The organism is Arthrobacter pityocampae, from assembly GCF_002927275.1.
In the GTDB taxonomy this organism is placed as follows: domain Bacteria; phylum Actinomycetota; class Actinomycetes; order Actinomycetales; family Micrococcaceae; genus Arthrobacter_D; species Arthrobacter_D pityocampae.
The window spans coordinates 167,172-282,514 of record NZ_PRKW01000001.1; the positions used below are offsets into that span (position 1 = coordinate 167,172).

The 115,343-nt window shown below is 68.2% G+C and carries 105 protein-coding genes, 1 tRNA gene, 1 other RNA gene, 1 pseudogene and 1 riboswitch (2 of these 109 cut by a window edge); of the genes and pseudogenes, 44 read left to right on the forward strand and 64 right to left on the reverse strand.

Going from position 1 to position 115,343, the window contains the following annotated elements; genetic code table 11:
* Window positions 1–30, forward strand: the end of a protein-coding gene (locus C4K88_RS00895) for an acyl-CoA dehydrogenase family protein (protein WP_104119764.1). It extends 1,143 nt beyond the left edge of the window; only the last 30 of its 1,173 coding nucleotides appear in the window; the start codon falls outside the window, past its left edge; the stop codon is at window positions 28–30.
* Window positions 31–35: 5 nt separating this feature from the next.
* Entirely contained in the window at window positions 36–608 is a 573-nt protein-coding gene (gene def / locus C4K88_RS00900) for a peptide deformylase (RefSeq protein ID WP_104119765.1), read from the forward strand.
* A 25-nt stretch (window positions 609–633) separates the two neighbouring features.
* Here def and C4K88_RS00905 read toward each other — a convergent pair whose 3' ends face one another.
* Together C4K88_RS00905 and rnpB are read right to left on the reverse strand one after the other, a co-directional pair.
* Window positions 634–1,926: an MFS transporter gene (locus C4K88_RS00905; RefSeq protein ID WP_104119766.1), complete on the reverse strand. Its 1,293-nt coding sequence runs from the start codon at window positions 1,924–1,926 to the stop codon at window positions 634–636.
* A gap of 522 nt (window positions 1,927–2,448) precedes the next feature.
* Window positions 2,449–2,847, reverse strand: an RNA gene (gene rnpB / locus C4K88_RS00910) — RNase P RNA component class A.
* An 80-nt stretch (window positions 2,848–2,927) separates the two neighbouring features.
* Between rnpB and C4K88_RS00915 the strand changes: the two genes are divergently transcribed.
* Window positions 2,928–3,689: a YaaA family protein gene (locus C4K88_RS00915; protein ID WP_104119767.1), complete on the forward strand. Its 762-nt coding sequence runs from the start codon at window positions 2,928–2,930 to the stop codon at window positions 3,687–3,689.
* A gap of 124 nt (window positions 3,690–3,813) precedes the next feature.
* Here the strand turns inward: C4K88_RS00915 and C4K88_RS00920 are convergent, their stop codons facing one another.
* The 3 genes from C4K88_RS00920 to C4K88_RS00930 form a co-directional block, all read right to left on the reverse strand.
* On the reverse strand, window positions 3,814–4,785 hold the full coding sequence (locus tag C4K88_RS00920) for a reverse transcriptase-like protein (RefSeq protein WP_241521647.1): 972 nt from the start codon (window positions 4,783–4,785) through the stop codon (window positions 3,814–3,816).
* Window positions 4,782–5,531 carry a zinc ribbon domain-containing protein gene (locus tag C4K88_RS00925; RefSeq protein WP_104119768.1) on the reverse strand — a complete coding sequence of 250 codons (750 nt, stop codon included), beginning with the start codon at window positions 5,529–5,531 and terminating at the stop codon, window positions 4,782–4,784. Before C4K88_RS00925 ends, C4K88_RS00920 begins: the two co-directional genes overlap by 4 nt.
* 140 nt (window positions 5,532–5,671) lie before the next feature.
* Entirely contained in the window at window positions 5,672–6,559 is an 888-nt protein-coding gene (locus C4K88_RS00930) for a Nif3-like dinuclear metal center hexameric protein (protein WP_104119769.1), read from the reverse strand.
* A gap of 105 nt (window positions 6,560–6,664) precedes the next feature.
* Between C4K88_RS00930 and msrA the strand changes: the two genes are divergently transcribed.
* The 3 genes from msrA (at window position 6,665) to epsC (ending at window position 8,866) form a co-directional block, all read left to right on the forward strand.
* Window positions 6,665–7,189: a peptide-methionine (S)-S-oxide reductase MsrA gene (gene msrA, locus C4K88_RS00935; protein WP_104119770.1), complete on the forward strand. Its 525-nt coding sequence runs from the start codon at window positions 6,665–6,667 to the stop codon at window positions 7,187–7,189.
* A 112-nt stretch (window positions 7,190–7,301) separates the two neighbouring features.
* The gene (gene cysK / locus C4K88_RS00940) at window positions 7,302–8,237 is read left to right on the forward strand and encodes a cysteine synthase A (RefSeq protein ID WP_104119771.1); all 936 of its coding nucleotides are present in this window, start codon (window positions 7,302–7,304) and stop codon (window positions 8,235–8,237) included.
* Window positions 8,238–8,278: 41 nt separating this feature from the next.
* The gene (gene epsC, locus C4K88_RS00945) at window positions 8,279–8,866 is read left to right on the forward strand and encodes a serine O-acetyltransferase EpsC (RefSeq protein ID WP_104119772.1); all 588 of its coding nucleotides are present in this window, start codon (window positions 8,279–8,281) and stop codon (window positions 8,864–8,866) included.
* A 65-nt stretch (window positions 8,867–8,931) separates the two neighbouring features.
* Here epsC and gnd read toward each other — a convergent pair whose 3' ends face one another.
* On the reverse strand, window positions 8,932–10,371 hold the full coding sequence (gene gnd / locus C4K88_RS00950) for an NADP-dependent phosphogluconate dehydrogenase (protein ID WP_104119773.1): 1,440 nt from the start codon (window positions 10,369–10,371) through the stop codon (window positions 8,932–8,934).
* Between the two features lie 226 nt (window positions 10,372–10,597).
* On the opposite strand from gnd, the gene rlmN reads away from it, so the two are divergent.
* Together rlmN and C4K88_RS00960 are read left to right on the forward strand one after the other, a co-directional pair.
* On the forward strand, window positions 10,598–11,827 hold the full coding sequence (gene rlmN, locus C4K88_RS00955; RefSeq protein ID WP_241521648.1) for a dual-specificity RNA methyltransferase RlmN: 1,230 nt from the start codon (window positions 10,598–10,600) through the stop codon (window positions 11,825–11,827).
* An 86-nt stretch (window positions 11,828–11,913) separates the two neighbouring features.
* Window positions 11,914–11,989, forward strand: a tRNA-Val gene (locus tag C4K88_RS00960).
* Window positions 11,990–12,763: 774 nt separating this feature from the next.
* Here the strand turns inward: C4K88_RS00960 and C4K88_RS00965 are convergent.
* From C4K88_RS00965 to C4K88_RS00985, 5 genes are all read right to left on the reverse strand, one after another.
* Window positions 12,764–12,988, reverse strand: a complete 225-nt coding sequence (locus C4K88_RS00965; protein WP_104119775.1) for a hypothetical protein — start codon at window positions 12,986–12,988, stop codon at window positions 12,764–12,766.
* Between the two features lie 135 nt (window positions 12,989–13,123).
* The gene (locus C4K88_RS17265) at window positions 13,124–13,882 is read right to left on the reverse strand and encodes a hypothetical protein (RefSeq protein ID WP_167398937.1); all 759 of its coding nucleotides are present in this window, start codon (window positions 13,880–13,882) and stop codon (window positions 13,124–13,126) included.
* 118 nt (window positions 13,883–14,000) lie between these two features.
* A complete protein-coding gene (locus C4K88_RS00975; protein WP_438502323.1) occupies window positions 14,001–14,891 on the reverse strand; it encodes an NAD-dependent protein deacetylase in 891 nt (296 codons plus the stop codon).
* A 68-nt stretch (window positions 14,892–14,959) separates the two neighbouring features.
* On the reverse strand, window positions 14,960–15,424 hold the full coding sequence (locus tag C4K88_RS00980) for a redoxin domain-containing protein (RefSeq protein WP_104119777.1): 465 nt from the start codon (window positions 15,422–15,424) through the stop codon (window positions 14,960–14,962).
* A gap of 3 nt (window positions 15,425–15,427) precedes the next feature.
* The gene (locus C4K88_RS00985) at window positions 15,428–15,847 is read right to left on the reverse strand and encodes a DUF3052 domain-containing protein (RefSeq protein ID WP_104119778.1); all 420 of its coding nucleotides are present in this window, start codon (window positions 15,845–15,847) and stop codon (window positions 15,428–15,430) included.
* A 349-nt stretch (window positions 15,848–16,196) separates the two neighbouring features.
* On the opposite strand from C4K88_RS00985, the gene aceE reads away from it, so the two are divergent.
* The 6 genes from aceE to fabF all read left to right on the forward strand — a co-directional run bounded on the left by aceE (window position 16,197) and on the right by fabF (window position 24,151).
* Entirely contained in the window at window positions 16,197–18,950 is a 2,754-nt protein-coding gene (gene aceE, locus C4K88_RS00990) for a pyruvate dehydrogenase (acetyl-transferring), homodimeric type (RefSeq protein WP_104119779.1), read from the forward strand.
* Window positions 18,951–19,069: 119 nt separating this feature from the next.
* Window positions 19,070–20,383: a PucR family transcriptional regulator gene (locus tag C4K88_RS00995; protein WP_104119780.1), complete on the forward strand. Its 1,314-nt coding sequence runs from the start codon at window positions 19,070–19,072 to the stop codon at window positions 20,381–20,383.
* Between the two features lie 78 nt (window positions 20,384–20,461).
* A complete protein-coding gene (locus C4K88_RS01000) occupies window positions 20,462–21,427 on the forward strand; it encodes an ACP S-malonyltransferase (RefSeq protein WP_104119781.1) in 966 nt (321 codons plus the stop codon).
* Window positions 21,424–22,479 (forward strand): beta-ketoacyl-ACP synthase III, encoded by a 1,056-nt coding sequence (locus tag C4K88_RS01005; protein WP_104119782.1) that lies wholly within the window; start codon window positions 21,424–21,426, stop codon window positions 22,477–22,479. Before C4K88_RS01000 ends, C4K88_RS01005 begins: the two co-directional genes overlap by 4 nt.
* Window positions 22,480–22,555: 76 nt before the next feature.
* Window positions 22,556–22,801 (forward strand): acyl carrier protein, encoded by a 246-nt coding sequence (locus C4K88_RS01010; RefSeq protein WP_087075967.1) that lies wholly within the window; start codon window positions 22,556–22,558, stop codon window positions 22,799–22,801.
* Window positions 22,802–22,915: 114 nt separating this feature from the next.
* Window positions 22,916–24,151: a beta-ketoacyl-ACP synthase II gene (gene fabF, locus C4K88_RS01015; RefSeq protein ID WP_104119783.1), complete on the forward strand. Its 1,236-nt coding sequence runs from the start codon at window positions 22,916–22,918 to the stop codon at window positions 24,149–24,151.
* A 68-nt stretch (window positions 24,152–24,219) separates the two neighbouring features.
* Here the strand turns inward: fabF and C4K88_RS01020 are convergent, their stop codons facing one another.
* From C4K88_RS01020 to C4K88_RS01040, 5 genes are all read right to left on the reverse strand, one after another.
* Window positions 24,220–24,723 carry a DUF3145 domain-containing protein gene (locus C4K88_RS01020; RefSeq protein WP_104119784.1) on the reverse strand — a complete coding sequence of 168 codons (504 nt, stop codon included), beginning with the start codon at window positions 24,721–24,723 and terminating at the stop codon, window positions 24,220–24,222.
* Window positions 24,724–24,942: 219 nt separating this feature from the next.
* Window positions 24,943–25,875, reverse strand: a complete 933-nt coding sequence (locus C4K88_RS01025; protein ID WP_104119785.1) for a tyrosine recombinase XerC — start codon at window positions 25,873–25,875, stop codon at window positions 24,943–24,945.
* A gap of 72 nt (window positions 25,876–25,947) precedes the next feature.
* Window positions 25,948–26,619, reverse strand: a complete 672-nt coding sequence (locus C4K88_RS01030) for a methylated-DNA--[protein]-cysteine S-methyltransferase (RefSeq protein WP_104119786.1) — start codon at window positions 26,617–26,619, stop codon at window positions 25,948–25,950.
* Window positions 26,620–26,748: 129 nt separating this feature from the next.
* On the reverse strand, window positions 26,749–27,948 hold the full coding sequence (gene dprA, locus C4K88_RS01035; RefSeq protein ID WP_104119787.1) for a DNA-processing protein DprA: 1,200 nt from the start codon (window positions 27,946–27,948) through the stop codon (window positions 26,749–26,751).
* Entirely contained in the window at window positions 27,945–29,426 is a 1,482-nt protein-coding gene (locus C4K88_RS01040) for a YifB family Mg chelatase-like AAA ATPase (protein WP_104119788.1), read from the reverse strand. The genes dprA and C4K88_RS01040 overlap by 4 nt, the downstream gene beginning before the upstream one ends.
* Between C4K88_RS01040 and C4K88_RS17030 the strand changes: the two genes are divergently transcribed.
* The 5 genes from C4K88_RS17030 (at window position 29,425) to C4K88_RS17035 (ending at window position 34,152) form a co-directional block, all read left to right on the forward strand.
* Window positions 29,425–30,933 carry a recombinase family protein gene (locus tag C4K88_RS17030; RefSeq protein ID WP_167398938.1) on the forward strand — a complete coding sequence of 503 codons (1,509 nt, stop codon included), beginning with the start codon at window positions 29,425–29,427 and terminating at the stop codon, window positions 30,931–30,933. The two genes, C4K88_RS01040 and C4K88_RS17030, sit on opposite strands and share 2 nt — an antisense overlap.
* Window positions 30,934–31,311: 378 nt before the next feature.
* On the forward strand, window positions 31,312–31,929 hold the full coding sequence (locus C4K88_RS01060; protein ID WP_146065572.1) for a hypothetical protein: 618 nt from the start codon (window positions 31,312–31,314) through the stop codon (window positions 31,927–31,929).
* A 459-nt stretch (window positions 31,930–32,388) separates the two neighbouring features.
* Window positions 32,389–33,276: a P22 phage major capsid protein family protein gene (locus C4K88_RS01065; protein WP_104119791.1), complete on the forward strand. Its 888-nt coding sequence runs from the start codon at window positions 32,389–32,391 to the stop codon at window positions 33,274–33,276.
* 107 nt (window positions 33,277–33,383) lie between these two features.
* Entirely contained in the window at window positions 33,384–33,776 is a 393-nt protein-coding gene (locus C4K88_RS01070) for a DUF7169 domain-containing protein (RefSeq protein ID WP_104119792.1), read from the forward strand.
* Window positions 33,754–34,152 (forward strand): hypothetical protein, encoded by a 399-nt coding sequence (locus tag C4K88_RS17035; protein ID WP_146065573.1) that lies wholly within the window; start codon window positions 33,754–33,756, stop codon window positions 34,150–34,152. Before C4K88_RS01070 ends, C4K88_RS17035 begins: the two co-directional genes overlap by 23 nt.
* Before the next feature lie 181 nt (window positions 34,153–34,333).
* Here the strand turns inward: C4K88_RS17035 and C4K88_RS17270 are convergent, their stop codons facing one another.
* The 3 genes from C4K88_RS17270 to C4K88_RS17275 form a co-directional block, all read right to left on the reverse strand.
* Window positions 34,334–34,477: a hypothetical protein gene (locus C4K88_RS17270; RefSeq protein WP_167398939.1), complete on the reverse strand. Its 144-nt coding sequence runs from the start codon at window positions 34,475–34,477 to the stop codon at window positions 34,334–34,336.
* A 961-nt stretch (window positions 34,478–35,438) separates the two neighbouring features.
* Window positions 35,439–35,906 (reverse strand): hypothetical protein, encoded by a 468-nt coding sequence (locus C4K88_RS01080; RefSeq protein WP_104119794.1) that lies wholly within the window; start codon window positions 35,904–35,906, stop codon window positions 35,439–35,441.
* 228 nt (window positions 35,907–36,134) lie between these two features.
* Window positions 36,135–36,275, reverse strand: a complete 141-nt coding sequence (locus C4K88_RS17275; RefSeq protein WP_167398940.1) for a hypothetical protein — start codon at window positions 36,273–36,275, stop codon at window positions 36,135–36,137.
* A 67-nt stretch (window positions 36,276–36,342) separates the two neighbouring features.
* Between C4K88_RS17275 and C4K88_RS01085 the strand changes: the two genes are divergently transcribed.
* Both C4K88_RS01085 and C4K88_RS17280 read left to right on the forward strand, forming a co-directional pair.
* Window positions 36,343–37,158: a hypothetical protein gene (locus C4K88_RS01085; RefSeq protein WP_104119795.1), complete on the forward strand. Its 816-nt coding sequence runs from the start codon at window positions 36,343–36,345 to the stop codon at window positions 37,156–37,158.
* Between the two features lie 78 nt (window positions 37,159–37,236).
* Window positions 37,237–38,040, forward strand: a complete 804-nt coding sequence (locus C4K88_RS17280; protein WP_167398941.1) for a HEPN domain-containing protein — start codon at window positions 37,237–37,239, stop codon at window positions 38,038–38,040.
* 128 nt (window positions 38,041–38,168) lie between these two features.
* Here the strand turns inward: C4K88_RS17280 and C4K88_RS01095 are convergent, their stop codons facing one another.
* Window positions 38,169–38,534, reverse strand: coding sequence for a YraN family protein (locus C4K88_RS01095; RefSeq protein WP_174705194.1), 366 nt, complete (start codon window positions 38,532–38,534; stop codon window positions 38,169–38,171).
* A gap of 191 nt (window positions 38,535–38,725) precedes the next feature.
* Between C4K88_RS01095 and C4K88_RS01100 the strand changes: the two genes are divergently transcribed.
* On the forward strand, window positions 38,726–39,094 hold the full coding sequence (locus tag C4K88_RS01100; protein WP_146065574.1) for a hypothetical protein: 369 nt from the start codon (window positions 38,726–38,728) through the stop codon (window positions 39,092–39,094).
* A gap of 109 nt (window positions 39,095–39,203) precedes the next feature.
* Here C4K88_RS01100 and C4K88_RS01105 read toward each other — a convergent pair whose 3' ends face one another.
* From C4K88_RS01105 to ffh, 13 genes are all read right to left on the reverse strand, one after another.
* Window positions 39,204–39,530, reverse strand: a complete 327-nt coding sequence (locus C4K88_RS01105) for a DUF2469 domain-containing protein (RefSeq protein WP_104119799.1) — start codon at window positions 39,528–39,530, stop codon at window positions 39,204–39,206.
* 7 nt (window positions 39,531–39,537) lie between these two features.
* Window positions 39,538–40,290, reverse strand: coding sequence for a ribonuclease HII (rnhB, locus tag C4K88_RS01110; protein WP_104119800.1), 753 nt, complete (start codon window positions 40,288–40,290; stop codon window positions 39,538–39,540).
* Complete coding sequence (gene lepB / locus C4K88_RS01115; RefSeq protein WP_104119801.1) at window positions 40,287–41,153, reverse strand: signal peptidase I; 867 nt, start codon at window positions 41,151–41,153, stop codon at window positions 40,287–40,289. Before lepB (C4K88_RS01115) ends, rnhB begins: the two co-directional genes overlap by 4 nt.
* Window positions 41,154–41,241: 88 nt before the next feature.
* Complete coding sequence (lepB, locus tag C4K88_RS01120) at window positions 41,242–41,841, reverse strand: signal peptidase I (protein WP_306418590.1); 600 nt, start codon at window positions 41,839–41,841, stop codon at window positions 41,242–41,244.
* An 88-nt stretch (window positions 41,842–41,929) separates the two neighbouring features.
* Window positions 41,930–42,289, reverse strand: a complete 360-nt coding sequence (gene rplS, locus C4K88_RS01125) for a 50S ribosomal protein L19 (protein WP_104120276.1) — start codon at window positions 42,287–42,289, stop codon at window positions 41,930–41,932.
* Window positions 42,290–42,502: 213 nt separating this feature from the next.
* Window positions 42,503–43,288 (reverse strand): tRNA (guanosine(37)-N1)-methyltransferase TrmD, encoded by a 786-nt coding sequence (trmD, locus tag C4K88_RS01130; RefSeq protein ID WP_104119803.1) that lies wholly within the window; start codon window positions 43,286–43,288, stop codon window positions 42,503–42,505.
* A complete protein-coding gene (rimM, locus tag C4K88_RS01135; protein WP_104119804.1) occupies window positions 43,288–43,944 on the reverse strand; it encodes a ribosome maturation factor RimM in 657 nt (218 codons plus the stop codon). The genes trmD and rimM overlap by 1 nt, the downstream gene beginning before the upstream one ends.
* Before the next feature lie 125 nt (window positions 43,945–44,069).
* Window positions 44,070–44,315 (reverse strand): RNA-binding protein, encoded by a 246-nt coding sequence (locus C4K88_RS01140; RefSeq protein ID WP_104119805.1) that lies wholly within the window; start codon window positions 44,313–44,315, stop codon window positions 44,070–44,072.
* A gap of 1 nt (window position 44,316) precedes the next feature.
* The gene (rpsP, locus tag C4K88_RS01145) at window positions 44,317–44,721 is read right to left on the reverse strand and encodes a 30S ribosomal protein S16 (RefSeq protein ID WP_043445782.1); all 405 of its coding nucleotides are present in this window, start codon (window positions 44,719–44,721) and stop codon (window positions 44,317–44,319) included.
* Between the two features lie 154 nt (window positions 44,722–44,875).
* Complete coding sequence (locus C4K88_RS01150) at window positions 44,876–45,787, reverse strand: VOC family protein (RefSeq protein ID WP_104119806.1); 912 nt, start codon at window positions 45,785–45,787, stop codon at window positions 44,876–44,878.
* 54 nt (window positions 45,788–45,841) lie between these two features.
* Complete coding sequence (locus C4K88_RS01155) at window positions 45,842–46,960, reverse strand: amidohydrolase family protein (protein WP_438502313.1); 1,119 nt, start codon at window positions 46,958–46,960, stop codon at window positions 45,842–45,844.
* Window positions 46,961–47,050: 90 nt separating this feature from the next.
* A complete protein-coding gene (locus tag C4K88_RS01160) occupies window positions 47,051–47,758 on the reverse strand; it encodes an alpha/beta fold hydrolase (RefSeq protein WP_104119807.1) in 708 nt (235 codons plus the stop codon).
* Window positions 47,759–47,820: 62 nt separating this feature from the next.
* Window positions 47,821–49,404 carry a signal recognition particle protein gene (gene ffh / locus C4K88_RS01165; protein WP_104119808.1) on the reverse strand — a complete coding sequence of 528 codons (1,584 nt, stop codon included), beginning with the start codon at window positions 49,402–49,404 and terminating at the stop codon, window positions 47,821–47,823.
* A 193-nt stretch (window positions 49,405–49,597) separates the two neighbouring features.
* Between ffh and C4K88_RS01170 the strand changes: the two genes are divergently transcribed.
* The gene (locus C4K88_RS01170) at window positions 49,598–51,040 is read left to right on the forward strand and encodes a glucose-6-phosphate dehydrogenase (RefSeq protein WP_241521649.1); all 1,443 of its coding nucleotides are present in this window, start codon (window positions 49,598–49,600) and stop codon (window positions 51,038–51,040) included.
* A gap of 213 nt (window positions 51,041–51,253) precedes the next feature.
* On the opposite strand, the gene C4K88_RS01175 is transcribed toward C4K88_RS01170, so the two are convergent.
* From C4K88_RS01175 to ftsY, 5 genes are all read right to left on the reverse strand, one after another.
* Entirely contained in the window at window positions 51,254–51,736 is a 483-nt protein-coding gene (locus C4K88_RS01175) for an SRPBCC family protein (RefSeq protein ID WP_104119809.1), read from the reverse strand.
* Entirely contained in the window at window positions 51,733–52,089 is a 357-nt protein-coding gene (locus C4K88_RS01180; protein WP_104119810.1) for an ArsR/SmtB family transcription factor, read from the reverse strand. The genes C4K88_RS01175 and C4K88_RS01180 overlap by 4 nt, the downstream gene beginning before the upstream one ends.
* A gap of 398 nt (window positions 52,090–52,487) precedes the next feature.
* On the reverse strand, window positions 52,488–52,826 hold the full coding sequence (locus C4K88_RS01185) for a P-II family nitrogen regulator (protein WP_055773303.1): 339 nt from the start codon (window positions 52,824–52,826) through the stop codon (window positions 52,488–52,490).
* The gene (locus C4K88_RS01190) at window positions 52,823–54,163 is read right to left on the reverse strand and encodes an ammonium transporter (protein WP_104119811.1); all 1,341 of its coding nucleotides are present in this window, start codon (window positions 54,161–54,163) and stop codon (window positions 52,823–52,825) included. Before C4K88_RS01190 ends, C4K88_RS01185 begins: the two co-directional genes overlap by 4 nt.
* A 201-nt stretch (window positions 54,164–54,364) precedes the next feature.
* A complete protein-coding gene (ftsY, locus tag C4K88_RS01195; protein ID WP_104119812.1) occupies window positions 54,365–55,558 on the reverse strand; it encodes a signal recognition particle-docking protein FtsY in 1,194 nt (397 codons plus the stop codon).
* Window positions 55,559–55,634: 76 nt separating this feature from the next.
* Between ftsY and C4K88_RS01200 the strand changes: the two are divergent.
* Window positions 55,635–56,909: pseudogene (locus tag C4K88_RS01200) on the forward strand (MFS transporter); the annotation flags it as partial.
* 257 nt (window positions 56,910–57,166) lie between these two features.
* On the opposite strand, the gene smc reads toward C4K88_RS01200, so the two are convergent.
* On the reverse strand, window positions 57,167–60,784 hold the full coding sequence (gene smc / locus C4K88_RS01205) for a chromosome segregation protein SMC (protein ID WP_104119814.1): 3,618 nt from the start codon (window positions 60,782–60,784) through the stop codon (window positions 57,167–57,169).
* Between the two features lie 230 nt (window positions 60,785–61,014).
* Between smc and C4K88_RS01210 the strand changes: the two genes are divergently transcribed.
* The 3 genes from C4K88_RS01210 to C4K88_RS01220 are packed head-to-tail and all read left to right on the forward strand — an operon-like array spanning window position 61,015 to window position 65,614.
* Window positions 61,015–62,040, forward strand: coding sequence for a 3-oxoacyl-ACP synthase III (locus C4K88_RS01210; protein WP_104119815.1), 1,026 nt, complete (start codon window positions 61,015–61,017; stop codon window positions 62,038–62,040).
* Window positions 62,034–64,652: an alpha/beta fold hydrolase gene (locus C4K88_RS01215; protein WP_104119816.1), complete on the forward strand. Its 2,619-nt coding sequence runs from the start codon at window positions 62,034–62,036 to the stop codon at window positions 64,650–64,652. The genes C4K88_RS01210 and C4K88_RS01215 overlap by 7 nt, the downstream gene beginning before the upstream one ends.
* Window positions 64,649–65,614 carry an NAD-dependent epimerase/dehydratase family protein gene (locus C4K88_RS01220; protein WP_104119817.1) on the forward strand — a complete coding sequence of 322 codons (966 nt, stop codon included), beginning with the start codon at window positions 64,649–64,651 and terminating at the stop codon, window positions 65,612–65,614. Before C4K88_RS01215 ends, C4K88_RS01220 begins: the two co-directional genes overlap by 4 nt.
* Before the next feature lie 178 nt (window positions 65,615–65,792).
* Here the strand turns inward: C4K88_RS01220 and C4K88_RS01225 are convergent, their stop codons facing one another.
* The 5 genes from C4K88_RS01225 to C4K88_RS01245 all read right to left on the reverse strand — a co-directional run bounded on the left by C4K88_RS01225 (window position 65,793) and on the right by C4K88_RS01245 (window position 69,539).
* A complete protein-coding gene (locus tag C4K88_RS01225; RefSeq protein ID WP_104119818.1) occupies window positions 65,793–66,638 on the reverse strand; it encodes a C40 family peptidase in 846 nt (281 codons plus the stop codon).
* 2 nt (window positions 66,639–66,640) lie between these two features.
* Window positions 66,641–66,831, reverse strand: a riboswitch (cyclic di-AMP (ydaO/yuaA leader).
* 125 nt (window positions 66,832–66,956) lie between these two features.
* Window positions 66,957–67,919, reverse strand: coding sequence for a bifunctional DNA-formamidopyrimidine glycosylase/DNA-(apurinic or apyrimidinic site) lyase (gene mutM, locus C4K88_RS01230; protein WP_104119819.1), 963 nt, complete (start codon window positions 67,917–67,919; stop codon window positions 66,957–66,959).
* A complete protein-coding gene (gene rnc / locus C4K88_RS01235) occupies window positions 67,920–68,693 on the reverse strand; it encodes a ribonuclease III (protein ID WP_104119820.1) in 774 nt (257 codons plus the stop codon).
* A 73-nt stretch (window positions 68,694–68,766) separates the two neighbouring features.
* Entirely contained in the window at window positions 68,767–68,970 is a 204-nt protein-coding gene (gene rpmF / locus C4K88_RS01240) for a 50S ribosomal protein L32 (RefSeq protein ID WP_043445822.1), read from the reverse strand.
* 2 nt (window positions 68,971–68,972) lie between these two features.
* Window positions 68,973–69,539, reverse strand: coding sequence for a YceD family protein (locus tag C4K88_RS01245; protein ID WP_104119821.1), 567 nt, complete (start codon window positions 69,537–69,539; stop codon window positions 68,973–68,975).
* Window positions 69,540–69,653: 114 nt separating this feature from the next.
* On the opposite strand from C4K88_RS01245, the gene C4K88_RS01250 reads away from it, so the two are divergent.
* The gene (locus C4K88_RS01250; protein WP_104119822.1) at window positions 69,654–70,235 is read left to right on the forward strand and encodes a YdcF family protein; all 582 of its coding nucleotides are present in this window, start codon (window positions 69,654–69,656) and stop codon (window positions 70,233–70,235) included.
* 21 nt (window positions 70,236–70,256) lie between these two features.
* On the opposite strand, the gene coaD is transcribed toward C4K88_RS01250, so the two are convergent.
* Window positions 70,257–70,727, reverse strand: coding sequence for a pantetheine-phosphate adenylyltransferase (gene coaD / locus C4K88_RS01255; RefSeq protein ID WP_104119823.1), 471 nt, complete (start codon window positions 70,725–70,727; stop codon window positions 70,257–70,259).
* Window positions 70,728–70,902: 175 nt separating this feature from the next.
* Here coaD and C4K88_RS01260 point away from each other — a divergent pair, with 175 nt between their 5' ends.
* From C4K88_RS01260 to C4K88_RS01280, 5 genes are all read left to right on the forward strand, one after another.
* Window positions 70,903–72,135, forward strand: a complete 1,233-nt coding sequence (locus tag C4K88_RS01260) for an aminotransferase class I/II-fold pyridoxal phosphate-dependent enzyme (protein ID WP_104119824.1) — start codon at window positions 70,903–70,905, stop codon at window positions 72,133–72,135.
* Window positions 72,132–72,956 (forward strand): spermidine synthase, encoded by an 825-nt coding sequence (locus tag C4K88_RS01265; protein WP_104119825.1) that lies wholly within the window; start codon window positions 72,132–72,134, stop codon window positions 72,954–72,956. Before C4K88_RS01260 ends, C4K88_RS01265 begins: the two co-directional genes overlap by 4 nt.
* Window positions 72,957–73,078: 122 nt before the next feature.
* On the forward strand, window positions 73,079–73,420 hold the full coding sequence (locus C4K88_RS01270; RefSeq protein ID WP_104119826.1) for a hypothetical protein: 342 nt from the start codon (window positions 73,079–73,081) through the stop codon (window positions 73,418–73,420).
* A 175-nt stretch (window positions 73,421–73,595) separates the two neighbouring features.
* Window positions 73,596–74,195: a hypothetical protein gene (locus tag C4K88_RS01275; RefSeq protein WP_104119827.1), complete on the forward strand. Its 600-nt coding sequence runs from the start codon at window positions 73,596–73,598 to the stop codon at window positions 74,193–74,195.
* 124 nt (window positions 74,196–74,319) lie between these two features.
* Window positions 74,320–75,084: a YcnI family copper-binding membrane protein gene (locus C4K88_RS01280; RefSeq protein WP_104119828.1), complete on the forward strand. Its 765-nt coding sequence runs from the start codon at window positions 74,320–74,322 to the stop codon at window positions 75,082–75,084.
* A 69-nt stretch (window positions 75,085–75,153) separates the two neighbouring features.
* Here the strand turns inward: C4K88_RS01280 and rsmD are convergent, their stop codons facing one another.
* From rsmD to thiL, 8 genes are all read right to left on the reverse strand, one after another.
* A complete protein-coding gene (gene rsmD, locus C4K88_RS01285; RefSeq protein ID WP_104119829.1) occupies window positions 75,154–75,726 on the reverse strand; it encodes a 16S rRNA (guanine(966)-N(2))-methyltransferase RsmD in 573 nt (190 codons plus the stop codon).
* 44 nt (window positions 75,727–75,770) lie between these two features.
* Window positions 75,771–76,874 carry a sulfate/molybdate ABC transporter ATP-binding protein gene (locus C4K88_RS01290; protein ID WP_104119830.1) on the reverse strand — a complete coding sequence of 368 codons (1,104 nt, stop codon included), beginning with the start codon at window positions 76,872–76,874 and terminating at the stop codon, window positions 75,771–75,773.
* Window positions 76,871–77,707: an ABC transporter permease gene (locus tag C4K88_RS01295; protein ID WP_241521650.1), complete on the reverse strand. Its 837-nt coding sequence runs from the start codon at window positions 77,705–77,707 to the stop codon at window positions 76,871–76,873. The genes C4K88_RS01290 and C4K88_RS01295 overlap by 4 nt, the downstream gene beginning before the upstream one ends.
* A gap of 98 nt (window positions 77,708–77,805) precedes the next feature.
* Window positions 77,806–78,606, reverse strand: a complete 801-nt coding sequence (gene modA / locus C4K88_RS01300) for a molybdate ABC transporter substrate-binding protein (RefSeq protein ID WP_104119831.1) — start codon at window positions 78,604–78,606, stop codon at window positions 77,806–77,808.
* Window positions 78,603–79,007, reverse strand: a complete 405-nt coding sequence (locus tag C4K88_RS01305; protein WP_104119832.1) for a TOBE domain-containing protein — start codon at window positions 79,005–79,007, stop codon at window positions 78,603–78,605. Before C4K88_RS01305 ends, modA begins: the two co-directional genes overlap by 4 nt.
* A 38-nt stretch (window positions 79,008–79,045) precedes the next feature.
* Window positions 79,046–81,304 (reverse strand): ATP-dependent DNA helicase RecG, encoded by a 2,259-nt coding sequence (locus tag C4K88_RS01310; protein ID WP_241521688.1) that lies wholly within the window; start codon window positions 81,302–81,304, stop codon window positions 79,046–79,048.
* Between the two features lie 19 nt (window positions 81,305–81,323).
* Entirely contained in the window at window positions 81,324–82,268 is a 945-nt protein-coding gene (locus C4K88_RS01315) for a DAK2 domain-containing protein (protein ID WP_104120281.1), read from the reverse strand.
* A 22-nt stretch (window positions 82,269–82,290) separates the two neighbouring features.
* Entirely contained in the window at window positions 82,291–83,331 is a 1,041-nt protein-coding gene (gene thiL, locus C4K88_RS01320) for a thiamine-phosphate kinase (protein WP_104119833.1), read from the reverse strand.
* A 175-nt stretch (window positions 83,332–83,506) separates the two neighbouring features.
* On the opposite strand from thiL, the gene wecB reads away from it, so the two are divergent.
* The 9 genes from wecB to C4K88_RS01365 all read left to right on the forward strand — a co-directional run bounded on the left by wecB (window position 83,507) and on the right by C4K88_RS01365 (window position 100,660).
* Window positions 83,507–84,682 carry a non-hydrolyzing UDP-N-acetylglucosamine 2-epimerase gene (gene wecB, locus C4K88_RS01325; protein WP_104119834.1) on the forward strand — a complete coding sequence of 392 codons (1,176 nt, stop codon included), beginning with the start codon at window positions 83,507–83,509 and terminating at the stop codon, window positions 84,680–84,682.
* Window positions 84,683–85,009: 327 nt separating this feature from the next.
* Window positions 85,010–86,548, forward strand: coding sequence for a metallophosphoesterase family protein (locus C4K88_RS01330; protein ID WP_146065575.1), 1,539 nt, complete (start codon window positions 85,010–85,012; stop codon window positions 86,546–86,548).
* A gap of 171 nt (window positions 86,549–86,719) precedes the next feature.
* Window positions 86,720–87,436: a phosphocholine cytidylyltransferase family protein gene (locus C4K88_RS01335; RefSeq protein ID WP_104119836.1), complete on the forward strand. Its 717-nt coding sequence runs from the start codon at window positions 86,720–86,722 to the stop codon at window positions 87,434–87,436.
* Window positions 87,437–87,462: 26 nt separating this feature from the next.
* Window positions 87,463–91,194 carry a bifunctional glycosyltransferase/CDP-glycerol:glycerophosphate glycerophosphotransferase gene (locus C4K88_RS01340; RefSeq protein WP_104119837.1) on the forward strand — a complete coding sequence of 1,244 codons (3,732 nt, stop codon included), beginning with the start codon at window positions 87,463–87,465 and terminating at the stop codon, window positions 91,192–91,194.
* 140 nt (window positions 91,195–91,334) lie between these two features.
* On the forward strand, window positions 91,335–95,159 hold the full coding sequence (locus C4K88_RS17040; RefSeq protein WP_146065576.1) for a CDP-glycerol glycerophosphotransferase family protein: 3,825 nt from the start codon (window positions 91,335–91,337) through the stop codon (window positions 95,157–95,159).
* A 120-nt stretch (window positions 95,160–95,279) separates the two neighbouring features.
* On the forward strand, window positions 95,280–96,038 hold the full coding sequence (locus tag C4K88_RS17045) for a hypothetical protein (protein WP_146065577.1): 759 nt from the start codon (window positions 95,280–95,282) through the stop codon (window positions 96,036–96,038).
* Between the two features lie 75 nt (window positions 96,039–96,113).
* Window positions 96,114–96,536 carry a hypothetical protein gene (locus C4K88_RS17050; RefSeq protein ID WP_146065578.1) on the forward strand — a complete coding sequence of 141 codons (423 nt, stop codon included), beginning with the start codon at window positions 96,114–96,116 and terminating at the stop codon, window positions 96,534–96,536.
* Between the two features lie 155 nt (window positions 96,537–96,691).
* Complete coding sequence (locus C4K88_RS01360) at window positions 96,692–97,510, forward strand: acyltransferase (RefSeq protein ID WP_104119838.1); 819 nt, start codon at window positions 96,692–96,694, stop codon at window positions 97,508–97,510.
* A gap of 1,251 nt (window positions 97,511–98,761) precedes the next feature.
* Entirely contained in the window at window positions 98,762–100,660 is a 1,899-nt protein-coding gene (locus C4K88_RS01365) for a fibronectin type III domain-containing protein (protein ID WP_167398943.1), read from the forward strand.
* Window positions 100,661–100,784: 124 nt separating this feature from the next.
* Here the strand turns inward: C4K88_RS01365 and C4K88_RS01370 are convergent, their stop codons facing one another.
* The 9 genes from C4K88_RS01370 to C4K88_RS17285 form a co-directional block, all read right to left on the reverse strand.
* The gene (locus C4K88_RS01370; RefSeq protein WP_167398944.1) at window positions 100,785–102,278 is read right to left on the reverse strand and encodes a glycosyltransferase; all 1,494 of its coding nucleotides are present in this window, start codon (window positions 102,276–102,278) and stop codon (window positions 100,785–100,787) included.
* A gap of 49 nt (window positions 102,279–102,327) precedes the next feature.
* Window positions 102,328–104,178 (reverse strand): glycosyltransferase, encoded by a 1,851-nt coding sequence (locus C4K88_RS01375; protein WP_104119841.1) that lies wholly within the window; start codon window positions 104,176–104,178, stop codon window positions 102,328–102,330.
* Window positions 104,171–105,463, reverse strand: a complete 1,293-nt coding sequence (wecC, locus tag C4K88_RS01380) for a UDP-N-acetyl-D-mannosamine dehydrogenase (protein WP_104120283.1) — start codon at window positions 105,461–105,463, stop codon at window positions 104,171–104,173. Before wecC ends, C4K88_RS01375 begins: the two co-directional genes overlap by 8 nt.
* Complete coding sequence (locus tag C4K88_RS01385) at window positions 105,450–107,075, reverse strand: glycosyltransferase family protein (RefSeq protein WP_306418591.1); 1,626 nt, start codon at window positions 107,073–107,075, stop codon at window positions 105,450–105,452. The genes wecC and C4K88_RS01385 overlap by 14 nt, the downstream gene beginning before the upstream one ends.
* 293 nt (window positions 107,076–107,368) lie before the next feature.
* Complete coding sequence (locus C4K88_RS01390; protein WP_167398945.1) at window positions 107,369–108,259, reverse strand: ABC transporter ATP-binding protein; 891 nt, start codon at window positions 108,257–108,259, stop codon at window positions 107,369–107,371.
* On the reverse strand, window positions 108,246–109,139 hold the full coding sequence (locus C4K88_RS01395) for an ABC transporter permease (protein WP_104119843.1): 894 nt from the start codon (window positions 109,137–109,139) through the stop codon (window positions 108,246–108,248). Before C4K88_RS01395 ends, C4K88_RS01390 begins: the two co-directional genes overlap by 14 nt.
* Window positions 109,139–110,869 (reverse strand): glycosyltransferase family 4 protein, encoded by a 1,731-nt coding sequence (locus C4K88_RS01400; protein WP_241521652.1) that lies wholly within the window; start codon window positions 110,867–110,869, stop codon window positions 109,139–109,141. The genes C4K88_RS01395 and C4K88_RS01400 overlap by 1 nt, the downstream gene beginning before the upstream one ends.
* 14 nt (window positions 110,870–110,883) lie before the next feature.
* A complete protein-coding gene (locus C4K88_RS01405; RefSeq protein ID WP_104119845.1) occupies window positions 110,884–112,074 on the reverse strand; it encodes a glycosyltransferase family 4 protein in 1,191 nt (396 codons plus the stop codon).
* 80 nt (window positions 112,075–112,154) lie between these two features.
* The gene (locus tag C4K88_RS17285) at window positions 112,155–112,523 is read right to left on the reverse strand and encodes a hypothetical protein (protein ID WP_167398946.1); all 369 of its coding nucleotides are present in this window, start codon (window positions 112,521–112,523) and stop codon (window positions 112,155–112,157) included.
* Window positions 112,524–112,660: 137 nt separating this feature from the next.
* Here C4K88_RS17285 and C4K88_RS17290 point away from each other — a divergent pair, with 137 nt between their 5' ends.
* Window positions 112,661–112,843 carry a hypothetical protein gene (locus C4K88_RS17290; protein WP_167398947.1) on the forward strand — a complete coding sequence of 61 codons (183 nt, stop codon included), beginning with the start codon at window positions 112,661–112,663 and terminating at the stop codon, window positions 112,841–112,843.
* A gap of 177 nt (window positions 112,844–113,020) precedes the next feature.
* On the opposite strand, the gene C4K88_RS01415 is transcribed toward C4K88_RS17290, so the two are convergent.
* Window positions 113,021–114,091 carry an LCP family protein gene (locus C4K88_RS01415; RefSeq protein ID WP_104119846.1) on the reverse strand — a complete coding sequence of 357 codons (1,071 nt, stop codon included), beginning with the start codon at window positions 114,089–114,091 and terminating at the stop codon, window positions 113,021–113,023.
* A gap of 117 nt (window positions 114,092–114,208) precedes the next feature.
* Window positions 114,209–114,982: a hypothetical protein gene (locus C4K88_RS01420; RefSeq protein WP_104119847.1), complete on the reverse strand. Its 774-nt coding sequence runs from the start codon at window positions 114,980–114,982 to the stop codon at window positions 114,209–114,211.
* Between the two features lie 211 nt (window positions 114,983–115,193).
* Between C4K88_RS01420 and C4K88_RS01425 the strand changes: the two genes are divergently transcribed.
* A protein-coding gene (locus tag C4K88_RS01425) for a DUF3515 family protein (protein ID WP_104119848.1) crosses the window boundary here: on the forward strand, window positions 115,194–115,343 show its 5' portion. The gene runs 339 nt beyond the window's last position; 150 of the gene's 489 nt are visible here — the first part of the coding sequence; it begins with the start codon at window positions 115,194–115,196; the stop codon falls past the right edge of the window.

Consider the following 115,343-nt stretch of genomic DNA (forward strand, 5'->3'; position numbering starts at 1 on the left):
ATCGCCGACCGCCCCACCCAGAACAGGTAGGTTCCATGACCGTCCACCCCATCACCATCGCCGGCGAGCCGGTCCTGCACCGGCGTGCCCTGCCCGTCGCGGCGTTCGACGGCGCGCTGCGCACCCTCATCGCCGACATGTTCGAGACGATGGACGTCGCCAACGGGGTGGGCCTCGCCGCACCACAGATCGGCGTGGGGCTGCGCGTGTTCGTGTACGGGATGGAGAACGACGACGACGTCGCACCGCGCGGCGTCCTCGTCAACCCGACGATCGTGACCTCGAAGATCCCCGGGTCCGACCCCGATCCGGAGGACGAGGCGGAGGGCTGCCTGTCCGTCCCGGGCGAGTCCTTCCCCCTCAAACGGGCCGACTGGGCGCGTGTGTCAGGGTTCGACGGCGACGGCGTGCCCGTCGAGTTCGAGGCCACGGGCTGGTTCGCCCGCTGCATGCAGCACGAGTACGACCACCTCGACGGCAAGCTCTTCGTGGATCGGCTCAACAACCGTCAGGGACGCAAGGCGGGCAAGGCGATGAAGAACAACGGCTGGGGCATCCCCGGGCTCACCTGGATGCCCGGGGTGGATCCGGACCCGTTCGGCCACTAGCCGGGAGCGTCCCGGCCCTCCGGCGTCAGGGGTTCCGCGTCGCCTCGGCCCGCGCTGCGGGCGCCGGCGCCTCGGCGAGGTCCTCCAGCCGCTTCACACCCCGGAGCGGCCCCAGCAGGGCCACCAGCGGTGCGGTGCATGCGATGAGGACGCCGATGAGGACGGCCTCGCGGATGCCGACGGTCTCCGCGAGGACCCCCGCCAGCAGGCTTGCCAGCGCGAGCATGCCCCAGCTCACCGTGCGGGACGCAGCGCCGAGGCGGCCCATCATGTCCGGGGGGCACACGCGCTGGCGGAAGCTGGTGCCCACGACGATGTTCCAGGACACGCTCGCGCCCATCACGAACATGCCGAGGATGCCCCACAGCATCCCGACGCCGGGCGACAGGACGAGGAGGGAGGCGTAGCCGAGCACCCCGGGCACCATGGACCACCGCCACAGCGGCCCGGAGCCGAAGCGCTCGCCCAGCGAGTTCGCCGTGACCCCACCGACGGCTCCCCCGATGGACGACGCCGCCAGCAGCAGACCGAGCCACAGTTCCGACTCCCCCAGGGTCCTCAGCACCAGCAGCACGAGCAGCGAGGCCGAGATGTTGCCGCCGAGGTTCCAGAGTGCGGCGTTGAGCAGGAGGGCGCGCAGCGGGGCGGTGCTGAAGGTGTAGCAGAAGCCGTCCCACATCTCCCGGACGATCCGATGGTCGCTCCGCGGGCGGACGATCTCCTTCACATCCAGGCGCTGGACGGCCACGAGCGCGATGACCGACGTCGTCAGCTGCACGATCAGCGTGTTGGAGGCGCCCACGGCACCGGCGAGCCAGCCCCCGGCGGACCGTCCGGCCGCGTCCGCGGCGGCGCCGGAGCCCGTGATCAGGCCGTTGCCCTCCATGAGCTCGTCCGCGGTGACGGCCTGCTGGACGAGGGCGGCGTCCGCGAGCTGGAAGAAGACGCCGGCCACCCCCGCGACGAAGGCGGCCACGAACAGCAGCGGGGTGCTGAGGAAACCGAACCAGTAACCGAGAGGCAGGAGGGCGAGCACCAGGACGCGCACGGAGAGGGATACGAGCATCACCGGTTTCCGCGGCAACCTGTCCACCCATACGCCGATGAGCAGCCCGCAGAGGAGCCAGGGCAGGAAGGTCATGCCGGCGAGAGCGGCGACCTCGAAGTTGCTGGCGTCGAGCTCGACCGCTGCGATCACGGGCAGCGCCACCGCGGCGACGGCGTTACCGAGCACCCCGAACGTGCTGGAGACCATCAGCGCGCGGAAATTCCCATTGCGCACCAACAGGTGTCGTTCGGCAGTGCCCCCAGTGCTCATCCGATCACCCTAAGCCCCGGACCCTAGGACCATCGGCGTGCGGGGGCCACAACCCGTCAGTGTTGCACCGGGTCTTGACGAGTCCACGGACCCCGCCGATAATCATTCACCCCGGCAACGAAGTGGGCGCCGTCGGTCCTGATTTCTCCCTTGGCTTAGCCGGGCCCTGCGCGATTGCAGCGCGGTCGGCGGAAGGCGCACCATGGAGGAGGGAGTTCGTCCCGCGGCCGTTCCCCCAGCAATACCGCGGTCGATGAGCTTCCGAGGCGGCTATAGACGCCGGCGGTCCCCCCTGCCTCTTGAGACCGGGCATGGGGGGCCGTTACACGAGCACGGCACGTTCACCACGGACCCGCCGTGATGAACGGGCCGACCCCGAAGCCCCAGCAGTAGGCCGACCCGTTCGTACCGCAGCGCACGCATCCGAGACCCGCGGCGATGTTCACACAGTAGGACGAGCGGGGCCCGGCGACACTGTGTGACGCGCCGAAGAGCGCGGCGGCGTCGCGTGGAAGAAGTCGAGGGATGGGTCGACCGATACGCCGGGTTCTGTCATCGCCCGCCGTTGCCGGCGGGCGAGTAGCGGCCATCCATCTACGGACGCCGTTGCCGACGCCCTCCAGCGGCCTACCCGTGCACTCGGGCGGGCAGCCCTCGAACGTGCACTGTCTGGCCTTGCTCCGGGTGGGGTTTACCGAGCCGTGCCGGTCACCCGGCACGCTGGTGGTCTCTTACACCGCCTTTTCACCCTTACTGCCCGCACCGGCCGAAGCCTGTAACGGGAGCGGTCTCTTTTCTGTGGCACTGGCCTGCGGGTTACCCCGAGTGGGCGTTACCCACCACCCTGCCCTGCGGAGCCCGGACGTTCCTCGGTGGAGCGGATGCTCTCGCACCGTCCAACGCGGCCGCCTGGTCGACCCATCCACGTCCCAGTCTAGGCGGTCGGGAGCCCGCCGTCGGCCGTGCGCGGACGCCCTGCCTTCGTTGGATACAGTGGATCGGTGCTGATCCTGCTCCCCCCGTCCGAAGGCAAGTCCGCAGCCCGTACGGGTGCTCCCCTCCACCTGGACGATCTCCACTTCCCCGACCTCAACGACGCGCGCAGAGCCGTGCTCGACGCACTCCGGGCCGCCAGCGCCGCCGACGACGCGCATGCGGTGCTCGGCGTCGGGGCGTCCCTCGCCGAGGACGTGGCACGGAACCTGGTGCTCGACGTCGCCCCCGCCGCTCCGGCCCACGACATCTACTCGGGTGTCCTGTACGACGCCCTCGACTACGCGGGCATGACGGCCGTGCAGCGACGCAGGGCAAGGGAGCGGTGCGTCGTCGTGTCCGCCCTGTGGGGGGCCGTGGGCTTCGGCGACCGGATCCCGGCCTACCGCCTCTCCATGTCCGTCGATCTCCCCGGCACGGGGCGCCTGGCCACCTACTGGCGGCAGCACCTCGCCGCTCCCCTGGCACACCACGCAGGGGAGGGCCTGATCGTCGACTGCCGCTCGAGCACCTATGCGGCGGCCTGGGCCCCGCCGCCGCCGCAGAGTGCCGCCGTCAATGTGTTCCAGATGCGGAACGGGAAGCGGACGGTCGTCTCCCACTTCGCGAAGCACACGCGGGGCGAGCTCGCCCGGCACCTGCTCACGCGGCGCGGCGCGGCGCCTGCGACCCCGGACGCACTGCTCGGCGCGGCCCGCGAGAAGTGGACCGCCGACCTCGAGCCGGCAACCACGCGGAAGCCCGCGCAACTGAACATCGTCCTCGACTGACCGGCCCTTCCACCCGGGAGCCCGCCGACACGGCTTCCTCGCTGGGCATGATCTTCCATGCCCACCCAGAAGGGCGTGTCGGTGGGCGGTGGCATCCCTCCCGGGTACGACACACCAGGGCCCGTCAGTCGGCGACGAGCTCCACCTCGAACCCCTCGGCGTTCTCGAGGTACGCGGCGTAGTGGTCGGGACCGCCCGCGAACGGGTGGCGGTCGGCGAACAGCAGGGTCCACCCGTGGCTGGCTGCGCGCCGGGCCATGAGGTCGACGTCGGCGCGTGTGCCGGCGCGGAACGCGAGGTGGTTCACCCCGGCACGACGGCGGTCGTGGCCGCCGGCGGCGATGTCCGGCCCGCTTTCCAGGACCACGTAGAACTCCTCCGAGCCGAAGCTCACGCCGTCCTTCCACGACTCCTTGCGGGGGAACCCGAGGCGCTCGAGCAGCCACCCCAGGCTGGCGTCCGCGGCGGGGAGATCGTTCGTCCACACCTCGACGTGGTGCAGCCGACCCACGCGGCGGGGCGCCTCCTGCACCGGGGCGTCGTGTGTCGCCGGGGAGGCCCCCGACGCCTTCGACGGGGACGCCGCCGCACCGCGGGGCTTCCAGTCGACGCCGGCCATCCCGGCATCCATCGCCTCGTTGGAGAGGCGGTCGGCGTCCTTGTTGCGCTCACGCGGGATCCACTCGTACGTCACGCGCCGCGGGTCGAGGACCTTCCGCGCCTTGGCCGCGAGGACCCGCATGTCGGCGTGCTTGATCTGCCACCGCCCGGACATCTGCTCGACGACGAGCTTGGAATCCATCTTCACGTGCACGGCCGCCTGCGGGTTGAGCTCCCGGGCGAGCTCGAGCCCGGACACGAGGCCCGAGTACTCGGCGACGTTGTTGGAGGCCTTGCCGATGTAGGCGGCCTTCTCCACGAGGATGCGCCCGGTGTCGGGATCGCGCACGAGGGCGCCGTAGCCGGCATGCCCGGGGTTGCCGCGCGATCCGCCGTCGGCCTCGACGACGAGGCGCGCGGGCAGGTCCTGCCGCGGGCGGCCCCCGTCCTGCTCCTCGTCCTGCGCGTAGGGGTCGAACAACTGCTGATCCGTCACGGCTGCTGCTTCTCCCAGTCGCCGGAGCGGACGAGGATGCAGCCCGAGTCCGGGCAGAAGACGACGTCGTCAGGTGCGGCGGCGGAGATGTCGGCGAGGTCACCGGGGCTCAGCTGCATGCCCGAGCCCTCGGACTTGCCGTGGAAGAGTCGCGCCGCACCCACGCCGCGACGGGCCAGGATGCGGTCGTAGATCGCCAGCAGCCCGGCGTCGAAGGTGGCGGCGAGCTCGTCCCGCTGCACCTGCACGCGGGTGCGCTGCGCGTCGACGTCGGCCAGTTCGGCGTCCCGCGCGTCCTCGAGGGCCTTGAGTTCCGCTCGGACGCCGTCGGTGCGTCCCTGCACCTCGGCCTGCGCGGCCTTCGCCGTGTCCACCCGCTCCATGACGTCGAGTTCCACGTCCTCGAGGTCGGACCGCCGCTTGGTGAGGGTCACGACCTCGTGCTGCAGCGCCGTCAGGTCCTTCGAGGTCCCGGTTCCACTGTTGAGCCGCTTCTCGTCGCGCTCGAGACGGGTGACGACGGACTGGACCTCGTCCTCGGCGCGGGTGAGTTCGCGCTGCAGGTCGCCGAGTTCGGTGGTCGCCCGGACGAGTTCGGCGTCGACCTCCGCGACCCGTCCGGCGACGGTCCCGATCTCGGGATTGCTGCGCGCGGCGGCGGCCTGGCGGGCGAGCTTGTTGAGGGTCGAATCGAGGGCCTGCAGATCGAGCAGGCGGAGTTGTTCCTCGGGTGCAGCCTTGGCCACGATAAACCTCCAGGATGGGAACGGATGGGGCACGACGAGCGGTCGGGGGCGTCGTCCCAGCCTAGGCCACACGGCCCGGACCATGCCGCCCGGACCACGCCGCCCGGCCGGGCGTCAGGTACGGCGTCGACAAGCTGTGGTCAGTGGCCGGGCGTGAGGACGAAGTCCCAGGGGTCGGTGTTGACCCCGCTCACCCGGATGTCCGCGGTGAAGCCCTGATCGGTGAGGACCTGGGCGAGGGCCTCGGCGGCAGGTGTCAGCCACAGCCACTCGCTGCCGAAGTGCGAGACGTCGATCAGGTAGGGCGTGGCCCCGCCCGCCGCCTCCCGGACCTCCGACGCCGGGTGGTGTCGCAGGTCCGCGGTCACGTAGACGTCGGCCCGGCTCGACCGGACGTAGTCGAACAGGGAATCACCCGCGCCGCCGCAGACGGCGATCCGCCGCACGAGGGCGTCCTTGTCGCCGGCGACGCGCACGCCGCCCGCCACGGCGGGGAGGATGGAGAAGACCACTTCCGCGAAGTCGCCGAGCGTCACCGGCGCATCGAGGTCCCCGACCCGCCCGATGCCCTCCTCGGGCAGCCCGCGTGCCGCCGGCGCGAGGGGCTGCGCGTCCCGCAGGCCGAGGGCGTCCGCCAGGACGTCGGACACTCCCCCGACCGCGCTGTCCCCGTTGGTGTGGACCGTGACGAGGGCGCAGCCCGCCTCGATCAGCCGATGGACGACGTCCCCCTTGAAGCCCGACGCGGCGACGGAGGAGACGGGCTTGAGGAGGAGCGGGTGGTGGGACACGATCATCGTCGCCCCCCACGCGAGCGCCTCGTCGAGGACGGCCGCGGTGGGGTCCACGGCGAAGAGGATCTTGTCCGCCGGCCTGCCGGACCGGCCGGCCACCAGGCCCACCGCGTCCCAGTCCTCTGCGAGGCTCTCGGGCCAGAGTTCCTCGATGGCGAGGAGCACCTCGCCGACGGTCGGGACCGCCGTCCGGGCACGATCGGTCGGGACGTCGTCGCGCTCGTTGGGGTCCATGACACCAGTAATACCCGCCGCCGTCGGGCCCGCCAAGTCCGGGCCGTCCACCGACGGCGGAACAGGCGCGGGAATCATCGGCACGTGGCGCGCATTGACACAGTCATGAAGACATTCGTGCTTGGAGGGGGCTGCTTCTGGTGCCTCGATGCCGTCTACCAGAAGACCCGTGGCGTGACGGAGGTCGTCTCCGGCTACACCGGGGGCCACACGAGGCACCCTGACTACGACAGCGTCTGCTCGGGAATCACCGGGCACGCCGAAGTGGTCGCGGTGACCTTCGACGAGGAGATCGTTCCCGAGGACGTCATCCTGGACATGTTCTTCGTGTCCCACGACCCCACCACGCTGAACCGGCAGGGTTACGACGTCGGCACCCAGTACCGCAGTGTCATGTACTACCAGGACGCCGCGCAGAAGGAACTCTTCGAGGACGCGATCCGCCGCAACCAGGAGAGCTGGAAGGACCCGATCGTCACGGAGGTCAGCCGGCTCCCGCACTTCCACATCGCCGAGGACTGGCACCAGAACTTCTACGCCAAGCATCCCGAGCAGGGCTACTGCCAGGTGATCATCAACCCGAAGCTCGCGAAGGCGCGGAAGTATTACGCCCAGTGGCTGGCCGCGTAGGGGTACCGGCCGCCGGCCGTTAGGCTGACCGCCGTCGCCCCGGGGGCGCGCCGACGCCACCCTCGATCACCCTTTCCTCCCCGACACACCACCTCCGAAAAGGCAGGCCCCCATGGCAAAGATCTACGACGACGTCACCCAGCTGGTCGGACGCACCCCCCTCGTCCGCCTCAACCGGCTGACCGAGGGACTCGGGGCGCAGGTCGCCGTGAAGCTCGAGTTCTACAACCCGGCCAACAGCGTCAAGGACCGCATCGGCGTCGCCATCATCGATGCCGCCGAGAAGGCGGGCGCCCTGCGCCCCGGCGGCACGATCGTGGAGGGCACCTCCGGCAACACCGGCATCGCCCTCGCGATGGTGGGGGCGGCACGCGGGTACAAGGTGGTGCTGACCATGCCGGAGACCATGTCCACCGAGCGCCGCGTCATGCTCCGGGCCTACGGCGCCGAGATCGTCCTCACCCCCGGGTCCGAGGGCATGCGGGGCGCCGTCGACCGCGCCAAGGAGATCGTCGCGACCACGGAGAACGCCATCTGGGCGCAGCAGTTCGCGAACGCGGCGAACCCCGCGATCCACCGCACCACCACCGCCGAGGAGATCTGGGAGGACACCGACGGCGAGGTGGACATCTTCGTGGCCGGCGTGGGCACCGGCGGCACGATCACCGGCGTCGGCCAGGTCCTCAAGGAGCGCAAGCCCGGCGTGCAGATCGTCGTCGTCGAGCCCGCCGACTCCCCCATCCTCAACGGCGGCGCGCCCGGCCCGCACAAGATCCAGGGGCTCGGCGCGAACTTCGTCCCGGAGAACCTCGACCGCGAGATCTACGACGAGGTCATGGACGCTACGGTGGACGACTCCGTGCGGGTGGCCAGGGAACTCGGAAGCAAGGAGGGGATCCTCGGCGGGATCTCGTCGGGAGCCATCGTCTGGGCGGCGCTCGAGCTCGCGAAGCGCCCCGAGAACGCCGGTAAACTCATCGTCGCCATCGTGTGCGACTTCGGCGAGCGCTACATCTCCACGCTCCTCTTCGACGACATCCGCGGCTGATCCCGACGCCTGCACCCGACCACTCCACGAAAAGGTACCCGGTGAGCTTTCTCCAACGACTGCATGAGGACCTCGAGACCGCGCGCACCCACGACCCGGCGGCGCGTGGCCCGTTCGAGACCACCGTCGTGTACTCGGGGCTGCACGCCATCTGGGTCCATCGCCTCACCCACCGCATGTGGGCGAACGAGCGGCTGCGGTTCCCGGCCCGCGCGCTGGCCCAGCTGGCGCGCGCCCTCACCGGCGTCGAGATCCACCCGGCGGCGACGATCGGTCGCCGGTTCTTCATCGACCACGGGATGGGCATCGTGATCGGGAGCACCGCGGAGATCGGCGACGACGTCATGCTCTACCAGGGCGTCACCCTGGGCGGGCGCTCGCTCGCGCCGGTGAAGCGCCATCCCACGATCGGCGACCGGGTCACGATCGGGGCGGGCGCCAAGGTCCTCGGCCCCATCACCATCGGTGCCGGCAGCGCGGTCGGCGCGAACGCCGTCGTGGTCAAGGACACCCCGCCGGATTCCATCATCACGGGCATCCCGGCGACGTTCCGCCACCGGGACTCGCGCCGCGAGACCCAGCCGGCCGTCGACCCCGCGGAGTACGTGGACCCGGCGATCTACATCTGACGCCCCGCCTGGACGACGGAAGCCCCGGACCTCGGTCCGGGGCTTCCGTCGTCCTCGCGTGTGCGTCAGTGCGTGTCGACGGCCTCGATCTCGGACCTGTCCTCGCCCCACAGCGTGTGGAAGGTGCCCTCGCCGTCCACCCGGTTGTAGGTGTGGGCGCCGAAGAGGTCGCGCAGGCCCTGCGTCAGGGCGGCCGGCAGGCGCGGGCGGCGCAGGCCGTCGTAGTAGGCCAGCGACGCCGAGAAGACCGGCACCGGGATACCGAGCTGGACGGCGGTGGCGACCACCCGCCGCCAGGCCGGGACGGCGCCGGCGATCGCCTCGGCGAACGCGGGGGTCAGCAGGAGATTGGCCGGGCGCTCCTCGGCGACGGCGTAGGCCTTCATGATGTCGTCGAGCAGCTCGGCCCTGATGATGCAGCCCGCCCGCCACAGGGACGCGATCTCATCCAGCCTCAGGTCCCAGCCGTACTCCTTCGCCGCGGCCGTCAGCATGTCGATGCCCTGCGCGTAGCTCACGAGCTTCGAGGCGTACAGGGCGAGCCGGACGTCCTCGACGAAGGTCTCCGGCAGCTCCACGGTGCCCTCGTGGCCCTGCAGGATGCCCTGGGCCAGCACGCGCTGTTCCGTCTGGGAGGACAGGGCGCGCGCGAAGACGGACTCGGCGATGCCCGAGGTCGGGCTGCCCAGTGCCAGCGCCGAGACGACGGTCCAGCGGCCGGTTCCCTTCTGCCCGGCGGCATCGACGACGACGTCGACGAACGGCTTGCCCGTGCGTGCGTCCGTGTGGCCGAGCACCTCGGCGGTGATCTCGATGAGGAACGAGGACAGCGTCCCGCTGTTCCAGTCGGTGAAGATCTTCGCCTGATCGGCCGGTTCGATGCCCGCCCCGGAGCGCAGGAGATCGAAGGCCTCCCCGATGACCTGCATGTCCGCGTACTCGATGCCGTTGTGCACCATCTTCACGAAGTGCCCGGCGCCGTCCGTGCCGATCCAGCGGCAGCAGGGCTCCCCGTTGTACTTGGCGGAGATCTTCTCGAGCATCGGGCCCAGCGAGTCGTAGGCCTCGCGGGATCCGCCGGGCATGATGGACGGTCCGAGGAGGGCTCCCTCCTCACCGCCGGAAACGCCGACGCCGACGAAGTGCAGGTCGTGGGCGGCCAGGGCCGCCTCCCGGCGGCGCGTGTCCTCGTAGTGCGAGTTGCCGCCGTCGATCACGATGTCGCCGGGCTCCAGCAGCGGCACCAGCGAATCGATCACGGAGTCCACCGGCGCACCCGCCTTCACCATGATGAGTACCCGGCGCGGCTTCTCCAGCGAGTCCACGAGCTCCTGCATGGTCTCCGTACGGATGAACTCGCCGTCCCCGCCATGCTTCTCCAGCAGGTAGTCCGTCTTCTCGATGGATCTGTTGTGCAGGGCCACGGTGTAGCCGTTGCGGGCCAGGTTGCGGGCCAGGTTGGCTCCCATGACTGCCAGGCCTGTGACGCCGATCTGTGCGCTCAATGTGTTCTCCGTCGTTGGTCAACTGCATGCATCGCGTTGCATGTGCCGGGGCTTCGGGCGCGTTGCCGCGCGGCGCCTCCGGTCTCTTTCACACTATTACCGTGGCGCTGCGGGCCGCCATACCCGCACCCGCACGCCACGTCATATGTCGCCGGACCGGCGCCCCCGGGGAGCCGTCAACCGCGGCACCGGCTGGGACGCTGGTGCCATCCGTGAAAGAATGATAATGATGTCCGACGTTACCGTTACCCCCACAGCCCCTGCCCCTGCTTCCTCGCGCCCCCAGGTGCGTCCGGAGGTGGAGGGCGCCGAGCCGATCGTCTCCAGCGACGGCAGACCGCTGCTGCAGTTCAAGTCCCCGCGGGTCAGCCAGCCGCCGGTGCACCTGGCGGATCTGACGCTGGCCGAGCGGCAGGAGCGGTTGAAGGAGCTCGGGCACCAGGGCTTCCGCGCCAAGCAGCTGTCCACGCACTACTTCGCGCACTACACGACCGATCCTGCGGCCATGAGCGATCTGCCGAAGGCCGGGCGTGAGGAACTCGTCGCGGCCATGTTCCCCCCGCTGCTCACCGAGGTGAAGCGCCTGACGACCGACAACGGGGACACCATCAAGTTCCTCTGGCGCCTCTTCGACGGCGCCCTCGTGGAGTCGGTGCTGATGCGCTACCCCGGCCGGGTGACGCTCTGCGTCTCCTCGCAGGCCGGCTGCGGCATGAACTGCCCGTTCTGCGCCACCGGCCAGGCGGGGCTGACGCGCAACATGTCGACGGCGGAGATCGTCGATCAGGTGGTCGCAGCGAACCGCGCCCTCGCCGAGGGCGCCCTCGGCGACCTGCGCACGGACGGCGGGCACGACGCCGACCGGGTCACCAACATCGTCTTCATGGGCATGGGCGAGCCGCTCGCGAACTACAAGCGCGTCATGGCCGCCCTCCACCGTTTCGTGGACGACTCCCCCGAGGGCCTCGGCATGTCCGCGCGCAACATCACGGTGTCCACCGTCGGCCTCGTGCCGGCGATCAACAAGCTCGCCGCGGAATCGATCCCCGTCACCTTCGCGCTGTCCCTCCACGCGCCCGACGACGAGCTCCGCGACGAGCTCATCCCGGTGAACACGCGCTGGAAGGTCGACGAGGCCCTCGACGCCGCATACAACTACTACCGGGTCACCGGGCGCCGCGTGAGCATCGAGTACGCGCTCATCAAGGACATGAACGACCACCCCTGGCGGGCCGACCTGCTGGCGAAGAAGCTCAACCAGCGAGGACGCGGCTGGGTGCACGTCAACCCGATCCCGCTCAACCCCACGCCGGGATCCATCTGGACGGCCTCCGAGAAGAGTGTCTCCACCGAGTTCATCAACAGGCTTCGTGACGCCGGCATCCCGACGACGCTCCGCGACACCCGCGGCAAGGAGATCGACGGTGCCTGCGGCCAGCTCGCCGCCGAGGAGTAGACCCCCGGCGGATTGGCGCCGGTGATCGGCGAGCCGGTATAGTCGATCCTCGTGATGCAGGCCGGACCGGCTCCGGCCTCACGTGAGGGTCTTTAGCTCAGCTGGTAGAGCGCCACGTTTACACCGTGGATGTCATCGGTTCGATCCCGGTAGGACCCACCACCGAAAACCCCGCCACGCCAGGGAAGCTTCCCCGGAGTGACGGGGTTTTTGCGTTTGCGCCCGTCAGGAATTGTGCCCGCACCGGTCACCAGTTGTTCAAGGACTGATAATTGTCCTCGTGAGCCGTGCTGCAGAAGTAGCCGATATCCACTGGCTGCCCGCATTCCAGACAGGTCCTCGGATGTAGAAGCGCACGAATGGCGCGGCGGATGAGTGCCGCCATGATCCCCCCATTATCAAGATGTCCATCTCATTATCACCCACCGTTAACCTTCCGGACACCTTCGTCACTGTGTCGGGGATAATCAGCCGAGGAGAATCACCTTGGCAGGCGTGCGAACAACTTCATCCGGAGGGCCCACACTGCTGCCTGGCATCCGTCCGCTATGGCCGACTACTGCACAGCCGTAGCCGGAGCCGTCCGCGGGCAGCGGTGACATTCGCGGACGACGGCAGCACCTCAGCATCATCCTGGCCCGGACTCACCAGAACCGATCGAGAACGCAGAAGGAGCCCCGCACCTGCGGGGCTCCTTCTCTGCTCCAGATCCACGGCTGCGGTCAGTATGCGACTCCGCTCTCGTGAGCCTGGCAGTCCTGACAGAAGAGGGTCTCGCAGACCTCTCCGCAACACTGGCACCGATGCTCTGTATAGCTCATGGGTCGACGGTAGCCGCCGGGCAGGGGCCCCACCCGAGAAGCCGCTACTCGACCTGATGTGCAGCCGGACAAGTAGTCGGGTGGGTTCGCGTCACCACCCTACGACTGCTGCCGGTCAGCGTTTCGTCAGGATCTCGATCAGCCGTTGGACCAGGACGATCGACACCAGCGACGCACCGATCACGAAGAGCAGGGCAAGCCACAAGGCCGGCGGCCCGCCGTCGTCGTCGACGCCGAGCCCCAGTCTGCGGGCCGCGATGCACAGCGCCAGCATGCTCGCGCCCACCACGAGGATCGCCGTTCTCCGATTCCACTCCCGCCGTCCCAGCACGCCGTCCACTCTAGCCTGAGGTCCGGCGGGTGTTCCTATCCCTGCGCCTCGGTCACGCCGGCCGGCGTGCTGCCGTCGAAAGGTCCCCTGGTGATCACCGATGCTGTCGATGGCACGGTGTGCCGCTGCGGGCACCCGACGGTCCTACTCCGCGGAAAGGGGCACCGGCTCTTCGAAGATGGGCTCGAGGAGCTCGGGTGAGATGCCGGGAGGCGTGGGCTCGTGGAACATCATCGACCCCGGCCGCAGGCAGGTACGCGGATCGTCGGGGTCGGCCCGCCAGGCACCCTCGTCCGTGACGGGACACTGAGGGTAGGACGGCGCGGGCGGGAACTCCGACGGACGATCGCCGCCCCGGGCGGCACCGTCAGGAAGCGGGCTCGGTACCGCCGGGTGAGGGGTCGCCGGGGCCTCGGCCGGTCCGCGCACGGCGGAGGGATCATCGTTCGGCGCGGGGACGGCAGGGGCGGTCGTCGGTAGGGCGGCCGACGCCGGGAGGGCTGGTGCACTCGTCGGCTCGGTGAGCGCAGGCACGCTCGTCGGCGCAGCCGGCGCAGGGACGGATGTCGCTGGGGCGAGCGAAGGAGCTGACATCGTCGCGTCGATCACAGGAGCGGTCATCGGCGCGGCAGGCGCAGGGATGTCCGTCGGCGCGGCGGGCGGTGCGGGAACAGCAGGAGCTGCGTCGGGTGCGTCAGGCACGGTGACCGATGTCGGCCGGGCGCCTACCCGAGCGACCGCCGGTGCCGCCGACGGCGAGGCCGCTGCCGGCGAGAGGGTCGCAGGAGCGGCGACCGCGACGGCGTCGTCCGTCCGGCCCTGCACCTCCAGGACCATGGGCGCCGCGACGAGTGCTGCGGCGGCTACGAAGACGATGAGAAGAGACCGAGTTGCGTGCTGCATTGTTCCACCCTGCTCGAGAGACCTGATGGAACGACGCTACGGGCGTGCCCGCGCTGCCGACAGCGTGGGTACTACTCACACGCAGAGTTGACTACCTGCAAAGATCGCGGTGCACTACCTAGTGCTGTGTGAGGTCCGGCAGCTCTCCGGCGAGGTAGGTGAGGGCCTCGGAGACGCCGACCTCGATCTTGAGCGAGGCGAACTCGTCACCGCGGGTCCACCCCCGGTTCACGATGACGACGGGCTTGCCGCCCTTCGCCGCATGCCGCACGAAGCGCAGTCCACTCATCACCGTCAGCGAGGACCCGGCGACCAGCAGCGCAGCGGCGTCGTCCACCATGGCGTACGCGTCGGCCACCCGACTCTTGGGCACGTTCTCGCCGAAGTACACGAAGTCGGGCTTGAGCATCCCACCGCACACCGGGCAGGGGGCCATGAGGAAGTCGCCGGTGTCGTCGACGTCGGCGTCGGCGTCGGGGGCGATGTCCCCGGCGTCGGACTGCCGCTCGAGGTAGCCCGGGTTGAGGGCCTCGAGAATCTCCGCGATCCGGGACCGGGCGAAGGACGAGGTGCACTGCAGGCACACCACGCGGTCGAACGTCCCGTGCAGGTCGATGACGTTGACGCTTCCGGCGGCGGAGTGGAGCCTGTCGACGTTCTGCGTGATGAGGCCGGACAGCAGGCCCCGCTGCTCCAGGCGCGCGACGGCGGCGTGCCCGGCATTGGGATCGGCCCGGCGCAGATGCCGCCAGCCCAGATGGTTCCTCGCCCAGTAGCGGCGGCGGAGGGCCTCGTCGCCGACGAACTGCTGGTAGGTCATCGGATTGCGGGGCACGGACTGCGGGCCCCGATAGTCGGGGATGCCGGAGTCGGTGCTGAGCCCCGCGGCGGTCAGCATCGCGAGGCGCAGGCCGCCGAGCAGGGCGACGGCCTCGTCGAGCAGGGCGCGCTCGGCCGGCTGCAGGGTCGAGACGACGGATGCGGGCGGCTCCCGGACGAAGCCGGTCAGCCCGAGCGCAGGGTTCGATTCCGGTCCGGGCAGGTCGTCGCGCACCCGCACGCCGCCACCCGGAGCGGTCACAGGACCGCTTCCACCGAGCCCAGCGCCTGGGCGTAGTCGGAGATCGGCCGGCCCTGGCCGTGGGGGGAGGACACGACGGCGCGGACGACGCCCGCGCCGTCGAGCACGTAGCTGATGCGCTCCGCGTACCCCTGCTCCTCGTCGAACGCACCGTAGGCGCGCGTGACCGAACCGTGCGGCCAGAAGTCGGCCAGCAGGTCGAAGGAGATGTCGTTCGCGTCCGCGAACGCCCGCAGCGTGTACTTGTGGTCCACCGAGACGGCCACGAGGGTGACGCCCGCGGCGTCGAACAGCTCGAGATTGTCCCGGAGCTGCCCGAGTTCGTCGGTGCAGACCCGCGAGAACGCGAACGGGAAGAAGACGATGACGGCTCCGCCGACCAGGGATGAGCGGGTGACGGTCTCGCCGAACTGGTTGGCCAGCGCGAATCCTGGGGCGACGGACCCGACGTCGAGCACCATGTCCTACTGCTTCCGGCGGTTGACGAGCCGGGTGGCAGCCCATTCCTTGGACACGCCGGCGGAGGACGTCGAGTGCAGTCCTGCCGTCGGAGCGGCTTCCTGGATATCGGCGGGTGGGACGTAGCCGGGCCGTCCCGACTTCGGCGTGAGCAACCACACGACCCCATTGCCGCCGAGGGAGGTCAGGGCGTCGACCAGGGCGTCCACCAGATCGCCGTCACCGTTCCGCCACCAGAGCAGAACACCGTCGACGACCTCCTGGTCGTCCTCCGTGAGGAGTTCGGATCCGATGCCGTCCTCGAGGGTTTCGCGGAAGTCGAAGTCGACGTCGTCGTCGTACCCGAGTTCCTGGACAAGATCCCCCTGCTTGAAACCCAACTTGCCTGCCACGTCGACCACGGTGGCAGCCTCAGCCTCGCTCACTTGTCTCCTCCTGGAAGAACCGGACTGTCGCCCGACGGATCCTGCTATAGATGTACATGGCTACCAGCCAACACCTTTCTGCGCCCAGCATCAAGCCAGCGGCGCGGATTTCGGGTAACGGCGTCGACGCGCGTGCCCGGATCCCCCGGAGGGACGGGCCCCGCGCATGCCCTCGGCATAATCTGCCCTACTGCCCCGGTCCCGCTACGCATAGGACCCACGGCGGCGATAGAGTGAAACGACTATGGCCCTGGTGCATACGCCGGGCATGCATCTCTGCGCGGGCCCACGAGCCGTGCGCAGGCACTAAGCGACACAGACATCATCTGTGGAAGTGGAGAGACATCACGTGGCTGCAGAACAAGGTACGGCGGACATCCTGAGCGGTCTGACCGTCGGCAAGCCCGACGGGGATCCCGAGGAGACGGCCGAGTGGATCGAATCCCTCGACGAACTGATCCGTGTCCAGGGCACCGAGCGCGCGCAGTACATCATGCGTTCGCTCCTCCAGCGGGCCGGCGCCCAGTCGGTGGGCGTGCCGATGGTCACGACGACCGACTACGTCAACACCATCCCCGCGGATCAGGAAGCGGAGTTCCCCGGCGACGAGGAGATCGAGCGCAAGTACCGTGCCTGGCTGCGCTGGAACGCCGCCGTCATGGTGCACCGGGCGCAGCGCCCGGAGATCGGCGTCGGCGGCCACATCTCCACCTACGCGGGAGCGGCGACCCTCTACGAGGTCGGCTTCAACCACTTCTTCCGGGGCAAGGACCACCCGGGCGGCGGCGACCAGGTCTTCTTCCAGGGACACGCCTCCCCCGGCATGTACGCCCGCGCCTACCTCGAGGGCCGCCTCACGGAGGAGGACCTCAACGGGTTCCGCCAGGAGAAGTCGAAGGAGGGCCACGCCCTCTCCTCCTACCCGCACCCCCGCCTCATGCCGGACTTCTGGGAATTCCCGACCGTGTCGATGGGCATCGGCCCCATGAACGCCATCTACCAGGCGCAGTCGAACCGCTATCTGCACAACCGCGGCCTGAAGGACACCTCCGACCAGCAGGTCTGGGCCTTCCTCGGCGACGGCGAGATGGACGAGCCGGAGTCGCGCGGCCTGCTGCAGCTCGCGGCGAACGAGAACCTCGACAACCTGAACTTCGTCATCAACTGCAACCTGCAGCGCCTGGACGGACCGGTGCGCGGCAACGGCAAGATCATGCAGGAACTCGAGGCGTTCTTCCGTGGTGCCGGCTGGAACGTCATCAAGGTGGTCTGGGGACGCGAGTGGGACTCGCTCCTCGCCAAGGACCACGAGGGCGCGCTGGTCGACATCATGAACCAGACGCCAGACGGCGACTACCAGACCTATAAGGCCGAGTCCGGCGGGTTCGTCCGTGACCACTTCTTCGGGAAGTCGCCCGAGACGAAGGCGATGGTCGAGGACCTCACCGACGCCGAGATCTGGAACCTCAAGCGCGGCGGTCACGACTACCGCAAGGTGTACGCGGCGTACAAGGCCGCCACCGAGTTCAAGGGCAAGCCCACGGTCATCCTCGCGAAGACGGTCAAGGGCTACGGCCTGGGCCCGCACTTCGAGGGCCGCAACGCGACCCATCAGATGAAGAAGCTCACCAACGGCGATCTGAAGGCGTTCCGCGACCACCTGCGGATCCCCATCACCGACGAGCAGATCGACGACGACCTCTACAACGCCCCGTACTACCACCCGGGCGCCGATGCCCCGGAGATCCAGTACATGCTCGAGCGCCGGCGCGAGCTCGGCGGCTACGTCCCGGAGCGCCGGACCAAGCACGCGGAGATCGTGCTGCCCGACGAGAAGGCGTATGCGACGGCGAAGAAGGGCTCCGGGAAGCAGATGGCCGCCACCACCATGGCGTTCGTGCGCATCCTGAAGGACCTCATGCGCGACAAGGAGTTCGGCAAGCGCATCACGCCGATCATCCCCGACGAGGCCCGCACCTTCGGCATGGACTCGTTCTTCCCGACGGCGAAGATCTACAACCCCAAGGGCCAGAACTACCTGTCCGTGGACCGTGACCTCGTCCTCGCCTACAAGGAGTCCATCGAGGGCCAGATCCTCCACGCCGGCATCAACGAGGCGGGATCCATGGCGGCCTTCACGGCTGCCGGCACCGCCTACGCCACCCAGGGCGAGCCGCTGATCCCGATCTACGTCTTCTACTCCATGTTCGGCTTCCAGCGCACCGGCGACTCCATCTGGGCGGCAGCCGACCAGATGGCGCGGGGGTTCATCATCGGGGCCACGGCCGGCCGCACCACGCTGACCGGTGAGGGCCTGCAGCACGCCGACGGCCACTCGCCGATCCTCGCCTCCACGAACCCCGCCGTCATCACGTACGACCCGGCGTTCGGCTACGAGATCGGGCACATCGTCCGCGACGGCCTCGAGCGGATGTACGGGGACATCGGCGACAAGCCGGAGTCCTTCCGCAACGTCATGTACTACATCACGGTGTACAACGAGCCGTTCCAGCAGCCGGCCGAGCCGGAGGAACTGGACGTCGAGGGCCTGCTCAAGGGCATCTACCTCCTGAAGCCCGCGAAGGTCGACGGACCGAGGACCCAGCTCCTCGCCTCCGGCGTCGCCGTGCCGTGGGCCCTCGAGGCGCAGCAGATCCTCGCCGACGACTGGGGCGTCTCGGCGGACGTGTGGTCCGTGACCTCGTGGAACGAACTGCGCCGCGACGGCCTCGACGCGGAGGAGGAAGCCTTCCTCAACCCCGGCGCCGACGCCCGCAAGCCGTTCATCACGCAGCAGCTCGAAGGGGCTACGGGTCCGATCGTCGCGGTGTCCGACTTCATGAAGGCGGTCCCGGACCAGATCCGTCAGTTCCTGCCGAACGAGTTCGCGACCCTCGGAGCCGACGGCTTCGGCTTCTCGGACACCCGTGCGGCCGCACGCCGGTACTTCAAGATCGACAGCCACTCCGTCGTCGTCCGCGCGCTCGAGATGCTCGCCCGCCGCGGCGAGGTCGACGCGAACGCGCCGAAGGAAGCCATCGAGAAGTACCGTCTGCTCGACGTGAATGCCGGCACCACCGGCAACACGGGCGGCGACGCGTAGGTCCGGTTCGTCCTCAGGGGGCGACGGCGGGAACAGCATCCCCTGTTCCCGCCGTCGCCTTCCTTTTGTAGCCTTCACACAAATGGAGGGCGTCCGGCCGGAGACCGTATGCTCGGAGGATGCCGCAGCCCGACGACGTCCCCGCCAGCGCTCCCGTCCCGGGCGGGGCGACGAACGCGGGCGCCGCTCCCCCGGATCCGGCGACCGTCGAGAAGCTGCGCGCCACCATGGGTTCGCTGTCCACCGCGACGCTCCGGCAGCTCGACGCCGACCTGCCGTGGTACCGCGGGCTGCGGCCCGACGAACGGTCCGCGCTCGGCGTGGTGGCGCAGAAGGGTATCGCGTCCTTCGTCAACTGGTACCAGAAACCCGTCTCGCCGGCCTGGGTCCTCAGCGACGTGTTCGGCACGGCACCCACGGAACTCACCCGCTCCATCAGCCTCCAGAAGGCCCTGCAGCTCATCCGCGTGGTGGTGCAGGTCGTCGAGGACCGCGTGCCGTTCCTCGCGCCCGCGGCCGACCAGGGGCCCCTGCGCGAGGCCGTCCTCCGCTATTCGCGGGAGGTCGCCTTCGCCGCAGCCGACGTCTACGCCCGGGCCGCCGAGACCCGCGGCTCCTGGGACACCCGGCTCGAGGCACTCGTGGTGGACGCGATCCTGCGGGGCGAGAGCTCGGACGCGCTGCGCTCCCGGATCGCCGCCGTGGGCTGGACCTCCCAGGCGCGGATCACCGTGATGGTCGGCAGCGCCCCGCAGGAACCCAACGCAGGCTTCCTCAACGAGCTGCGCCGTGTCACCGGGCGCCTGGCCGAGGACGTCCTCGTAGGGATCCAGGGTGAGCGGCTCATCCTCGTGCTGGGCGGCGTGCAGGATCCGGCCAAGGCCTACCCGAGGATCAGCGAGCTCTTCGGCGACGGCGCCGTCGTCTTCGGTCCCGACGCGGAATCGCTCGTCGCCGCCAGCAGCTCCGCCCAGGCGGCCTTCGCGGGGCTGACGGCCGCCCGCGCCTGGCCGGGGGCGCCCCGCCCCGTCTCCTCGGAGGACCTGTGGCCCGAACGCGTGATGTCCGGCGACGACACCGCGCGCCGCTCCCTCGTCCGGACCATCTACCGCCCGCTCCTGGCGGCCTCCAACGGGCTCGAACAGACCCTGTCCGCCTACCTCAGCCTCGGGCACTCGCTCGAGGCCACCGCGCGGGCCCTCTTCGTGCACGCGAACACCGTCCGGTACCGGCTCCGCCGCGTCTGCGACGTGACCGGCTGGGATCCGCTGGTCCCCCGCGAGGCGTACGTCCTCCAGACGGCGCTGGTCGTCGGCCGCCTCGCACCAGCGCAGACCACCGCCGGGCCCGGCGGAGCGGCGCCCGGGACCGTCCGCGCAGCACGCGCCGACCAGAGCGCGACGACGACCCTCGGCCGCGCCGTGTCCTTGTAGACTTCCTACAACGACGCTCAGCCAGCTTGGTTCAGCCGAACACCCGATATTGCCCCACCGATTTGGAAAGCTGGAACAGTGCTCGCAATCGCCTGCCCCGGACAGGGCTCACAGACACCCGGCTTCCTGAGCCCCTGGCTCGAACTCCCGGGAGTGCGGGACCACCTGGAGCAACTCAGCGACCGCGCGGGCACCGACCTCGTGCGGCACGGTACCGTCTCCGACGAGGAGACCATCAAGGACACCGCCGTCGCCCAGCCGCTGATCGTCGCGGCCGGCCTCGTGACCGCGCGCCTGATCCTCCAGGATCACCTCCTCACCGCCGCGACCGTCATCGCGGGGCACTCCGTCGGTGAACTGACCGCGTCCGCCGTCGCGGGGGCACTCAGCGAGGACGACGCCGTCGCCTTCGTCCGCGTCAGGGCCAATGCCATGGCCGAGGCCGCCGCCGCCCTGCCGACGGGCATGAGCGCCGTCCTGGGTGGTGACCCCGACGAGGTCGCCGCCCTCCTGGCGGAGCTGGGGCTCACCGCCGCCAACGCCAACGGAGGCGGGCAGATCGTCGCCGCCGGAACCCTCGAGCAGCTGGCAGCCCTCGCCGAGACCCCTCCGGCGAAGGCCCGGGTCATCGCCCTGAAAGTCGCCGGAGCCTTCCACACGGCGCACATGGCCCCGGCCGTGACGGCCCTCGAGGCGCTGCGTCCCAACCTGACACCCACGGATCCGCTCGCCACCCTCGTGTCCAACTATGACGGCCGGCCGGTCGCCACCGGCGAGGCCAACCTGGACAGCCTGATCGCGCAGGTCTCACGCCCGGTGCGCTGGGACCTCTGCATGGAATCGATGCAGGCGATGGGCGTCACCGGGATGGTCGAACTCTCCCCCGCAGGCACGCTGACCGGTCTGGCCAAGCGCGGAATGCGCGGCACAGCGGCACTCGCACTAAAGTCGCCCGAGGACCTCGACGCCGCCCGCAGCTTCCTCGAGGAGCACTCGCGGACCTCGGATCTCGATCCCTCCCTTACCTCCGAAGGACCTCAGTGAGCATCACCGCCCTCAAGCAAGCCCCCCTCCGCGAACACACCCGCATCCTCGGCGTCGGCGCCTACCGGCCCGAGGTCATCGTCACCAACGATGACGTGTGCCAGTGGATCGACTCCTCCGACGAGTGGATCCGGCAGCGGACCGGCATCGTCACCCGGCACCGCGCGCCCCGCGACGTCAGCGTCATCGACATGGCGGAGGCCGCCTCCCGGGAAGCGTTGGACGCCGCAGGGATCGAGGCCTCCCAGCTCGGCGCCGTCCTCGTCTCCACCGTGACCCACCCGTACGCCACGCCGTCGGCCGCCGCGCAGCTGACCGACCGCCTGGGTGCCACCCCGGCACCGGCCTACGACATCTCCGCGGCCTGCGCCGGCTACTGCTACGGCATCGCGCAGGGTGACGCCCTGGTCCACGCCGGCACCGCCGAGTACGTCCTCGTGGTGGGCGTCGAGAAGCTCTCGGACTTCATCGACAACGGTGAGCGCACCATCTCGTTCCTGCTCGGTGACGGCGCCGGCGCCGTCGTGATCGGCCCGGGCGATTCTGCGGGCATCGGCCCCTCCGTGTGGGGATCCGACGGCAGCAAGCACGCAGCCATCCGCATGAACCGGTCCCTCATCGACGTGCGCGACTACGCCCTCGGCGTTGTCACCACCGACACGGAGGACGAAGCCGACATCAGCCGCCAGAGCCTGTGGCCGACCATGGTCCAGGACGGGCCCACCGTGTTCCGCTGGGCCGTCTGGGAGATGGCGAAGGTCGCCCAGAGCGCCCTGGACGCGGCCGGCATCACCGCGGACGACCTCGCGGCGTTCCTCCCCCATCAGGCCAACATCCGTATCATCGATGAGATGGTGAAGCAGCTGAAGCTCCCCGACCACGTCTACGTGGCGCGGGACATCGTGGATGCCGGCAACACCTCCGCGGCCTCGATCCCCCTCGCCATGCACCGCACGCTGAAGGAACAGCCGTCGCTGAGCGGGAAGCTCGCTCTGCAGATCGGTTTCGGAGCGGGCCTCGTGTTCGGCGCGCAGGTCGTGGTTCTTCCCTAGATTTCAAGCCCAGACCGCGATAGTGCGGTTTGACCATCCCCGCCGGTGCACCGGCAGAAACAGAAAAGGAGCCATCATGGCTAGCAACGAAGAGATCCTGACCGGCCTGGCCGAGATCGTCAACGAAGAGACGGGCCTCGCCCCCGAGTCCGTCGAGATGGACAAGTCCTTCACCGATGACCTCGACATCGACTCGATCTCGATGATGACCATCGTCGTCAACGCCGAGGAGAAGTTCGGTGTGCGCATCCCGGACGAGGAAGTCAAGAACCTGAAGACCGTCGGCGACGCCGTCACGTTCATCTCGGGCGCCCAGGCCTAGTTCCTGCGGTTCCGAGCGCTGCGGCCGCTCCCGGCGTCCCCGCCGTGAGCGGCCGCATTCGTACTCCCCCGCCCCGGTCGTGCCGGCGCACCTCCCAGCTTCGAAAGAGTGACCATGCCACGCAAAGTCGTCATCACCGGACTCGGTGCCACCACCCCCATCGGCGGGGACGTCCCGAGCATGTGGGCCAACTCCCTCAAGGGAGTCTCCGGCGCACGGACCATCGAGGCCGACTGGGTGCAGGAGTTCGAACTGCCGGTGACCTTCGCCGCCCAGATCACGACGCCCGCCTCGGAGGTCCTCTCCCGGGTCGAGGCCAAGCGGATGGACCCGTCCACGCAGTTCGCCGTCATCGCCTCCCGTGAGGCGTGGCGTGACTCGGGCATCGAGGAGGTCGACAAGGATCGCCTGGCCGTTGCGTTCGCCACGGGGATCGGCGGCGTGTGGACGCTGCTCGACGCCTGGGACACCCTGCGCGAGAAGGGCCCCCGGCGGGTCCTGCCGATGACCGTACCCATGCTGATGCCCAACGGCCCCGCCGCGGCCGTCAGCCTCGACCTCGGCGCCCGCGCCGGCGCCCACACGCCGGTGTCCGCCTGCGCGTCCGGCACGGAGGCCCTGCACGTGGGCCTCGAACTGATCCGGTCCGGCAAGGCCGACGTCGTCATGTGCGGCGGTGCCGAAGCTGCGATCCACCCGATGCCCATCGCGGCGTTCGCCGCCATGCAGGCCCTGTCGCGGCGCAACGACGAGCCGGAGCTGGCATCACGCCCCTACGACACGGGCCGTAATGGCTTCGTCATGGGTGAGGGCGCCGGCGCCCTCGTCATCGAGGCCGAGGAGCACGCCCTGGCCCGCGGTGCCCGCATCTACGCCGAGCTCGCCGGCACGTCCGTGACCGCGGACGCGTACCACATCACGGCCCCCGACCCCGAGGGGCTGGGGGCGACCCGCGCGCTCAAGGCGGCCCTCTTCGACGCCCGCGCGCAGCCGGAGGACGTGGTCCATGTCAACGCGCACGCCACCTCGACGCCGGTGGGCGACAAGCCCGAGTACACCGCGCTGAAGGCGGCGCTGGGCAGCCACGTGCAGGATGTGGCAGTCTCGGCGACGAAGTCCCAGACGGGTCATCTCCTCGGCGCCTCCGGTGCCGTGGAAGCGGTCATGACGGTCCTCGCCATCCACGAGCGCAAGGCCCCCGTGACGATCAACCTGGACAACCAGGACCCCGAGATCCCCCTCGACGTCGTCACCGCCCCGCGGGACCTGCCGCAGGGCGACATCGTCGCGCTGAGCAACTCCTTCGGGTTCGGCGGCCACAACGCCGTCATCGTGCTCCGGAACGTCTGAGCCACACCCCGAACGGGAAAGGCGCCACCCGGACGGGTGGCGCCTTTCCTCGTCCTGTGGCCGGGTCCTCAGCCCACCTGGTGCAGCCAGCGCACGGGGGCGCCCTCGGCGGCGTGGCGGAAGGGTTCCAGTTCCTCGTCCCACGACTCCCCGAGGGCTAGGGACAGTTCGTGGTAGACGGCGGCGGGATCGCCGGCGCCCGCCTCGTAGGCGTAGCGGATGCGGTCCTCGGTCACCATGATGTTGCCGTGGACGTCCGTCGTGGCGTGGAAGATCCCGAGCTCGGGCGTATGCGACCATCGGCCGCCGTCGGCACCGGCGCTCTGCTCCTCGGTGACCTCGTACCGCAGGTGGGCCCAGCCGCGGAGCGCGGAGGCGAGCTGCGCGCCGGACCCCTGGGAGCCGACCCACGAGAGTTCGCACCGCAGCATTCCGGGCGCGGCAGGCTGCGGCGTCCACTCCATGTCGATGCGCCTGTCCAGTACGGAGCCGACCGCCCACTCGACATGAGGGCACAACGCAGTAGGGGCTGAGTGCACGTACAAGACACCGCGCGCCATCACAACAGACATTCCATCCTCCATAGCTGTAGGTACGTCTTCCCCAACGACCTGCAACGGATGGTGGCAGTGCAATGAACCTGGCGGAACTTCCCGAGACCTCCCCGCGATACCGCGGGGTCCCCCGACTTCTGCTCATTGTGCACGAGAGGCGTGAATTCCGCCACTTCGCCAGCCTACTGCCCATCCCTTGGACGGGGCCCCGGCAGGCGTCCCGACAGGGGCCCGTCCCTAGGCCCTGGGGTGTGCCTGCTCGTAGCTACGGCGGAGCCGGTCGACGGAGACGTGCGTGTACAGCTGCGTGGTGGCCAGGCTGGAGTGCCCGAGGATCTCCTGCACCGCGCGGAGGTCGGCGCCGCCGTCGAGCAGATGGGTTGCGGCGCTGTGCCGCAGGGCGTGCGGCCCCCGCGCAGCAGTGTCGCCCAGGGCGTCGAGGGTCGTCCTGACCTGGGCCCGCACGGCCCGCTGATCGATCCGCCCCCCGCGTCGTCCGAGGAAGAGGGCGGGCCCGCTCCTCCCCGTCGCCCACTGCGGACGGCCGCGCCGCAGCCAGTCCTCGACGGCGTGCGCGGCGGGGACGCCGTACGGGACGGTCCGCTCCTTCGCGCCCTTGCCCAGCACCACGAGCGTGCGGCGCTCGGTGTCGAGGTCGTCGATGTCGAGTCCCACCAGTTCACCGACGCGGACACCCGTGCCGTACAGCAGCTCGAGCATCGCCCGGAGCTGCAACTCGTGCGGGTGGCCCTGCCCGGTCTGCTCGGCGGCGCTCGTGAACAGCGCGGCGGCCTGCGGCTGGCTGAGGACGGCGGGCAGGGTGCTGGTGCGTCTGGGGGCACGGAGGCGGAGCGCCGGGTTGGCGGGGACGAGCTCCTCACGGACCGCCCAGTCCATGAAAGAGCGGACGGACGCCGACCGACGGGCGATCGTCGCCCGGGACAGCCCTGCGGCGTCGAGCGCTCCGAGCCAGGCGCGGAAGTGCCGCAGTTCCAGTTGCGGGAGTGCGACGACCCCCGACGATCCTGCGTGCAGCAGGAAGAGTTCGACGTCCTTGAGGTACGCGCGCACCGTGTGCTCGGAGCGGTTGCGCTCCCGTGTCAGGTAGTCCCCGAATCCTTCGAGGGCGGCCCGGAGCCCGCGCGCCAGTCCCGTACTGCTGTCTGCCATGAAATCCTCCGCTCCCCAGTATCCACGGCGTACTCCGTTCCGCGTGGTGACCGGCCCGGCGGGGCGCCGCGTTCACCCCGGGGCCCCGGGGCCGGGATCGTCTCTGTGGTCTGCTTCCAACTCGAGGAGTGCGGTCTTGGCCCCGGTGCCCGCCGCGTATCCGATCACGGCACCGGTGCTGCTGACCACCCGGTGGCCGGGCACGATGATCGACACGGGATTGCTCCGCACTGCCGCTCCGATGGCCCGGCCCATCCGGGGATTGCCGAGCCGGACGGCGATGTCGCGGTAGCTGCGGGTGCCCCCGTAGGGGATCGCGCCCACCTCGGCCCAGACCTGCTGCTGGAACTCCGTGCCGTGGAGCGCGAGCGGGAGGTCGAAGGTGCGCCGTGATCCGGCGAAATACTCCGCAAGCTCCTGGTCCGCCCGGAGGAGCAGATCGACGACGGGGGCAGGCGGCGCCACCGCACTGTCCGATGTGGTCGTCGGGGCATCCCACTCGCGGACATCGTCCGTCAGGATCCGGAGGCCGAGGTGCGCCGGGGCCGGCGCCGGCGAATGCCCGGCGTGGTAGAGGCCGACGATCGCCACGGTTCCGGTTCCGGTTCCGTTGTCCGTATTGGTAGCGGCCCTGATTCCGGGGCCAGGCTGGAGCCCGGCGACGATCACCAGGGCTCCGACCGGTGACTGGATTTCATGATGCCACCGGTCGGTCTCCGGGTCGCTGGGATGGGGTGCGGTCATGGCTGTCCTCCTGTGCCGAGTGGTGTCCGATGAGTCGCGGCGTCCGGACCGGGTGGTGGGTGAGGTCGGGTGACGCCGGCGCGCCGCGTCGGGGCAGCGCCAGGTCGGGTCTGCGTCTGCGTCTGCGTGTCACCGCCTCTCACGGCGCCACCCGCCGCCCGCCCTGATGGCAAGCCCCGCCAGTTCGAGGCGGGCCAGGCCACTGATGACCTCCCGCGGGGAGAGACCGGCGACGACGGACAGCTTGTCCACGGTGGTCGAGGCACGGACCGGGAGACCGTCCAGCAGGAGCAGGTCCGGGACGGTCAGTCCGTCATGATCCAGGACAGGAGCGGCGTCGGCCCGTGCCCGGTCCCCGAGCGGTTCGGTTCCGAAGGGCCCGGCGAGCTCGACGACGTCGGCTGCGTCCGTGACGCACACCGCGGTGCCGTCCCGCAGGAGCCGGTGGCAGCCGGCGGAGTTGATCGACTGGACGGATCCCGGCACCGCACCGACCGGGCGGCCGAGGCCGGCCGCGTGGTGGGCGGTATTGAGTGCCCCGGAACGCCAGCGCGCCTCGACCACGACGGTGACCGCACTGAGCGCCGCGATCAACCGGTTGCGCTGCAGGAACCGCCAACGCGTCGGGGAGCTTCCGGGTGGGACTTCCGAGATGAGCACCCCGTCGTCGGCGATCACCCGCAGCAGCTCCTCGTTCCCGGCCGGGTAGTACCGGTCGATGCCGCAGGCCAGGATGGCGATGGTGGAGACGTGGCTCCCGCCCCCGGTCGTAGCGAGAGCCGCTCGGTGCGCCTGTGCGTCGATGCCGTAGGCGCCGCCCGACACGACCGTATAGCCGCGGGTCGTCAGACCGGCGGTCATGTCGGCGGTGACGGAGGAGCCGTAGGGGGTGCTGTCCCGCGACCCGACCAGCGCCGCGAGACGCGCGGACGGCGGGATGTCGTGCCGGCCCCGCACCCACAGGCACAGGGGCGCCGCCTGCTGCAGATCGTCCAGCGCCTCCGGCCAATCGGCCGACTCCGGGATGACGAGGCGTCCACCCAACCGGTCCAGACTCGCCAGGTCCCGTTCGGGCGCGAGGTCGCGGAGGCGCGGTGCCCATCGGGCCAACCCGTCCTCCAGTGGACGGCGGCTGCCGTCGGGGATACCGAGAGCCTCGATCAGCCGGCAGTGGACGGCGGTGCCCACACCGATCTCCCGTCGGGCGATGCGCAGCGCATCGCGGGGGCCGACGACCGATGCCAGGGCCAGACCCACGGCGTCGGAGGGTTCGAAGAGGCGTGACAGTGCGGCCCTGGCGAGGCGTAGCTCCTGCTGCTCCCGGCTCATGCGGCACGCTCCTGCAGACGGAAGCCGAGGGCGGTGGCGACGTCGTCCGCGTCCGGGCTGGTACGCCCGCCGAGATCCGCGATGGTCCACGCGACGCGCAGGACCCTGTCCCAGCCGCGCGCACTGACGAGGCTCCTGTCGAGTGCGCGGTCGAGCGGAGTAGTAACGGCCCGTGGGAGCGCCAGTTCACCACGGAGGATCCGCCCCTGGACCTCCGCGTTGGTGGCGTAGTCCCAGCGGCGGAGGCGTTCCCGCTGCGCTGCCCGCGCCTCGGCGACCCGGCCGGCGACGGCGGCGGAGGTCTCGGCCGAGCGGCCGTCGACGTAGTCGGCCAGGCTCAGCCGCTGGACGGCCAGCTGAAGGTCGACGCGGTCCAGGAGCGGCCCGGAGAGGCGGTCGAAGTACCTCCGGCGCTGCTGCGCGGTGCACATGCAGTCGATCCCCTTGCCGTTCGCGAGACCACACGGACAGGGGTTCAGGGCCAGGACGAGCTGGAACCGGGCCGGATAGGACGCCGTTCCGGACGCCCGGTGCAGGACCAGCATGCCGCTCTCCAACGGCTCGCGGAGGGCCTCGAGGACGCGCCGCTCGTACTCGGGTGCCTCGTCGAGGAACAGGATGCCCCGGTGCGCCCGGGACGCGGCCCCAGGTCTGGGGATGCCGCTGCCGCCCCCGATGATGGACGCCGGTGTCGCCGTGTGGTGCGGGCTCTCGAAGGGCGGCTTCCGCACCAACTCGGTGCAGAGGCGCTCACCGGAGAGACTGTGGATCGCCGTCACCTCCATCGCGTGGTCGTCCTCGAGATCCGGAAGGATGCCGGGCAGCCGCTCCGCGAGCATCGTCTTCCCGGCGCCCGGCGGTCCGACCATGAGCAGGTGATGAGCGCCGGCGGCGGCGATCTCCAGCGCGAAGCGCGCCTCGTGCTGTCCGGCGATGTCGGAGAGATCCTGGGTGGGCCTCGTCCGGACGGGAGGCAGGACCGGCTCACTCCGGACGGCCGGCTCGGGCAGGGCGACCTGCGCGGCGTCCGCCCCGAAGGCCAGCGCCACCTCGGCGAGCGTACGGTAGGCACCGACCTCGGCGGCCGGGACGAGTCCGGCCTCCTGCGCGTTCTCCTCCGCGACGATGATGCGATGGTGTCCGGCCTCCACCGCGGCCATCACGGCGGGCAGCACCCCGCGGACCGGTCGCAACTGCCCGTCGAGGCCCAGCTCGGCGATGAAGACCGTGGAGCCCACACCGCGGACGTCACCCGCCGCGGCCAGCGCCGACATGACGATCGCGAGGTCGAAGGAGGAGCCCCGTTTCGGCAGGGACGCGGGGATGAGGTTCACCGTGATCTTCCGCCGGCTCAGTGGCACCCCGGCATTGCGGGCGGCGGCCCGGATGCGGTCCTTCGCTTCGTTGAGTGATGCATCGGGGAGTCCGAGCAGCACGAACGCGGGCAGGGTCTGCTCGATGTCGGACAATACACACATGACCTTGAAAGCTGCCCTCTACCTCCGCCTCTCCGTCTCGCGAGACGAGTCGACCTCCATTGAGCGCCAGGAGCGCGACCTCCGCGACCTCGCGGACCGTGAAGGCTGGGAGGTCTCAGAGGTCCTCATCGACGACGGCTTCTCCGGCGGCTCACGCCGAGCGAAAGCCGATCGCGCCCTCGATATGCTCCGCGCCTCCGATATCGACGTAATCGCGGTCTGGAAGTTCGACCGTTGGAGCCGTCAGGGCGTCCGCGCTGTCGCTGACCTAGTCGACGTAATCGACGCTCGCGCAGCGGCACGTAAGCCCGCCCTCTTCGTCGCCCTGGCGGACGGCATCCGGAGCGATCAGGCGTCTTGGCGCATGCACGTCTCGCTTATCGCCGAGGTCGGCCGTCTGGAGCGAGAGAACACGGCCGCGCGCGTTGCCTCAGCCCGCGCTCTCCAGCGGCGAGCGCGCAAGCACTCCGGCGTCGTCCCGTTCGGCTACCGCACGGTCCCGCACCCCAGCGGGCAGGGCCGCGCGTTGGAGCTCGATCCGGTCGACGCGGCGACGGTCCGCCGAGCCCGCGACCTCGTCCTCGGCGGGATGAGCGCCTACGCGGTCGCGCGGATCCTCAACGAGGAGGGGCGCAAGCCCCGCTCGGCGACGGCGTGGGCCTCAGGGTCGGTCGCCGACCTCCTGCGGCGCGATAGCCTTCTCGGCTACATGACGCATAGGAGGCCCGGCGACAGCAGCAGGACGCGCCGCCCGCTCCTCGGCGGCGACGGACTCCCGGAGCAGGTCTGGCCCCCGATCATCACGAGGGACGAGGCGGTGCAGCTTCGCACGCTCCTCTCGGCACGGAGCCACGTCGGAAACGTCATGCGCAGCGGCGCCCCTCGCCCGAAGGCGTCCCGCCTTCTCTCCGGCATGATCGCGTGCAGCACCTGCGGCTCCGCGCTCCGCGTGAACTACACGGACAAGCTGAAGGACGGCACGCGCCGAGCTCGCTACGTGTGCAGCGCCCCGGCGGGCTCCTGCGCGGCGAAGGTGAGCATCCACGCCACCTACGCGGAGGACTTCGTCGTCGGGCAATTCCTCGCCGTCGCCGGACGCCTTGCCGTCGTCGAGATGCGCGAGACTGCCTCCGCTCACGACGAGCTCGCCGAAGTCGAGCGCGCGATCCGCGAGACGACTTCCGAAATGGCCGACCCTGCCGCCGACCTCGACGAGCTCGTGCAGCGGCTCACTCAGCTACGCGCTACCCGCGAGCGCCTAGAGGTCGCCCCTGAAACTCCGCAGGTCGAGGCCGTCGAGACGGGCGAGACCTTCGCCGAGGCGTGGGAGACCCGCGACCTCCTCGGCCGTCGCTATCTCCTGTCGTCGGTCCTGCGCGGTCCGATCCTTGTCCACCCCGCTCCGCGCGGCGCCCGGAAGATCACGCCGGAGCGGGTAGCGGCTACATGGGCTTGGACCGAGCCCGACGTCGACGCCGAGCTCGCGGACGCGGCGCGCGCCGACTGAGGACGCCGGAGGAGCCGCCGAGAGGGCGCGTGTAAACGCCGAAGCGCCCACTTCGGTGCCGAGACGTGACGAAGGTGGTGAAAGAACCGTCACTTCCTATTACCCCTCAAGAGACTCTCTCTCTTGAGGGGTAATAGGAAGTGACGCTCAAACCACCACCTTCGTCACCTTTCGCCACTCTGCCCGCTCGTCTGCCCCGCCATGCCGCCCCCGGCCCCCTCCTCGGCGCCCTCACGGGGCCTCCCCCGGCCCGCTCCTCGGCGTCGCCGTCGGGCTCACACTTCTTCCCCTTCGAATGAGCACGCAGGCCCTTCCTGGCCACCTACTACATAGGGCACCCCTGCCCTCACCCCCTGCCGCTCACCCCGAGGACGAATCTTGTCTACACCCCTGCCCGCCGACGCCCGCGCGTGCGCGCATTGCGCCGAGCCGCTGCCGCCGTCTAATGGCCGAGGCCGCCCGCCGTCCACTCACCTTGGCGAGTGCCGTCGACTGCACCGCAACGCGCAGCAGCTACGCGCCCGCATTGACCGCTTCCTCGCCGCCGTCGGACCGGTCGAGATAGACCGCTCCGATACCGTGCGCGGCGCCATGCGCGAGGCCGACGTCGACTCCTCCGACCTCTACGGCGACGACGCGACCCTCGGAGCGATCATGAGCGCCTCCGATCCGAAGTACCTACCAGGGAAGGCACTCATGGCCGTTGTCCGCGAGTACGAAGAAGGGCAGGCCGAGCTCGCCCGCCTGCGAAAGCATGTATCGAGTGTCGACCCGGCCCTCCGCGCGAAGGTCGCGCTCATCCCACCCATTCCCTTCGAGGAGTACCGAGCCCTCCTCCGACGGCGCCCCGGCACCCTGGCGTCTCCGGCGTTCCGCGAGTATGAGACCCGCCGTGAGGAGCTCCACGCCGCCGAGCGCGAGCTCTTCCGACAGCTTGCCGAGGCGGACGCCGAGACTCAGCGGGCGCACCGCGAGCGCCGTAAGGCCGCCGAATAAGAGGAACACCTTCTACTACTGAGGCCGGGAGTCTTGAAGCTGTACTTCCGCCCTCCGGTGGGTTGTCTCCGCGAGAGCAACCCGCCGCCAGCCACTAGCCGTGGCTACCAGGGACCGTGCCGGACAGGGGTGACCGGCCCGGCTCGTGACGCGGCCCCGGGTGCCGAAGCGTTCGGCCTTTTCGCTTTCGCACACTCCGTCCGGGGCCGCCTCCCCCGCCCCCGCCGTCCTCGTCGGCCCATCTCGCGCCCCCACTTTTCCGAGCCGCTGCGCTCGTGCAGCGTCGCTAGGCAGGACCTAGAGCGCCGTGCACCGGCTCCGGCCCGGCGCTCTCCTTCGTGCAGGCCACGAGGAGGCATCTCGCGGACGCCCCTCTCGGCGTCGCCCCCTCCCACCGTCAGGCAGGTCCTCCCGGTGGTCTGTCCACATTCCCGCTCCACACGAAGGAGATAGCCACTCATGGCCAATATTTTTGCTCTTCATGGCGACAAGCTCGCCGCCACCGCCGCGACCCTCGTTGGTAAGGACCTCGTCCTCGCCGAGCTCGTCCGCCGCGATCTCAATAACGATTGGGGCCGAGGCTCAGGCGACACTGTCTACGTCCGCGTCCCCGGCGCCGTCGCCGCGAAGGAACGCGCCCTTTACGACACACGGACGCCGCTGGATCACGACGAGCTCGTCGAACAGACGATCCCTGTCACGCTATCCACGCATGCCTACTCCTCGATTCCACTCAGCCTCGGATCGCTCTCTCTCGACCTCGAAGACTTCGCCGCTCAGGTCCTCGTCCCTCAGGCCGACGCAATCGTGAAGTTCAGCGAGCGCGCCCTCGCCGCCGCCATGCAGGCGACCCCCGAGGACGCGACGATCGCCTATGATCCTGCGAACCCGGCGGCCACCTTCTCTCAGATGCGCCGCAGGCTCCGCAACAACGGCGTATCGAGCGACGTCCCCCTCCTCGCCGTCGTCGGCTCCGGCGTCTACGCCGACCTCCTCGACTCCAACGCGGTCGACGAGAACGGCCGCGTGCGCGGCTTCGCAGTCACCGAGTCGACCCGGCTCCAGGACTCGGAGATTATCGCGTTCGTACGGGACGCCTTCGTCCTGGCCGTCCGCGCCCCCGAGGCCCCGCAGGGCGCCTCCTACGCCGCGTCCGTCAAGGCCGGTGGCTTCGCGCTCCTCCACGTCGCCAGCTTCGACGGGAACGTCGCCGTCGACCGCTCCCTCGTGTCGGCCTTCGTCGGCGCTCAGGGCATGCCCCTGGCCGTCGACCTCGAAGACGGCACCGTCGAGCTCCGCCCTCACGCCGGAGCCGTGCGCGTCCTGACGGACACCGCAACCGTCTAAGCACCACCGCGAGAACTGCCCCGCCCTCATCCGGCGGGGCTTTTCTTGCGTTCTGACCCCTCCGCCTGCCGACAGCGTCGGCGCTACCTCGACCCTCAGGAGCACCCATGACCACGCTTGCCGCCGGTATCGTCCGCGACGTCGCCGAGGACTTCCTCCTCCTCGCCCGTTCGATCGCCGACGCCGAAGCCGTCGAATGGGTCGCGGCTCCCGTCCTGCGGCCGCGCCGCGATCAGGTCACCCGAGCCCTCAGCGAGCACGCCGACCCTACCGGCATGACCGCGACCGACGAGCGCCGCCTTGCTCTCCGCGCTCGCGCCGACGAGGCTCGCGCCGTCCTCAGCGCCACCCGCGCTCGGCTCCGGCAGATCCGGCACGAGCTCGACCGCGAGCTCGCCCACTACGAAGGCGAAGAGCCCCCAACCGCCCCGGGCACAACCGCTATGCAACTCTCCCCAACCGGAATAGGACACCCCCATGCTCACCCCTGCCAGCACTGACCCCGCAACCGCGATTCCCCTCGGCGACGTGACCCGGCGCGCCAACGTGCAAGACTTCCTCGACGCCGTCCGCGCCCACGTACCCACGCTGTCCCTCCGCGAGGACGAAGCCCTCGCCCTGGCCTACCTCCTGGCCGCTCAGGAGAGCATTAGCCCCGCAAACGGCGCCCGCGTCCGCGTCGGTCTCGCCCGCGCGCAGGGACACGACGCCGACGACCTCGCCGACCTCCTGGCGCTCGGCTATGTCTACCTTTTCCCGATGCTCGCGCCGAACCTCGACGACTACCCGGCCGAGCCCGCACCCTCGCCTCAGCCCGAGGCGCGTCCTGCGCCGAGCCGATCACTCCGGCGCTTGTTTACACGCCATACCCGGTAGCGCTCTGCCCTCCGAGCCACGTCCTACCTTGCCGGGCGCACCGGCACCTACCGCCCCCGGTGCGCCCACCCCCCTATAGCGGAAGGACCCCCCTCCACTCAGGAGGGGGGTCCTTCCGCTAGCCCCGGCAGGCCCCGGGCGGGTAGCGCCGGGTCTACGCACGGGCGCTTAGCGTAGACGCCTAGGCCGCCGTCGCCGGGACCCACTCGGCGTGGCTGCCGTCGCTGAACAGGGAGTAAAGCTTCCTGTTGCGCCCTTCGATCACGGCGTAGCTCGCGGTGTCCTCGACGACGGCGGACTTAGAGGAGTTGGCTGAAGTATTCACAGTGAGACCTGCTTTCGTTGGTGGAAGCACCGAGATTAACAGACATTCCGACGTGGAGTTGACAACAGTCTCCGAGTAGCGTAAAGCGCCTTACGCGAGTCGTGTGGCACGCCGCACCCGCACGCTTGTCTCGGCGCCGACGGCGACAGCCAAGACGACGCCCCCTCAGCGACCGCGACCCCTGGCCTACCCCTCCCCCCACCCCCACGGTTGAAGGGTCGGTAGGGCATAGCGTCTCGCAGTCTGTACGGGCAGAGAGGTTTTCTAAGGCCCTGAGAGCCTCTGGGAGCTCCGCCCCCTCCGGGAGGGCGTCCGAGCTTCGCTAGACCCTCAACAAATCACCTGGCATTTGTCAGCACCACTCCAACGCCGCCCAAGCACGCTGAGGTCGCTGACATGGCGGTCCGCAAGCTCCCGCCCCCGCCGAGCACCTCCTCGCCGTCCGCGCCCGGGCTGACGCTCGCCCCACCGGCTCGCGCGAGCGGCGCGCCGCGACCGAGCGACAGGCCACCGCCGCCGCGAGCCTTGCCCGACGCTCCGCCGAGGTTCACGCGCGCTCCCTTTCGGACCACGCCGGAGACCTCGCCGACCCCCGACGACCTACCCCCGTTCTGAGAGGACGAACATGCACACACCCGACCGCGTGACCCTCGCCCCTGGCGAGCCGAAGCCTGCCCGTAAGAACTGCACCGACTGCGGACCGCGTCCCGGCTCCGCCTTCCGCGTCCGCTCCGGCGGTCGCCTCGCCTCACGCTGTCGGCGCTGCACCGGCCTGCGCGGGAGGCGACCATGGTCCGACCACTACGGCACGCCGCCACTCGGCACCGGCGCGTGAGTAGCTACGTTTTTCCCGAAGCAAGAGCTACTCCGCCCTGATCTCCTGGGGTGAACAAGGAAAGCCCCGGACGACTTTCGGTCGTCTGGGGCTTCTCCACGCCCGAGCGGGCCGCCTGACGGATGCCTAACTGGTGCCCTGGCTCCCTACGGGCGCTGATTTCCGCCGAATCTCCTCCGCTACACGCCCGAGAGCGATCTGAGCCTCGGCGGAACGCCGAAGGTAGCCAGGCTGCTCCTCGTCGGCGACGAACCGCAGGAGCTCCTCCTCGGTCTGACCGATGCGTAGGTCCCAGCTCTGCGGCAGCAAGTCCGGTCCAAGCGCGCCGATCAGCGCTCCCGCCTCAGCGCCCATGTCCTTGCTCGTCTGGCTGTCCGAAGACCCACCTCGGCGCAAGTTCTGAGTCAGGCGAAGCAACGCCTCCATCTCAAACAGGAGCTTGCCATGGAGTAGCGCTGCGCGCCGGTCCTCCTCTGCGATCTTTCGCGCTGCGCGCCTGTCCTGCGCCGAGATCAGGAGCGCCACCATCGACGCCCCTAGAGCGACGAGAACCGCCGCGACCTGAACCCAAAGGGCGAGCGTTTCCTCTGTCATCAAATCCCCCTTCGTTCAGCCCGATTCGGGGGCGTCGGCGTCAGTCCCATGCGGCGACTACGTGCTGCCCGTCAGACGCGACGTGCTGCCCTCCGTGCCCCGTGTCCAAGACGCAGGATGCTTCAAAGCCCAAGTTGGATGTAACTGCTTCGCAGTCCCCGACGTTGCGATAGTCGAGAGGGAAGCTCTCACCGACACTGATCTGTCGAGGCATCTTCGCTTCCACCGCTAGTCGTTCGGCTCGTTGGCGAGCGCCTCGTGGTCGTAGGGATCATAGGGTTCCAGCTCCGCGTGCAACTCCTTCGGCGACATCGTCGAAGTGCTGTTGTCGGGTGCAGCGAACTTGAGGCTCTGCTCTTCAGTATTCATGCAGCCAGCTTAGAGGGCCGCCCGCGCCCGGAGCGCGCGCCGCTCTCGGTGCTCTAAGCTCTCCCTCGTGCCAATCGAGCCTGAGATAGAGCCAGACGCCCGTGAGATCGAGGCCAGCAGAGAGATTCACCGCCTGTTAGCCCTCGTCGCTGCTATCAGCGAGAAGTTCAGCAAGTACGCCAACGTAGCTCCCGGCTCCGCCCTGGCGGCGGACGACGCGCGCTCGCCACATCACTCCGTCCCCCAATACGCCCATTCCCAAGTGACTGTTGCGCTCGGCTGCCTAGAGTCTCTTTCGGCCATGATCGTTCGCGAGGACGCCGACAGCGTGTCCCTGGTCGCTGGCCCCTTCGGTGCCTACGCCCTGGTACGCAACGCCATGGACGCCGCAGCGACTGCCCTATGGCTGTTGGAGCCCGAGAACGGCACCCTCCGCATCAAGAGGCGTATCCTCCTCGGCGTGGACGAGGTGCGACACGAGTACTCCTTCCATCAGGCTCGTGGCCGGAGCTGGGGCGACAATTCGAAGAAGCGCCGAGCAAGGCTCTCCGAAGTATCGAAGCAGGCAGGTCTCGTGGGTTGGAACCCTCTGAAGGCGGAGATGCCGTCTATGACCAAAATCTTGAAGCAGCTTGAACGCCTACACGACGACGTCACCCTCCCCTGGCTGCCTGCATGGCAGCTCGCGAGCGGGCATGCGCACGGGAAGCTCTGGGCACAGCTCGTGTCGCACGAGATGACGGAAATCACCGGGACTCGAACCGCAACAGGCGCGAGCTACAAGGTCCGAATCCGCTACGTCATGCTTGCGGCACTGTTAGGGGAAGCGGTGCAGCTTGTCGAGACAGCCGCATCTCGTTACGTCCAGCTCGCGTCGACCTAAGGGGCCTCCCGCCTCCGGCAACAGAGGAGAGCCTAGGGGGATCTTGCGCACGCCGACGGCTCCGCCTCACCTGTTCACGTGACGAACGCGATAGCCTCCAGCTATGGCCCGCAGAAATTATCGACTTGTCCTCGCCCCAACGAGGGACTTTTGAGCATCCCAAGGGGCAAGAAGTTCGTGGGGCAAGCCAGTCTTGCGCGCATTGACTTCCACGAGGCGAGCGACGACATTCGGAGTTACTTCACGCTCCGCCAAATGCTCAAAGACCGTAAAGGGGCCGCGCCGCACCTGACCAACGTAGGACGCGGCACCTTCGTACTGATATCCGCTCTATGGGAGGCGTACTGCGAAGCCGTAGCCGTCGAAGCAGCAGCCTTGCTAGTGACACATACGCAAGAAGCAGAGCAGCTTCCCGTTCACATGCGGCGCTCAATCGCCTCGGAACTCCGCGAGGCAAAGCACGAACTGAGCATTTGGGAAATCGCGGGAGAGGGATGGAAATCCTATGCGCTGAGCCGGATCGCGACGCTAGCTCGCACAACTGTATTCAATACCCCGAAGCCCACAAATGTTGCCGACCTCTTCAAGCGCTCACTGGGCATTGAGAATCTCCCGGCTCATTGGACGCCGCCCGAGAGCTTGCCTGACTCCGACCCGCAGGCCCTTCTGAAACACTTTGTCGAGATACGCGGCGCGATCGCTCACGGAGCTAGTCCCCGCCGAGAGGTGACCAAAGCCGAGATCTCTGACTTTTACCAAACGGTTTCCTCGCTCGTTGCCGACACAGACTCTGTGATTCGGGCGCACCTATTGAACCTCATCGGGCGCGACCCCTGGCCCAGTGAGGTTATGAAGGCTGACCTGCGGGAAGCGCAGGCATAGCGCTGAGGCTCTGTTGGAATCCATAGTGTGTCTATTGCTCGACAACGGGTGCCCGATGTCGGCCTCGACCTCGACGACGTGCCCGTTCATCCCGACCAGGGACACCGCGTACGTCCGTCCCAGCGCCATCAGAGCACGGCCCGGACGTGTTCAATGCGCGGGTCCCCCGTGCCGTCGTCGAGTACCCCGACGGCGTCGATCCGGAAACCGCTGAAGCGCTGGTGGTGCGCGCGGGCCCATTGCGAGGCCAGCACGTAGAGCCGTTCGAGCTTGTCGGCCGTGATGGCCTCGAGGGGCTGCCCGAAATCGTCCGAACTGCGCGTCTTGACCTCCACGATGACGAGGGTGGACCCGTCCACCGCCACGAGGTCGATCTCCCCCGCCGGGCACCGCCAGTTGCGGTCGACGATCCTCAGCCCGGCCCGCTCCAGGAACACGGCGGCCAGCGCCTCCCCGCGACGCCCCAATTGATCCTTCGCCAACATGGCTACCACCTCCGCACCCAGCGTCACCGACGCGGAGCAGCCCGCAGACGCGGCAGGCGGCTATGTGGACAACCTCGGCGATACCGCTCCGTCCGTCCCCATCGGCGGTTGCGGGTCTGGTGGACCGGCCGGCGTCGGCCTAGCGTGGAGGTGCAGCGGCGGCCGCCCGGCCGCCGCGCCGTCGACGAATGGAGGACACCGTGTCAGAGCACAGCGATGTCGTGCCCGGTGCGGCCGACGCGGACCGGCAGGAGCAGACCCTGGCCGAGGACGCCGGGATCGGGACCGCGGCTGCCGGCGGGACGGGCGGTTCGGAGGCGGACCGGCAGGAGCAGGACACCCCCCTCGACGCCGGCGCCCGCTGGAACGGCGTGGGAATTGCCGGCGAGGGGACGGGAGGGTCGGAAGCGGACCGCCTGGAACAGGCCGCGGATGTCCCGCTCGATGCCGAGGACGCCTTCCCGTATGCAGGCGGGGACGACGCCGAGGACGCCTTCCCGGAGGACGACGGGGACGAGGCGGAGGACGTCTTCGCGCCGGACGACGGGATCGACGACAACCCGGAATGATTTCGCAGCAGCCCCTTGAAGAAGAAAGACACCGTCACCACCCCGGGGAACCCGCAGGCGGCGCGGAGCACGCGGGGCTGGAGTCCGCGCGAAATCCGCGCGGAGGGCGTCAGCTGCCCATGGTGCCGTCCTTGGGGAGGGCGATGTCGTCCGACTTGGTGAGCTCCTCGACGTTGACGTCCTTGAACGTGATCACGCGGACGTTCTTCACGAACCGGGCGGAGCGGTAGACGTCCCACACCCAGGCGTCTTGCAGCGTGAGGTCGAAGTAGACCTCGCCGTCGGCCGAGCGCGCCTGGAGGTCCACGTGGTTCGCCAGGTAGAACCGGCGCTCCGTCTCCACGACGTAGCTGAACAGTCCCACCACGTCCCGGTACTCGCGGTAGAGCTGCAACTCCATGTCGGTTTCGTAGTTCTCAAGATCCTCGGCACTCATTCGACCATCATCCTCCACTTTCCGTACGGGCGACGTCGGGCCGCTCCAGGCTGCCCAGACGCCAGGTTCTCCGGTGGTACCGGCTCGGGCCGGCGGCGTCGATGGCCGCGCGGTGGCTCTCCGTCGCGTAGCCCTTGTTCACGTCCCACCCGAAGTCCGGGTGGTCGGCGGCGAGGGACACCATCAGGGCATCCCGCTCCACCTTGGCCAGCACGCTGGCCGCCGCGACGCTCAGGCAGGTCAGGTCGGCCTTGATGCGGGTCTGCACGGGGGACGTGCAGCCGACGGTGTCGAGCTGCCCGACGGTCACTGGCCCGCCGTCGTCCGTCCCGAACAGCGTCCCCTGGGACCGGGCGGAGAGCCAGTCGTGGTTGCCGTCGAGGAGCACGACGTCGGGGGTGACGGTGTCGAGGACGGAGGCCCACGCCCTGCTCCCGGCGGCTCGCAGCGCGGACATCAGGCCTAGGCCGTCGATCTCCTCCGCCGAGGCATGGCCGACGGCGGAGGCGACGGACCAGCGGCGGATGCGGGGCACCAGCGCCTCGCGTTCGGCCGGAGGGAGGAGCTTGCTGTCCCGCACGCCCCGCAGCGGGGACGGTGCATCGAGGTCGACGACGACGATGCCCACCGACACCGGTCCGGCCAGGGCTCCCCTGCCGACCTCGTCGCATCCGGCCACGTAGCGGTGGCCCGCGGAGGCGAACGATTTCTCGATCGCGAGGTTGGGAGCGGCGGTGCGTTTCCTGCGCAGGGGCGTCATGGTCCGGTCGGGGCGGGGGTGGGGCTGGGAGACGCGGGCTGAGCACCGGGCTCGGGATCGGGGACGCCGTCGAACACGTCCGTCGGGGTTGCGAGGAAGCCGAGGCGGTTCAGCGGCCAGGCGATGACCGCGGCCTTGCCCTCGACGTCGTCGATGTCCACGAAGCCGAGGCCTGGCTTGGTCTGGTTGGCCCGCGAGTCGGCGGAGGCGTTGCGGTGGTCCCCCATCACCCAGAGCTTGCCCTCGGGCACGACGACGTCGAAGGGCAGGTCGGAGGGGTTGGCCCCCGGGAAGAGGTAGGGCTCCTCGAGGGGCTCGCCGTTGACGGTGAGGCGGCCCTCGGCGTCGCAGCAGATGACGCGGTCGCCCGGGAGACCGATGACGCGCTTCACCAGGTGCTGCTGTGACTCGTCCGGGGCGAGCCCGACGAAGATGAGCGCTTCCTTGAACCAGCCGACCGGCGCGCCGGTCCGCTCGGGGAGCCAGCCCTCCGTGTCACGGAAGACCACGATGTCCCCGCGCTGCAGGTCGAAGGGCTGCGGCACCAGCTGGTTGACGAAGATGCGGTCGTCGATCTCGAGGGTCTCCTCCATGGAGCCGGAGGGGATGAAGAAGGCGCGGAAGAGGAACGTCTTGATGAGGAACGAGAGCACCAGCGCGATCACGACGATCGTGCCGATCTCCTTCAGCCAGGCGCCGAACCCCCGGTCGCGGTCCTTGCCGTCGTTTTGCCGCCTCCGGGAGGTGGCCGGCTCCGCACCGTCCGCGGGGGGTGTTCCATCATCGGAGGGTGCTCCGTCGGACGCCGACGGTGCAGGGGCCTCGGCCCGCGAAGAGGACTTCCTGCGGAAGCTCCGTGCCATGTGAACAGTTTCCTCTGTACTCGTGATGCCCGGCTGCCGCCGCTGCCGGGATTGGTCGTCGACGGGCGACCCGATTACCGGTCGGAGGTCAGCCGGACGGTCGGTCGATCGGGCCGGACCGGTCCAGTGGCCACACTAGCTGAAAGGCCCGCCCGATGATCCGATCCTCGGCGACGAGTCCGCCGCCGGGAGCACCGAGCAGTGACCGCGAGTCCATCGACGCCGATCGGTGGTCGCCGAGAAGCCACAACCGCCCCTCCGGGACGACGACGTCGAACCTGGTGGTGCTCGGGGCGTCACCCGCAGACACGTACGGCTCGTCGAGGGCCTCCCCGTTGACCGTCAGGGATCCCTTAGCGCTGCAGCACTCCACGCGGTCCCCGCCGACGCCGATCACGCGCTTGACGTAGACGGTGTCGCTGCCCGTCATCCCGAGCCACTGACCCATGCCGGCCAGGGCCCGCTCGGGGAGGCTGCGGGGGTCGGTGATCGGGTCGAAGGACCCCCGGCCGTCGAACACGACGACGTCACCCCGCTGCACGTCGCCGTCGTCGAGCCTGGTCACGAGCACGCGGTCGCCCTCGGCGAGCAGGGGCTCCATCGATCCGGACGGGATGAAGTACACGTCGACGAGGAATCCGCGCACCAGACCGGTGACGAGGACGGCGAGCAGGACGGCGGAGAACACGAAACGCCAGCCCACAGTGCGGGGCCGGCGTTCCGGGTGCCCTCCGGCCGGAGACCGGGAAGCGGGCGTTTCATGCACTTTCAGGGAGTTACTTGACCGTCTTGGGGTCGCGCTTCTCCTTGATCTTGGCTGCCTTGCCGCGCAGTTCGCGCATGTAGTACAGCTTGGCGCGGCGGACGTCGCCCTTGGAGACAACTTCGATCCTGTCGAGGACCGGGCTGTGCACGGGGAACGTACGCTCCACGCCGACGCCGAAGCTCACCTTGCGGACCGTGAAGGTCTCGCGGATGCCGTCGCCCTGGCGGCCCATGACGAAGCCCTTGAAGATCTGAACACGGGTGTTCTTGCCTTCGATGATGTTGACGTGGACGTTGACGGTATCGCCGGCGCGGAAGTCGGGGACGTTGTCGCGGAAGGATCCGGCGTCGACTGAGTCGAGAATATGCATGGTCATGCTCCTGGCGAACGCCACAGGTCATTCACGTGGGTCACGGCGCTCGAGGACCGGGCGCGTGGCCCGGGCAATGACGCCGGAGAAGGTTTCCGGCCGATCCGATGATTCGGTGGTCGGTGTGTGGAACTGTTGGCAGGACGCCCCCTGTGGCAGGGTCCGGCCCAGTGGACACAGAGCACGATTATTCCACAGCGCCGGCGCCAACCGCTAATGCTGCGTTCGGGTCAGCCTGCCGTCGACGACGTCGAAACCCGCCGCGCGCAGCGCCGCGAGGTCCGCTTTCCGCAGGGCGCCGGCGTCGACCCGGCCGAGGAGATCGGGGCGCCGGTCGGCGGTGCGCTTGAACTGCTCGAGGCGCCGCCACTGCGCGATCTTCGCGTGGTTGCCGCTCAGCAGCACCTCGGGGACGTCGCGCCCGCGCCACGACGACGGCTTGGTATACACCGGGTACTCGAGCAGGCCGTCCGCGTGGGACTCCTCCACGAGGGATTCCGGGTTGCCGACGACGCCGGGGATGAGGCGTCCGACGGCCTCGACCATCGCGAGCACCGCCACCTCCCCACCGTTGAGGACGTAGTCGCCGAGGGACACCGGCCGGACGTCGAACTCGTCGCGCGCCCAGTCGACCGCACGTTCGTCGATGCCCTCGTAGCGGCCGCACGCGAAGACCAGGTGGTCGTGTCCGGCGAGCTCATGGGCCATCGCCTGGTCGAATACGGCACCGGCCGGGGACGGCACGATGAGGGTGGGCCGGGTGGCCGGCGCGTCCGCCCGGACCGCCTCGAGCGCCTGGGCCCAGGGCTCGGGCTTCATGACCATGCCCGCGCCCCCGCCGTAGGGGGTGTCGTCCACCGTGCGGTGCCGGTCGGTCGTGAAGGACCGCAGGTCGTGGATGCGCACGTCCAGCACGCCGTCCTGGCGCGCCTTCCCGATGAGGGACAGCTCCAGCGCGGCGAGGTACTCCGGGAAGATGGAGACGACGTCGATGCGCACTAGTCGCGCGTCCCGCCCGGCCCGGAATCGGCGGGCGACTCCGCCGGCGACTCGGCGGACGCATCGGCGGGCGTATCCGTGGGCGCATCGCCCGCGGCAGCGTCGCGCGCGATGTCGTCGCCGTCGTCGGGGGCCTGGTTGGAGCCGGGGGTGTTGAGGTCGAGGAGGCCTGCCGGCGGCACGATCGTCACGAACCCAGCCGCCGGGTCCACCTCGGGCACGATCGAGCTGACGAACGGCACGAACGCCTCGTGGCCGTCGGCGAGTTCGACGACGAGGAGGTCCTGGACGGCCATGGTCCGCAGGGCGGTGACCTTCCCGACGGACGCGCCGTCCACGCGGGCGTCGAGGCCGACGAGCTCGTGCTCGTACCAGGCATCGTCGTCGTCGTCCGGCGCGCCGGTGGTGTCGATGAAGAGCTGGGCACCGCGGAGGGTCTCGGCCTGGTTGCGGTCCGCCACCTGCTCGAAGCCGACGATCAGGATGTCCTTGTTCCACCGCGCCTTCACGACGGTGAGTTCGGTGACGGCCGCGCCCTCGACACGGAACGTCTCGCCCGGCTCGAAGCGGTCCTCCGGGGCGTCGGTGAAGAGCTGGACCGTCACCTCTCCGCGGATGCCGTGGGGCTTCCCGATCCTGGCTACGAGTACGTCCATCGTGGTGCTCCTGCTGGTCTGTGGCGGATACGTGGGTGCTACGGGGAGATACGGGAACGGCCCCACCACCAGGTCCTGGTGGTGGGGCCGTTCGGCACGCTGTTCGGCGTGAGGCTCTGGGCGGGTCAGTCCCGGCGGCGGTCGGTGTCGACGACGTCGACCCGCACCGGTTCGCCGTCCGCGAGGGCCGACACCACGGTGCGCAGTGCGCGGGCGGTGCGTCCCTGGCGGCCGATCACGCGGCCGAGGTCCTCCTGGTGGACGCGGACCTCGAGCGTTTCGCCGCGGCGGTTGGTCTTCGCGGAGACCCTGACGTCGTCAGGGTTGTCGACGATGCCGCGGACGAGGTGCTCCAGAGCTTCGGCCAGCAAGTTACTCTGCCTCGGTGGCTTCCGCGGCGGCGTCGTCGGTCTTCTTCGCCTTCGGGGTGATGGCCTCGGGGACGATCACGGAGCCCTTCTCGGGGGCGACGAACGCCTCCTTGGCGGCCTTGGTCCTCAGGGTGCCTTCCTGGCCCTTGAGTCCCTTGAACTTCTGCCAGTCGCCGGTGATCTTCAGCAGGACGGAGACCTGCTCGGTGGGCTGCGCGCCGACACCGAGCCAGTACTGCGCACGCTCGGAGTTGATCTCGATGAACGAGGGCTCCTCGGTGGGGTTGTACTTGCCGATCTCTTCGAGGGCACGGCCATCACGCTTGGAGCGCGAATCCATGACGACGACGCGGTAGAACGGTGCGCGGATCTTGCCCATGCGCTTGAGGCGAATCTTTACGGCCACTTGTGTGGTCACTCCTTGTAAATGAAAAGGGGCGAACCCGTCATCCTGCTCCCGTGGGGCGGGCCATTCATGGGGGTTCAAAGGACACAATGCACGCGCAGAGAGAGGGGCTGCACGGATCGAGTACGGAACCATTGTGCCAGACGGCCGTGCTTTAGGCGATTCCGCCGGGCGCTGCGCCGGGGGCGTCGGCGACGGCGACCCGGAGCCGGTTCCGCCAGGGGTCCTCGAAGCGCAGTTCGGCCCCCGTGTGGTGGTTCGGGACGCCTGCGTGGGCCAGGCGGTCCGCCAGCGCGCCGACCTCGTCGGCCGACGGCACCCGGAGGAGGACCTCGCCCAGTCCGAGGGTGTCCTTCCGCGGCCCGGCGCCCCTGCTGTTCCACACGTTCATGGCCATGTGGTGGTGGTAGCCGCCCGCGGAGACGAAGAGGGCCTGGTCGTGCCACCCGGCGGTGCGCTCGAAGCCGAGGACGCCCACGTAGAAGCGGTGGGCCGTGCCGACGTCGCCGACCTGCAGGTGGACGTGGCCGATGCTCGCCGCCTTCGACTGCGCGTGGGACACCGCGTCCTCGGTGAGGTGCCGCTCGAGGTAGTCCCGCGGGGGAAGGGGGAGATTGTCCATGACCACCGAACGAACATCCTCCGTCCCGCCTGTCCATGTCCAGCTGCCCCGGGGCCGGTCGACGTACAGTTCGATGCCGTTCCCCTCGGGGTCCGTGAAGTAGAACGCCTCGCTCACGAGGTGGTCGGCGCTGCCCACGTAGGTGCTGAGTTCGTGCCGTGCGGCGGAGGCGACGGCGGCGGCGAGATCCGCACGGTCGGCGAAGAGGAGAGCGGTGTGGAAGAGGCCGGCCTCGCCGGGCGGCGGGAGGCGCAGGTGCCGGGCGGACTCGAGGCGGAGGACGGCGCTCCCCCGGCGTCCGAGGACGACGGCGTCGGTCCCGTCCTCGAGCACCTGGAGCCCGAGGGCGGTGGTGTAGTAGCGGGACAGGGCGGACAGGTCGCCGACCCTGAGGGTCAGGGCCCCCATGGCGGTGTCGGCGGGCAGCAGGTCCCGGGCAGGCATATCGGCTCCTTCGAGTGGACGGTCTCCCTCCGCACAACTAGTTGAAGCTTCAAGTTATTCCTCAAAGGACTCGCGCACGACTTCTCCCCGCAGCACCACCGCCCGGAGCGCGGCGAGGGCTCCCGTGTCCAGGCGCGGGTCCCCTGCGCAGACGACGGCGTCGGCGCTCGCTCCCTCCTCGATGCCGGGGAAACCCAGCCATGTCCGGGCGGACCAGCAGGCCGCGTCGAGCGCCGCGACCGGGCCGAGGCCTGCTGCGGCCAGGGCCGCCACCTCGTCGGGGAGCCGCCCGTGGGTGATGACGCTTCCGGCGTCGGTTCCCGCGTAGACGGCGATCCCGGCGTCGTGGGCCCGCCGGACCATGGCCTCGCGGCCGCCCCACAGCCGGCGCATGTGCGCCGCGTAGTCCGGGTACTTGCCGGCGGCGCCGTCGGCGATGGCGGGGAAGGTGTCGATGTTGATCAGCGTGGGGACGATCGCGACGCCCTGCTCCACGAAGCGGGGGATGTGCCGGGGAAGCATGCCGGTGGCGTGCTCGATGCAGTCGATCCCGGCGTCGAGCATGCCGTCGAGCGTCTCGGCCGCGAAGCAGTGGGCCGTCACGCGGGCGCCCTCCGCGTGCGCGGCGTCGACGGCGTCCTTCAGGGCGGCGGGCGGGAAGGCGGGGGCGAGGTCGCCGACGGAGCGGTCGATCCAGTCCCCCACGATCTTGACCCACCCGTCACCGCGCCGCGCCTGCTCGGCGACGGCCCCGGCGAGGTCCGCCGGTTCCACCTCGACGGCGTAGTCGCGGAAGTAGCGGCGCGTCCGTGCCACGTGGCGGCCCGCGCGCACCAGGCGCGGGAGGTCCGCGCGGTCCTGGATCCACCGTGTGTCGTTGACGACGCCGGCATCCCGGATGAGCAGCGTGCCTGCGTCGCGGTCCTGCAGCGCCTGCTGCTCCGCCAGCGCGTCGGGCACCCGGCCCCGCCGGTCGAGGCCGACATGGCAGTGCGCGTCCACGAGGCCGGGCAGCACCCAGCCCTCGAGGGTCCGCGAAGGACGGCCCGGTGGGCGCCGGAAGGTGAAGCGGCCGTCCTGCACGTAGACGTCCGGCACCGACTCCGACGGCGACACCAGCACCGACCCGGTGAGGTGCAGGAACCCGGGCCCGTCAGGCAGCACGGAGTCCACCGGTCCCGGCCCTCCCGCGGCGACCTGCACGCGGCGGCCCGGCGGCGACCGGCGTGGAGGACGACGCGGCCTCGTGGCGACCGGCGGGCCTCACGCCGCGGCCTCGTGGCGCCCGGCGCGGAGGAAGGCCCGGATGAGTGCATCGCCCTCGGGGGTGTCGTGCGGCCGGTGACCGCCGGGAGCCACACGGTGGGTCGCACCGGTGCCGGCGAGGTACTCCGCGACCTCCTCGTACAGGGGTTCCCAGCCGCCGGTCAGGACCAGGGTCGGCACACCGGGGACGATCGCCAGCGGAGCCTCCCAGGGCGGGCTCTGGAGCCGGAGCCTGGCGGCGTCCCGCCGGGCATCGCCCGTGACCGGCGTCCGTGGGTCGGCGTCGAAGACGCGCCGCACGAAGGCGCGCAGGAAGTCGTCGTCGGACATCGCATGGCGCTCCGCGAGGAGCGGCGCCATCAGGGCGATGTGCGCGGCCGTGGCCGGCAGATCCGCCGTGAGGGAGAAGCACGCCGGCTCCACGAGGGTGAGCGAGCGCACCAGCTCCGGGCGGTCGACGGCGAGCATCATCGCCGCGACCGCGCCCTGCGAGTGGGCGACGACGTGTCCCCCGCCGCCCAGGGCGTCCGCGACGATCTCCTGGTCCCGGTCGTGGCCCGTGGCGACGGGCTCCTCGGTGGCGGAGAACCCGTGCCGTCGGATGTACAGGCAGTCGAAGTCGAGGGACAGGCCGTGCTGACGGGGCCAGGCCGCGGCACCGAAGGAGCCGCTGCCGTGGACGAACACCACGCGCTCAGCACCCATCACGATCCGGTGCCCCGCACTGCCCGGGGCCGGCCGGTCGGATCCTCGGACGGCACCGGGACCTACTTCCCGAGGAACTTCTCGAAGCCCTTGGGGAGGTTCATCGCCGACGGGTCGAAGTCCTGCTGGCCACCGAACGCGGCGCCGGTGGGTGCCGCCGCACGGGCGGCGGCACGCCGGGCCTCCGCCTCCTGGAGCTCCTGCGCGGCCTTCGCGGGGTTGCCCGAGCGGGCTTTCTTCTTGCCCTTCGCGGCGGCGGCCTTGGTCTTGCGGGGTCCGCCGAAGCCTCCCGGACCGGCCATGCCGGGCATACCCGGGATGCCGCCGCCGGAGGCCATCTTCTTCATCATCTTCTGGGCCTGCGTGAAGCGCTCCAGCAAACCGTTGACCTCGGACACGTGGACGCCGGAACCGCGGGCGATCCTCGCGCGGCGGGATCCGTTGATGATCTTCGGGGCGAGGCGCTCGTGCGGGGTCATCGATCGGACGATGGCCTCCACGCGGTCGATCTCGCGCTCGTCGAAGTTCTCCAGCTGCTCCCGCATGTTGGCGGCACCCGGCATCATCATGAGCATCTTCTTCATGGAGCCCATGTTGCGGATCTGCTGCATCTGCGCGAGGAAGTCGTCGAGGGTGAAGTCCTCCTGGTCGGCGAACTTCTTCGCCATCCGGGCCGCTTCGTCCTTGTCCCAGGACTGCTCGGCCTGCTCGATCAGGGTGAGGATGTCACCCATGTCGAGGATGCGCGAGGCCATGCGGTCGGGGTGGAACAGCTCGAAGTCGCCGAGGCCCTCACCCGTCGAGGCGAACATGACCGGCTTGCCCGTCACGGACGCGACCGAGAGGGCCGCGCCGCCACGGGCGTCGCCGTCGAGCTTGGTCAGGACGACGCCGGTGAAGTCCACGCCCTCGTTGAAGGCGAGGGCGGTGTTGACGGCGTCCTGGCCGATCATCGCGTCGATGACGAACAGCACCTCGTCGGGGCTGATGGCCGCGCGGATGTCCGCCGCCTGCTGCATGAGCTCGGCGTCCACGCCGAGGCGGCCGGCGGTGTCGACGATGACGACGTCGTGCAGCCGGGCGCGGGCCTCCGCGACACCCTGGCGGGCGACGGCGACCGGGTCACCGGTGGCGGCCTCGAACTCGGAGCTGACGCCCGGGTGCGGCGCGTAGACGGGCACGCCGGCCCGCTCACCGTTGACCTGGAGCTGCCGGACGGCGTTGGGGCGCTGGAGGTCGCACGCGACGAGCAGGGGGCTGTGGCCCTGGCCCTTGAGCCACTTGGAGAGCTTGCCCGCGAGCGTCGTCTTACCCGCACCCTGCAGGCCGGCCAGCATGATGACCGTGGGCGGGTTCTTCGCGAGCCGGATGCGTCGGGTCTCGCCGCCCAGGATCCCCACGAGTTCCTCGTTGACGATCTTGACGATCTGCTGGCCCGGGTTCAGGGCCTGCGAGACCTCGAGGCCGAGGGCGCGTTCCTTGACGGCGGCCGTGAAGGCGCGCACCACGGGGACGGCGACGTCGGCGTCGAGCAGGGCGCGGCGGATCTCGCGGACCGTGGCATCGATGTCCGCCTCGGTGAGGCGGCCCTTGCCGCGGAGGTTCTTGAAGGTCGCAGTCAGCCGGTCGGAGAGTGAATTGAACACGTGCCGTGCACTACTTTCATCGGGGACTTTGGAGACTCAACTCCCTAGGGTATCAACTGGGTGCGCCGCAGGAGCCCCCGGTCGCGCGCCCCCTGGGCACTCCCCGCACGGCACGGCCGGCAGGCTGCGCGCAAACCGCGACCCGCCCGTCCGGCGCAGGACACCCCGGGGGCAGAAGTGGCAAGGTGAAGAGGTGGACACTTCCTCGCTCGCAGAGCACGACACCATTCCCGCCGACGCCGACACCCGGGTCAGGACGCTCCTGATCCTCGGTGCCTCCGGCGACCTGACCGGGCGCCTCCTCCTGCCGGGACTCGCGCGGCTCATCCGCCTCGGCCGTACCGACGGGCTGAACCTCGTGGGCGCGGGCTCCGACGACTGGACCGACGAGCAGTGGCACGAACGGCTGGACGAGTCCTTCGCCGTCGCCCGCGAGAAGGCCGACGACGCCGGGCGGGCGTCGCTGCAGCAGGTGCGCAACAACAGCCGGTACCACTTCCTCGACGTGACGAAGGACGGCCTCGCCGACCTGGTGCAGGGCCTCGAGGGGCCGGTGGCCATCTACTTCGCGCTGCCCCCGGCCGTCAGCCAGCTGGCCTGCAGCGCCCTCGGGCCGGATTCACTGCCGAAGAGCACCCGCCTCGTGATGGAGAAGCCCTTCGGCACCGACCAGGCCAGCGCGCACCAGCTCAACGAGAAGCTCGCCGGGCTCGTCCCCGAACAGAACATCCATCGCGTGGACCATTTCCTGGGGAAGGCGACGGTCTTCAACATCCTCGGCCTCCGGTTCGCGAACCGCATCCTCGAGCCGGTCTGGAACAACCTGCACATCGAGAAGGTCGAGGTGATCTTCGACGAGGACCTCGCCCTCGAGAACCGGGCCCGCTACTACGACCGCGCCGGCGCCCTGCGCGACATGATCCAGAGCCACCTGCTGCACGTCATGGCACTCCTGGCCCTGAACCCGCCGTCGACCCTGCACGAGAGGGACCTCCGGGACCACATCGGGTCCGTCCTCCGGGCGAGCACCGTGGACCTGGACGCTCCGGGCAGCAGCCGCAGGGCGCGCTATGCAGCGGGCACGATCGGCGACCGGGAGATCCCCGACTACGCAGCCGAGCCCGGTGTCGACCCGGAGAAGGGCACCGAGACGCTCGCCGAGATCACCGTGTCCATCAACAACGAACGCTGGTCCGGCGTGCCGTTCATCCTCCGCTCCGGTAAGGCGCTCGGCGCCAAGCGGAAGGAGGCCGTCATCACCTTCCGGCCGGTGAACCACCTGCCCGTCGGGTTCTCCGGCCAGGACGAGCCGACGAAGCTGCGCATCGGGTTCGGTCCCGACACCCTCCAGCTGGAGATCGACGTCAACGGGCCCGGCGACATCTTCTCCCTCGACCGGGCCACCCTCAGCGCCAACCTGAACGAGACGGACCTGCTCCCCTACGGTGAGGTGATCGAGGGCGTCCTCGCGGGAGATCCGACGCTCTCCGTCCGCGGCGACACCGCCGAGGACTGCTGGCGCATCGTGGAGCCGGTCCTGCAGGCGTGGTCGGAGGGCCGCGTGCCCCTCGAGGAGTACCCGGCAGGCTCGGAGGGTCCGACGGCGTGGCCGTCCTCGCACGGGCGCAAGGAGTAGGTCCCGCGGGGTCCGTCCGGGGCGACCAGGCGTTGCGCCGACCCTTGCGCCCACCGACTCACCTAGCCCCTTTGCCATTCTGCCCACCGACTCACCCTGTTCCCCGGGCATGACGCATGATGCCCGCTGAGGAAGGCGGGTCGGCGGGCAGAAGGATCAGGGGCCACTCCGGTCGAGTGGGCTGATCGGCCGCGCCGGAGGGAGTTCCGGCGCTCAGACGACCGCGCGGGCCAGCAGCTCGTCGAGTTGCCCGTAGGCATCCGCGAGGCCGTCCTCCATCCCGGACTGCGCCATGCCGTCCCGTGCCTCCATGCTCGGATAGACGGCGTGAGCGGAGAGTCGTGTCCTGCCGTCCCCCAGGGCCTGGAAGGTCAGGAACTCGATGCTCACGACGTCCGGGTAGCCGTCGTACTCGAAGGTCTGGATCGCGAAATCGTTCTCCCTGACCGTGTGGAAGACACCGCTGAACACATGGTCGACGCCGTCGGGTCCGGTGTGGGTGTAGCGGTAGCTGCCGCCGGTCCGGAAGGCATAGTGGTCGACACCTATTCGGTTGCGTCGCGGGCCCAGCCACCGGGCGACGAGATCGGGATCCGCGTAGGCGTGGAAGACCTCCGCCACGGGATGGTCGAACTCGCGTTCGAAGTCGATGAAGGGAAGGCCCTCCGGGACGGTGAGTTTCAGGGCATTGCTCATGTCGAGTCCTTTGCCTGCGAGCCACGCACTGCGGCCCGGGTGGAGAGCACGGCGTCGAGGCCGCGGAACTGCTCCTCGTGGATCAGCCGGTACTGGTCGATCCAGGCGGTGAGCGCCTCCAGTCGTGCGGGGTTCAGGTGGACGGGCCGGCGCTGGGCGTCACGCGTGCGCGTGACGAGCTCTGCCTGCTCGAGGACCTGGATGTGCTTCGAGATCGCCTGTTTGGTGATCGCGAAGGGTTCCGCCAGTTCGTTGACCGTGGCCGGACCCCGGCTGAGCCGGGCGATGAGACGGCGGCGGACGGGATCGGCCAGCGCCAGGAAGGCGAGGTCGAGGCGTTCGTCGTCGCTCACGGGTCACGCTCCGGTATCAGACCACTGCTTTAACCAACGGGGTCGTTGATCAACCAGGTGGTTGTTCAAGGGTAATCCCGGCGAAAGGGGAAGGACAAGGGGTCGGCTTCCTCTTTTTCACGAACCCGTGTGCCCAGCGACTCGCGCTTCTCGCGGGGCATGTCGCACGATGCCCCTCGAACAGGGCGAGTCGCTGGGCAGCACGGTCGGGGCCCGGGACCGCGGGCGAGTCGCTGGGCAGCACGGTCGAGGCCGGGGACCGGGACAACAGCGCGAGTCGTTGGGCAGCATGGCGAGGGGACTTAAACAGCAGGACGCCCGGCCGGGTAACCCGGCCGGGCGTCCTGAATGAGCGTCCTGAATGAGCGTCCTGAATGATGCTGCAGGTGCGGGGCTGCCTACAGGGCGGCGTCGCCCCGTTCGCCGGTGCGGACGCGGACGGCCTCCTCGACGGGGATGACCCACACCTTGCCGTCCCCGGCGCGGCCGGTGTTGGCGGTGGAGACCAGGACGTCCACGATGTCGGTGACCCACGCGTCGGCGACGAGCACCTCGACGCGGGCCTTCTGCAGGAGGTCCACGGTGTACTCGGCGCCGCGGTAGACCTCGGTGTGCCCGCGCTGGCGGCCGTAGCCGCTCGCCTGGCTGACCGTGAGGCCCTGCACGCCGTAGTTCTCCAGGGCTCCCCGGACGCCGTCGAGCTTGTCGGGCCGGACGATGGCTGTGACCAGTTTCATGAATGTACGCCTTCCGTGACGTCCTGCTGCGCGGTGTCCTGCTTGGAGCTGTGCTTGCCGGTCTGCGGGGCGACCACCTGGTCGGCGAACGGGTGGAAGGATCCACCGACGCCGAGTCCGCCGAACTCGTAGGCGGTCTCCGCGTGCTCGGTGAGGTCCACGCCGGAGACCTCGTCGTCCGAGCTGATGCGGAAGCCGATGGTCTTGTGGATGGCGAGGCCGATGATCGCGGTCATGAGTGCGGAGAGGGCGATCGCGATGGCCGCGGCGACGATCTGCGCGATGAGCTGGCTGGGTCCGCCGCCGTAGAAGAGGCCACCACCCTCGCCGTCGACGGGGAGCATGATGAAGCCGAGGGCCAGGGTGCCGACGATGCCGGCGACGAGGTGGACGGCGACGACGTCGAGCGAGTCGTCGAAGCCGAGCCGGTACTTGATGCCGACGGCGAGGGCACAGACCGCACCGGAGACGAGGCCCAGGCCGAGGGCGCCGACGGGACTGACGTTGGCGCAGGCCGGGGTGATGGCCACGAGGCCGGCCACGATGCCCGACGCCGCGCCGAGCGAGGTGGGGCGTCCGTCACGGATGCGCTCGGTCATGAGCCAGCCGACCATGGCGGCGGCAGGGGCGGCCATGGTGTTGACCCAGATCAGGCCGGCTTCCTCGGCCGAACCGGCCGCTCCGCCGTTGAACCCGAACCAGCCGAACCACAGGAGCGCGGCGCCGAGCATCACGAACGGGATGTTGTGGGGGCGCTGCGCCGGGTCCTTGCCGAAGCCCTGGCGCTTGCCGAGGATCAGGGCGAGGACGAGGGCCGCCACGCCGGCGCTGATGTGCACCACGGTGCCGCCCGCGAAGTCGACGGCCTCGCCGACCGCGCCGCCGACGGCGCCGTCGGCGCTCAGGAGGCCACCACCCCACACCATGAACGCGAGGGGGCAGTAGACCAGGGTTACCCAGATCGGGACGAACGTCACCCAGGCGCCGAACTTCGCCCGGTCGGCGATGGCACCGCTGATCAGGGCCACGGTGATGATGGCGAACGTCGCCCCGTAGCCGGCGCCGATGAGGTCCTCGGTGCCGATGAGGTCCGTCATGCCGAACGAGGCGAACGGGTTGCCGAAGAGCTGGGCGATGCCGTCGCCGCCGGTCATCGAGTAGCCCCAGAGGACCCACACGATCCCCACGAGTCCGACGGCGATGAAGCTCATCATCATCATGTTCAGGGCGGCCTTGGCGCGGGTCATCCCACCGTAGAAGAAGGCGAGCCCGGGGGTCATGAGAAGTACGAGGGCGGCTGAGATCATCACCCAGACGTGGCCTGCTGTCAGATCCATCAAACACGATCCTTCCAAAGGGGCGGGGACTTCCCGCTCCTCCAGAATGCGATGACCGTGTTTCGGTCCCGGGGGCAGTACGTTGCGCGCAGGTTACGGGCCGGGCTCCGGAGTAAAGACCCCGTGACAGTCATGTTTCCTGCAGGTTTCCCGGCCCTCCGGACCTTGACGCGCCGCGGGCTCCGGCCCGCTTTTCAACTCCTAGCTGAGCAGGGCGTCGACGAAGCCATCGGCGTCGAACGGGGCGAGATCGTCGGCGCCCTCCCCCAGGCCGATGAGCTTCACGGGGACGCCGAGGCTGCGCTGGATGGCGACGACGATGCCGCCCTTCGCGGTGCCGTCCAGCTTGGTGAGGACGATGCCGGTGATGTTCACGACCTCCGCGAACACGCGCGCCTGGTTGAGGCCGTTCTGGCCCGTCGTCGCGTCCAGGACGAGGAGCACCTCGTCCACGGTGCCCTGCTTCTCGATGACGCGCTTGACCTTGCCGAGCTCGTCCATGAGGCCCACCTTGTTCTGCAGGCGTCCGGCGGTGTCGATGAGGACGACGTCGACCTCCTCCTCGATGCCGACCCTGACCGCCTCGAAGGCGACGGACGCGGGGTCGGCGCCGTCGACATCGGACTTCACCGTCGGCACGCCGACCCGCGCGCCCCATGTGGCCAGCTGCTCGGCGGCGGCTGCACGGAAGGTGTCCGCGGCGCCCAGGAGCACGTCCTTGTCGTCGGCGACGAGGACGCGGGCGAGCTTACCGACCGTGGTGGTCTTGCCCACGCCGTTGACGCCGACCACCATGACGATGGCCGGGCGGTCCGCGTGGCGCTCGGTGGCCAGGGACCGGTCCATCGCGGGGTCGACGAGCTTCACGAGTTCCTCGCGGAGCATGTCCTTGACCTCGGCGGGGTTGCGGCTGCCCGCGACCTTCACCCGGGCGCGCAGCGCGTCCACGAGTTCCATGGTGGGCTCGGTGCCGAGGTCCGCCATGAGGAGGGTCTCCTCCACCTCGTCCCAGACGTCCTCGTCGATCTTGTCCCGGGACAGGAGGGCGAGGAGTCCCTTGCCGAGGGCGTTGTTGGACCGCACCAGGCGGGCGCGGAGCCGTGCGAGGCGCCCCTGGACGGGGTCGACGGTGTCCAGGCGCGGAGCGGCGGGGGCTTCCTCCAGCCCGCTGAGGTCATTCGGGACGAGCACGTCCGTCGGGACGCCGCCGGGTTGCTCCAGGACGTCCGTGGAGGTGGAACCGTGCGCCCCGTCCTCCACCTGGTCGTCGGGGTCCCGGGGCGAGGAGTACAGACCGGGAGGGGTCCGTCGGCCGCGCACGAGGAGGACGGCGAGCGACCCCACCACGGCGATCGCGAGGATGACGAAAATGACAGGCAGGAGGATCTCGTTCACTGCTCCACCTTCTCACACGGGCCCTGTGCGCCGGGATTGAGCTCCGGTCCCGGGACGGTGACAGAATGCGAGGACCATGGCCGGATTCCCCCGCGTACTCAAGCGCTCCCCCTTCCGTATCCCCCGTCCCGGACGACGGGACGAGCCCGGCGGCGTACCCGCCGGGGACCGGCAGCGCATCCCGCGGGAGATCCGGGTCCTCATCGCCGCCGCGTTCGTCATCGCCATCGGCTTCGGCCTCGTGGCGCCGATCCTGCCGCAGTTCGCGCAGAGTTTCGACGTCGGCGTCACGGCCTCCGCGGTGATCGTCAGCGCCTTCGCCTTCACGCGCCTGGTCTTCGCCCCCGCGGGCGGCCGGCTCGTGGAGCGGCTCGGCGAGCGGCCCGTCTACATCGTCGGACTGCTCATCGTGGCGCTGTCCACCGCCGCCTGCGCCTTCGCAGCCGACTACTGGCAGCTCCTCGTCTTCCGGGCGCTCGGCGGAATCGGCTCGACGATGTTCACGGTCTCCGCGATGGGCCTGATCGTGCGGCTCGCCCCGCCGGCCATCCGCGGGCGGGTCTCCGGGGCCTACGCCACCGCGTTCCTGCTCGGCAGCATCGGCGGTCCGCTCGTGGGCGGCCTGCTCGCCCGGTTCGGCCTGCGTGTGCCGTTCCTCGTCTACGCCGCGGCCCTGCTGGTCGCTTCCGCCGTCGTGTTCTTCCAGCTGAAGGACACCTCGCTCGCGGACCGCGCCGCGGCCCGCGACAAGCCGGCCCTGACGGTGCGCGAGGCGGTCGCGGACTCCGGGTACCGCGCGGCGCTGGCGTCCAGCTTCGCCAACGGGTGGTCCTCCTTCGGCGTCCGGATGGCGCTGGTGCCGCTGTTCGCGGACGCGGTCCTCGGGGCGGGCACGGAGATCGCCGGCATCTCCCTGGCGTTCTTCGCCGCGGGGACGGCGCTCGCGCTCACCGTGTCCGGCGGGCTCGCCGACTCGCTGGGCCGGAGGCCGCTCGTCATCACGGGCCTCCTGGTGAACGGGGCGGCGATGATCGCGCTCGGCTTCTCCGGGAACGTCGTGGTGTTCCTCGCCCTGTGCGTCGTCGCGGGCATCGGCACCGGCCTCCTCAATCCCGCGCAGCAGGCGGCGGTGGCCGACGTCGTCGGCAGTGACCGCAGCGGCGGCCGGGTCCTGGCGACCTTCCAGATGAGCTCCGACTTCGGCGCGATCCTCGGGCCCATCCTCGCCGGCCTCATCATCGACCGGCTGTCCTTCGGCTCCTTCACCCTCGCCTTCACCGTGACGGGCGTCCTGACCGCCCTCGCCGCCGGGGTCTGGGCGCTGTCCCGGGAGACGCTGCCCCGGGAGTCGCCCCGGACGGAGCTCACGACGGAACTCCAGACGGAACTCCAGACGGAGCTCACGACGGAGCTGAAGACGGAGCGCACGTCACCGGGCGACGACGGCGGCGGCACGGCGGGCCGTCGCGGCGGTCCGGCCGCGGACTCGAACGACGACGGCGACGGCGACGGCACCGCGAAACGTCGCGGCGGTCCGGCCGCGGACTCGAACGACGACGGCACCCCGGAACGCCGCGGCTCCGGTCCGGGCACGGAGGAGCAGCGGTCCTAGCCGAGGGCGTCCTCACGCTCGGCGGAGAGCCGCTGGCTGATGACCGTGGACACCCCGTCGCCGCGCATCGTGACGCCGTAGAGGGCGTCGGCCACCTCCATGGTGCGCTTCTGGTGCGTGATAATGATCAGCTGGCTGGACTCCCGCAGTTCCTGGAAGATCGTGATCAGCCGCCCGAGGTTCGTGTCGTCGAGGGCGGCCTCCACCTCGTCCATGACGTAGAACGGCGACGGCCGGGCCTTGAAGATCGCGACGAGCAGCGCGACGGCAGTCAGTGACCGCTCCCCGCCCGAGAGCAGTGACAGCCGCTTGATCTTCTTGCCGGCGGGCCGGGCCTCGATCTCGATCCCGCTGGCGAGCATGTCCTCCGGGTCCGTGAGCACCAGCCGGCCCTCGCCGCCGGGGAAGAGGGTCGCGAAGACGTGCCCGAACTGGGCGGCGGTGTCCCGGTACGCGGCCGTGAAGACCTGCTCCACGCGCTCGTCGACCTCGCGGATGATGTCCAGCAGGTCCTTCCGGGTCGCCCTGAGGTCCGCGAGCTGCGTGCTGAGGAACTGGTGCCGTTCCTCGAGCGCCTCGAACTCCTCGAGGGCGAGGGGGTTCACCTTGCCGAGCGCGGCGAGGTCCCGCTCGGCCCGCCTCAGCCTCTTCTCCTGCTCCTGGCGCACGAACGGGACGCCCTGCGGCACGGGCCTGCCGTCGTCGTCGACCGGTGCGCGCAGCGCGGCCCACTTGTCCTCCGTCGCCGCGGCCCCGGGCACGGGCAGGTGCGGACCGAACTCGTCCACGAGGTGGTCAGGGGTCAGGCCGAGCTCCTCGACGGCGCGGTGCTCGAGGGCCTCGATCCTCAGGCGCTGCTGCGTGCGGGCCAGCTCGTCGCGGTGCGCCGAGTCCGTGAGCCGCGCCAGGTCGACGCCGAGGGCCGCGGTTGCCGCCCGGACCTCCTGCAGTTCGGCGTCCTGCTGCCCGCGCAGGCGTTCGGCGGCGTCGCGCTGGTCCGCGGCGACGGCCACGGACTGCGCGGCGCGCCGCTCCGCCCGGCGGGCCGCCGCGGCGACGGCTGCGGCCCGAGCGGCCTGGACCGCGCGGATCCTCGCCTTCTCCGCCGCCTGCTCGCGGGCGCGGCGTTCGGACTGCGCCGCACGGTGGAGCGACGCGGCACGGTTCGCGAGCGCGGCGAGCTGCTCCTCCCGGCTGCGCAGCGCGAGGCGGGCCTCGAGCTCGGCCTGTCGGGCGTCCACGGCGGCCCGCCGCAGGGCGTCGCGGTGCTCGCTGGAGGGCTCGGCCTCGACGGGCTGCGCCTGAAGATCCTCCAGACGGTCGACGGCGTCCTGCAGCCTGGTCTCCTCCCGCGCGAGGTTGGCCTCCGCGGCGCGCACGAGGACGGCCAGCCGCTCGGCCTCCCCGCCGGCGGACCTGAGCTCGGCGTGCAGCCGGCCGAGCTTCTCGGCGACGGCAGCCATCCGGGCATCGGAATCGTGGAGGCGCTCCAGCGCGGCGTCGACGCGGTGCTGGGCCTCCTCCCGGGCGGCCCGCGCGGCGGCCAGGCGGGAGCGGAGACGGTCCGCGGCGGCGACGGCCCGGGTCAGGGCCTCCTCCGTCGCCCCGGCGGCGGCCCGCAGCTCGAGGGATCCCGCCGCACCGGGCGCACCGCCCCGGGCCGCATAGCGGGACAGGACATCGCCGTCGCGGGTGACTGCCGTCGGTGCGGCGCCGTCCTCGACGGCACGGCGGGCCGCCGCGAGATCGTCGACCACCACGACGCCGTCGAGCAGCGCGTCCACGGCCGGCTGCAGGGCCGGTGGAGCGGTCACGACGACCAGCGCGGGGACGACGGCGAGCGCGGGGACGACGGCGGCGGACGGCTCGGGAGCTGCGCCCGACGGCCGGGTCGCTGCCCCGGCCCCGGCGGCGAGGACGAGCGAGACCTGGCCGGCGTCGTCGTGCTTCATGCGCTCGAGGGCCCGCGCGGCCGCGGCGATGCCGGTGACAGCGACGGCGTCCGCGGACCCGGCGAGCGCCGCGACGACGGCCTTCTCGAAACCCGGGGTGACGTGCAGGAGGTCGGCGAGCGGGTCGAGGACGCCGTCGAGCCCAGCGGCGTGGAGGGCTGCGGAGCCGTCGCGCTGCTGCAGGCCCTCGCGCTGCGCCTCGAGCCGGGCGGCCAGGGCGCCGCGCTCCCGCTCCGTGGCCCGCTCCTGCTCCACGAGCGCGGCCACGTCCGCGGTGAGGGAGCGGAGGACGTCCGACGCCGCCTCGTACTCCGCGTCGAGGCCCTCCTCGCCCTCCTCGTCCGCTGCGACGCGCCCTTCGAGCGCCTGGAACTCGCGGTCGGCTGCGCGCCGCCGGTCCTCGGCCGCGGTGATGGACGCACGCAGGCGCCCGAGTTCGGCGACCGCTGACTCGACGCGGGACCGGGCGGCACCCACGGCGCCGGCGAGGCGCGCGCCCCCCTCGCGCCGGTCCGCGGCGACCCGCAGGAGGTGCGCGAGCCGTGCGTCCTCGGCGGCCGACGCCCCCTCCGCGGCGGCACGGGCCGCTACGGTCTCCTCGAGGGCTTGGCCGAGGGAGGCCACCTCCTCCTCGAGGCCGGCGACCTCAGCCCGCACGCGCTCGGCCTGGCGATCGAGATGGTCGGGGTCGCGGCCCTGGTCCGGCTCGGTCGCCTGCCCGAGGAGGTGCGCGCGGTCCTCGGCCCGCGCGGCGAGGGCGGCGAGCTTCTCCCGCGCACTCGAGAGGGCGTACCAGGCCTCGCGGGTCCGGGTGAGCGCCGGGACGGTCGCGGCGGCGGCCCGTTCGAGCTCCGCCTGCCGCTCCTGGCTCGCGCCGAGCCGCTCCTCAAGGTCCTCGCGGCGTGCCTGCAGGGCGGCTTCGGCGGCGACGTCCCGCTCGAACCCGGTGCGCAGGGTCACGAGCTCGTCGGCGAGCAGGCGTGATCTCGCGTCCCGCACCGTGAACTGCACCTGCTGGGCGCGGCGGGCGACCTCCGCCTGCTTCCCGAGCGGGGTGAGCTGCCGGCGCAGTTCGGCGGTGAGGTCGGAGAGCCGGGCGAGGTTGGCCTGCATCGCGTCGAGCTTCCGCACGGTCTTCTCGCGGCGGCGGCGGTGCTTGAGGATGCCCGCTGCCTCCTCGATGAAGCCGCGCCGTTCCTCGGGCGTGGCGTGCAGGATCTTGTCGAGCTGCCCCTGGCCGACGATGACGTGCATCTCGCGGCCGAGCCCGGAGTCGGAGAGGAGCTCCTGGATGTCGAGGAGCCGGCAGCTCTTGCCGTTGATGGCGTACTCGGAGCCGCCCGCCCGGAAGAGCGTGCGGGAGATCGTCACCTCGGCGTACTCGATGGGCAGCGCGCCGTCGGCGTTGTCGATGGTGAGGGACACCTGGGCCCGCCCGAGCGGCGCGCGCCCGGTCGTCCCGCCGAAGATGACGTCCTCCATCCGGCCGCCGCGGAGCGTCTTGGCCCCCTGCTCGCCCATGACCCAGGCCAGGGCGTCGACGACGTTGGACTTGCCGGACCCGTTGGGGCCGACGACGGCGGTGACTCCGGGCTCGAACTCGAAGGTGGTTGCCGACGCGAAGGACTTGAACCCTCGCACGGTTAGACTCTTCAGATGCACGGTGTCAGGATCTCCAGAGGGAATAGGACCTCCCTAATCTACTGGACCCCACCCACGGTCCGCGGCAGCGGCTAGCCCGGACGGCAGTCCCGGACACACCCGGAGTGACCCCCGGTGTGTTACGAAGTAGGCTTACGAAAGTTTCAGCAGTATCCGAAGGCGTCCAGACCGGCCCATTCGCGGGTTCTTCCGGCCATATACCGGCGCTATCAGTTGACGAGGCAGGAAATTTGACCGGTAACGCGACCTTCCGACATGACAACACGGCCTTGCTCGCCGTCACGAGTGTGGAGGCGCCGGTAGTCGTCAGTTCCGCAGAGTTCGACGAACGGCTAGCCCCCAGCCTCAAGAGGCTGCGCCTTTCCAAGCGACTCCTCGAGCGCGTGGCCGGCGTCACCGAACGCCGGTGGTGGTCCCCGGGCACGGACTTCGACGACGCCGCCATCGAGGCCGGCGCCAAGGCGATGGCCGAGGCGGGCATCGAGCCGGGCGAGGTGGGCCTGCTCATCAACACGTCGGTGACGCGCCGCAACCTCGAGCCGTCCGTCGCCGTGAAGATCCACCACTCCCTCGGCCTGCCCTCCTCGGCCATGAACTTCGACCTGGCGAACGCCTGCCTCGGGTTCGTCAACGGCATGACCCTCGCCGCGAACATGATCGACTCCGGGCAGATCAAGTACGCGCTGATCGTCGCCGGCGAGGACGCCCAGCAGACCCAGGAAGCCACGTTCCGGCGGCTCAACCGCGAGGACTCGACCCGCCAGGACTTCCTTAGCGAATTCGCGACCCTCACCCTCGGGTCCGGGGCTGCGGCCGCCGTCCTCGGCCCCGCGGACCAGCACCCGGGGTCGCACCGCATCCTCGGCGGGGTCTCCCGCGCCGGGACGGAGCACCACGAACTCTGCGTCGGCGGGATCGACGGCATGTACACGGACACCAAGGGCCTGCTCGACGGCGGCCTGGACCTCGTGGTCACCGCGTGGCACGAGGCGCAGGCGGACGGCTGGGCGTGGGACTCGATGGACCGCTATGTCACCCACCAGGTCTCCAACTCCTACACCAACGCGATCATCAAGGCCGTCGACCTCGAGCGCGAGAAGGTCCCCATCACCTTCCCGCACTGGGGCAACGTGGGACCGGCATCGCTGCCCATGACCCTCGCCCAGGAGGGCGCCTCCCTGCGCTCCGGCGACCGCGTCCTGTGCCTCGGCGTCGGCTCCGGACTGAACACATCAATGATGGAGATTGCGTGGTAGCACTCCCCGGCGTCGACCCCTCCTGGTCGACGTACCTCGACGTGCCCTCGACCAGCGCGGCGGACCGCCCCGGCACCAGCCATCGCTGGCACTACCTCGACAACGGCGCCGACCTCGACACCGACGCCGTGCAGGGCACCCTGCTCTGCGTCCACGGCAACCCCACCTGGTCCTACCTGTGGAGGACGTACCTGGCGGCCGGGCGCGCCGCGGGCTGGCGCGTGCTCGCCGTGGACCAGCTCGAGATGGGCTACTCCGAGCGGACGGGCGTCTTCCGCCGGCTGGGCGACCGCATCACCGACCTCGAGGACTTCGTCGCCGCCGTCGGGCTCACCGGCCCCGTGGTCACCGTCGGCCACGACTGGGGCGGCGTCGTCAGCCTCGGCTACGCCAACCGCAACCGGGAGAACCTGGCCGGCGTCATCCTCACCAACACGGCCATCCACCAGGACCCGGAGCGGCCCATCCCCGCGCCGCTCCGGCTCGCCCTCGCCCCCGGCGTCCACGGCCTCGGCACCCGGACCACGAGCGCGTTCCTCGACGTCACCCTGGCCCTCGCCCGGCCCGCCCTCGCCCCGGACGTGCGCCGCGCCTTCCGGGACCCGTACCGCACGGCCGCCGACCGCCAGGGCATCGCCCACTTCGTCTCGGACATCCCCGCCGACCCCGCACACCCCAGCTATCCAGCGCTGACCGCCACGGCCGAGGGCATCCGCAGCCTCGACGTCCCGGTCCTCATGATGTGGGGGCCGCACGACCCCATCTTCTCGGACCCCTACCTGGAGGACCTCGCCCAGCGCCTCCCCTCCGCCGACATCCACCGCTTCGAGCGGGCCAGCCACCTCGTGCAGGAGGACGCCGACACGGCATCCACCGCGATGCAGTGGCTGGCCGAACGATTGGTCGGACACCCCGCGCCCGCCGCCGACGCCCCGTCCGCTGATGACACGCCGTACGTCCCGCTCGGCCAGCGGCTCACCGACCTCGCCGCCGGCCCGGACGCCGCACGGACCGCCGTCGCGGAGATGACGGCCTCCGGCCCGCCCCGCACGCTGTCCTGGCGGGAACTCGCCGACGACGTCGCCGCCGTCGCCGCCGGCCTCACCGCGCTCGGCTACGGCCCCGGCAGCCGCGTGAGCCTCCTCGTCCCGCCCGGCGTGGACCTTACAGTCCTCATCTACGCCTGCCTGCGCATCGGCGCCGTGATCGTGGTCGCCGACGCCGGCCTCGGCGCCCGCGGCCTCAGCCGCGCCGTGAAGGGGTCCGCGCCCGACGTCGTCATCGGCATCGAACGCGCGCTCGTCGCCGCCCGCGCCTTCGGCTGGCCGGGACGGCGGATCAGCGCCGCTCCCCTGCCCGCGGCCGCAGCCCGGGCGCTGCGCGTGGAGGCCTCGCTGAACGACCTGCGCGCCGCACGGCCCGCGGGGATCCCCGCGCCACCCGAGGCGGACGCCGATGCCGCCATCCTCTTCACCTCGGGGTCCACGGGCCCGGCGAAGGGTGTGGTCTACACCCACCGGCAGCTCTCCGCCATGCGGGACGCCGTCGCCGCCACCCTGGGCCTCGGTGAGGGCGCGTCCCTCGTCGCGGGCTTCGCGCCCTTCGCCCTGCTCGGGCCGGCGCTCGGAGCCACCTCGGTCACCCCGGCCATGGACGTCACGGCCCCCAGGACACTGACCGCCCAGGCGCTGGCCGACGCCGCCGCCGCGATCGACGCGACCGTCGTCTTCGCCTCCCCGGCCGCCCTGCGCAACGTCCTCGCCACCGAAGGCGAGCTCACCGACGCCGGACGGACGGCCCTGCGGCGGATCTCCCTGCTGCTCTCGGCCGGGGCGCCGATCCCCGTCCCGCTCCTCGAGGCGGTCCAGGACCTCGTGCCGTCCGCCGCCCTGCACACGCCCTACGGCATGACCGAGTCCCTGCTCGTCGCGGACATCGACCTCGCGGACATCCACCGCGCGGCGACGGACGCGCGGGACGGTCTCGACGGCGCCGGCGGCGGGGTGTGCGTCGGCGTGCCCGTGCACGGAGCCCGAGTGGCCGTCAGTCCGCTCGACGCGGGCGGCGCGGCGACGGGCGAGCCGACGACGACGCCCGGGCTGACCGGCGAGATCCTCGTCGAGGCCCCCCACGTCAAGGACCGCTACTTCCGGCTGTGGCGGACGCAGCAGGACTCCACACGCACTCCCCCGTGGCACCGCGCCGGTGACGTCGGCCACTTCGACGCCGCCGGGCGCCTCTGGGTCGAGGGCCGGCTCGGCCACATCATCACGGCGGCGTCCGGCGTCCTGACGCCCGTCGCCCTCGAGCAGGCACTGGAGACGATCGACGGCGTCCGGCTCGCGGCCCTCGTCGGCACCGGCCCCGCCGGTACCCAGGCCGTCGTCGCGGTCCTCGAGACCGCGACGGCAGGACGGCGCCCGGCCCTGGCCGACGCCGAACTCGCAGAGGCGGCGCGGGCCGCAGCACTGGCGCACGGCGTGGACCTCGCTGCGGTCGTCGCCGCCCCGGCCCTCCCGGTGGACATCCGGCACAACGCGAAGATCGACCGCACGCGCATCGCGCAGTGGAGCGGCCGGTTCCTCGCCGGCACCCGCGCGGGATCCCTGTGACAGTCCTCGTCACCGGGGCGAGCGGCATGCTGGGGCGCGCCGTCGTCGGGCACCTCCTCGCTGCCGGGGAGGAGGTGCGGTGTCTGCAGCGGCGCCCCTCCGGTGTCTCCGGCGCGCAGGACGTCCTCGGGTCCATCACGGATCCCGGGGTCGTCGCCACCGCTGTACAGGACTGCCGCGCCGTGATCCACCTGGCCGCGAAGGTCTCCTTCACCGGGGCTCCGGCCGAGTTCGACAGCATCAACATCGACGGGACCCGGATCCTGCTGGACGCGGCCCGGTCCGCCGGGGTGACCGACGTCGTCCACGTGTCCTCGCCGTCCGTCGCCCACGACGGCTCGTCGCTGGTCGGGGCTCCGGCCGGCCCGGCTGACCCTGCGCACGCGCGCGGCGACTACGCCCGCACCAAGGCCGAAGCGGAGCTGCTCGCCCTGGCCCGCTCGACGGCGTCGTTCCGGGTCGCCGCGATCCGGCCACACATCGTGTGGGGGCCCGGCGACACGCAGCTGGTGGAACGCGTCATCGAGCGCGCACGCCACGGCCGGTTGCCCCTGCTCGACGGCGGGACGGCCCTGATCGACACCACGTACGTGGACAATGCGGCGTCGGCGATCGTCGCGTGCCTGCGGCGCATGGACGCGGCGCAGGGCCAGGCCCTCGTGGTCACCAACGGCGAACCGCGCCCGATCGCCGAGCTGCTCGCCGGGATCTGCCGGGCCGGCGGCGTGGAGCCCCCCGCGTGGTCCGTCCCGGGAGCACTCGCCCGCGGCGCGGGATCGGTCATCGAGCGGGCCTGGCTCCGGCTCGGCCGGACGGACGAGCCGCCCATGACCCGGTTCCTCGCCGAGCAGCTCTCCACCGCGCACTGGTTCGACCAGCGGCACACGCGGGCCGTGCTCGACTGGCGGCCATCCGTCAGCGTCGACGAGGGGCTCGAACGTCTGGCGGCGTACTACCGCTGAGGAGCACGCCCGTGCGCGCCAATGGCGGGTCACGCCGTCGAACATCCACGACACCTGCTCAACGAAACGGCCAGTGCTGCCCGGAATGGCCGGGGAACGCAGAAGGACGGGATGCGCAGGGCATCCCGTCCTTCTGCTGTCTCACCGGTGGAGCCGACCGTGCGGCCGGCCGTCTCGGCTAGCGGGTGTAGTACCCGTCCACGGGCATGGCGTCAACCGAGTGGATCAGGGTGCCCTGCGAGGCGTTGAGGGCGCTGACCATCTGGCCGTTACCGAGGTAGATCCCCACGTGGTTGCCGCCGTTCTGGCTCACCAGGTCACCCGGCTGGGGGTTGCTGGTGGGCGTGAGGGCAGCGAACTGGTCCCAGGTGGTGCGGGGCAGGTTGACGCCGTTCTGGGCGTAGACCCACTGCACGAAGCCCGAGCAGTCCCAGCCGCCGAACGAGGTTCCGCCCCAGACGTAGGCCGAGCCGATGCCCTGCATCGCCGTACCGACGATGCCACCGCCGGCCGCCGGAGCAGCCACCGGCGTGGACTGGAAGCTGTACGAGGCCGGGGTAGCGGCCGGAGCCGGTGCTGCGGCCGGTGCTGCAGCAGGCGCTGCGGCCGGTGCTGCGACGGCAGGAGCCGACTGCACGGAGTACTCCGCGGGGGCAGCAGGAGCAGCCGGAGCCGCGGACCCGCCGAGCGAGATCGACTGGCCGGGGTAGATGACCGAGGCGTGGCCGAGGCCGTTGGCCGCGAACACCGCGTCGAGGCTGACGCCGTGCATGGCGGCGATCGAGCCGAGCGTGTCGCCGGCCTGGACGGTGTGGGTGCCCGCCGCTGCGGACGGGGTGCTGACCTCACCGGCAGCGTTCGCGGGGAGCGACGCACCGAACATCAGGCCACCGGCAACGGCGACGACGGCGGCGGGCTTGCCGGCCACCGAGGCGCTTGCGGACACGGCCCGAGAGGCGGTGAGGAAGGGATTGGTGCGCGTGGGGACGGCCCGGTGGCGCGCATGAGTGATCTGCTTGGACATGTTGATGCCTTTCCCAATGCCTGCGAAGTTAGCTGTCGGGTTCGGATGGGACATCCGGACACACGTGACTCATACCGTCGTCCCCAGTGAACGGTGTGCGCGTGTCTTGACCCCTAGGACCCGTAATCGGGCCCGCTAGTGGTTCCCCCGCCCCTGTCGATGTGTAGTGCGAACGGTCCGGCCTCATCGACAGGGTTAGGCAGTGTGAGGGCGGGCATCCATCCGTTGTGGATCGGACGCAGATACAACGGTACCGGCCGCCTCCGCCCGTTGTCACATTTAGATCACGAGGCGATCATCACCTTTTTCCCCTAAGATCTATGGCCGTGCGTTACGGGGTCGGGGCTGGCAGTACGGGCACAGGTAGGAGGACCTGTTCATGAACGACTCCCGGCGCAGCAGCGTGGTCCGGCCCTCCGCGGCGCACCGGCGGCAGGGGCGTCCCTCCCGCCCGTAGGCCTCCAAGTCGCGGGCGAAGTAGCCCGATGCGCCGTTCACGTTGACGTACAGCGCGTCGAAGCTGGTGCCGCCGGCCGCCAGCGCCCGCTCCATCACCGAGGTGACGGCGTCGATGATACGCCGGGTGTCGGGGCGCCGCATGGTGTCGGTGGGGCGTGCGTAGTGAAATCCTGCCGCCCAGAGTGCCTCGTCGGCGTAGATGTTGCCGATCCCGGAGATGAGCCCCTGGTCGAGGAGGGCGCGCTTCAGGCCCGTCCTGCGTCCGCGGAGGCGGTCGTGGAAGGAGTCGACGGAGAACGCGGGATCGAGCGGGTCGCGCGCGATGTGCGCCGCCTGGTGGGGAATCAGCGGCAGGTCCGACGCCCCGAGCCCGCCAGGCTGTCCGTCCGGTGTGGCCTCGAGGTCGGCGACGAACATCCCGCCGAAGATCCGCTGGTCCACGAACCGCAGGTCGCCCGGCAGGTCGGTGCCGTCGTCGTCGACCGCCGGGGAGAGCGCGAGGCGGACCTTCAGGTGCTTCTCCAGGGGAGCGTCGGGTTCCTCGATGAGGAGCTGCCCGCTCATCCCGAGGTGCGCCATCAGCGCGACGTGCGGGCTGTCGCCGGGGGCGTCTGCGTCCTCGAGGATCATCCACAGGAACTTCCCGCGCCGCACGACGTCGCTCACACGGGCGCCGGCGACGGTTCCGGTGAAGTCCTCGACGCCGTCGACGTGCCGGCGCAGGGAGCGCGGATCCAGAACCTCCACCGCGTCGATGGTGCGGCCCGTCACCCAGCGCGCGAGGCCACGGCGAACGACCTCGACCTCGGGGAGTTCAGGCACTCAGGGGCCGTCGGGCGACGGGGCGGCGCCGGGCAGGACGGGATCACCGCCGGGGATGGCGTCGGGGTCGGCGCCGACCGGCAGCACCTCGTCCGGCGGTACCGCGAGCGTCTTCCAGCTGGCGGCCGCGGCCGCCTGCTCGGCTTCCTTCTTCGAGGGGCCGCACCCGGAGCCGTACTCCGTGCCGCCGATGAGCAGCCGGGCGGTGAAGGTCCGGGCGTGGTCGGGCCCCGTGCCGTCGACCCGGTAGTCGATCACCCCGAGCCGCCGGGCGGCGGCCGTCTCCTGGATGCGGGTCTTCCAGTCGGTTCCCTCACCGAGCACCGCGGCATCCCGCAGCAGCGGCCCGATGAGCCGCATGACCATGGCACGGGCCGTCTCGACGCCGTGGCTGAGGTAGGCGGCGCCGATGACGGCCTCCATGGTGTCCGCGAGGATCGAGGCCTTGTCCCGCCCGTTCGTGAGCTTCTCCCCCTGGCCGAGCAGCACGTAGCTGCCGAGATCCAGGGCGCGGGCCACCCCGGCCAGCGCCTTGGTGCTGACGACGGCGGAGCGCCGCTTGGCGAGGTCGCCCTCGGACAGGCCGGGGTGCTCCCGGTACAGGGCGTCGGTGACCGCCAGTCCGAGCACCGAGTCGCCGAGGAACTCCAGGCGCTCGTTCGTCGGGATCCCGCCCTTCTCGTAGGCGTAGGAGCGGTGCGTGAGGGCAAGACGAAGCGTCCCGGCATCGATATCGACACCGAGACGCTTCGTGAGGTCTTCCGTATTCTTCACAACTGCATCAGCCGATCCGGCATCGGACGGGCGCCGGGCAGGCGTGATGCCTGCCGTGGGCGCGGGTCCGCTGTCAGACGTCGGCGACCTTGCGGCCCTTGTATTCAAGGAACAGCGGGGTGCCGGCGGAATCGGTGACAACCTTGGCCTGGTGGGCGAGGCTGTAGGTGACGCGGCCGTTCTCGAGGGTCTTGACCAGCTTGGGGGCGGTTGCCTTCCACTGGGACCGGCGTGCGCGGGTATTCGCGCGGGACATTTTCCGCTTCGGGACAGCCACGGCTAACTCTCTTCCTTCTCGTCTGACTCTGACTTGGGTGCCGCGTCCTGCTCGGCGGCGGTGCCCGTCAGCCCGGCGAGGGCTGACCAGCGAGGGTCCAAAACTTCATGGTGGTGGTCAGGATCGTCGTTGAGCTGGGCTCCGCACTCGGAACACAGACCCTGGCAATCCTCCCGGCACACCGGCTGGAACGGCAGCGACGTAACCACTGCATCCCTCAGCACGGGTTCCAGATCGACCGAATCGTTCTCCACCCTGTGCTGTTCTTCTTCCTCTTCTACCGACAGCGACGCTGAGTCGCTGTAGAAGAAGAGTTCCTGGATCTCCACGTCGCGGTCGAACCGCAGTGGCTCCAGGCACCGGCCGCACTCGCCGGTTACTTCGACGTGAGCCGTTCCCGACACCAGGATTCCCTCGTGCACCGATTCGAAGCGCAGATCCAGTTCCATATCGGAACCTTCCTGCACGCCGATCAGCGCGACGCCGAAATCCTTGGGTACCGGTGCATGTTCTTCGATTGTCCGCATGCTTCCCGGACTGCGTCCGAGATCCTTGACACTGAAGGTCAAAGGCGAACTGAGATCGCTTTTAATGGTGACTCCTGTAGAACATATGACCGACATACCATCCTAGCCTGATCCGGCGGGCAGGCCCAAAACGGGGAGGGCGTCTAGGCTCGGACGATGATGTCCGACGCCCCGCCCCCCGCCCGGCGGCTACCCCGGGTCCTGCGCACGGTGGGCGTGCTGCTGGTGGTCGGCCTGACGGCCTGGCTGGCCCTCGCCTGGGCCCTGTTCCACGACCCGCCGCTCGATCCGGTGAGCCGGGCCGACGCCGTCGTGGTCCTCGCCGGGGCGGCGGAGGAGCGCCTGCCCCTCGGCCAGGACCTGGTCGACGACGGCGTGGCGGACGAACTCGTCCTGTCCTCCACCGGCCTGCCCGGCAATGCGGCGGCCGACGCCGTGTGCGCCGAGGACCGCCCCCGCACCACGTGCTTCGTCCCGGATCCGCTGACCACCCGCGGCGAGGCGCGGGCGGTGGCGGCCCTGGCGCGGGACAACGGCTGGGACGAGATCGTCGTCGTGACCTCCACCTACCATGTGACCCGGGCGTCGATGCACCTGGCGCAGTGCTCCGAGGCGGAGATCACGATGGCCGGATCGGAGCCCGACCTCGGACCGGTCGGGTGGCTCGGCCGGTTCGTCGAGGAGAGCGCAGCGCTCACCGCGTCCGTCCTGCGGCCGGCCTGCGCGCGCCCCGTCTGAGGCGCGTACGGAGCGACTGCGTCAGGATTTCTGCAGGTGCCGGTTCACGGCGTCCGGCACGAAGGGCGTGACGTCCCCGCCGAGGGACGCCACCTCCTTCAGGAGGGTCGAGGAGACGTGTGCGAACTCGGTGTCCGTCGGCAGGAAGACGGTGTCGATGTCCGCGAGGTGGCGGTTCATCGTGGCCATGGGGAGCTCGTAGTCGAAGTCGAGCCCGGAGCGCAGCCCCTTCACGACGGCGGTCGCCCCTTGCTCCCGGCAGAACTCAGCGAGCAGTCCCCCGCCCATGGGGAGCACGCTCACACCGGGAAGGTGCGCGAGGCTCTCGGCGCAGAAGGCCATGCGCTGGTCGAGGTCGAAGCGGTAGGTCTTGGCGTAGTTCGTCGAGACCGCGACGACCACCTCGTCGAAGAGCCGCGCGGCACGGCTGATCACCTCGAGGTGGCCGTTGTGGAGGGGGTCGAAGGATCCGGGGCAGACGGCGCGGCTCATCCCCCCAGGGTACCCAGTCCTGCCGAGGCGTGCCGGACCGGGCAGGCCGTGCGGGCGCGGCGCAGCGGTGGGAGCGGCGCAGCGGTGGGAGCGGCGCAGCGGTGGGAGCGGCGCAGCGGTGGGAGCGACGCAGCGGTGGGAGCGGCACAGCGGTGGTAGCAGCAATACTGGGAGGATGACGACACACGATCGGACTCCCGCCGCGACCACCCGCGACGCGCCGTGGCAGCGCGCGGCGCGCGGCGCGAACCTGCTCGGCGACGACGGCCGGCTCGGCATCACCATCTTCGAGGAGGTCACGGCCCTCGCGCAGCAGCATTCGGCGATCAACCTCGGCCAGGGCTTCCCGGACGAGGACGGCCCGCGGGAGATCCTGGACGCGGCGCGGGCGGCCATCGCCGACGGCGCGAACCAGTACGCACCCGGCCAGGGGCTCGCGGTGCTGCGCCATGCGATCGCCGCGCACCAGGAGCGTTTCTACGGCCTCACGGTGGACCCGCAGACCGAGGTGATCGTCAGCACGGGCGCCACCGAGTCCATCGCCGCCGCGATCCTCGCGTTCGCCGGCCCCGGGGACGAGGTGCTGACGTTCGAACCGTTCTACGACTCCTACGGCGCCGTGATCGGCCTCTCCGGCGCCACGCACACCACGGCCCCGCTGCGCGCCCCGGACTTCCAGCCCGACGCCGCGAGCCTCGAGGCCGCGTTCAGCGAGCGCACGCGGATCGTCGTCGTCAACAATCCGCACAACCCGACGGGCAGTGTCTTCTCCCGCGACGCCCTCGAACTGATCGTGCGGCTGGCCGAGCGCTACAACGCGATCATCGTCACCGACGAGGTCTACGAGCACCTCACCTTCGGCGCGGAGTACGTGCCGATCGCGTCCCTGCCCGGGGCTGCCGGGCGCACCCTGAGCATCTCCTCCGCCGGGAAGACGTTCTCGGTGACGGGCTGGAAGATCGGCTGGCTCAGCGGCCCGGCCGAGCTCGTCGCCCAGGTGCGCACTGCCAAGACCTTCCTCACCTACACCTCCGGCACACCGTTCCAGGGCGCCGTCGCGCAGGGACTGGCACTGCCCGACGAGTTCTTCACGCAGGTCGCGGGCACCCTGCGGAAGAAACGCGACCTGCTGGGCGAGGGCCTCCGCGCGGCCGGGTTCGACGTCGTCGAGCCGCAGGGCACGTTCTTCACCATGGTCGACGCCGCCCCGCTCGGCATCGAGGACGCCACGGACCTCGCCCGCCGCCTGCCGGCCCTGATCGGCGTCGCGGCGATCCCCGTGGCCATGTTCTGCCACGCCGAGGGCGCCGAGCACACGCGGTCCATGCTCCGCTTCGCGTTCTGCAAGAAGTTCGACGTCATCGAGGAGGGCGCGCAGCGCCTCGCGACCCTGCGGGACCGCCTGTGAGCAGCGCACCGGCCCCCGAACCCGCAGCGCCCGATGGCGGGTTCGAGGTCCCCACCCGCTGGCTCCCCGGGACGGGCGCCTATGCGGAACTCGACGAGGACGCCTACATCGAGGGAGCCCTGATCCTCAGCATCGGCGGCGCCCAGCAGTCCCACGTGGACCTGCTGCACCCGGGCCGGGTCTTCTACGAGTACCTGCAGCGCATCGCGAACGTCATCGACCTGGCGGCCCCGCCGGGCGTTCCCCTGCGGGTCCTGCACCTCGGCGCAGGGGCCCTGACCCTCGTCCGCTACGTCCAGGCCACGCGACCCGGCTCGCGGCAGATCGCCGTCGACCTCGAAGCCGAGCTGCTCGACTTCGTCCTCGACGCCATGCCGCTGCCGGAGGGCACCTCCTGCGAGATCATCGCCGGGGACGCCGCGGACGCCGTGCTCGAACAGCCCGACGCCGCCTTCGACGTCGTCGTGCTGGACATCTTCGCCGGCGCGGACGCGCCCGCCCACCTGACCGGACCCGATTTCATGGCGCATTTGCTGCGGGTGTGCGCGGAGGACGGCGTGGTGCTCGTGAACGTCGGCGACGATCCCCCGTTGAAGTTCGCCCGGGCGCAGAGCCGGCAGCTCTCCTCCCTCGCCGCAGCCACCGCCGTCCTCACCGAGGCGGCCATGGTGGGCGGCGACCAGGCGGGGAATGTCATCGTCGCCGCGCGCCGCACGGCGTGGCCGGCCAACTGGACCCGGGCGCTGCTCGCTGCCGGGCCGCACCCCGCGGCCGTGCTGACGGGCCCGGACCTCGCGCGCTTCGAGGAGCCTCCCGCCTAGGCGGCGGCACGACGGCGCGGGGCTGTCAAGGGGAATTCCGAGCGATCACCATCCTGATGTCCGCCCTAGCCTGAGGGGGCTGAAGCAGTTTGGCATGAACCCTTCCCCTGGGAGAGCCACTCATGAGCCATAAACTGCGCATCACCCTCAAACTCGACCTCGACCTCCGCCAGGCGCGCATGGAGGTCCATGGGTGTCTCACGGAGCAGAACTGCCACGCACTGCTGCCCATCATCCGGCGCTGCTTCCGCATGCTGCGGGATCCGCGCGTCGTCATCGACACGAGCAAGGCCCAGCACATCGACGCCGAGGGCATCGACGCCCTCCGCCGCCTGGGCGTCGGAGAGGCCGACCACACCGCTTCCGACCTCCCCGGATTCTGCTCCCTCGTGGTACCGGACGCTCTTCCGGCCTGCCCCGCCCGTGACCCCCGGTTGCACGGCGGCCACCTGTACGCGTCGTGAGCGGTGGCCCGTCGGCTCCCGCCCGCGGGGCCCATCCGGGAGCCGTGCCCGGACGAAGTACCGGTACGCGGATCACGCGGACGACGGCGGTACGCTGGTCGGGAAGGTGAGCGTCGGCTGTTCCACAAGTGCCGGGAGCCTCACCCCATGGGATCACGACAGGGAGGAGACCCGCATGGCCGGTGGCCTCCCCTATGTCCGGTCCCTGCTGCTGGTCTCGCTCATCCTGTCGGTCTCCGCGGCCTCCCACGTCTTCGCCGACGGTCACCTGCCCCACCTCGGGGTGATCCTGCTTCTCGGCGCGCTCCTCCTGGTCCCGCTGACGCTGCTTACCCGGCGTGCGCTCTCCCTGCGGTCGGCGCTCACCGCCATGGGTGCCGGACAGCTGCTGCTGCACACCCTCTTCGGGATGACCGCCGCTCCCGCCGTCTGCCAGAGCTCCTCAGCGATGCCCGGCCATCACGCGGCCTTCGAGCTGGCCTGCTCACCGGCCGCACCCGATCCGATGGGCGCCGCCTCCGGCGGCCTGACGATGCTGGCACTGCACGCCCTCGCCACGGTGGTCCTGGCCCTCACGGTGTCCCGCAGCGACGAGGCGCTCGCCTTGCTCGGTGCATGGCTCCGCCCGCTGTTCGTCCTCCCGGCGCTCGCCCCGCAGTCCCCGCCGCGCCGCCGTCCGCTCCAGGACGTCCCCGCCCCCGTCGCCCCGCTGTCGGTCCACGCCTCCGTGCCGACGCTGCGCGGTCCGCCGCGCGCCTTCGCGCTGCCGAGCTGACCCGGACGTCCCGACGACGGACCTGGGCTCCGGTGGCGCACCCCGCACACCCTCCCCAGTTCCGAAGCCGCTCCATGTCTCCCCGCCGACGCGGGCCGGAGCGCACCCTGCGAAAGGCAGTCCCATGACCTCGTTCCACCGCTCGCGCGCCCTCACCACCGGCGCCGTCGCCCTCGCCACCGCCGGCCTGATGACCGTCGGCCTCGGCGCGGCCAGCGCCCACGTCAGCGTCGCGCCCACCTCCACCACGGAGGACGGCTACACGCAGCTCACCTTCAGCGTGCCCAACGAATCCGAGACCGCCGGCACGAACAAGCTCGAGGTGCAGCTGCCCACCGAGCAGCCCTTCACCTCGGTGCGGGTCAAGCCGGTCGAGGGCTGGACGGCGGAGGTCGTCACGGGCGCCCTCCCGGAGCCGGCCACGACCGCCGACGGCGCCACGATCACCGAGGCCCCCCTGTCCGTGGTGTGGACCGCGGAGGAGGGCGCGGAGATCTCACAGCAGGAGTACCAGACGTTCTCCCTCTCGGTCGGCCGCCTGCCCGAGGCCGGTTCCACGGTGCTGCTGCCCACCACGCAGTCCTACACGGACGGCGAGGTCTCCGCGTGGACCCAGGAGACCGTCGAGGGCGAGGAGGAGCCCGAGAAGCCCGCGCCGTCGTTCGTGACGACGGCGGCCGCCGAGGGCGAGGACGCGCACGGCGGCTCCCACGGGGCGGACGCCGCAGCGACCGGGGAAGCCGTCGACACCGAGCAGGCCTCGACCAGCACCGACGCCACCGCGGACACGGGCTCGACGACGGCGGTCGGCTGGGCCGGACTGGCCGCCGGCCTGCTCGGGCTCGCCGCGGGAGTCACCGCGCTCCTGCGCACGCGGCGCCGGGCCTGACCCCGACCGCTCGGGCCGGGCTCCGACGCCTCTCCGGCGTCGGGGCCCGGCCCGTTCCGGTACCGCACGTCAGTCGACGGCGGGCTCCAGGAACCACAGGCGCGTCTCGCCGTACTTCTTGTCCGCGAACCGCTCGAGCCAGGCGGGCCACTCCGGTTCCGGGGACCGCGAGGACCGCTCGACGACCACCACGGCGCCCTCCGCCAGCCGCGCCTCCAGGGCCCCGATGACCGCGAGCACGCCGTCCGCCTCGACCGTGTACGGCGGGTCCATCAGCACGAGGTCCCAGGTCAGGTCCGGGGCCACGCGTTCGAGGTAGGTCTCGACCTTGGACCGGTGTACCCGCACGGCCGTCCAGCCCAGGACCCGGTTCACTAGATCGGCGTTCTTCTGGGCGACGGCGGCGGCGCGGTCGGCGGATTCCACGAGGTCCACGGTGGCCGCGCCCCGGCTCGCGCTCTCGACGCCGAGGGACCCGGACCCGGCGTACAGGTCCAGGACGTGCGCCCCGTGAATCACCCCGTAGGACTCCAGGCTCGAGAAGAGGGCTTCCTTCACGCGGTCGGTCGTGGGCCGGGTGCCGTTGCCGTCGACGCTGGTGAGGGTCGAGCCGCCCGCGGCTCCGGCGATGATGCGCGTCATACCGTCGACTCTATCGCCCACCCCGGACTCGTTTCATGCACGGCCTACAGCGGGTAGATGCTGGCGTCCTCGTGGCGGAACGCCAGGAACAGCCGGCTGCCGGGCACGATCCCCAAGGCGACGACGTCGGACGGCGCCACGTCCGCGGCGAGACCGCCGGCGTGCAGCCGGACGAGATCCCCGCGGTGCTCGACGTCGTCGACCTCCGCTGCGCGGCAGGCCGTCCCCTGCGTGGTGGTATCGCTGCGGGAGACGGTGACCAGGCCCGGCCGGACGGCGAGCGCCAGCGACGCCCCCTCCGGCGCGGAGTGCGCGAGCGACGAATTCTCCGGCGCGGAGTGCGCGAGGGACATGTCCTCCGGCGCCGTGTCCGTGAGCGGCACCGTCCACCCGTCCGCGGAGGCGAAGCCGTCCGCCGTCCGCACGCCCGGCACGAGGTTCAGGCCGGCCAGGTGCGCGCCGAACGCCGTCACCGGGCGCGTCAGGACGCTCGCGGTGGCGCCGGACTCCACCACCGTGCCGCCGTCGAGGATGAGCACGCGGTCGGCGAGGAGGAAGGCGTCGAGGGGGTCGTGCGTCACGATGATCGCCGAGCGGTCTACCAGGACGTCGCGCAGGAGGGTGCGGAGGGCCGGGGCGACGGTCACGTCGAGCGCGGAGAGCGGTTCGTCGAGCAGGAGCAGCGACGGATCGGCGGCGAGCGCGCGGGCGACGGCGACGCGCTGCGCCTGCCCGCCCGAGAGGTGGCCGGGCCGCCGTCCGGCGAGGTCGGCGGCGCCGACGCGGTCGAGCCAGGACAGAGCCGTCGCGCGGGCGGTGCCGCGGTCCACGCCGCGGCTCCGCGGGCCGAACGCGACGTTCTCCAGCGCCGTGAGGTGCGGGAAGAGCAGCGCCTCCTGCGCGAGCAGCGACACCCCGCGGTGGCGCGGTTCCGTGAGGGTGCGCCGGTCCGGGCCGACGTCGAAGAGGACCGTGCCGTCCAGCTCCGCCCGCCCCGCGGTCGGGGCGAGCAGGCCGGCGAGCAGGCCGAGCAGCGTGGACTTACCGGCGCCGTTCGGGCCGAGGACCGCGAGGGTCTCCCCCGGCGCGAGGTCGAAGGCGACGTCGAAGCCGCGGTCGGCGAGCGTCGCCGTGAACGTGAGGCTCATGGGCGAGCCGCTTCCCGGGAGGCGGCCCGCGGGGCGAGGTCGCCGAGGGGCCGGACGCGGTGGGCCACCCCGACGACGGCGACGGCCACCAGCACGAGGATGAAGGAGAGGGCGACGGCGGCGTCCGGGTCGGTCTCCCGCTGGAGGTACACCTCAAGCGGGAGCGTCCTCGTGGTGCCCTGGAGGCTGCCGGCGAAGGTCAGGGTGGCCCCGAACTCCCCGAGGGCCCGGGCGAAGGAGAGCACCGCCCCGGAGACGAGGGCCGGCAGCACGAGGGGCAGGGTGATGCGGCGCAGCACGGTCCAGCGGCCGGCGCCGAGGGTGGCGCCGACGGCCTCGTACCGGGTGCCGACCGTCCGCAGGGCACCCTCGAGGCTGAGGACCAGGAACGGCAGCGCGACGAAGGCCTGCGACAGGACGACGGCGGTGGTGGTGAAGGCGATCTCGACGCCGAGGGCGCTGAGGCTGCCGCCGAGCAGCCCCCGCCGCCCGAACGTGTAGAGCAGCGCGATGCCGCCGACCACGGGCGGCAGGACCAGCGGCAGCAGCACCAGTGAGCGCAGCAGCCGCTGGCCGCGGAACGAGGTCCGGGCGAGGACGAGCGCCATGGGGACGCCGACCAGGACGCAGAGCGCGGTCGCGGTCAGGGAGGTCCGGAGGCTCAGCAGCAGGGCCGCCGTCGCGCTCTCCGACGTGATGAGCGGGATGAACTGCGGCCAGTCGACCCGCAGGGCCATCGCGACGACGGGCAGGATCACGAACAGGCTGCCGACGACGGCGAGCGCCACCACCCAGCGGGGCAGGCGGGCGGCGTTCGGGGAGGAAGCCGTCACGGGTGCACCTCCAGGAAGGCGGCGTCCAGGGAGGAAGCCGTCATGAGCACTGCTCCAGGAGTGTGGTGGTCACGGGCGCGGCCTCCGCGGGTACTGCGTCAGGGCGCACCGAAGCCCGCCGACCTGAGGACGGATTGCCCGGACGGTCCGGCCGCGAAGTCCACGAACTCCTGCGCGGTCGCGGGGTCGCCGCTGCCGGCGAGGGCGGCGATCGGGTAGGTGGTGGGCGCGCGGGCGGCCTCCGGCACGTCGATGCCGCGGACGGCATCCCCGGCGGACCGCACGTCAGTGACGTACACGAGGCCGGCGTCCGCCTCGCCGGAGGTGACCTTCCCCAGCACGTCCGTCACGGAGGACTCCTCGCTGACGGGCGTCAGGTCCACGCCGGCGGACTCCCCGACCGCCGCGGCCGCCGCACCGCAGGGCACCTGCCGCGCACAGACCACCGTCCGGACGCCGGGCCGTGCCGCGTCGGCGAGGGACGTGATGCCTGCCGGATTGTCGGCCGGCACGGCGAGCTGGAGTGTGTTCGTGGCGACTGCCACCGGGTCCGCGGCCAGCAGGTCCGTGACCCGTCCCATGGTGTCGGTGTCGGCGGAGGCGAGGACGTCGGCCGGGGCGCCCTCGCCGATCTGGGTGGCGAGATCGGACGAACCGGCGAAGTTCAGGGTGACCTCCGCCCCGGGATGGGCCTCCTCGAACTGCCCGGCGAGGTCCGTGAATGCGGCCGTGAGGGAGGCGGCGGCGAACACGGTGATGCTGCCGTCGATCGCGTTACCCTCCGAGCCGGCAGCGGCATCGGGGCTCGTTGCGCCGCACCCGGTGAGCGCCAGCAGGACAGCGGCACCGGACGCCGCAGCGGCGATGCCACGACCCGACGTCAGGCGGGCGCCACTCATCCCTTGCCCGCCGGGGTCTCGATGATGACGGTGGTGGCCTTGACCACGGCGATGGCGATCGATCCCTTCTCCAGTCCGAGGTCCCGGACGGCCTCGCTGCTCATGAGGGAGACCACGCGGTGGGGCCCGCACTGCAGTTCCACCTGAGCCATGACGGTGTCGGTGAGGATGTCGGTGACGATGCCGACGAACCGGTTGCGGGCTGAGCGGCCGATGTCCGAGGGGTCCCCGGGCAGCACGGCGTTTCGGCGGGCGAGTCCGGCGAGCTCGAGGGCGTCCACCACGGCCCGCCCCGAGGCGTCCTTCGTGCTGCCGAGGAGGCCGCCGTCGATCCAGCGGCGCACGGTGTCGTCGCTGACGGCGAGGAACCGTGCGGCGTCATTGATCCGTAGCTGCGTCATGGAAGAGACGTTACCTCCTCAGACGCGGAGATCGAAGGTCAGCCCTTCTCGAGGAACGCTTCCTTCTCGGGATTCAAATACAGCTCGATTGCCAGGGCCAGCCCCGGCAGCTCCCGCAGATCCGGGTCCTCCCCGACGATCTCCTGCGCGTCGGTCCGGGCCTTCTCGATGACCGTGCCGTGCTGGGTGATCTTCAGGAAGCGCAGCGCCGAACGCCCGCCGGACTGCGAGGCCCCGAGGATGTTCCCCTCGCGCCGGAGTTCGAGGTCCTTCTGCGAGAGCTCGAAGCCGTCCGTGGTGGACGCGACGGCGGAGAGGCGCTCCCGGCTCGGGTGCTCGGGTTCGAGCTTCGTGACGAGCAGGCAGGTGCCTGCGTGACCGCCGCGGCCGATGCGCCCGCGCAGCTGGTGGAGCTGCGAGATGCCGAAGCGGTCGGCATCCATGATGACCATGAGCGTGGCGTTGGGGACGTCGACGCCCACCTCGATGACCGTGGTGGCGATGAGCAGCTGCACGGAGCCGTCCGCGAAGCGAGCCATGACGTTCGCCTTGTCCTGCGGATCCATCCGCCCGTGCAGCATGCCGCTCGTGACGCCCTGCAGCTGCGGGATCCCCGCCAGGGAGTCGAAGAGCGCGACGACGCTGGTGAGCTCCTGCGCTCCCCCGGTCTTCCGCTCCGCGACCGGCTCCCCGTAGAGCGCCTCGGGGGCGTCGTCGTCGCCCCGGCCGTTGTCTCCGATTTTCGGGCACACCACGTAGACCTGCCGCCCGGCGTCGATCTCCTCGCGGGCGCGCGCCCAGATCCTGTCGATCCACCCCGGGTGCTCCGTGAGCCCCACCTCGTGGGTGGCGATCGGCGACCGCCCGGCCGGCAGTTCCGAGAGCGTGGAGGTCTCGAGGTCGCCGAAGACCGTCATGGCGACGGTCCGCGGGATCGGCGTGGCGGTCATGACCAGCACGTGCGGGGAGGTGCGGGCCTTGGTCCGCAGCAAGTCGCGCTGCTCCACGCCGAAGCGGTGCTGCTCGTCGACGACGATCAGCCCGAGGTCGAAGAACTGCACGTTCTCGGAGAGCAGCGCGTGCGTGCCGATGACAATCCCGGCGTCCCCGGAGGCGGCGTCGAGCAGGGACTTCTTCCGCTGCGCGGTGGACATGGACCCCGTGAGCAGCACCACCCGCGTGCCGTCCAGGGCTCCGCCGAGCATGCCGCCCTCCGCGAGCATGCCGCCCTCCGCGAGCGGGCCGAGGGTCCGGGTGATGGACTGCAGGTGCTGCGCGGCCAGGACCTCGGTGGGCGCGAGGAGGGCGGCCTGCCCCCCGGCGTCGATGACCTGCAGCATGGCGCGCAGGGCCACGAGGGTCTTCCCCGCGCCCACCTCGCCCTGCAGCAGCCGGTTCATGGGGTGGGTGCGGGCGAGGTCCTCGGCGAGGGTACGGCCGACGTCGCGCTGGCCCTGCGTGAGGGTGAAGGGCAGCCGGGCGTCGAACTGGTCCAGCAGGCCGCCGGCGGAGGGTGGGCGCGCCGTCGCCTCCTCGCGGGCGGCCAGCGCACGACGGCGGGCGAGCGCCGCCTGGAGGACGAACGCCTCCTGGTAGCGGAGGCGGTGCTGGGCCCGGTACGTGTCCTCGATCTGCGGGGGCCGGTGCACGAGTTCGTAGGCCGTGGCCAGGCTCATGAGCTTGTCGCGGCGGGCGATCGACGCCGGGATGGGGTCGTCGAGGTCGGAGAGGTGCAGCGTGTCAAGCACCACGCCCACGGCCTTGGCGATGGCGTCGCTGCTGAGCTTCTCCACCGCCGGGTACACCGGGATGGGGCGCTTGGCGCGGGCGGGGTCGTCGTCGCCCTCGTCGAGCAGGGAGTAGCGCGGATTGGTGAGGGAGAGATGCCCGCGGTAGAGCGTGGTCTTGCCGGAGAACATGGCGCGCACGCCGGGTTTGAGCTCCCGGGCTGCGGTGAAGCCGTTGAAGAAGGTGAGGTTCATGCCGCCGAGGCTGCCGTCAGCGTCGTCGGTGATGACCACCTCCAGGAGGGTGCCCTTGCGGGTGTGCATGCGCCGCGAATTCGCGGACTGCACACGGGCGATCAGGGTGACCTCCTCGTCCACGGGCACCTCGTCGATGGGCGTCAGCTCGCCGCGTTTAAGGTAGGTGCGGGGGAAGTGGTTGAGGAGCTCCCCGACCGTGGTGATGCCGAAGTGCTTCTCCAGGTTCTTGGCCACCGGGCCGAGGCGCTTCGCCAGCGGGGCGTCGAGCTCGGAGGCGGCCGACGCCCGGGCGGCGCCGGCCAGGGGCCGCACCAGGTCAGGACTCACCGCGTCAGGACTCACCGGCCTCGGCTCCCACGGGCGAGACCGCGAGCTGGGTCACCGCGATGCTGACGGGGGTGCCGGCCTCGTGGATGAGGGCCAGGGCGGGGGCCGCGTCCGGGACGTGCACGTGGACGCGCCAGCGGTAGCCGTCCTCGACCGGGGAGACGGCGCTCATGATCACGGAGTCGCCGATCTCGTCGAGGTGCAGGCGCAGGGTCGCGGCGGCCAGGGGGCTGAGGTTGATGGTGCACATGACCTCCACGCCGTCGGCGTCACCGCCCCGGTGGATGTGCGGCGCCTGGATGTCGTACCCGTGCAGTCCGTCGAGGAGTTCGTCCTGGAGCTCCTCGCCGAGGGCCGCGGCGCGGAGGGCGTCGAGGATCAGGAGGAAGCCCACGCCCCCGGAGTCCACGACGTTCGCCTCGGCCAGGACGCCGAGCTGGCTCTCGGTGGCCACCACGGCCCGGAGCGCGGTCTGCACCGTGGCGCGGAGGGTCACGGCGAGGGCCTGGTTGCTGTCGTCGCCGTCGTGCCCGGAGGCGGCCTCGGCGGCCCCGCGGGCACTGGCCTCGAGGACCGAGAGCATGGTGCCGGGCACGGGATCGCTGAGGGCGGACCAGCTGCGGATCTGCGCGCGGTGCAGCGCGGAGGCGAGCAGCGCGCTGGTGAGCCGCGTGGTGCCGTGCAGCGGTTCGGCGAGCGCAGAGAGGAAGACGGCGAAGAGGGTGCCGGAGTTCCCGAGCGCCTCCTCCATCGCGGCACGGCCGGCCACGGTGAGGAGTTCGCCGAGGTCGACGGCGTCGGCGTCGTGCGCGGCGCGGGCCGCGGAGCGGACGGTCAGGTACAGGTTGGTGCCGGTGTCGCCGTCGGCCACGGGGAAGATGTTGATGGCATTCAGGCGGTCGCTGTGGTTGCCGAGGGACTCTTCGGCCTTGCTCAACCAGCGCTTCATCGCGACCGCGTTCGCGGTGATCTTAGTGTGCAAAGTGATCCCATCCCCTGAGAGCTGCGGCCTGTGACGCCAGTGTCACGAGCGGCTCGCCCGGCACCACCGAGCCTACCGCAGTGAACCCGTCCGGCAGCAGGGCGCCCTGCGGGAACGTAGCGAGGAGCCCGTGATCCTCACCCCCGCCGAGCACCCACTCCATCGCGTCGACGCCCAGCAGGGCGGCGGCCTCCTCCAGCGGGGCCGCATACTGCCGCAGCGCCTCCGGGTCGAGGTCCAGCCCCACGCCGCTCGCCGTCGCGATGCGTCCGGCGTCGCGGATGAGCCCGTCGGAGATGTCCAGCATGGCGGAGGCGCCGGCGACGGCCGCGGCGGGACCGAGCGCAAGGGGCGGGCGCGGGCGCAGCTGCGCAGCGACGAGCTCCTCCCCTACCGCACCGAAGTCCCGGCTGGGGCGGCCGTCCTCCAGCAGGCGCTTGTCTTCCAGCAGGGCGAGGCCGGCGGCGGCCCGTCCGGGCGTCCCGGTGACGGCCACCGTGTGCCCGGCCTTCGCCCCGGAGCGCAGTACGGCCTCGCGGCCGTCGAGCGTCCCGGTGACCGCGGCGGTGACGACGAGCTGCGCGCCGGCGCCGAGATCGCCGCCGACGACGCCGCACCCCGCGGCCCCGAGCTCGCGGATCGCGGCCGTCAGGCCGTCGGCGAAAGCTTCCACCCACCCCACGGGCGTGGTGGGCGGGAGGGTGAGGCTGACGACCAGCGAGGTGGCCCGGCCACCCATCGCGTTGATGTCGCTGAGATTCTGGGCAGCGCACTTCCAGCCGACGTCGTAGCCGGTGGTGCGGTGGCCGTTGGGGCGCTCGAGCCGGAAATCGTGGTCCTCGACGAGCGTGTCGATGCTGATGACGGTCCTGCCGTCGGGTGCGGCGAGGATGGCGGCGTCGTCGCCGGGGCCGAGGAGGACACCCTCCGGCACCGGGAGGCGGGGGAAGAGGCGGGCGAGGAGATCGGCCTCGGAGAGGTCTACGACCCTGAGCCTGTGAGAGGGGTCGAGAGAAGGTGATTGTGACACGCCATTACGCTACAGCGCAGCGCCGACACCGCCCATGAAACGGGGGCCACCGCGCCGCGACTAGGATTGCTTCAGATCTACGGCCGCAGTCTGGGGAGACCGGTGCACGCGCTGGGACAGCATCTCGCCCGAGCGCAGCACTGCACACATTTCTTCTTCATTACCTAGGGGTCCTATGCCTGTTGTCATGCCGATATTCGGAACGCGCCCAGAAGCCATCAAGATGGCCCCTATCGTACGGGCGCTCAACGAATCCAGCGCACTGGAGTGTGTCGTGACCGTCACCGGCCAGCATCGGGCGATGCTCGACCAGGTTCTTCAATTGTTCGACATCCGCCCGGATCACGACCTCGAGATCCTCCGGCCCGGTCAGACCCTCGCCGGCATCATGACGCGGACCATCGACGGACTCGACACTCTCTTCGCCGCCGCTTCCCCGGACGCCGTGGTGGTCCAGGGCGATACGACGACCTCGACGGCTGCCGCGATCGCCGCGTTCTACCGCGGGATCCCTGTGGTGCACGTCGAGGCGGGGCTGCGGAGTGGGGATCTCTTCTCGCCGTTCCCCGAGGAGGCGAACCGGAAGATCACAAGCCAGATCGCCAGCCTCCACCTCGCGCCAACCGCCACGAGCCGGCAGAACCTCCTCGACGAGGGGATCGGGGCGGAGAAGATCGTCGTCACGGGCAACACTGTCATCGATGCGCTCCTCGCCACCGTGGCAAAAAACATTCCCTTCGCCGACCCGCGGCTCGAGGACCTGGCCTCGGGCGGCCGGCGCATCCTCCTGGTGACAACCCACCGCAGGGAGAATCAGGGTGAGGCGATGCGGGGCATGGGACGGGCGCTCGCCCGGCTGGCAGAGTCGGAGCCGGATCTGGTGATCGTGCTGCCCGCCCACAGGAACCCCGTGGTGCGGAAAGCCGTCCTCCCCGCGATCGAGGACACGCCCAATGTGCTTGTCACCGAGCCCCTGGACTACGGCGAGTTCACCCGGCTGCTGTCCCTGGCGCACATCGTGCTCACCGATTCGGGCGGAGTCCAGGAGGAGGCGCCGAGCCTGGGCATCCCTGTCCTCGTGATGCGCGAGAACACGGAACGGCCGGAGGCCGTCGACGCCGGGACGGTGCGCCTCATCGGGACGGACGAGGAGCGCCTCGTCCACGAGGTCAAGGCCCTGCTCCACGAGCCCGACGCCTACGCTGCCATGGCGACCGCGGTCAATCCCTACGGGGACGGCAAGGCGGCCAGGCGGGTGCTGGCGGCCCTCGAACAGATGTTCGACGTCGGTGCGCGGGCCGCAGACTTCATGCCCCACGTCAATGCTCCGGCTACTGTGGTCCGCACCTAGCACTGGCCCGGGAATCGCCTACCGGCGCTCGCCTGGACGCATCTGTCACCCTCGCACCTACGAAGGACTGTTCCCCTGACCTCTCCGCACCGTGCAGCGCCTTCGGTTTCCCGCCGCCGTCTTCTGCAGCTCTCCCTCGCAGCAGCCACCGTTGCCGCCCTGGGCCCGCTCAGCGGCTGCTCCGCCGATAAGCCGCGTGGCGTCATGCCGAATGGTTCGTCGCCCGGCGGCCGGACGACCACGCGCGAGCAGACGGTCCGGCTCGGAGCCCGCCTCGCCGAGGGCAAGGCATACCGAGTACTCGAGAACGCCGACGGGCAGGCACCGGTGCTGCGCGAGGATCTTGCACAGCGATCCGACGGAAGCGACGCAGAGCCGGCAGCCCTGGCGGTTTTCGGCCATATCACCGACTCCCACATCATCGACGCTACCAATCCCGGCCGGATGTCCTTCCTCTGGCAGTATTTCGACTTCGACGACGGCTACCCCACCTCGGGCCGGTTCCGTCCGCAGGACACCCTCACCCTGCACGTGCTGGACGCGACGATCCGCGCCTTCAACGCTCTTGAGCGGGGGCCCGTGAGCGGGCGCGGCGTCGATGCACTCGTCCTGACCGGAGACATCACGAATTCCTTCATGATCAGCGAGGTGGAAGCGGCCGCAAGCATTCTGAAGGGCGGGGACGGCAACTCCAACCCCGTTGGCCGGTACGAGGGCATCCAGGACCACGGACGGGCTCCGAGCAGACTGAGGAAGAACATATGGCACCCCGAGGCCGAGGAGGGGGATACGCCGCCCGACCTCTGGAAAGAACAGCACGGCTACCCGACAGTTCCCGGACTGCTCGACGCCGCGAGCAGGACCATCGACGCACCCGGTTCGGCGTTCCCCTGGTACGTCGGGTTCGGTAACCATGACGAAGCGGGTCGCTTCGATGGTTCGGAACTCTCGAGCCGTGAGGAACTGACAGATCGAATCCGGACGGGGCCCCGTCTCCCACTGGAACTGCCAGATGGCATGGACACCTCCGAGTTCTGGAAGAAGGCAGAAGGCGGTGAAACGGATCAGGAGAGGCTTCTCGCGGCGACGCCCTCTCGCACTGTCACATCGTCGAAGCGTCGAACCGTGTTCGACCAGGCGAAATTCCGATCTGAACTGGCGCGCGACCACCAGTCGACAGGTACCCCTGCGGCAACGGATTCGCTCTACTACACCTTCGATGTTTCGCCCGACCTGCGCGGGATCATGCTGAACACCACCAGTCCTGACGGTGGAGGCCGCGCCGTCCTCGATCAGGACCAGACGTCCTGGCTGGTTGAACAACTGACGTCCGTGTCCAGCAGGTATGTCGACGACGACGGCGACATCATCACGGCAGACATCGAGGACAAACTGGTGGCGCTGTTCTCGCATCACCCTCTCCGCGCCTTCGACGAGGAATCATCCACCGAGGACGACCGGGGCGAGCCCATGGCGCGCGAGGAGCTTCTAACACTTCTCACTCGGTTCCCGAACGTCGTGCTCTGGATGAACGGGCACGAGCATCGACACAAGGTAGTACCGCATCCTGGCCGGGACGATTCCAGCGGCTTTTGGGAGATCACGACGGCATCGCTCATCGACTTCCCTCAGCAGTCGCGTGTGGTCGAGCTCGTGGACAACCGGGACGGCTCCCTGTCCATCATCGCGACGCTCGTCGATCACTCCTTTGCCGCCGACGTCCGACGCGACGGATCCCACACGCCGCAATCACTCGCCGCACTCAGTCTCGAACTGGCCGCCAACCGGCCAGGCCTAGAGGCTGAGCGGGTCATGGGAAGCAGCAGGGATCAGAATGTGGAGCTGCTCGTCACCGCCCCCTTCTGACTCGATTGTGACGGAAAGCCGGGCGAGCCCAACCGGCCCGCACGCCCACGTTCCTGTAGTCTCTCCCCCGGGGGCACCCCGATTAGGGGTGCGACTGCAACGGTCTCGTGGTGTGGCATCTGGTCGATCATGTTCCCTGTCCAATGGCGAAACATCTCGATGGGATCTCTCATGACGGTTCAAGCAGTAATTCTTGCGGCGGGTATGGGCACACGACTCGCACGACCCCACCCGAAGCCGCTCACCGAACTGAGCGACGGGCGAACCATCATGCAGCAGCAGGTGCAGAATCTGATGTCGGAGTTCAAGAAGAAGCTGCGTCTGTCGATCGTCGTGGGATTCAAGCTCGAAATGATTCTCGAGCACATCCCCCACGCCTCCTTCGTCTACAACGAGGCCTTCGACCAGACGAACACCTCGAAGAGCCTTCTCAAGGCGCTGCGCAACTCGACCAAGGGCGGCGTCCTGTGGATGAACGGCGATGTCGTCTTCGCGCCCGAGATCGTGAAGTACCTGCGGCCCTTCATTGAGCAGGACCTCTCCTTCGTCTCCGTGGACATGTCCTCGGTGAGCGACGAGGAAGTGAAGTACACCGTCGACGAGAACGGGCACATCGAGCACCTGTCCAAAACCGTCGAGGGTGCCCTCGGTGAGGCGGTGGGCATCAACTACATCTCGTCGAAGGACAAGAAGAAGCTGATCAAGCGTCTGGCACAAGTCGGCGATCAGGACTACTTCGAGCGGGCCATGGAGCTCACCATCACCAAGGACGGCGTCCAATACACGCCGGTCGATATCAGCAACTTCTACGCCGTTGAGGTCGACTTCGCCGACGACCTGGCGCGAGCCAACGAAGAGCTGGACGCCAGAGTCCCCGCGAACGCCTGATCCACCCTCCGAAGGACACTCGACTTATGGCACGTTGGACCACCGCCGACGACGCAGTCTCCGGCATTCGTCGGATCGCTGAACGACAACTGCGGACTGCGTGGCGTAAACTACCGGCGGAACAGCGCACCAAGTTGAAGCAGGCCGTCCATCCGGCTGATGCGGCGAAGGTGGAGCGCCGGGTATCGACGCTCGCCTCAGGCAGCGCGCGCCCTATCGTCCCGGCGCAGAAGCCAGTCATCGCAGTCGGTGTTGTCGTCTCGGATGCCGCGCAAGATCTGGCCAGCACGCTCCAAAGTGTCCTTCGGCAAAAATTCGGACCCGTCGCGATCGTCGTGATCGACATCACCGGCGAAGACTCCATTGCCAGCAAGACCGCTACGTACACGAAGCGGGACGGCCGGGTCACCTTCCAAGCGGCGGCGGGCCTTTCCGCAGCGGCAGCACGCCACCTGGCAGTCGAAACGACGACGACGCGCTGGGTCATGTCCCTGAGCGCGGGAGACGTGCTCGCGCCGGGGGCTCTGGACAATGCGGTCAAGTCCCTCAAGATCTCCCGGTCGGACCTAGCGGTCGGCACGGTCGGGGTACGGAAAGGCGCAAAGTTCGTCACGCCGGCTGCGCAGACCGCCGTTCACGGGACCGAGAACCTGACCACGACGCTCGAACACTCCCCGGGAATCGCCGGCGACCTGTACCTCAGCAATAAAGTCTTCTCGAGGTCCTTCTGGTTGGAGGCACTAGCGGAAATCGAAACCGACGGCGAACTGTGGCAGGCCGAGTTCATTCGGACCGCCTACCAACGAGCGGGAACCATCGACCTGCTTCCCCGCAAGGTCAGTGATGTAGTGGCTGATCTTGGTGGTGACACCCTGACTCGGGACCAGCTATGCAGCACGAAAACCCTCGGCGAATACCTCCTGCGGATGACTCGGACCCTGACTGCAGAATCCACCGAGGCTTCCCCGGAACTGATGGGTCACCTGCTCACGCGTCTGATCGGCACAGACCTCTTTCCGTTCTACGAGGTCGTCCCCCGCACGGACGACGCCCACTGGTCGCTCCTGGTCAATGGCACACAGGAACTGGCGACACTGGGACCCATTGCGTGGGAGGAAATCCGCCTGCACAACCGGCTCATTCTCGCCGCGGTCCTCGACGACAACCGTGCCGATGTCGTAGCCATCTGCAGTTCGCGCAGCGATCTCGGATCAACCTTCGCCACGATCTTCGACAAGGGAGCGGTTCTCGCACAGCCGCCGTATCTGCGCGACCTGACACAGCAGCCGACAGAGGACCTGCTTTCCTGCCAGGACGTGGATCTGAAGATCACGAGCAAGATCACCGGGCTCGCTTGGGAAGCTGACGGCAGCCTCGCAATCACTGGGCATGCATACATCCCATCGATCGATCCGCTGGGCGCCGGGCTGAAGATCGAGGCCGTCGTCATGGATCCTGACGGCACCGAGGTTCGCACGCTCGTCGTCGACCGACACCGGGACCCTCGCATCGACTGGGAAGCCAACGACAACTGGACCAGTTACGCGGACAGCGGTTTCTCGACCCGCATCGATCCGTCGATGCTGCTCGCCGACGATTCAGGAGCGACCTCATGGTGGATCAAGCTGCGCCTCACGGCCCATGATCGCGTCCTGGAATCGCCCGTGACCCGCCGGGAGATGACCGGGGCGGCAGGCACGGTGCCCATCTCCGCCATCGATGGGCAGCGCCGGATCGCCGTCGAGTTCAAATCCGGAACCGGGCTGACGCTCATCCGGGTAGCGCCGATGTATTCGGCCACGAACGTCGCGCTCGAGGGGCGTACCTTGACCATCACTGTGGAAGCTCACTCGGCTCCGCTGGCATCCAAGATCACGGTCGAGTGCGCGAAGCTCGCCATCAGGAAGACCGCCGTCTGCGTCGACGTGCGCGGGAACGTCGCGGACTACCGCCTTGTTATCCCACGCCTGTCGGCCGAGGCCTCGCCCCGGGTTGAGCACCAGTGGGACCTGCGACTGGATAGCGGGTTCAAGACGCCCCAGCCCATCGCCTGGCGACCCGATAGCGTGGCCTTCGAGGATCAGCACGACCGGACTCGTCGGCTGCGTCTCAAACTCAGCGGTTACGGCTTCCTGGCGCTAGAGGAGCGCCGCTATCGCGTCGAGGCAGACGGCGTGGCCGTCTCCGACGACGGCCGGTTCCTCACTCTCGAGGGAACAGCCGATTTCACGAGCATCCACGCACCCCGCCTGGTCCTCTCCAGCGGCAAGTCCGTCATCGAGGCCGACCAGGTGTCCCTGAATGTGACGAGGAATCAAGGCAGCAATCGCTTCATCGTCCGCTTTCCGCTCATGTCCACCCCGTGGGGAGGTGAGGAACTGGTGCCCGAAGCGGGCGCATACAGTGTGCGCTACATCCCACAGAAGTCCGAGGACAACGTGGGGTACTGGATCCCGGCTGCCCCGGCCATGCAGAGCACCATGCCCTCGCGCGAGCTTCGCGACGCCCTCGAAGTCGGGCTGAGCCGTACAGCGGTGGCAGGGGCACTGACCGTCCATATCCGACCCCCGCTGGCATCCGGAGAGCTCGGCCGGTTCAACCAACAATCCTTGAGGGACGCCACCGCACGTGCAGACCTGCCCTTGCGGGACGCAGTCCTCTTCATGTGCTTCGGCGGGCGACGGGCGACGGACAGCACCCGCCGCATCTTCGAAGAGTTCCAACGCCGAGGGGTCGCCAGCGACATGTACTGGGCCATCGCCGACTACTCGGTGACGGTGCCGGACGGCGCGCAGCCCGTCCTCATCGGGTCGCGGCTGTGGTACGAGCTCCTGGCCGAAGTGAAACTGCTGGTCAACAACAACAACTTCCCCTTCTACTTCCGGAAGCGGGAGGGCCAGACCTACATCCAGACCTGGCACGGCACACCGCTGAAGAAGCTGGGCAACGACGTCGCACGGACCAACTTCTCGCTGTCCTACTGGAACCTCATGCATCGGGAGGCGACCTACTGGGACGCACTCCTCGCTCAGAACCCGTATGCGGCCGACGTGCTGGCCACCTGCTTCGGCTTCACCGGACCGGTCATCGCCGAGGGCTATCCGCGCAACGACTCCCTGAAGACGCCTGATGCCGGACATCGACGCACGGCTGTCCGGGATCTCCTCGGAATCGGCGCAGACAAGAAGGCAATCCTGTACGCGCCAACGTGGCGCGATGACGCCAAGAACACGTCCAAGCAGTACGAACTGGTGACCTATCTGGACTTCGAAGCTGCACAGAAGCAGCTGGGCGACGAATATGTCCTCTTGCTGCGAGGCCACCACAACATCGCCGGCCAGCGACAGACCGCCGGCAACCCCTTCGTCATCGATGTGACCGAGTATCCCGAGGTGAACGATCTGTATCTCGCCGCCGACATCCTCATCAACGACTATTCGTCGGTCATGTTCGACTTCTGCGTGACCGGAAAGCCGATTATCTTCCTGACCCCGGACATCGCGCAGTACCGCGATTCCACGCGGGGGTTCTACTTCGATCTCGAGCAGCAGGCCCCTGGTCCGCTGCTCATGACCACTTCCGACGTCGTGAACGCGATCAAGTCGCTGCCGTCCGTCAGAATCCGCTACGCCGAGCGGTACCGGGCATTTGTCGAGACATACGCGCCCATGTGCAACGGTTCCGCGACGCAGCGAGTGGTTGACACCCTTGCCACTGAAACCCTCCACACCAATTTTCAGTCTATTCTCGCCCATTAGTCGAACTGCATCCGATTTTCCGTTTGGACGGGCACTGCTAGTGCAATGGACGCAACAACCGACGCTGCAGGCCAAGAATTCCGCTTTCCGAAAGGCGCCCCAAAATTAGCCGGCACAATACATCAACCAACGATTCCGCATTGAATAAGGGCGAACAAGACGGAACGGAAGAACGCTCAGTGGCAACAGGTCAAAACGGAAATCCGAACACAACCGCCCAATACTATTTCGATCGAGGACACCAACTTCTTCACCAGAACGACCTCACTGGCGCGGCCAGATTTTTCGCGCAGGCTCTTCAGATTGACCCACAAAATGCGCGCTGGCAGTATCGCCTTGGCTTCGTCTACCAACGGCTAGGACTTGTGACTCAGGCCATCCAGCATTACCGGAATGCTGTTGCGCTCGAGCCCGGGCATGACCGGTGGGCGGCAAAGCTTTCAAGTACGGAGAATGCGTACCGCAACCAATCCCTCAATACACACCCAGATGATCGCCAACCAATAGCACACGACCTTCGGGAGCGCCTCAATACCCTTCGGGCGGAAAAAGCTCCTAGATGGCAGCAGTTTGCGGTGTTGGAGGCAGGCTCCGCACTTTACGCGATTGAGTATGACTGGCAAAGTGCTCTGGGCCAGGCCGCATACGGGATGAAGAAGTACCAGACGGCTGCAGATGCATTCAGCAGAGCGTCAGCACTTCGACCGGGCAACTCAGAAGACTACTTCCTTGAGGGCCACAGTAGGGAACTGCAGGGCGACACCGCGGGAGCAAAGTCCGCCTACGAACGCGCTATGGCCTCGGACCACACGCTCGGTTCCAAGGTTCTCGGAATCGGAGCATTCTTTCAGAACCGTGGGCGCTGGAAAGATGCTTTGCGCGCCTATGAGGAAACAGCCCGGCATTCCCCCGAGAACGCGGAAGTGCGCTTCAGGATCGGACTTGCACTTGATCGATGCCACCGTTGGGAAGAATCTGTTCAGAACTATCAATTTGCTATAGTCCTTCGCAGTGATGTCCCTTATTGGCACTACAAACTGGGTCTCTCGTACGAGCGCACAGGACGTTGGATCGACGCATCTCGGGCTTATCTACATGCACACAAATTGGACACCTCCAAAAAATATTGGGCCTATAGGTCGGCATATTGCCTGACACACGCCGGTGCCACTACCGACGCGACGGCTACGTTCATCAGTGCGATGGACGATCAGCACGTAATTGCTGCGGCCGAGATGGCACGTCCGGAGAACGAGCGTACTTACCTCACCAACCTCGTGAAGAACTCGCACGCATTCCGCACCATGTCCAGTTCCCTAAGCCACGCAAAGAATGCTGCGAATATGGCGCTTGCAGCGGGAGATTGGGAAGCGGCTAGTGAGGAACTTTCCGTGGCCGTCAGACAATCGCAACTTTTTGACTCAAAGCTCCGAGAACTACGGGCTTTTTCGATTGCGAAGGCCGGCGATCACGAGTCCGCCGCACGCGCTTTCATCGAAGCGCGATTGTTCAACACCTCAGACGGCATTGATATCAACAAATACCTCAAATCTTCAAAATCTAAAAATAGCATCGAATACACGGATCTCTTCGAATCCTTGGCGATCACACCCAATGTGATCCTCTGGGAAAGCAACCATGGTGCATCCATCGGATGTCATCCACTTGCCATCTTTCGCCGTGTCGTGGCCGATCCTACTTTCGACGGGTGGCTTCACGTGTGGGCAACCATTCCTGGAACCACTATTCCCGCCGAGGTCGCTGAACGGGCCGACGTCGCATGCGTCCACCTTCATACCGATGCATACAAGCGCTACTTGAGCACTGCGCGATATTTGGTGAACAACGTTTCATTTCCACCCTACTTTATCCGCAAAGATGGACAGGGTTACCTGAATACTTGGCACGGGACACCGCTAAAGACATTGGGAAAGGACATGAAACAAGGTCCTGTAGCTCATGCAAACCTCGCCCGCAATTTTGTGCAAAGTACACACATAATGAGCCCAAACGAGCACACCTCACATGCATTGATCGCCCGACACGATATCGAAGCGATCTTCGAGGGAAAGATAGCAATAACCGGATCGCCTCGAATTGATCGACTCATTGCAGCCGACGACGACCAAAGACGGCGTCTGAGAACAGCCTTGGGGATATCGGAGTCAGATCATCGGCCTATCGTGCTGTATGCGCCCACCTGGCGGGGCGAAACTCACAATCGCACAGTGGACCTTGACCAACTTCACGAGGATCTCGGCAACATGAGTAGTCGGGACCATCACCTAGTTTTCCGGGCGCATCGGCTGACCGAGACATTGTTACAACAAGTAAACCTTGATGTCAGTGTGGTGCCTCCGCATATTGATACGAACGATCTTCTGATGGTCGTGGACCTCCTAATCACGGACTACTCGAGTATCTTTTTCGACTTCTTGCCAACCCGGAAGCCGGTGGTGTTCTACGCTTTTGACATTGAGCAGTACACCACTGACCGAGGCCTCTACTTTGACCTTGACGACATGCCTGGAGATGTCTGCAAAGATTCCGACGAACTCAAAGTGGCAATTTCAGCCGGTCTTGCGAGTGACTGGACTCCCGATCAAGTCTATGAGAAAGCCGTGGAAAAATTCTGCCCGAAGGAAGATGGCAATTCCGCGGAGCGGGTCAAAAGGTTCTTCTTTGAAGACGATCCTGATTCCATCGAATTAAAACGCGCTCCAGACGGGCGCACAATAGTTCTCTTCCACCATGGGCTCATTCCGAACGGAATCGCTACGTCATTCCGTAGCTTAGTCCATAGCCTTGACCCTGACAAATATCGCCTCGTTCTAGTTGTCGAACCGCAAGTTCTGGCCAAGGACGCGCTCCGCGCGGCTAATCTCTTCGCCCTGCCGGACTACGTTCAAATAATCGGCAGGGTTGGAGTGCATGCCGTCACACCTGAGGAAAAATGGGTGGTCAATAAATTCAATTCTCAATATGACCTCGCATCGCCTGAACAATGGACTATATACCAGAGGAGTTTTGAGCGAGAGCATCGACGCATTTTTGGGACGAAGGCTTTCGATGCAATTATTGAATTCGATGGCTACAGCGCGTTCTGGACGTCGCTCCTCGCCTTCAGTCCCGGGGACGGTCGGCGGACCATCTACCTCCACAACGACATGAAGAATGAAGAGGAGATGAAGTTCCCGGAGTTGGAAGCAGTGTTCCGACTCTATTCGCACTACGACCGCTACGTGTCCGTCGCGCGCGCCGTATCCGAAAAGAATCGGAATGCGCTAGCGGAGCGATTCTCGTTGGAACCCTTAGGGTTCATGAATGTAGACAATCAGATCCATCCCGAAGCCGTGCTCACTTTGGCAGCCGCACCTCTCGACGCCGACATCGAAGAATGGTATAGCGGGGCTCGCACGAATTTTCTGACAATTGGAAGAATGTCACCAGAGAAGGATCATGCAAAACTAATCAGAAGCTTCGTCAGTCATCACGCACAGGAACCGTCCGCTAGGTTGCTGATCCTCGGCACCGGGCCGCTGCTTCCCGATCTCGAACGACTCATCGTCGATCTCGATGCTACAGAATTCGTGTGGCTAGCAGGACAGCGCAGCAATCCTTACCCAGCCCTGGCGAGATGCGACGCCTTTGTACTGCCGTCGCTTCACGAAGGCCAACCGATGGTGCTGTTCGAAGCCATGATTTTAGAGAAGGCAATTATCAGCACAGATGTTCCCGGCCCAAGAGAGGTGCTGGACGGTCAGTACGGGTTGGTGGTGGAAAACAGTGGCACAGGACTCGAGCAGGGTTTCAATGCGCTGGGAACCGCCGAGTTCCCGTCTGCGAAGTTCGACCATGACGCATACTTGTTACTCGCTCGCAATCAATTTACGGATGTTTGTGTGCCGACAAGCACCGTATCCTCTCTTATCGAAGACCAATTCGAGGTCGTGGGACGCAAGTGACCGGAAAGTCTACGCATGAGAATGTGACTGGTTCTGCGCATGATTCCGTCTAGTCCTTATTCATTTTGCGGAATACCCGTCCGATTTGAATATCAGGCGGCGAGAAAAGACACGCGCCACTTGATCATCGTGTTCAGTTCAATCAGGAAATCGCCTGAGTTGTTGGACTTCATACATGAGAAGCCGCTCCTGAGCAACAATCGTAGCCATATCTTGTGGGTCTTCGATGATTTCGGGCCGGAGTACTCCTATTACCTTTGTCACGAGCGCCGATTCGAGATACAAAGAGCAGTTGTAGAACTGATTCGGATTTTTAAGAGGAGCCTTGGTTTACACGATACCGATTGCACGGCAGTTGGCATGTCCAAGGGTGGCACTGCGGCAATCATGGTTGGTATCGAGGCCGGCTGTTCCAACATTGTCGCCTCATCGCCTCAGATTGCTATTGGCGATTACCTCAAGAATCGCAAGCGATTCCCCATCATCGAATTTATGTCCGGCAAAGGCGATGATTCTGATGTTCAGTGGCTGAATCGCCTTGTGGTCGACAGGATCACAGCAGATCCGGAGCGTTCGCGCAACTTCTATTTGTTGACGTCGCCCTACGACCCTCACTGCATAGACTACCTCAGCACAGTTCAAAGTAGGCTGGATTCTTATTCTAATTTCAATTTTATCAGCACTGCCTCAGACTTGTGCAGGAATCACACGCAGACCTTGCAATACAATGTTCCGCTTGTCCTAAACATTCTGGGATTACTTGCCGAGGGCCTGAGGCCGCGCCTGGGCGCTACCTCAAATGGATATGGATTCGATGATTCAGGTCATCGTGACCGTCACCTCCTGCTATCGTCGAGATTCGGGGGGTCTCTGGAGTGATCCTTGGGGTCGAGCAAGATGTGTCTCTCATGGGCTTGACTCATGTTGAATCCGAACTGCGAGGAATTAGAGTCAATGGATCCGAAAGTCGAAATGGTCTCTCGGGGGGTCGAGTGCCAGACGAGTTGGTCGACAGAGGCGGGTAACAGCGACAGTCACCGGCTTGGGTACCTATGCAAAGAATTGCTCGAAGTAAATTTATGTCGATTCGAGAACGTCAAGGTCTGGTTCTACCGACCCAATTGTCTCGTTCTCGATTTCTTCATAGCGGGCCACCCCATTGCTATCGATCTCGTTGATGACTCAGTCAGGATAACGGTGAAGCTGGCCGGAAGAAATCAGCAGGCCGAAGTATTGGTCGACAAGCTGATGCACAAGTCGGGAACACCAAAGATTGGTGGAAGGTATTATCTTCATCCAATTTCGATCCATGGCAGCAACGAGGATCTCTGGACTCGAGTACTGCGAATGGTGCGCGCCCTCGAATGGCGTATCTAATGGCGCTTCATCCCGGTAATGCTCGAGTTGCCCATGACCCGGAGAGACTTATTTGGGTACCAGGCCAGTTTTTGAGACTTGGTGACCCTTCAGTCCGCGAGGCGATTGAGGCATAGAAGGATCAACGCCACATTCGAATGAAATGAGTAATTAAAATGGCAGATATCAAGCCGGTATTGCTACGTGGAAGTGAAATACGGCCGTATGCCGACGAAAACGGAAATGTCATCGAGGGAAGTCCAAAGACGAACGGGCAGAGTATTGTCGAGTTTAGGGGATCCAATTGCCGGGTGGTCTTCGGGGAAAATTCGAGAATGTACGGGCAGATTGCTTTTCAGCGGGACGGCTCGTATGTCTCGCTCGGTGATTGGGCTTTTTTCCGGGGCCGGACGAGCCTTGGCTTGGACTGCCGTGTCACTTTTGGTTACAACGTTTACTGCGGCGTTGACCTTCAAGTGAATACTGCGGAGGGGCAAGACATCACAATTGGCGACGACGTCCTCATTGCAAATCACTGTCGAATTAGAGCGGATGACTCGCACCCCATTTATGACGGAGTCACCGGCGACCGGCTCAACCACTCGAGGTCCATCGTCGTCGAGGATCACGTCTGGATCGGGCAGGAAGTGTTCATCATGCCTGGCGCCCATGTCCAGACCGGAAGCATCATCGGTGCGAGGAGCATGGTCACGAGGTCTTCCCTCATTCCTCCCCACAGTCTTGCGTTCGGAAGCCCGGCCACAGTCCGGCGGAGCAAAGTCCACTGGGTGCGAAAGCATACGCAGAACAGTTTCGACCTGCCCGCCCGGGTAGAGCCGATCTTCGGGGAAGTACCAATCGAGCCTGAATTCGGATCATTCATTTGTAATTCCTGCAACTTTCGAGCGCCTGCGCACGATATGGATGCGGCCGGAACGGCTGCAGTACGCCACATGAGAGAGGCTCCGTCGCACGGTATAACACTGGAGCCCTGAATACACAATCGGGCACCGTTACCGTCAGTGCTCTGTCCTGTGATTTCTGGTCGGCCAACACGGAAATCGCGTGTTTCGCCGCTGGTAATTGGATGGCCGACGCTCAAAGTCTTTGTTCCGCATCAACAGGAGGCGCTCCTGGATGCAGACGCCGCTGTTTTTGTGATTTTTGGCCGGCACTATCACCCATATATCAGAATTGTATCCTGTGAGATCGCGACGCAGTCAGATATTTCCGGCAACTTCTTACGGAAGCGCTGATGATGGACAAGCTAGTTTCCCTGAGATCCGGAGGTTGCTGACGCAGGACAGCCGGAAGCCGGCGCAGGTCTAGCGAAGGGGTTTGGAGTCGATCGGGACGGTCGCCTAATTCTAGAGAACTGTTGCACGGCTGCATCCAGAGAGTGTCTTGGTCCATCCGGCCGGCCGGGTGCCGTGCTGGATAGGCGCTCACATGCAGGGTGGTTCGTTGTTCGCGTGATTGAACATCCCGTGGGACCTCGGCAAGCCGCTAGTTCGTAGGTGCTCATGCCGGCGTCACCGGTTCTCCGAGTCCCCTTTCAAGGTCCGGTAACCGCGACGCCTCCGCACTAGCGGGCGGATACCCGACAGAGCGTCCTCCTACCTCAGCAGCAGAGCTTCTTCACCGACCTCCCGACGATCGCTCCCATCGAACAGCACGATGAATAGGTCAGATACAGGTGTCTTTTCTACGGCGTTGACCGCCAGCCAGTTCAGGTTGTCCTGAAGTTTGCTCTCAGTATTCGGGCAGAATTAGCGCAGTTCACGAAGCCAGTCCTTGATGCAGTGGGATGATCGCGTCATGCCCGCTGGGGGCATGTAGGTTCTGCGAGGTCTCACTATGTATACGCTTCATGGCCCCGAGCGAGGGCTTGAGCCTGTTGGTTGTACTCGAGGAAGCATCACCCGTGACCTCCACGTCACGTGGCACGCCGACGTTCGTCTGCGCCACTTGAGGATCTCGCCTCGTCATGGCCCCTTTCAAGTGCTGATTCGAGAAATACCTGTCTATCCCGCCAGATCGCTTCATGGCGCGACTAGCGGCGCAGGCCGCCTTCGGTTACCACCTCACCAGGGCGTCGGATCATGCTGATTCACACCCCTTGGTTCCTACACGTCTCTCTGCGCTCCATCTGGCGTGCCTCCGGAATACCTAGCCCACGAGGAATCATGAAAAGCCCCTTCTCAGTCGCTACAGTCTTGGCGAGAGCCATCCGTTTCCTATCAGCGTTGCTGATTCTCCTACTCATTGCGGGCGCTCAAAGCGCCGCTGCGGCTCCCCTAGTCTCGGCCCCCTCGATCGTCCAAGCAACTGGCACTGCCCCATCGGGGCTTGCTTCACCCTCTCAGGAACTGACAAGCATCAAGCTCACTTGGAATGCGTGGAACAACGCACCGCGCTACCGCATCCAGTTCTCCACCAAGCCCGACATGTCCGGCGCCACCTATTACCGGTACGGGACGACCAGCGCGACGATCACCGGGCTGACGAAGAACACCACGTATTACTTCCGAGTCAGGGCTCTCGACTCGGACAACTCAACGGCGCTCAGCCCATACTCCGATGCAGTCAAGGTGAGCACGAAGACCGATTCCCTCTCACCGACCGGGTTGAAATTTACCGAGCAGAGCGAGTTCGGCATCAAACTCGCCTGGAACGCGTGGAACAACGCACCGCGCTACCGCATCCAGTTCTCCACCAAGCCCGACATGTCCGGCGCCACCTACTACCGGTACTACACCACCACCGCTGACATCCGCGGCCTCACCCCCAACACCACCTACTACTTCCGCGTCTCAGCGATCTCCGCCGACGGAACCACAAGCCTCAGCCCGTACTCCAGCGCCATCACCGCCAAGACCACCGCCGCTGCCCCGACGGCAACTCCCGCACCGACCGGGTTGAAATTCACCGAGCAGAGCGAGTTCGGCATCAAACTCGCCTGGAACGCGTGGAACAACGCACCGCGCTACCGCATCCAGTTCTCCACCAAGCCCGACATGTCCGGCGCCACCTACTACCGGTACTACACCACCACCGCTGACATCCGCGGCCTCACCCCCAACACCACCTACTACTTCCGCGTCTCAGCGATCTCCGCCGACGGAACCACAAGCCTCAGCCCGTACTCCAGCGCCATCACCGCCAAGACCAGCCCCACGCTGGTCCTGCCGCCGATCAACAATCCGCTTCGAGTCGCTAGCTATAACGTGAAGTGTGCCAACTGCTTCGCCGGCGATCCCAACGAGCTACCTTGGGCGGATCGCCGAGCGACGGTGGTCTCAACCATCAAGGCTCAGCTTCCCGATGTCCTGGCTGTCCAGGAGGCGTCTCAGGGCTGGCTGAAAGACGATTCGCGGCCAGGCGGGATATCTCAGTTCGAGGACCTCGCCGAACGTTTAGTTGCCAGCGGTGCTCCGTACAAACTGACCAATACGAAGCGAAACAATTGCGTCAATCAGGCCACACCGACCAATTGCGTCTACCAGTATCAGGGAGCGTCGCAGGGAACAAAGCTGCTCTTCAACGGCACGACCGTGGATCTGCTCAACGAGGGATCGCTTGCCCTACCAGCGCTCACGGGCCAGGAGAATGACCGGTATGTCGCGTGGGCAACCTTTAGGCAGAAGACCACGGGCAAGAAATTTCTCGTTGCCAATGCGCACCTGCAATTGGGAAGTGGGGAGGAGTATCAGGCGCTCCGCGACCGGCAGACGAGGAGCATGCTCGCCGAGATCAAGTTGAGGAATCCAGAAGATCTTCCGGTCCTCATCACGGGCGACCTCAACTCTCACAAATGGACCAGTCCCTCCAATGTCCCGTACGACGTCATCACGGCGGCTGGATATGTCGATCCACTGGGAAACACATACGCCACGGATCTGCCGAGTTCCGGTGCGACAGTGGAGCACCGGATCGGGACTTTCTATGACAGTTTCAACGCATTCAAACGCCTCGCAAATGCTCGGAACGACTACGGCAACGGGACCTACTTGGATTACATCTTCACCTCGAAGATGAGGGTCTCGGAATGGGAGACCGTCGTGAACGTTGATTCAGCGGGAAATTTCATAGGTGTCATCCCGTCGGATCACAACATGATACGGGTCGACGTCGAGCTGCCGTGACCCGTCGGCACCACCCGAAGACGATCGCGCAGGGCCCGCTTCCTCGGCACTATCAGCCTGTGGAGGGAGGGCGCCCTGCGCGATTGCGTATGTCGCAGCTTCAGCGCATCAGTCCATGAATTGATCAGGGACTTGTGACCAGCGACGCAGCGACATTGGACTCCAATTTGCGATCCATGGCGATGCGCATCTCGCCGGCCCACTGTCTGGTAACGGCACTGTCGGAGAAGCGCTCCGCCGTTTCGCGTGCAGCCTGACGCATGGCGCGCGATCGCTCGGGTGACAGCGAGACGACCTCGGCAACACGTCGGGCAAGCGCTGACTCGTCGCCCGCTTCTACAAGGAAACCGTTCACGCCATCGTCGATCAGATCTGCTGGACCGTACGGAATGTCGTAGGCAATAGGAAGGCATCCCCCGCTCATCGCCTCCAGGAGGACGAGCGGTAGACCCTCCGTAGTGCTGGTTAGCAGTGTGAACGACGCAGCCCATAGGTGCTGGCGTGCGGCCTCACTGAACCCGGGCATGCAAACGTGGGAATTCATTCTTGACGCCTGCACAAGCCGATCCAGCCGGTCCCGGTGCGGGCCCTCACCAAAAATTGTCAGGCTGCAATCTGTCCCCGCTTCTCGTGCAGATGCAATCGCCCCGATGGCGTGCTGAACGCGTTTGCGGGCATTGAGGCTCGCGAGCATGACCCCGACACCGGGTGCGCGGTCCTCGTTGGGGTCGAAAGGGACGAGCTCTGTGCTGTTCGGAACCACGCCGGTCGACTTGACCGCCCCATACACCTCGTTGACGTCCTTTCGCTGCGCGGCAGTCAGGAAGATCACCGCATCAAATAACTCCAGCCGCTCGAAGGTGTAGCGCCGAACACTGCTCAGCTGCCCGAACGGGGGTTTTGCGCCGGCGGCCATATGTGAATTGTGAACGAGATGCATGGTGATGACGTTCGGTCTGCGGTAGCGAGTGAGGAAATTGGCGGTCGTCTTACTGTCGATAATCATGAAGGTCTCCCTGCCAGCAACCACAGTGTCGAGCCAGTACAGATACAAAGGCCACATTTGGTTCCATGCGGCAACGGGCTCACCGGCCGAGTTGCACAGACAAATGAGCCGTCCCCCCTCGGTACCGCGCTCCACCAGATCCCGACGATCGGAGGCATATACCGATCCGTCGGTTCTCAGATAGTCGATTTGAAGGACGTCGTCCCGTGACTTACCGTACCGCACGCGTCTGCGGAATTTTCCGGAGAATGTCTCGGTCTCACCCTCCTCGGGAGCGATGGCCAGGTACTCTCCATTCACACGTGGGGCGGAGACTGCCGCGGATAGGACGACGTCGGGCAAAGATCGCAACTCATCCCACAGATTCCGCAGCTTCATACCCGGCAGGAGCTCGCCGCTCACTTCGAGTTCACAGGCGATGTCCAGATAATCGGACTGGTAGTCGAACGTGAGTATGTCAACGTCTTGTCCGCCTTCCGATACGAAGGCCCGGGAGCGGCGTAGCATCGCGCTTGTCATACCCCCGTAGTCGAAGGGGATGCCCCACGTTACCGCGCAGTGGTACGCGTCAGGCATGACGCCTGCGCGGGGATCGGTGTCGCGTTGCAGCATAGCTTTGTCGTACCTCTCATTGTTTGATCTCGACAAGTCCATCACCGGTTCACCTGAGCACCATGCTCAGATTGCCGTGCCGTGTCGCGTAGATCTGACGGGACGTGCCGTGGTCGAACAGAGGAATCCTCCGGCTGACGGAATCAGGGTACCGCCACGCCTCGAGTGAGAAATCAACGGTGCTGGGCGCGAGGGCATGCAGTAATGGGTCACCGATGGTGAATTCGAGGTGGTACCGTCCGTCGCCTTTATCCACCACTGTCACCGCCGGAACACGGAAGAAATCCTGCTGCTTGCGTGGTCGCAATGCACAGAAAAAGTCAGGACGCACAGAGTCGCGGTCGTCCGGTGCCTCCAAATCGACGAGGAGGCTGATTTTCATCTGTCCGCCTGCCTCGAGGATGTAGTCGGAAGAAACGACGTCGACGTCCAATGGCGAGGACGGCGCGTACTTACGCTCCCACACGTCCTGCATGACCTTCGCCCAACGTGGAACAATTGCGGTGTCCGCGAACGCTTGTGCACGCTGAATCGCGGCAACTCGCATGGAAGCCCGTTCATCTTCAGGCAACGTCACGAAAGCGCTGATGCAGTCGGCAAGTTCTGAGATGTTCCCGTACTCGACGATGAATCCGTTGACTCCCGAGTCGATCACGGACGCCGGGCCGTAGGGTATGTCGTACGCGATCGGGACGCAACCCGCCGCCATCGATTCGACAATGACCAGAGGCATGGCCTCGGAGGTGCTTGTCAACAGCGAGAAGGATGCGAGGTCGAATTCCCGTCTGACTTCCTTACTATGGCCCCGCAGTCTCACGACGTCCTCGACTGCCAAGTTTTTGATCAGCTCCTCGAGGACCTCGCGCTGGGTGCCCTCACCGAAGACGTTCAGTTGGACCGTGCCGGCCAAAGACTCGTGTACCCGTTGGACGGCGCGGATCGAGTGATCAATGCGCTTGCGGCGATTCAGGGAAGCGGCCTGGATTCCGATGGCGGCGGACCGTCGCGCTGTGGCGGGCGGCTCGACTGCGATGCTCCTGCTGATCGGGATCACGAACGAGTTTCCGATGTCCGCGTACCGCTGGTGAACATCGGACGCCTGCTGTTCGGTCAGATAGATCACGCCGTCGAAGCGGTCGAGGAGCGGGAAGACCTCCTGCGCGGAACGAGTCATCGTGGAGGCGAAGCCCTCGGTCCAGGACTCTAGGTGGGACTCGTGGATGACGTAAAGGACAACTGCAGTATCCCGACGGAACGTGGACATGAACCTGGCGGTGTTCTTGTTATCGACGACGAACCAGGCGGGTGTCTCACCGACCAGGCTGTCAAGCCACTCGCGGTACAAACCCCACGACGAGCCATAATGGCGAACAGGAATGCCGTCACTATCGCAAAGGGTGAGGGAACGCCCGCCGTGAGTGCCCTTGGAGCGCGCATCGTGCCGATCGGAGACGAGCAGCGATCCATCCGAGCGGAAGTGGTCGATCTGAAGAAGTGTCCCGTCCTCCGAGTAGCGAGCACGTCGTGCATGAGGACCCTCTAGATCGACGACGGGGCCCGCCCAGGTCGCTAGAGGTGAAAAACTGGCATACTCCTGATCGGCATCACGGTCGAGGGCATCGGCCAGCGCCGGCAGATCTTCCCACAGATTCAGTACAGAGGTGCCCTCCGACAGAAACCCCTCTGTCAACAGCTGATCCCGGATGGCCGAGTAGTCGCGGAAGTCATCAAAGGTGAGAATGTCGACGGGCCGCCCGCCGTTTGCGGCGAACGCCCGAGACCTGTGAAGCATGGCGTTCGTTCGACCTGCGAATTCGGTCGGCAGGCTCCACGTCACGGCGAAGTGTCGTCCGGCCGGCAATATTGGAGCATCACTCGTGAAGCTCGCTGGATCAAACATTCTTCTTCCCCCAAAATCCCCGCGTATCGATCACTATTTTTCCGCTCAGGCTCTTGTCTGGAATGTCCCTGAAGCGATCGTGGTCCACCAGTAGCAGCACGATATCTGCCGCGTCGACGGCGTCCTGCATTTCGCACCGTTCCACATTGGCAATTCCTGAGACGACTGAGGGTAGATCCCTTTTAGTCCGTAAAGGCGTCGCCACCAGAAGCTGGGCGTGGGGTGCTGCGGATGCCAGGCGCTGGACGATCTCCACCGCCGGTGACTCGCGAACATCGTCGATGTTCGCCTTGAACGCAAGTCCGAGGCAGGCGATCACCGGCTCGGCGACGTTTCCGATCGCATTGAGGACCCTATCCACGACGTGGCCCGGTTTGCTGTCGTTGACCTCGCGGGCCGTGCGGATCAGCGTCGAGTTCTCCGGGTCTGCTGCAACGATGAACCACGGATCTACGGCGATGCAGTGACCTCCCACTCCTGGGCCAGGGCTGAGAATATTGACCCTCGGGTGGTGGTTGGCCAATTTTATGAGCTCCCAGACGTCGATCTTGAGATTCTCGCTGATGATGCTCAACTCGTTGGCGAACGCGATGTTCACATCCCGATAGGCGTTCTCCACCAGCTTGCTCATCTCGGCTGTCGCCGCATCCGTGATATGAATCTCGCCTTGGCAGAACGACTGATAGAGCTGCCGGGCTGCTTCGGATGCATGCGGTGTCAGACCGCCTACAACGCGGTCGTTCGTGACGATTTCGATCATGATCCGGCCGGGAAGCACCCGTTCGGGGCAGTGTGCCAGGTGCACCACGGGCTTGCCGTCCAGCCCATCGAGGCTGATATCGGGCCGCAGCTCGAGGAGGTATTCGCCGAGGCGCTGGGTGGTGCCGGGGGGCGACGTGGACTCGAGGATGACCAGCTCCCCGCCCTTGAGCTGAGGCGCTATTCCCTCAGCAGCGGCGCGGATATAGGAGAGGTCCGCGGTCTTGTCCGCCTTGAACGGCGTCGGGACCGCAACGATGTAGGCGCCGGCCTGCGGGGTCAGCGTTGTGGCGCTCAACGCCCCCTGGCTCACGGCCCCGGCGACGTGGATCCCGAGATCGGGCTCCACGAAAGGAACCTGCCCGTTGTTGACGGCGTCGACCGTCTCCTGATTCACATCCACACCCACCACCTTCAATCCTGTGGTGGCGAGGATGGCGGCGGTGGGCAGGCCGATGTACCCGAGTCCGACCACGACGACGTCGGCCTGTCCGTTTCCGCTGTGGAGTGAGTCAGATATCGACATGCTCATAAGGCCTTCCGTAGAACTTCAGCTCGCTGGTCGCCAGCAGCTCGGAGTCGTCGATCTGCCAGGTGTGGCCGGACCCGTTCCGCGTCTGGACGTAGTTGAAGCGGTCCGCCGAATAGATGGAGCCGCCGGCGGCGGAAGCAGTCCGCAGAAATGCGGTGTCCTCCCCGCGTGGAATTCGCTTGAACGGAATGTCTCGGAACACTTCCGCCCGGGCCACGATGGTGGGACCCATGACGAAGTCGGTGAAGCGGTGCTCCCGCTCCCCCGATCGCAGGATCACCGCATTCGACGTAACGAGGTGCATGTAGTGCGCCTGCTTCCCGACAACATCCGCGTCAGAGAATCGCAACGCGAACAGCTGATCGCTCAGGTACTGCGGGCCGTAGTGGTCATCATCGTCCATCTTTGCGAGGACTTGCCCCTCGGCCGCTGCGACACAGCGGTTGAGGCACTCGCCGAGGGTGGTGTCCGACGGTTCGGCGAGGAACACGACGTCCTCGATCCCGTGATCGCGGGCGACGGCGCGAACCTCCCGCTCGGCGAGCGGGATCCCGTGAGCGAGAAGCACCAGCTGCGGGCTGACGCCTTCCTGGCTGCCGATGATGCGGCAGACGTGCTCCAGTTGGCCGGGTCGGATGGTGGGCACAAGTGCCGAGATCGAAGCGCGGTCGAGGCCAAGGCTCTTGTCCGGGGCGACCGCTGAGACGACGGTTTCAGCGCGGTGCGCGTAGGTGTGGTTCATCCAGATCCGGCGCTGCGCAAGATGGGCGGTGCGGTCGTTGAGTTCCGCGTTACGGACCAGGGAGCGCACGAGGTGCGAGGTTTCGGCCTGCGTCGTGGCCACGGGGACTTCGTCGGATGAGAAGAACTGAGGAATCGCGGCACTGGGAGCCGAGATCACCGGTGTCCCTGAGGCCGAGATCTCGAAGATGCGTCGGGCGCACATGCTCGGTGAGTTGACCACCGAATTGACGTTGAGGAACACCTTGTAGGCCTTGTAGGCCGTCAGCATCTGGTCATATCCGAGCGAGCCGACCACCCGGCCGGCGAGCGGCGGTGGGAACTGGTAGTCCGCGTCACCACCCAGCAACCGGGAGAAGATCTCGAGCCCGTGACGCATACCGGCCGATGCGTCGATCGCCCCACCCAGCAGGAACTCCAGCTGCTGCCGACGCTCAGGATATTTGTGGGCGAAGTACATGCCGGCGAAGGCAACATCCCGGCTGTGATGTCCCTGTGACGGGCGCACGGGATTGTGGATGGCGGGCTGCGCGGCGAAGGGCAGGACAGCCACCCGGTCGTGGCCGAGGTCCTCGCGATATGACGCCAGGCGGCCTTCGTCCGAGGTGAAAACCCAATCGGCGAGCTTCGCGGCCTGAAGGAAGTCGGAGTAGTGGGGAGGATCCTCCTTGTTCCAGAAGACCGTTGGCACCCCGTGCTCGCGGCACCACGTCATGAGGTCATAGAACTCCGGCGACGGGCCCGCGGGTCCGCCCACTTTGCCGCGCCACAGGCGGCTGTTTCCCGCCCAGGCCGATTCGACGAAGACGAAGTCGAGGCCACCGCTGCGGCATTGTTCAGACCAGTGGCGCGGATCGAGGGGCACGATGGTCCACTCATAAGCGAAAGCCGAGGACGAGAACTCGTCGAGAATGACCCCTACGCGAACGTCGCCTCGCCGAGGGACCCTGGGGCTCGGCGGTGCGGCCGCGAATGAAAGACGACGCCGCTTCCCCATCCCGTTCCAGGCGCCTTCGGCGCCGCGTAGCCCGCCGGGGACGGCACGGCGACGCTCTGCTTCCCCCCTGGCGATCCACGCGTTCAACTGCTGGACCCCACCGTGCCGCAGATGCCAGAGCGCGCGTCGGACACTGATCAATACAGCGCCTCCCCTGCCGCTCATGCGCGCCTGCGCCTTGACTCGCGGGCTTCGACCTCGGTGACCGTCAGGGAACCGCGCGCTTCATCACGCAATCTGGCAGCAGTCTCGTTGTTCCCCTTGGTGAGGTGCCGCGTGTATTCGAGGTACGCCTGGGTCACTGATTCAGGATCCCCGTCCATCAGGAGGTCCCCCCGGTCCAGCCACAGGGTCCGCGTACACATCTCCTTGATCGTGCTGAGGCTGTGGCTCACGAGGAAGACGGACCCTGCCTTGGCCCGGAGTTCGTCCATCCGTTCCTTGCTGCGTTCCCGGAATTGAGCGTCACCCGTGTTCAGCGCCTCGTCGATCAGCAGGATCTCAGGATCGACGCTGGCAGCAATGGCGAAACGCAGCCGGGAGGACATCCCCGAGGAGTAGGACCGCATGGGCAGGTGGATGGCCTTCTCGAGGCCGGACAGGTCCACGATCGAAGCGAACTTGTCGTCGATCTCCGCGCGCGTCAGCCCCATGGCGAGGCATCCGAGCACGATGTTGTGGTCGCCCGACAATTCCGGGACGAGCGCGGCGTTGACCCCGAGCATCACCGGGACACTCGAAGCGTAGACGGCTCCGCCGGTCGGCCTGCTCTGTCCGCTGATGAGCCGCATGAGAGTGCTTTTGCCCGACCCGTTGCGCCCTACGATACCGATGGACTCGCCATGCTCCGCCACGAGGGAGAGACGGTTCAGGGCATCGACGGGGACAAGAGGCGCCCGTCCGAGAACTTTCCGGGCAAGACTGCTCGGCCCTCCCCTGCCCGGAACATGCTGCGCCTCGGTGGACGGCACGTGGTAGCGCATACTGACGTCCCTGACCACGACCGTAGGCCGGGTCACGCCGTCGCTGTGGCGGTACTTACTCCCGGCCATAGGATTCCTCGCCCTTCCAGAAGAAGACGATTCCCAGGGCCAGCATGCCGAAGGCCCACACCGAGAGGATGGCCCAGGATTCCCAGGAGGGCAGGGTTGCGTAGAGGACACAGTCACGGACGATGTCGAGGACGTTGAACAGGGGGTTGAGTTCCACTATCGCCAGAAGTCGGGGGTGGTCGATGAAACGTTCATAGGAGAAGAACACCGCGGAGGCGTACATCCACACCCGCAGGCCGAATCCCAGAAGATGGGTGATGTCGTTGATCCGCGAGATCATCCGGGCGAGGATCAGCCCGACGCCCAGGTTGAAGACTGACTGGAGGAAGAGGGCGGGTATCAGAAGGACCCAGCGCCAGGTGATGTCCTCGGTCGGGGGGAAGAGCAGGACGAGGATCAGCATGGTGATGAGCACGGGGACAGATGCCAGGATCTCGCGGACGTTCACGGAGATCGGCAGTGTGGCACGCGGGAAGTTGAAGGCCTGGATGACGGCTTTGTTGACCTGCATGGAACGCGCGCCGTTGGTGATGGCCCGAGCACTGAGCTGAAAGAGGAACACACCGATGATCAGGTAGCCGATGAAGTTCTCGATGCCCTTGCTGGTGTTGAGCAGCAGACCGAAGATGAGGTAGTACGTAAGGCCGTTGAGGACCGGGTTGAGGATCATCCAGGCACTCCCCAGACGATCCCTGCGATTACCGCTGCTGACCCGCGCGCGGGCGTCGTAGACGATGAATGCGCGGTGGCGCCAGATCTGCCTCAGATATTCGGCAAGGCCGGGTCGCGCGCCGATCCGCAGTAATCCTTGAGTGGAGACGGGCACCACCCTGACGCCTGCAACATCGGGACTCGCTTCGTCCTTCACTCCGTCCACCATCAGGATGACAGCTCCAGTTCCTTGTATGCGTCGGAGAGCAGGGACGCGTTACGGGCCCAGGTCCGGGTTGCCAGTACTACCTCGCGGCCACGTATCCCGACGTTGACGCGTTCCACCTCACGACCCAGGAAGTGCTGGATGGCCGCGGCGAGCGCAACCGGGTCTTCCGGATCCACCAGTAAGCCGGTGACGCCGTGTGTGATGATCTCGCGCAACGCCGGCAGGTCGCTTGCGATCACGGGCCGTGAGCAGGCCATCGCTTCCACGGGCTTGAGCGGCGTGACGGCATTCGTCACCTCGAGGTCCCTGCGCGGAACGACGAAGACGTCGAGGGCTTGATGAAAGGTTCGGGCGTCATGGCGCGGAACGCGACCGGTGAAGATCACGCGGGATGTGATCTTCAGTTCCTCCGCGAGGGACCTCAGGGCAGGTGCCGCGCTGCCATCGCCGACGATCAGGCAGCGGAGTTCGGGGTGTGTGGGAGCGAGCAACGCTACGGCTCGGAGCAGGGTGTCCAATCCCTCATAGTCCACCAGGCTGCTGACCGTGCCGACGAAGACGCCTTCCCTCGGAAGCCCGACCAGTTCCCGAGCCGCCGGGGCGGAAACGGGCTCGTCGAGGAACTCCTCGCCCACACCGTTGGGGCTCAACAGGATCCGGTCCTGTGGTACGCCGCTGCGCATGATTCCCCGCTTCATAGCCTCACCCAATGTCACCACGAGGCTGGCTTTGCGCATCACCTGTGCTTCACGATCAGTGAAGAGCTTATAGCGTTCACTCGTCTTCACGCGTGCCGGCCGGTTGGCCGCCCAGGTATCGGCGAGCTGACCTCGGGCTTCGTACACCCACGGGATACCGAGAGCCCGGGCCACCTGCTCGGTCACGATCCCGTTCACGAAGGGGGTGGTGGTATGCAGAACCGCAGGCTTGATCTCCAGGGCGAGCCGCAGCAGTTCCTCGGCCTGCTGCTGGATCCGGCGGTCGAACCCCCGTGCCATGGGCACCGGGAGCAACCGGTGGTAATTGACGCCGTCGAGCTCATCGACAGCCCTGGCGAGGAGCTTCCCGACCTGGACCGGGTAGCCGACACGGGTAGCCGCATGCACCGTCCAGCCGTTCTCGCTCTGCGCCTTGAGGAGGGAGTGAGTGCGCTGGGCATACCCGCTCCCCGTGTGGGGCAGCGAGTTGGTCAGCAGATGAAGGACGGTGTCTTCCTCGGGTAAATACCCCTCCACTGCTCGGAGCGTAGGGTGCCACCCTTCGAACACCCGCACTTCCCCTGCGAGCCGTTCGGCATGCCGCGTGCGGCCCGCTTGCCGCAATATGTGCACGGCGCCGCTCATGTCGCCGTCGTACCAGAGCCGCCGGGCACGGACTCCTGCGGTGGCGCTGCCGGGCCCGGCAAGGCCGAGCAGAGCGTCCGCCTCATCGGTCATGCCTGCGGCGAGAGCGATATCGGCCAGCCGACGTGCCACGCCGGCTGTGACGGGCGCAGTGGAGGATCTCGTCAGGACGGACCGGAGCAAGGAAATTCGTCCGAGCAGCTGAGCGGACAGGGCCTCAGCGACGGGCAGATTCACCCCCGGGACTGCCGCCAACCGGCCGGCAGTGCCCGCTATCCGGCGGACGAGACGCGCAGGCATCCGGCGGCTGATCTGCAGGACCAGAAGTACCGGGTCATCGCTGAGATGGACCACCGCGGCCGAAGCAGCGAGGCGGACGTTGCCCACCAGCCGAGCCACCCTCATGCGCGGCTCTCCCGGGCAACCTCGCGGAGAAGTTCGATGTAGGCCTCTCCCAGCGCCTGGACGTTCGCGTTGTTCTTCACCCAGGCCCTGCCCTTCTCACCAACCCTCAGCAGTTCCCGGTTCTCGGCGAGCGTCCGCCAGAGGTGCGCCACAGCCTTGACCTCGGAGGCAACGACATGCCCGGCTTCTGCATCTTCGAGGATGGTGCGGGCCTCCCCCTTCACGATTCCCGTGACGTGCCGACCCACCGACAGTACTTCGTAGGTTTTCGACGGAATGGTGGTGTCGAAGGATTTCCAGTCGTCGCGGAGCGTGACGATGCAGCTGTCCGCCCGCTCGTAATAATCCATGATCTCGGGACCGTGGATAGGGGCGTGGAACTCGACGGGTGCGCCGAGTTCGGCAGCCAGCGCCATCAGGCGGTTGCGTTCCACACCATGGCCCACGAGCGTGAGGCGCATTCCCTGCCCCACCAGGGCGGCAGCACGAATGGGCACGTCGAGTCGCTGGCTCTCACCGTGGTTCCCGAGGTAGAGCACCTCCAGCCGGTCCTGACGGCTGGGAGGCGGATCGAGGGCGCGGATGACTGCCATATCGATCCCGTTCGTGACCGTGGCGACATTCTTGAGACCACGCTCGCGCAGGGTGTGGGCGAACCCGTAGGTCACAGTGACGACGAGATCCGCGCGGACCTGGATCGCGATGATCACGAGCTCCACAAGACTCTTGGCATTGCCGCGGACGATCCTTGCGTCCCGTGCGATGTCCGGCCACGCATCTCGCATGTCGACGACCAGCGGGCGCCGCAGCAGCCGCGACACCACGAAGCCGGCGCCGAGAATGGGGAGACTCGGCACGGTGACGATCACGACGTCGGGGCGCGGCCCCATCGCCGCGACCGGCACGGACATCGCGGCCGAGAGCAGGTGGTTGATGAGCCGCCCGATGCGCGTGGTCCTGTGCCAGAGATATGGAACGCGACGGACGGTCTCTCCGAACTCACCTCGGTGAGCCAGGAAGGGACGCCCTGCGATCCTCGGCGGCAGCGTGCGCCGACCGTGCGGCGCATGGGCCACCGGGGTGACGACGTCGACCTGCCAGCCCGCAGACCTGAACGACCGGACAAGTTGCGTCCACCGTCGCTGAGGGGGGCTGTGTTCAGGCGCGTAGGAATGCGTAAGCAGCATTACGCGCACGTGAAAGACCCCCAGCTGGAAGACGAGACCATAATTTCCCGCTCATCCTAGTCCTCGCGACGGCGAAAGCCTCATTTCGGGACCCGTCCGCCCGCCCGCAATTTCGAGTAGTAGACCGCTCCGAGCCCGACGAGCAGGAGGATCAGGAGGATTCGTGTTGCCGGATGCGTTCCGATCGACTGGGCGGAGACCTGATCGATCTCCTCGGCTCCAGATGGCGGCTCGGCTGGTGCGGTCGGCGTCGGGATGACGCTGGCGGTAGCAGTCGGCGTCGGTGCCGCTTTCCGGGTCGGCTCGGGCGTCCGCGTGGCGGTCGCCTCGGGCGTCGGCACGGGTTCGGCGGACTCTGTCTGCAAGTCCTCCTCCGCCGTGATGTCCTCGACCGTCCCGGTCGCAGGGTCCCACCGGAACGTGGTGTAGGCGAGGCTTCCGGGGAGCACCAGAGTGTTCGTTCCGGGTTCGATCAGGTATCCCGTGGGTGGATGAATGAGCCAGCCGGTGGAGACATCGATCTCGAAGCCCGTGCCGGGATCAATGGTGACGTCCGGCTCGTCCTCCGGCTCGGGGCCCTCGGAGGGTGCTTGAGTGGGTTCGGGGGCGGGGGCTGGAGCAGGTGCCGGAGCAGGTGCCGGAGCGGGCGCCGGGGCAGGCGCCGGAACGACCGGAGCTGGAGCGGGCACCGGAACAGGAGCCGGTGTCCGTGTGGGTGCCGGCGCGGGTGACGGCGTCGGCGTGGGCGCTGGCGTCGGACGAGGCGTGACGGGCAGCCGTGCGGGCGCACTCGGCGTCGGCTTCGGGGTCGGAGTGACCACGGGAGGATCAGTCTGCTCCACCACCGGACCATTGAGAGCCACGGCCGGCGTCATCGGCACAGCGGAGAGCATAAGGAAGGCGAGGAGCGGCGCGGCCACCGTCCTGCGCACCGGCCTCCGGTCCGTCATGATCCGACCTCCGGGTTCGAGGTGAGGTAGTCGGCGAGGGTGTCCTTCTGGAGCGCCTCACCCACCTGGGTAATCGCGGCGTCGTCCTTGACGATGATCGACTGGCCGTCCCCGGAGGTTCCGGTGCCGAGGTTCGGCAGGGTGAAGAAATCGATGTCACTGGAGCGGACGCTGCGCAGGGAGACGGCCAGGGAACCGACCGCCGCGGCGTCGAGGCTGTCATCCACGCCGACGAAGGGTGACATCTGGTCCACGACCCGGTACACCTTCTGCGGATCCGTCAGCGTGTCCGCTGTGAGCACCGTGCTGATGACGGACTTCACGAACAGCTGCTGGTTCCTGACGCGCTGGTAGTCGCCGTCGCCGAAGGCGTAGCGCTCGCGGACGAACTTCAGCGCCGACTCGCCCTGCAGGGTGATGGGCCCGGCGGCGAAGTACTCGCCCTGACTGCCGCGGGACTGGAAGGCGATGGGGTTATCGACCTCCACTCCCCCGAGGGCGTCGGTGAGACCCTTGAAGCCTTCGAAGTCGATGGTCGCCACGTGGTCCACGCGCACCCCGAACAGTCCCTCGACGGTCTGCACCACGAGCGGTACCCCGCCGAGTCCCATCGCCGCGTTGATCTTCGCCTCCCCGTGGCCGGGGATGTCTGTCCAGGTGTCGCGCATGATCGACATGACCTGGATGTCCTGGCGGTCCGCCGGGACGTGCATCAGCATCATGGTGTCCGAGCGGCTGTCCGACGGACCTGCCGAATCGACGTCGCCCTGCTGCTCCTCGGCGGCCAGCGAGTCGCTGCCGAGGAGCAGGATGTTCACGGCTCCCTCGGCCTCGGGCGCCACTGTGGGCCGCGACTCCTCGGCCGGGAAAGCCGTCTCGATCGTCCGGGAATTCTGGTTGAAAGACTGCGCCAGGGAGAACAGGTACCCGCCGGCGACGAGCGCCGCGACGACCACGAGGGACCCGAGAACGAGGAGGGTGGTCCGCACCGGATGCTTGCGGCGCCCGCGGCGTCCCTCACGGGCGGTATCGGATTCAGTTGCAGTGGCGTAGTCGTCGAGACTCAAAGGGCTCTCCAGTCGTAGCAAAGATCAGTTCATGGTACGGGGTGATGCTGAGGTACTCGTTCAGCCGCCGTCCGTTCCCGGGACGACAGCAGGGCACGGACGGCGGCTCCTCGGCGATCAGTGCCGGCGACGACGGGCGGCGAGAACCGCGACGACGGCGACCGCCACCGCGAGCAGGGCGCCCCCGATCCACGCGATCGGAGCGAGGGACGCAGCGCGTTCTTCCTCGGCCGCGGCTGTCGCGCTCGCGGTCGGGGTGGCGGACCGTGTGGCACGCGGCGTCGAGCTCGCGGTAGCGCCTTCGGTCGTCGGCGCGCTGCCGACGACCGCGGGCGCCGTCGTGGGACCGGACGGGGCGGCCGTCGCGGTGGCGGATGACGTCGCCGTCGCGGTGGCGGTGGCGCTCGGCGTGGCGGAGGGCGAGGGTGCCGCAGTCGTTTTCGCCGGGCTGGAACTCGGCGCGGGCGCCGGTGCCTCGTCGGCAATCTGCCCGACCTCTCCGGTTGCGGCGTCGTACCGCAGATTCGTGTAGATGAGGGTGTCGGCGTAGACGAGGTTGCCGGTGCCGGGTTCGATGAGGTGGCCGGTTCCCGGGTGGACGAGGAACCCGGTGCGGGCGTTGATGGCGAACCCTGTGGCCGGGTCCGTCCCGGAAGTTGCCAGCGAATCGACGACGGGCGGTGCTGGTTCACCGAAAGTCGCGCCCGGCTGGGGCTGCTCGACCACGCGGGGCTGCTGCTGGCCCAGGATAGCGGGAAGGGCCGCGGCGGGCTCGGATTCGACAGCGAGGGCAGCCGCCGGGGCGAGGACCGCCCCGGCGAGAAGGACGGCGGCCGTGCCGGTCACAGTCCTGAGGGTTGCGGTCTGGGGGAAGCGGCGGTGCGTGGTCATTCGTCCTCGGCTCGGGGTCTCGCACGCGCGGGTTGGGGGCAACGCCGGGTACGCGGGGGAAACCGGCTGCCTGAGACTGGCTGCCGGTTCCTGCATCCTACGGGTGGTCGCTCCTGCCGCCCTGCTGCGCACGACGGCGGACGCGCCCGTGTCGCACGCCTGGCATCCACGCGTGACGCTGCAGCACAGGACCACCGATTAGGCTGGCATCATGCCTGCCCTCCCCCGCGCCCTGACCTCCCTGCTGCCCGCCGTGGTACTGCTGGCCGGGCTCACTGGATGCTCAGCAGTGGTGGACGTGGACCCCGCCGGGGACGCCGCGAACGCACGGTGCGCCGACGTCATGATCGCGCTGCCGCCC

What these genes read in the sequence shown, in the direction of transcription:
- rsmD (WP_104119829.1), bottom strand. Translation starts at nt 75,726, where the DNA reads ATGACGCGCATCATCGCCGGAGCCGCGGGCGGCTCGACCCTCACCAGC.
- C4K88_RS01390 (WP_167398945.1), bottom strand. Translation starts at nt 108,259, where the DNA reads ATGGCCGGGAGTAAGTACCGCCACAGCGACGGCGTGACCCGGCCTACG.
- C4K88_RS01375 (WP_104119841.1), bottom strand. Translation starts at nt 104,178, where the DNA reads ATGTTTGATCCAGCGAGCTTCACGAGTGATGCTCCAATATTGCCGGCC.
- C4K88_RS01040 (WP_104119788.1), bottom strand. Translation starts at nt 29,426, where the DNA reads ATGTGTGTATTGTCCGACATCGAGCAGACCCTGCCCGCGTTCGTGCTG.
- C4K88_RS01150 (WP_104119806.1), bottom strand. Translation starts at nt 45,787, where the DNA reads ATGCCTGCCCGGGACCTGCTGCCCGCCGACACCGCCATGGGGGCCCTG.
- C4K88_RS01305 (WP_104119832.1), bottom strand. Translation starts at nt 79,007, where the DNA reads ATGACGCAGCTACGGATCAATGACGCCGCACGGTTCCTCGCCGTCAGC.
- C4K88_RS17035 (WP_146065573.1), top strand. Translation starts at nt 33,754, where the DNA reads ATGCTCACCCCTGCCAGCACTGACCCCGCAACCGCGATTCCCCTCGGC.
- C4K88_RS01250 (WP_104119822.1), top strand. Translation starts at nt 69,654, where the DNA reads ATGATGTCCGACGCCCCGCCCCCCGCCCGGCGGCTACCCCGGGTCCTG.
- C4K88_RS01160 (WP_104119807.1), bottom strand. Translation starts at nt 47,758, where the DNA reads ATGGGTGCTGAGCGCGTGGTGTTCGTCCACGGCAGCGGCTCCTTCGGT.
- C4K88_RS01405 (WP_104119845.1), bottom strand. Translation starts at nt 112,074, where the DNA reads ATGCTGCTTACGCATTCCTACGCGCCTGAACACAGCCCCCCTCAGCGA.
- C4K88_RS01360 (WP_104119838.1), top strand. Translation starts at nt 96,692, where the DNA reads ATGGCAGATATCAAGCCGGTATTGCTACGTGGAAGTGAAATACGGCCG.
- C4K88_RS01225 (WP_104119818.1), bottom strand. Translation starts at nt 66,638, where the DNA reads ATGTCCAAGCAGATCACTCATGCGCGCCACCGGGCCGTCCCCACGCGC.
- C4K88_RS00995 (WP_104119780.1), top strand. Translation starts at nt 19,070, where the DNA reads ATGCCGCAGCCCGACGACGTCCCCGCCAGCGCTCCCGTCCCGGGCGGG.
- rplS (WP_104120276.1), bottom strand. Translation starts at nt 42,289, where the DNA reads ATGCATATTCTCGACTCAGTCGACGCCGGATCCTTCCGCGACAACGTC.
- dprA (WP_104119787.1), bottom strand. Translation starts at nt 27,948, where the DNA reads ATGAGCCGGGAGCAGCAGGAGCTACGCCTCGCCAGGGCCGCACTGTCA.
- C4K88_RS01280 (WP_104119828.1), top strand. Translation starts at nt 74,320, where the DNA reads ATGACCTCGTTCCACCGCTCGCGCGCCCTCACCACCGGCGCCGTCGCC.
- C4K88_RS01030 (WP_104119786.1), bottom strand. Translation starts at nt 26,619, where the DNA reads ATGACCGCACCCCATCCCAGCGACCCGGAGACCGACCGGTGGCATCAT.
- C4K88_RS01080 (WP_104119794.1), bottom strand. Translation starts at nt 35,906, where the DNA reads ATGACAGAGGAAACGCTCGCCCTTTGGGTTCAGGTCGCGGCGGTTCTC.
- C4K88_RS01420 (WP_104119847.1), bottom strand. Translation starts at nt 114,982, where the DNA reads ATGACCACGCACCGCCGCTTCCCCCAGACCGCAACCCTCAGGACTGTG.
- C4K88_RS01190 (WP_104119811.1), bottom strand. Translation starts at nt 54,163, where the DNA reads ATGGATCTGACAGCAGGCCACGTCTGGGTGATGATCTCAGCCGCCCTC.
- rnhB (WP_104119800.1), bottom strand. Translation starts at nt 40,290, where the DNA reads ATGACGCCCCTGCGCAGGAAACGCACCGCCGCTCCCAACCTCGCGATC.
- C4K88_RS17050 (WP_146065578.1), top strand. Translation starts at nt 96,114, where the DNA reads ATGGATCCGAAAGTCGAAATGGTCTCTCGGGGGGTCGAGTGCCAGACG.
- C4K88_RS01010 (WP_087075967.1), top strand. Translation starts at nt 22,556, where the DNA reads ATGGCTAGCAACGAAGAGATCCTGACCGGCCTGGCCGAGATCGTCAAC.
- C4K88_RS01070 (WP_104119792.1), top strand. Translation starts at nt 33,384, where the DNA reads ATGACCACGCTTGCCGCCGGTATCGTCCGCGACGTCGCCGAGGACTTC.
- C4K88_RS17275 (WP_167398940.1), bottom strand. Translation starts at nt 36,275, where the DNA reads ATGAATACTGAAGAGCAGAGCCTCAAGTTCGCTGCACCCGACAACAGC.
- modA (WP_104119831.1), bottom strand. Translation starts at nt 78,606, where the DNA reads ATGAGTGGCGCCCGCCTGACGTCGGGTCGTGGCATCGCCGCTGCGGCG.
- C4K88_RS00930 (WP_104119769.1), bottom strand. Translation starts at nt 6,559, where the DNA reads ATGGACCCCAACGAGCGCGACGACGTCCCGACCGATCGTGCCCGGACG.
- C4K88_RS01185 (WP_055773303.1), bottom strand. Translation starts at nt 52,826, where the DNA reads ATGAAACTGGTCACAGCCATCGTCCGGCCCGACAAGCTCGACGGCGTC.
- def (WP_104119765.1), top strand. Translation starts at nt 36, where the DNA reads ATGACCGTCCACCCCATCACCATCGCCGGCGAGCCGGTCCTGCACCGG.
- C4K88_RS01340 (WP_104119837.1), top strand. Translation starts at nt 87,463, where the DNA reads ATGGCACGTTGGACCACCGCCGACGACGCAGTCTCCGGCATTCGTCGG.
- coaD (WP_104119823.1), bottom strand. Translation starts at nt 70,727, where the DNA reads ATGAGCCGCGCCGTCTGCCCCGGATCCTTCGACCCCCTCCACAACGGC.
- lepB (WP_104119801.1), bottom strand. Translation starts at nt 41,153, where the DNA reads ATGGCACGGAGCTTCCGCAGGAAGTCCTCTTCGCGGGCCGAGGCCCCT.
- C4K88_RS01175 (WP_104119809.1), bottom strand. Translation starts at nt 51,736, where the DNA reads ATGAGCAATGCCCTGAAACTCACCGTCCCGGAGGGCCTTCCCTTCATC.
- C4K88_RS01065 (WP_104119791.1), top strand. Translation starts at nt 32,389, where the DNA reads ATGGCCAATATTTTTGCTCTTCATGGCGACAAGCTCGCCGCCACCGCC.
- fabF (WP_104119783.1), top strand. Translation starts at nt 22,916, where the DNA reads ATGCCACGCAAAGTCGTCATCACCGGACTCGGTGCCACCACCCCCATC.
- msrA (WP_104119770.1), top strand. Translation starts at nt 6,665, where the DNA reads ATGAAGACATTCGTGCTTGGAGGGGGCTGCTTCTGGTGCCTCGATGCC.
- C4K88_RS17265 (WP_167398937.1), bottom strand. Translation starts at nt 13,882, where the DNA reads ATGCAGCACGCAACTCGGTCTCTTCTCATCGTCTTCGTAGCCGCCGCA.
- C4K88_RS01315 (WP_104120281.1), bottom strand. Translation starts at nt 82,268, where the DNA reads ATGAAGCGCTGGTTGAGCAAGGCCGAAGAGTCCCTCGGCAACCACAGC.
- C4K88_RS01020 (WP_104119784.1), bottom strand. Translation starts at nt 24,723, where the DNA reads ATGTCTGTTGTGATGGCGCGCGGTGTCTTGTACGTGCACTCAGCCCCT.
- C4K88_RS17030 (WP_167398938.1), top strand. Translation starts at nt 29,425, where the DNA reads ATGACCTTGAAAGCTGCCCTCTACCTCCGCCTCTCCGTCTCGCGAGAC.
- C4K88_RS01335 (WP_104119836.1), top strand. Translation starts at nt 86,720, where the DNA reads ATGACGGTTCAAGCAGTAATTCTTGCGGCGGGTATGGGCACACGACTC.
- C4K88_RS00980 (WP_104119777.1), bottom strand. Translation starts at nt 15,424, where the DNA reads ATGGTGCTCGACGTCGGGTCCGTCGCCCCAGGATTCGCGCTGGCCAAC.
- C4K88_RS01395 (WP_104119843.1), bottom strand. Translation starts at nt 109,139, where the DNA reads ATGGTGGACGGAGTGAAGGACGAAGCGAGTCCCGATGTTGCAGGCGTC.
- C4K88_RS00905 (WP_104119766.1), bottom strand. Translation starts at nt 1,926, where the DNA reads ATGAGCACTGGGGGCACTGCCGAACGACACCTGTTGGTGCGCAATGGG.
- rimM (WP_104119804.1), bottom strand. Translation starts at nt 43,944, where the DNA reads ATGGACGTACTCGTAGCCAGGATCGGGAAGCCCCACGGCATCCGCGGA.
- rlmN (WP_241521648.1), top strand. Translation starts at nt 10,598, where the DNA reads ATGATGTCCGACGTTACCGTTACCCCCACAGCCCCTGCCCCTGCTTCC.
- wecC (WP_104120283.1), bottom strand. Translation starts at nt 105,463, where the DNA reads ATGTCGATATCTGACTCACTCCACAGCGGAAACGGACAGGCCGACGTC.
- C4K88_RS01025 (WP_104119785.1), bottom strand. Translation starts at nt 25,875, where the DNA reads ATGGCAGACAGCAGTACGGGACTGGCGCGCGGGCTCCGGGCCGCCCTC.
- C4K88_RS01290 (WP_104119830.1), bottom strand. Translation starts at nt 76,874, where the DNA reads ATGAGCCTCACGTTCACGGCGACGCTCGCCGACCGCGGCTTCGACGTC.
- C4K88_RS01370 (WP_167398944.1), bottom strand. Translation starts at nt 102,278, where the DNA reads ATGCTGCAACGCGACACCGATCCCCGCGCAGGCGTCATGCCTGACGCG.
- C4K88_RS01270 (WP_104119826.1), top strand. Translation starts at nt 73,079, where the DNA reads ATGAGCCATAAACTGCGCATCACCCTCAAACTCGACCTCGACCTCCGC.
- C4K88_RS01275 (WP_104119827.1), top strand. Translation starts at nt 73,596, where the DNA reads ATGGCCGGTGGCCTCCCCTATGTCCGGTCCCTGCTGCTGGTCTCGCTC.
- C4K88_RS01105 (WP_104119799.1), bottom strand. Translation starts at nt 39,530, where the DNA reads ATGAGTGCCGAGGATCTTGAGAACTACGAAACCGACATGGAGTTGCAG.
- cysK (WP_104119771.1), top strand. Translation starts at nt 7,302, where the DNA reads ATGGCAAAGATCTACGACGACGTCACCCAGCTGGTCGGACGCACCCCC.
- wecB (WP_104119834.1), top strand. Translation starts at nt 83,507, where the DNA reads ATGCCTGTTGTCATGCCGATATTCGGAACGCGCCCAGAAGCCATCAAG.
- C4K88_RS01260 (WP_104119824.1), top strand. Translation starts at nt 70,903, where the DNA reads ATGACGACACACGATCGGACTCCCGCCGCGACCACCCGCGACGCGCCG.